122 protein-coding genes and 1 tRNA gene (1 of these 123 only partly in view) are annotated in these 111,249 nt (G+C 68.3%); 21 read left to right on the forward strand and 102 right to left on the reverse strand.

Annotated features, from left to right (window positions below):
* Positions 1-40: 40 nt before the first annotated feature.
* Entirely contained in the window at positions 41-724 is a 684-nt protein-coding gene (locus CQ034_RS06305) for a YqaJ viral recombinase family protein (protein ID WP_105710383.1), read from the forward strand.
* 15 nt (positions 725-739) lie between these two features.
* Here the strand turns inward: CQ034_RS06305 and CQ034_RS06310 are convergent, their stop codons facing one another.
* The 5 genes from CQ034_RS06310 to CQ034_RS06330 all read right to left on the reverse strand — a co-directional run bounded on the left by CQ034_RS06310 (position 740) and on the right by CQ034_RS06330 (position 3,720).
* The gene (locus CQ034_RS06310) at positions 740-1,282 is read right to left on the reverse strand and encodes a hypothetical protein (protein ID WP_105710384.1); all 543 of its coding nucleotides are present in this window, start codon (positions 1,280-1,282) and stop codon (positions 740-742) included.
* Positions 1,279-1,920, reverse strand: a complete 642-nt coding sequence (locus tag CQ034_RS06315) for a hypothetical protein (RefSeq protein WP_105710385.1) — start codon at positions 1,918-1,920, stop codon at positions 1,279-1,281. The genes CQ034_RS06310 and CQ034_RS06315 overlap by 4 nt, the downstream gene beginning before the upstream one ends.
* A complete protein-coding gene (locus CQ034_RS06320) occupies positions 1,917-2,522 on the reverse strand; it encodes a signal peptidase I (RefSeq protein WP_105710386.1) in 606 nt (201 codons plus the stop codon). Before CQ034_RS06320 ends, CQ034_RS06315 begins: the two co-directional genes overlap by 4 nt.
* An 8-nt stretch (positions 2,523-2,530) precedes the next feature.
* The gene (locus CQ034_RS06325; RefSeq protein ID WP_258134110.1) at positions 2,531-3,100 is read right to left on the reverse strand and encodes a SipW-dependent-type signal peptide-containing protein; all 570 of its coding nucleotides are present in this window, start codon (positions 3,098-3,100) and stop codon (positions 2,531-2,533) included.
* Between the two features lie 62 nt (positions 3,101-3,162).
* Entirely contained in the window at positions 3,163-3,720 is a 558-nt protein-coding gene (locus CQ034_RS06330; RefSeq protein WP_105710388.1) for a SipW-dependent-type signal peptide-containing protein, read from the reverse strand.
* Between the two features lie 273 nt (positions 3,721-3,993).
* Between CQ034_RS06330 and CQ034_RS06335 the strand changes: the two genes are divergently transcribed.
* Together CQ034_RS06335 and CQ034_RS06340 are read left to right on the forward strand one after the other, a co-directional pair.
* Entirely contained in the window at positions 3,994-5,730 is a 1,737-nt protein-coding gene (locus CQ034_RS06335) for a DHA2 family efflux MFS transporter permease subunit (RefSeq protein ID WP_105710389.1), read from the forward strand.
* On the forward strand, positions 5,717-6,205 hold the full coding sequence (locus CQ034_RS06340) for a MarR family winged helix-turn-helix transcriptional regulator (RefSeq protein WP_105710390.1): 489 nt from the start codon (positions 5,717-5,719) through the stop codon (positions 6,203-6,205). The genes CQ034_RS06335 and CQ034_RS06340 overlap by 14 nt, the downstream gene beginning before the upstream one ends.
* On the opposite strand, the gene CQ034_RS06345 is transcribed toward CQ034_RS06340, so the two are convergent.
* A complete protein-coding gene (locus tag CQ034_RS06345; RefSeq protein WP_105710391.1) occupies positions 6,144-7,088 on the reverse strand; it encodes a LysR family transcriptional regulator ArgP in 945 nt (314 codons plus the stop codon). The two genes, CQ034_RS06340 and CQ034_RS06345, sit on opposite strands and share 62 nt — an antisense overlap.
* Positions 7,089-7,158: 70 nt before the next feature.
* Here CQ034_RS06345 and CQ034_RS06350 point away from each other — a divergent pair, with 70 nt between their 5' ends.
* Positions 7,159-7,821 carry a LysE/ArgO family amino acid transporter gene (locus CQ034_RS06350; RefSeq protein ID WP_105710392.1) on the forward strand — a complete coding sequence of 221 codons (663 nt, stop codon included), beginning with the start codon at positions 7,159-7,161 and terminating at the stop codon, positions 7,819-7,821.
* Between the two features lie 4 nt (positions 7,822-7,825).
* Here CQ034_RS06350 and CQ034_RS06355 read toward each other — a convergent pair whose 3' ends face one another.
* The 6 genes from CQ034_RS06355 to CQ034_RS06380 all read right to left on the reverse strand — a co-directional run bounded on the left by CQ034_RS06355 (position 7,826) and on the right by CQ034_RS06380 (position 11,146).
* Entirely contained in the window at positions 7,826-8,179 is a 354-nt protein-coding gene (locus CQ034_RS06355) for an iron chaperone (RefSeq protein ID WP_105710393.1), read from the reverse strand.
* Between the two features lie 83 nt (positions 8,180-8,262).
* The gene (gene rplA / locus CQ034_RS06360; protein WP_029260994.1) at positions 8,263-8,952 is read right to left on the reverse strand and encodes a 50S ribosomal protein L1; all 690 of its coding nucleotides are present in this window, start codon (positions 8,950-8,952) and stop codon (positions 8,263-8,265) included.
* 11 nt (positions 8,953-8,963) lie between these two features.
* Complete coding sequence (gene rplK, locus CQ034_RS06365; RefSeq protein ID WP_017829145.1) at positions 8,964-9,395, reverse strand: 50S ribosomal protein L11; 432 nt, start codon at positions 9,393-9,395, stop codon at positions 8,964-8,966.
* A 279-nt stretch (positions 9,396-9,674) separates the two neighbouring features.
* Entirely contained in the window at positions 9,675-10,718 is a 1,044-nt protein-coding gene (nusG, locus tag CQ034_RS06370) for a transcription termination/antitermination protein NusG (RefSeq protein ID WP_105710394.1), read from the reverse strand.
* A gap of 42 nt (positions 10,719-10,760) precedes the next feature.
* Positions 10,761-11,033: a preprotein translocase subunit SecE gene (secE, locus tag CQ034_RS06375; protein ID WP_029260992.1), complete on the reverse strand. Its 273-nt coding sequence runs from the start codon at positions 11,031-11,033 to the stop codon at positions 10,761-10,763.
* A 40-nt stretch (positions 11,034-11,073) separates the two neighbouring features.
* A tRNA-Trp gene (locus CQ034_RS06380) sits at positions 11,074-11,146 on the reverse strand.
* 195 nt (positions 11,147-11,341) lie between these two features.
* Here CQ034_RS06380 and CQ034_RS06385 point away from each other — a divergent pair.
* The gene (locus CQ034_RS06385) at positions 11,342-13,165 is read left to right on the forward strand and encodes an HSP90 family protein (protein WP_181156239.1); all 1,824 of its coding nucleotides are present in this window, start codon (positions 11,342-11,344) and stop codon (positions 13,163-13,165) included.
* 23 nt (positions 13,166-13,188) lie between these two features.
* Positions 13,189-15,987: a hypothetical protein gene (locus tag CQ034_RS06390; RefSeq protein ID WP_105710396.1), complete on the forward strand. Its 2,799-nt coding sequence runs from the start codon at positions 13,189-13,191 to the stop codon at positions 15,985-15,987.
* An 8-nt stretch (positions 15,988-15,995) separates the two neighbouring features.
* On the opposite strand, the gene poxB is transcribed toward CQ034_RS06390, so the two are convergent.
* The 7 genes from poxB to gabT form a co-directional block, all read right to left on the reverse strand.
* A complete protein-coding gene (gene poxB / locus CQ034_RS06395) occupies positions 15,996-17,720 on the reverse strand; it encodes a ubiquinone-dependent pyruvate dehydrogenase (protein ID WP_105710397.1) in 1,725 nt (574 codons plus the stop codon).
* Between the two features lie 175 nt (positions 17,721-17,895).
* Positions 17,896-19,260, reverse strand: coding sequence for an NAD-dependent succinate-semialdehyde dehydrogenase (locus CQ034_RS06400; protein ID WP_105710398.1), 1,365 nt, complete (start codon positions 19,258-19,260; stop codon positions 17,896-17,898).
* A gap of 25 nt (positions 19,261-19,285) precedes the next feature.
* Positions 19,286-20,752 carry an NAD-dependent succinate-semialdehyde dehydrogenase gene (locus CQ034_RS06405; RefSeq protein WP_105710399.1) on the reverse strand — a complete coding sequence of 489 codons (1,467 nt, stop codon included), beginning with the start codon at positions 20,750-20,752 and terminating at the stop codon, positions 19,286-19,288.
* A 22-nt stretch (positions 20,753-20,774) separates the two neighbouring features.
* Positions 20,775-22,322, reverse strand: coding sequence for an APC family permease (locus CQ034_RS06410; protein ID WP_105710400.1), 1,548 nt, complete (start codon positions 22,320-22,322; stop codon positions 20,775-20,777).
* Positions 22,322-23,206, reverse strand: coding sequence for a universal stress protein (locus CQ034_RS06415; protein WP_105710401.1), 885 nt, complete (start codon positions 23,204-23,206; stop codon positions 22,322-22,324). The genes CQ034_RS06410 and CQ034_RS06415 overlap by 1 nt, the downstream gene beginning before the upstream one ends.
* On the reverse strand, positions 23,206-24,588 hold the full coding sequence (locus tag CQ034_RS06420) for an NAD(P)/FAD-dependent oxidoreductase (RefSeq protein ID WP_105710402.1): 1,383 nt from the start codon (positions 24,586-24,588) through the stop codon (positions 23,206-23,208). Before CQ034_RS06420 ends, CQ034_RS06415 begins: the two co-directional genes overlap by 1 nt.
* Before the next feature lie 79 nt (positions 24,589-24,667).
* On the reverse strand, positions 24,668-26,029 hold the full coding sequence (gene gabT, locus CQ034_RS06425) for a 4-aminobutyrate--2-oxoglutarate transaminase (protein WP_029260983.1): 1,362 nt from the start codon (positions 26,027-26,029) through the stop codon (positions 24,668-24,670).
* Between the two features lie 97 nt (positions 26,030-26,126).
* On the opposite strand from gabT, the gene CQ034_RS06430 reads away from it, so the two are divergent.
* Positions 26,127-27,641: a PucR family transcriptional regulator gene (locus tag CQ034_RS06430; protein ID WP_105710403.1), complete on the forward strand. Its 1,515-nt coding sequence runs from the start codon at positions 26,127-26,129 to the stop codon at positions 27,639-27,641.
* Between the two features lie 443 nt (positions 27,642-28,084).
* Here the strand turns inward: CQ034_RS06430 and CQ034_RS06435 are convergent, their stop codons facing one another.
* Positions 28,085-28,729, reverse strand: coding sequence for a response regulator transcription factor (locus CQ034_RS06435; RefSeq protein ID WP_029260981.1), 645 nt, complete (start codon positions 28,727-28,729; stop codon positions 28,085-28,087).
* Positions 28,730-29,010: 281 nt separating this feature from the next.
* Between CQ034_RS06435 and CQ034_RS06440 the strand changes: the two genes are divergently transcribed.
* Positions 29,011-30,726 (forward strand): GAF domain-containing protein, encoded by a 1,716-nt coding sequence (locus tag CQ034_RS06440; protein ID WP_181156240.1) that lies wholly within the window; start codon positions 29,011-29,013, stop codon positions 30,724-30,726.
* 27 nt (positions 30,727-30,753) lie between these two features.
* On the opposite strand, the gene CQ034_RS06445 is transcribed toward CQ034_RS06440, so the two are convergent.
* The 3 genes from CQ034_RS06445 to CQ034_RS06455 form a co-directional block, all read right to left on the reverse strand.
* Entirely contained in the window at positions 30,754-31,227 is a 474-nt protein-coding gene (locus tag CQ034_RS06445) for a hypothetical protein (protein ID WP_105710405.1), read from the reverse strand.
* Between the two features lie 94 nt (positions 31,228-31,321).
* Positions 31,322-31,750 (reverse strand): riboflavin kinase, encoded by a 429-nt coding sequence (locus tag CQ034_RS06450; protein ID WP_105710406.1) that lies wholly within the window; start codon positions 31,748-31,750, stop codon positions 31,322-31,324.
* Positions 31,747-32,256: a flavin reductase family protein gene (locus CQ034_RS06455; protein ID WP_105710407.1), complete on the reverse strand. Its 510-nt coding sequence runs from the start codon at positions 32,254-32,256 to the stop codon at positions 31,747-31,749. The genes CQ034_RS06450 and CQ034_RS06455 overlap by 4 nt, the downstream gene beginning before the upstream one ends.
* A 102-nt stretch (positions 32,257-32,358) precedes the next feature.
* On the opposite strand from CQ034_RS06455, the gene CQ034_RS06460 reads away from it, so the two are divergent.
* Positions 32,359-32,961, forward strand: coding sequence for a PadR family transcriptional regulator (locus tag CQ034_RS06460; protein ID WP_029260976.1), 603 nt, complete (start codon positions 32,359-32,361; stop codon positions 32,959-32,961).
* Positions 32,962-32,965: 4 nt separating this feature from the next.
* On the opposite strand, the gene CQ034_RS06465 is transcribed toward CQ034_RS06460, so the two are convergent.
* From CQ034_RS06465 to CQ034_RS06490, 6 genes are all read right to left on the reverse strand, one after another.
* Positions 32,966-33,850, reverse strand: a complete 885-nt coding sequence (locus tag CQ034_RS06465; protein ID WP_105710408.1) for a ribokinase — start codon at positions 33,848-33,850, stop codon at positions 32,966-32,968.
* The gene (locus tag CQ034_RS06470) at positions 33,843-35,222 is read right to left on the reverse strand and encodes an NtaA/DmoA family FMN-dependent monooxygenase (protein WP_105710409.1); all 1,380 of its coding nucleotides are present in this window, start codon (positions 35,220-35,222) and stop codon (positions 33,843-33,845) included. The genes CQ034_RS06465 and CQ034_RS06470 overlap by 8 nt, the downstream gene beginning before the upstream one ends.
* A 109-nt stretch (positions 35,223-35,331) precedes the next feature.
* Complete coding sequence (locus CQ034_RS06475; protein ID WP_105710410.1) at positions 35,332-36,180, reverse strand: ABC transporter permease; 849 nt, start codon at positions 36,178-36,180, stop codon at positions 35,332-35,334.
* Positions 36,173-36,970, reverse strand: a complete 798-nt coding sequence (locus tag CQ034_RS06480) for an ABC transporter ATP-binding protein (protein ID WP_105710411.1) — start codon at positions 36,968-36,970, stop codon at positions 36,173-36,175. The genes CQ034_RS06475 and CQ034_RS06480 overlap by 8 nt, the downstream gene beginning before the upstream one ends.
* A complete protein-coding gene (locus tag CQ034_RS06485; RefSeq protein ID WP_258134111.1) occupies positions 36,970-38,073 on the reverse strand; it encodes an ABC transporter substrate-binding protein in 1,104 nt (367 codons plus the stop codon). The genes CQ034_RS06480 and CQ034_RS06485 overlap by 1 nt, the downstream gene beginning before the upstream one ends.
* Before the next feature lie 112 nt (positions 38,074-38,185).
* Positions 38,186-39,637 carry a helix-turn-helix domain-containing protein gene (locus CQ034_RS06490; protein WP_105710413.1) on the reverse strand — a complete coding sequence of 484 codons (1,452 nt, stop codon included), beginning with the start codon at positions 39,635-39,637 and terminating at the stop codon, positions 38,186-38,188.
* A gap of 133 nt (positions 39,638-39,770) precedes the next feature.
* On the opposite strand from CQ034_RS06490, the gene aceA reads away from it, so the two are divergent.
* From aceA to CQ034_RS06505, 3 genes are all read left to right on the forward strand, one after another.
* On the forward strand, positions 39,771-41,096 hold the full coding sequence (gene aceA / locus CQ034_RS06495; RefSeq protein WP_029260969.1) for an isocitrate lyase: 1,326 nt from the start codon (positions 39,771-39,773) through the stop codon (positions 41,094-41,096).
* 124 nt (positions 41,097-41,220) lie between these two features.
* Positions 41,221-42,876: a malate synthase A gene (gene aceB / locus CQ034_RS06500; RefSeq protein ID WP_105710414.1), complete on the forward strand. Its 1,656-nt coding sequence runs from the start codon at positions 41,221-41,223 to the stop codon at positions 42,874-42,876.
* A gap of 94 nt (positions 42,877-42,970) precedes the next feature.
* Entirely contained in the window at positions 42,971-43,402 is a 432-nt protein-coding gene (locus tag CQ034_RS06505) for a hypothetical protein (RefSeq protein ID WP_105710415.1), read from the forward strand.
* 13 nt (positions 43,403-43,415) lie between these two features.
* Here the strand turns inward: CQ034_RS06505 and CQ034_RS06510 are convergent, their stop codons facing one another.
* Positions 43,416-44,414 carry an aldo/keto reductase gene (locus CQ034_RS06510; RefSeq protein ID WP_105710416.1) on the reverse strand — a complete coding sequence of 333 codons (999 nt, stop codon included), beginning with the start codon at positions 44,412-44,414 and terminating at the stop codon, positions 43,416-43,418.
* 68 nt (positions 44,415-44,482) lie between these two features.
* Between CQ034_RS06510 and CQ034_RS06515 the strand changes: the two genes are divergently transcribed.
* Positions 44,483-45,904 carry a PLP-dependent aminotransferase family protein gene (locus CQ034_RS06515; protein WP_105710417.1) on the forward strand — a complete coding sequence of 474 codons (1,422 nt, stop codon included), beginning with the start codon at positions 44,483-44,485 and terminating at the stop codon, positions 45,902-45,904.
* Positions 45,905-45,922: 18 nt separating this feature from the next.
* Here CQ034_RS06515 and CQ034_RS06520 read toward each other — a convergent pair whose 3' ends face one another.
* A complete protein-coding gene (locus CQ034_RS06520; RefSeq protein WP_105710418.1) occupies positions 45,923-46,441 on the reverse strand; it encodes an Lrp/AsnC family transcriptional regulator in 519 nt (172 codons plus the stop codon).
* 101 nt (positions 46,442-46,542) lie between these two features.
* On the opposite strand from CQ034_RS06520, the gene ald reads away from it, so the two are divergent.
* On the forward strand, positions 46,543-47,637 hold the full coding sequence (gene ald / locus CQ034_RS06525; RefSeq protein WP_105710419.1) for an alanine dehydrogenase: 1,095 nt from the start codon (positions 46,543-46,545) through the stop codon (positions 47,635-47,637).
* An 81-nt stretch (positions 47,638-47,718) separates the two neighbouring features.
* Positions 47,719-48,918, forward strand: a complete 1,200-nt coding sequence (locus CQ034_RS06530; protein ID WP_105710420.1) for a pyridoxal phosphate-dependent aminotransferase — start codon at positions 47,719-47,721, stop codon at positions 48,916-48,918.
* A gap of 67 nt (positions 48,919-48,985) precedes the next feature.
* Here the strand turns inward: CQ034_RS06530 and CQ034_RS06535 are convergent, their stop codons facing one another.
* From CQ034_RS06535 to CQ034_RS06595, 13 genes are all read right to left on the reverse strand, one after another.
* The gene (locus CQ034_RS06535) at positions 48,986-49,387 is read right to left on the reverse strand and encodes a VOC family protein (protein WP_029260961.1); all 402 of its coding nucleotides are present in this window, start codon (positions 49,385-49,387) and stop codon (positions 48,986-48,988) included.
* Between the two features lie 46 nt (positions 49,388-49,433).
* Positions 49,434-50,567 (reverse strand): UDP-N-acetylmuramate dehydrogenase, encoded by a 1,134-nt coding sequence (locus CQ034_RS06540; RefSeq protein WP_105710421.1) that lies wholly within the window; start codon positions 50,565-50,567, stop codon positions 49,434-49,436.
* A 13-nt stretch (positions 50,568-50,580) separates the two neighbouring features.
* Positions 50,581-50,979: a MaoC/PaaZ C-terminal domain-containing protein gene (locus CQ034_RS06545; RefSeq protein ID WP_105710422.1), complete on the reverse strand. Its 399-nt coding sequence runs from the start codon at positions 50,977-50,979 to the stop codon at positions 50,581-50,583.
* Positions 50,979-51,446, reverse strand: a complete 468-nt coding sequence (locus CQ034_RS06550) for a MaoC family dehydratase N-terminal domain-containing protein (RefSeq protein WP_029260958.1) — start codon at positions 51,444-51,446, stop codon at positions 50,979-50,981. The genes CQ034_RS06545 and CQ034_RS06550 overlap by 1 nt, the downstream gene beginning before the upstream one ends.
* Before the next feature lie 58 nt (positions 51,447-51,504).
* On the reverse strand, positions 51,505-52,707 hold the full coding sequence (locus tag CQ034_RS06555; protein ID WP_105710423.1) for a glycerate kinase: 1,203 nt from the start codon (positions 52,705-52,707) through the stop codon (positions 51,505-51,507).
* 117 nt (positions 52,708-52,824) lie between these two features.
* Positions 52,825-54,405, reverse strand: a complete 1,581-nt coding sequence (locus tag CQ034_RS06560; RefSeq protein WP_105710424.1) for an SLC13 family permease — start codon at positions 54,403-54,405, stop codon at positions 52,825-52,827.
* Positions 54,402-55,061 carry a response regulator transcription factor gene (locus CQ034_RS06565; RefSeq protein WP_029260955.1) on the reverse strand — a complete coding sequence of 220 codons (660 nt, stop codon included), beginning with the start codon at positions 55,059-55,061 and terminating at the stop codon, positions 54,402-54,404. Before CQ034_RS06565 ends, CQ034_RS06560 begins: the two co-directional genes overlap by 4 nt.
* A 1-nt stretch (position 55,062) precedes the next feature.
* A complete protein-coding gene (locus CQ034_RS06570; RefSeq protein WP_105710590.1) occupies positions 55,063-56,625 on the reverse strand; it encodes a cell wall metabolism sensor histidine kinase WalK in 1,563 nt (520 codons plus the stop codon).
* Positions 56,618-56,905, reverse strand: coding sequence for a hypothetical protein (locus tag CQ034_RS06575; RefSeq protein ID WP_146114812.1), 288 nt, complete (start codon positions 56,903-56,905; stop codon positions 56,618-56,620). Before CQ034_RS06575 ends, CQ034_RS06570 begins: the two co-directional genes overlap by 8 nt.
* Before the next feature lie 70 nt (positions 56,906-56,975).
* Complete coding sequence (locus CQ034_RS06580) at positions 56,976-57,773, reverse strand: sulfite exporter TauE/SafE family protein (protein WP_029260952.1); 798 nt, start codon at positions 57,771-57,773, stop codon at positions 56,976-56,978.
* Positions 57,774-57,824: 51 nt separating this feature from the next.
* Positions 57,825-59,372: a tripartite tricarboxylate transporter permease gene (locus CQ034_RS06585; RefSeq protein ID WP_105710426.1), complete on the reverse strand. Its 1,548-nt coding sequence runs from the start codon at positions 59,370-59,372 to the stop codon at positions 57,825-57,827.
* Positions 59,372-59,941: a tripartite tricarboxylate transporter TctB family protein gene (locus tag CQ034_RS06590; protein ID WP_258134112.1), complete on the reverse strand. Its 570-nt coding sequence runs from the start codon at positions 59,939-59,941 to the stop codon at positions 59,372-59,374. Before CQ034_RS06590 ends, CQ034_RS06585 begins: the two co-directional genes overlap by 1 nt.
* Before the next feature lies 1 nt (position 59,942).
* Positions 59,943-60,962 carry a tripartite tricarboxylate transporter substrate binding protein gene (locus CQ034_RS06595; RefSeq protein WP_105710427.1) on the reverse strand — a complete coding sequence of 340 codons (1,020 nt, stop codon included), beginning with the start codon at positions 60,960-60,962 and terminating at the stop codon, positions 59,943-59,945.
* A gap of 163 nt (positions 60,963-61,125) precedes the next feature.
* Here CQ034_RS06595 and CQ034_RS06600 point away from each other — a divergent pair, with 163 nt between their 5' ends.
* Positions 61,126-62,346 carry a PAS domain-containing protein gene (locus CQ034_RS06600; RefSeq protein WP_105710428.1) on the forward strand — a complete coding sequence of 407 codons (1,221 nt, stop codon included), beginning with the start codon at positions 61,126-61,128 and terminating at the stop codon, positions 62,344-62,346.
* A 91-nt stretch (positions 62,347-62,437) separates the two neighbouring features.
* Positions 62,438-64,012, forward strand: a complete 1,575-nt coding sequence (locus CQ034_RS06605; protein WP_105710429.1) for an AMP-binding protein — start codon at positions 62,438-62,440, stop codon at positions 64,010-64,012.
* A 34-nt stretch (positions 64,013-64,046) separates the two neighbouring features.
* Here the strand turns inward: CQ034_RS06605 and CQ034_RS06610 are convergent, their stop codons facing one another.
* The 12 genes from CQ034_RS06610 to CQ034_RS06665 all read right to left on the reverse strand — a co-directional run bounded on the left by CQ034_RS06610 (position 64,047) and on the right by CQ034_RS06665 (position 76,446).
* Positions 64,047-65,480 (reverse strand): FAD-dependent oxidoreductase, encoded by a 1,434-nt coding sequence (locus CQ034_RS06610; protein ID WP_105710430.1) that lies wholly within the window; start codon positions 65,478-65,480, stop codon positions 64,047-64,049.
* Positions 65,477-65,758 carry a 2Fe-2S iron-sulfur cluster-binding protein gene (locus CQ034_RS06615; RefSeq protein ID WP_105710431.1) on the reverse strand — a complete coding sequence of 94 codons (282 nt, stop codon included), beginning with the start codon at positions 65,756-65,758 and terminating at the stop codon, positions 65,477-65,479. Before CQ034_RS06615 ends, CQ034_RS06610 begins: the two co-directional genes overlap by 4 nt.
* A complete protein-coding gene (locus CQ034_RS06620) occupies positions 65,755-66,927 on the reverse strand; it encodes an FAD-binding oxidoreductase (protein ID WP_258134133.1) in 1,173 nt (390 codons plus the stop codon). Before CQ034_RS06620 ends, CQ034_RS06615 begins: the two co-directional genes overlap by 4 nt.
* Positions 66,928-66,929: 2 nt before the next feature.
* Positions 66,930-67,859, reverse strand: a complete 930-nt coding sequence (locus tag CQ034_RS06625; protein ID WP_105710433.1) for a dihydrodipicolinate synthase family protein — start codon at positions 67,857-67,859, stop codon at positions 66,930-66,932.
* A 29-nt stretch (positions 67,860-67,888) separates the two neighbouring features.
* Positions 67,889-68,278, reverse strand: coding sequence for a nuclear transport factor 2 family protein (locus CQ034_RS06630; protein WP_105710434.1), 390 nt, complete (start codon positions 68,276-68,278; stop codon positions 67,889-67,891).
* A complete protein-coding gene (locus CQ034_RS06635; RefSeq protein WP_181156241.1) occupies positions 68,275-69,969 on the reverse strand; it encodes a DUF885 domain-containing protein in 1,695 nt (564 codons plus the stop codon). Before CQ034_RS06635 ends, CQ034_RS06630 begins: the two co-directional genes overlap by 4 nt.
* Positions 69,966-71,192, reverse strand: a complete 1,227-nt coding sequence (locus tag CQ034_RS06640; RefSeq protein ID WP_105710436.1) for an amidohydrolase family protein — start codon at positions 71,190-71,192, stop codon at positions 69,966-69,968. Before CQ034_RS06640 ends, CQ034_RS06635 begins: the two co-directional genes overlap by 4 nt.
* Positions 71,189-72,025, reverse strand: coding sequence for an ABC transporter ATP-binding protein (locus CQ034_RS06645; RefSeq protein ID WP_105710437.1), 837 nt, complete (start codon positions 72,023-72,025; stop codon positions 71,189-71,191). The genes CQ034_RS06640 and CQ034_RS06645 overlap by 4 nt, the downstream gene beginning before the upstream one ends.
* Positions 72,022-72,846 carry an ABC transporter ATP-binding protein gene (locus CQ034_RS06650; protein WP_219860770.1) on the reverse strand — a complete coding sequence of 275 codons (825 nt, stop codon included), beginning with the start codon at positions 72,844-72,846 and terminating at the stop codon, positions 72,022-72,024. The genes CQ034_RS06645 and CQ034_RS06650 overlap by 4 nt, the downstream gene beginning before the upstream one ends.
* Entirely contained in the window at positions 72,843-73,748 is a 906-nt protein-coding gene (locus CQ034_RS06655; RefSeq protein ID WP_105710438.1) for an ABC transporter permease, read from the reverse strand. The genes CQ034_RS06650 and CQ034_RS06655 overlap by 4 nt, the downstream gene beginning before the upstream one ends.
* Positions 73,745-74,767, reverse strand: a complete 1,023-nt coding sequence (locus tag CQ034_RS06660) for an ABC transporter permease (RefSeq protein ID WP_105710439.1) — start codon at positions 74,765-74,767, stop codon at positions 73,745-73,747. Before CQ034_RS06660 ends, CQ034_RS06655 begins: the two co-directional genes overlap by 4 nt.
* 80 nt (positions 74,768-74,847) lie before the next feature.
* On the reverse strand, positions 74,848-76,446 hold the full coding sequence (locus CQ034_RS06665) for an ABC transporter substrate-binding protein (protein WP_105710440.1): 1,599 nt from the start codon (positions 76,444-76,446) through the stop codon (positions 74,848-74,850).
* Positions 76,447-76,622: 176 nt separating this feature from the next.
* Between CQ034_RS06665 and CQ034_RS06670 the strand changes: the two genes are divergently transcribed.
* Entirely contained in the window at positions 76,623-77,168 is a 546-nt protein-coding gene (locus CQ034_RS06670) for a helix-turn-helix domain-containing protein (RefSeq protein WP_036302868.1), read from the forward strand.
* Between the two features lie 76 nt (positions 77,169-77,244).
* Here the strand turns inward: CQ034_RS06670 and rplQ are convergent, their stop codons facing one another.
* The 44 genes from rplQ to CQ034_RS06885 all read right to left on the reverse strand — a co-directional run bounded on the left by rplQ (position 77,245) and on the right by CQ034_RS06885 (position 107,088).
* Positions 77,245-77,805 carry a 50S ribosomal protein L17 gene (gene rplQ / locus CQ034_RS06675; RefSeq protein WP_105710441.1) on the reverse strand — a complete coding sequence of 187 codons (561 nt, stop codon included), beginning with the start codon at positions 77,803-77,805 and terminating at the stop codon, positions 77,245-77,247.
* Between the two features lie 33 nt (positions 77,806-77,838).
* A complete protein-coding gene (locus tag CQ034_RS06680; RefSeq protein WP_029260932.1) occupies positions 77,839-78,828 on the reverse strand; it encodes a DNA-directed RNA polymerase subunit alpha in 990 nt (329 codons plus the stop codon).
* A 134-nt stretch (positions 78,829-78,962) separates the two neighbouring features.
* Entirely contained in the window at positions 78,963-79,361 is a 399-nt protein-coding gene (gene rpsK, locus CQ034_RS06685; protein WP_017829189.1) for a 30S ribosomal protein S11, read from the reverse strand.
* Positions 79,362-79,392: 31 nt separating this feature from the next.
* Positions 79,393-79,767: a 30S ribosomal protein S13 gene (gene rpsM / locus CQ034_RS06690; RefSeq protein ID WP_017829190.1), complete on the reverse strand. Its 375-nt coding sequence runs from the start codon at positions 79,765-79,767 to the stop codon at positions 79,393-79,395.
* A 178-nt stretch (positions 79,768-79,945) separates the two neighbouring features.
* Positions 79,946-80,062 (reverse strand): 50S ribosomal protein L36, encoded by a 117-nt coding sequence (gene rpmJ / locus CQ034_RS06695; RefSeq protein ID WP_005050492.1) that lies wholly within the window; start codon positions 80,060-80,062, stop codon positions 79,946-79,948.
* Between the two features lie 64 nt (positions 80,063-80,126).
* Positions 80,127-80,348 carry a translation initiation factor IF-1 gene (infA, locus tag CQ034_RS06700; RefSeq protein WP_017201569.1) on the reverse strand — a complete coding sequence of 74 codons (222 nt, stop codon included), beginning with the start codon at positions 80,346-80,348 and terminating at the stop codon, positions 80,127-80,129.
* 165 nt (positions 80,349-80,513) lie between these two features.
* Positions 80,514-81,179 (reverse strand): thioredoxin domain-containing protein, encoded by a 666-nt coding sequence (locus CQ034_RS06705; RefSeq protein ID WP_029260931.1) that lies wholly within the window; start codon positions 81,177-81,179, stop codon positions 80,514-80,516.
* The gene (gene map, locus CQ034_RS06710) at positions 81,179-82,030 is read right to left on the reverse strand and encodes a type I methionyl aminopeptidase (RefSeq protein ID WP_105710442.1); all 852 of its coding nucleotides are present in this window, start codon (positions 82,028-82,030) and stop codon (positions 81,179-81,181) included. The genes CQ034_RS06705 and map overlap by 1 nt, the downstream gene beginning before the upstream one ends.
* 1 nt (position 82,031) lies before the next feature.
* A complete protein-coding gene (locus CQ034_RS06715; RefSeq protein WP_029260929.1) occupies positions 82,032-82,637 on the reverse strand; it encodes an adenylate kinase in 606 nt (201 codons plus the stop codon).
* The gene (gene secY, locus CQ034_RS06720) at positions 82,634-83,956 is read right to left on the reverse strand and encodes a preprotein translocase subunit SecY (protein WP_029260928.1); all 1,323 of its coding nucleotides are present in this window, start codon (positions 83,954-83,956) and stop codon (positions 82,634-82,636) included. Before secY ends, CQ034_RS06715 begins: the two co-directional genes overlap by 4 nt.
* Positions 83,957-84,138: 182 nt before the next feature.
* A complete protein-coding gene (gene rplO / locus CQ034_RS06725; protein ID WP_105710443.1) occupies positions 84,139-84,774 on the reverse strand; it encodes a 50S ribosomal protein L15 in 636 nt (211 codons plus the stop codon).
* On the reverse strand, positions 84,774-84,959 hold the full coding sequence (gene rpmD, locus CQ034_RS06730) for a 50S ribosomal protein L30 (RefSeq protein WP_017201575.1): 186 nt from the start codon (positions 84,957-84,959) through the stop codon (positions 84,774-84,776). Before rpmD ends, rplO begins: the two co-directional genes overlap by 1 nt.
* Positions 84,959-85,660 (reverse strand): 30S ribosomal protein S5, encoded by a 702-nt coding sequence (rpsE, locus tag CQ034_RS06735; protein WP_029260927.1) that lies wholly within the window; start codon positions 85,658-85,660, stop codon positions 84,959-84,961. Before rpsE ends, rpmD begins: the two co-directional genes overlap by 1 nt.
* Positions 85,657-86,016 (reverse strand): 50S ribosomal protein L18, encoded by a 360-nt coding sequence (gene rplR, locus CQ034_RS06740; RefSeq protein ID WP_029260926.1) that lies wholly within the window; start codon positions 86,014-86,016, stop codon positions 85,657-85,659. The genes rpsE and rplR overlap by 4 nt, the downstream gene beginning before the upstream one ends.
* A 2-nt stretch (positions 86,017-86,018) precedes the next feature.
* Entirely contained in the window at positions 86,019-86,555 is a 537-nt protein-coding gene (gene rplF, locus CQ034_RS06745; protein WP_029260925.1) for a 50S ribosomal protein L6, read from the reverse strand.
* A 6-nt stretch (positions 86,556-86,561) separates the two neighbouring features.
* On the reverse strand, positions 86,562-86,960 hold the full coding sequence (gene rpsH, locus CQ034_RS06750; RefSeq protein WP_029260924.1) for a 30S ribosomal protein S8: 399 nt from the start codon (positions 86,958-86,960) through the stop codon (positions 86,562-86,564).
* 144 nt (positions 86,961-87,104) lie between these two features.
* A complete protein-coding gene (gene rplE / locus CQ034_RS06755) occupies positions 87,105-87,695 on the reverse strand; it encodes a 50S ribosomal protein L5 (protein WP_029260923.1) in 591 nt (196 codons plus the stop codon).
* On the reverse strand, positions 87,695-88,054 hold the full coding sequence (gene rplX, locus CQ034_RS06760; protein ID WP_029260922.1) for a 50S ribosomal protein L24: 360 nt from the start codon (positions 88,052-88,054) through the stop codon (positions 87,695-87,697). Before rplX ends, rplE begins: the two co-directional genes overlap by 1 nt.
* A 2-nt stretch (positions 88,055-88,056) precedes the next feature.
* Positions 88,057-88,425: a 50S ribosomal protein L14 gene (rplN, locus tag CQ034_RS06765; RefSeq protein WP_017201583.1), complete on the reverse strand. Its 369-nt coding sequence runs from the start codon at positions 88,423-88,425 to the stop codon at positions 88,057-88,059.
* The gene (rpsQ, locus tag CQ034_RS06770) at positions 88,422-88,754 is read right to left on the reverse strand and encodes a 30S ribosomal protein S17 (protein ID WP_021201120.1); all 333 of its coding nucleotides are present in this window, start codon (positions 88,752-88,754) and stop codon (positions 88,422-88,424) included. Before rpsQ ends, rplN begins: the two co-directional genes overlap by 4 nt.
* Complete coding sequence (gene rpmC / locus CQ034_RS06775) at positions 88,754-89,071, reverse strand: 50S ribosomal protein L29 (protein WP_017829202.1); 318 nt, start codon at positions 89,069-89,071, stop codon at positions 88,754-88,756. The genes rpsQ and rpmC overlap by 1 nt, the downstream gene beginning before the upstream one ends.
* Positions 89,071-89,490 (reverse strand): 50S ribosomal protein L16, encoded by a 420-nt coding sequence (rplP, locus tag CQ034_RS06780; RefSeq protein WP_017829203.1) that lies wholly within the window; start codon positions 89,488-89,490, stop codon positions 89,071-89,073. Before rplP ends, rpmC begins: the two co-directional genes overlap by 1 nt.
* Positions 89,490-90,245 carry a 30S ribosomal protein S3 gene (rpsC, locus tag CQ034_RS06785; protein ID WP_017201587.1) on the reverse strand — a complete coding sequence of 252 codons (756 nt, stop codon included), beginning with the start codon at positions 90,243-90,245 and terminating at the stop codon, positions 89,490-89,492. Before rpsC ends, rplP begins: the two co-directional genes overlap by 1 nt.
* Positions 90,245-90,643, reverse strand: coding sequence for a 50S ribosomal protein L22 (gene rplV, locus CQ034_RS06790; protein ID WP_017829204.1), 399 nt, complete (start codon positions 90,641-90,643; stop codon positions 90,245-90,247). Before rplV ends, rpsC begins: the two co-directional genes overlap by 1 nt.
* Positions 90,643-90,924, reverse strand: coding sequence for a 30S ribosomal protein S19 (gene rpsS, locus CQ034_RS06795; RefSeq protein ID WP_017829205.1), 282 nt, complete (start codon positions 90,922-90,924; stop codon positions 90,643-90,645). Before rpsS ends, rplV begins: the two co-directional genes overlap by 1 nt.
* Before the next feature lie 12 nt (positions 90,925-90,936).
* Complete coding sequence (gene rplB, locus CQ034_RS06800; protein ID WP_017201590.1) at positions 90,937-91,776, reverse strand: 50S ribosomal protein L2; 840 nt, start codon at positions 91,774-91,776, stop codon at positions 90,937-90,939.
* Positions 91,777-91,796: 20 nt separating this feature from the next.
* On the reverse strand, positions 91,797-92,120 hold the full coding sequence (gene rplW, locus CQ034_RS06805) for a 50S ribosomal protein L23 (protein ID WP_017829206.1): 324 nt from the start codon (positions 92,118-92,120) through the stop codon (positions 91,797-91,799).
* Positions 92,117-92,779: a 50S ribosomal protein L4 gene (rplD, locus tag CQ034_RS06810; protein WP_021201122.1), complete on the reverse strand. Its 663-nt coding sequence runs from the start codon at positions 92,777-92,779 to the stop codon at positions 92,117-92,119. The genes rplW and rplD overlap by 4 nt, the downstream gene beginning before the upstream one ends.
* A 2-nt stretch (positions 92,780-92,781) precedes the next feature.
* Entirely contained in the window at positions 92,782-93,441 is a 660-nt protein-coding gene (rplC, locus tag CQ034_RS06815; RefSeq protein ID WP_029260921.1) for a 50S ribosomal protein L3, read from the reverse strand.
* An 8-nt stretch (positions 93,442-93,449) separates the two neighbouring features.
* Positions 93,450-93,758: a 30S ribosomal protein S10 gene (gene rpsJ, locus CQ034_RS06820; RefSeq protein WP_017201594.1), complete on the reverse strand. Its 309-nt coding sequence runs from the start codon at positions 93,756-93,758 to the stop codon at positions 93,450-93,452.
* Between the two features lie 849 nt (positions 93,759-94,607).
* Complete coding sequence (locus tag CQ034_RS06825; protein ID WP_029260920.1) at positions 94,608-94,820, reverse strand: hypothetical protein; 213 nt, start codon at positions 94,818-94,820, stop codon at positions 94,608-94,610.
* Between the two features lie 146 nt (positions 94,821-94,966).
* Positions 94,967-96,157 (reverse strand): elongation factor Tu, encoded by a 1,191-nt coding sequence (gene tuf / locus CQ034_RS06830; protein ID WP_028502475.1) that lies wholly within the window; start codon positions 96,155-96,157, stop codon positions 94,967-94,969.
* Between the two features lie 169 nt (positions 96,158-96,326).
* Positions 96,327-98,441, reverse strand: coding sequence for an elongation factor G (gene fusA, locus CQ034_RS06835; RefSeq protein WP_029260918.1), 2,115 nt, complete (start codon positions 98,439-98,441; stop codon positions 96,327-96,329).
* 87 nt (positions 98,442-98,528) lie between these two features.
* Positions 98,529-98,999 (reverse strand): 30S ribosomal protein S7, encoded by a 471-nt coding sequence (rpsG, locus tag CQ034_RS06840; protein WP_017201608.1) that lies wholly within the window; start codon positions 98,997-98,999, stop codon positions 98,529-98,531.
* Positions 99,000-99,004: 5 nt separating this feature from the next.
* Entirely contained in the window at positions 99,005-99,373 is a 369-nt protein-coding gene (gene rpsL / locus CQ034_RS06845) for a 30S ribosomal protein S12 (protein WP_017201609.1), read from the reverse strand.
* 238 nt (positions 99,374-99,611) lie between these two features.
* Positions 99,612-100,259 (reverse strand): hypothetical protein, encoded by a 648-nt coding sequence (locus CQ034_RS06850; RefSeq protein ID WP_029260917.1) that lies wholly within the window; start codon positions 100,257-100,259, stop codon positions 99,612-99,614.
* Between the two features lie 66 nt (positions 100,260-100,325).
* Positions 100,326-100,763, reverse strand: a complete 438-nt coding sequence (locus CQ034_RS06855) for a hypothetical protein (RefSeq protein ID WP_258134113.1) — start codon at positions 100,761-100,763, stop codon at positions 100,326-100,328.
* 65 nt (positions 100,764-100,828) lie between these two features.
* Complete coding sequence (locus tag CQ034_RS06860) at positions 100,829-101,872, reverse strand: ABC transporter (protein WP_105710444.1); 1,044 nt, start codon at positions 101,870-101,872, stop codon at positions 100,829-100,831.
* 114 nt (positions 101,873-101,986) lie between these two features.
* Positions 101,987-102,139, reverse strand: a complete 153-nt coding sequence (locus CQ034_RS19540) for a hypothetical protein (RefSeq protein ID WP_156027125.1) — start codon at positions 102,137-102,139, stop codon at positions 101,987-101,989.
* A gap of 76 nt (positions 102,140-102,215) precedes the next feature.
* On the reverse strand, positions 102,216-102,869 hold the full coding sequence (locus CQ034_RS06865; protein WP_105710445.1) for a hypothetical protein: 654 nt from the start codon (positions 102,867-102,869) through the stop codon (positions 102,216-102,218).
* Complete coding sequence (locus tag CQ034_RS06870) at positions 102,866-103,198, reverse strand: PadR family transcriptional regulator (RefSeq protein WP_029260913.1); 333 nt, start codon at positions 103,196-103,198, stop codon at positions 102,866-102,868. The genes CQ034_RS06865 and CQ034_RS06870 overlap by 4 nt, the downstream gene beginning before the upstream one ends.
* Before the next feature lie 69 nt (positions 103,199-103,267).
* Complete coding sequence (locus CQ034_RS06875; protein ID WP_105710446.1) at positions 103,268-104,206, reverse strand: sugar ABC transporter permease; 939 nt, start codon at positions 104,204-104,206, stop codon at positions 103,268-103,270.
* A 1-nt stretch (position 104,207) separates the two neighbouring features.
* Positions 104,208-105,812, reverse strand: a complete 1,605-nt coding sequence (locus CQ034_RS06880) for an ABC transporter permease subunit (protein ID WP_029260911.1) — start codon at positions 105,810-105,812, stop codon at positions 104,208-104,210.
* A 67-nt stretch (positions 105,813-105,879) separates the two neighbouring features.
* Positions 105,880-107,088: a maltose ABC transporter substrate-binding protein gene (locus CQ034_RS06885; RefSeq protein ID WP_105710447.1), complete on the reverse strand. Its 1,209-nt coding sequence runs from the start codon at positions 107,086-107,088 to the stop codon at positions 105,880-105,882.
* 185 nt (positions 107,089-107,273) lie between these two features.
* On the opposite strand from CQ034_RS06885, the gene CQ034_RS06890 reads away from it, so the two are divergent.
* The 3 genes from CQ034_RS06890 to CQ034_RS06900 all read left to right on the forward strand — a co-directional run bounded on the left by CQ034_RS06890 (position 107,274) and on the right by CQ034_RS06900 (position 109,130).
* Positions 107,274-107,705, forward strand: coding sequence for a hypothetical protein (locus tag CQ034_RS06890; RefSeq protein WP_105710448.1), 432 nt, complete (start codon positions 107,274-107,276; stop codon positions 107,703-107,705).
* Between the two features lie 13 nt (positions 107,706-107,718).
* On the forward strand, positions 107,719-108,207 hold the full coding sequence (locus tag CQ034_RS06895; protein WP_017829222.1) for a YajQ family cyclic di-GMP-binding protein: 489 nt from the start codon (positions 107,719-107,721) through the stop codon (positions 108,205-108,207).
* 290 nt (positions 108,208-108,497) lie between these two features.
* Positions 108,498-109,130: a GntR family transcriptional regulator gene (locus CQ034_RS06900; RefSeq protein ID WP_029260908.1), complete on the forward strand. Its 633-nt coding sequence runs from the start codon at positions 108,498-108,500 to the stop codon at positions 109,128-109,130.
* 7 nt (positions 109,131-109,137) lie between these two features.
* Here the strand turns inward: CQ034_RS06900 and CQ034_RS06905 are convergent, their stop codons facing one another.
* Together CQ034_RS06905 and CQ034_RS06910 are read right to left on the reverse strand one after the other, a co-directional pair.
* On the reverse strand, positions 109,138-110,145 hold the full coding sequence (locus tag CQ034_RS06905; protein WP_105710449.1) for an alpha/beta hydrolase: 1,008 nt from the start codon (positions 110,143-110,145) through the stop codon (positions 109,138-109,140).
* 63 nt (positions 110,146-110,208) lie between these two features.
* Positions 110,209-111,249, reverse strand: partial view of an FAD-dependent oxidoreductase gene (locus CQ034_RS06910; RefSeq protein WP_105710450.1) — the 3' portion only. It continues 333 nt past the right edge of the window; only the last 1,041 of its 1,374 coding nucleotides appear in the window; its start codon lies beyond the right edge, outside the window — the gene reads right to left on this strand; the stop codon is at positions 110,209-110,211.

A 111,249-nucleotide genomic window follows, 5' to 3' on the forward strand; every position in this document is an offset into this window, starting at 1 on the left:
TGTGCGAGGGAGGGTCGGCGGGCGGGGTTAGGGTCGAAGGGTGACCCCCGAACTCGCCGCCCGCATCGTCGCGGATTCGCGCGACCGCGTGGCGTGGATGCGCGCACGCTCCCGGGGGATCACCGCCACCGACGTCGCCGGACTCACCTCCGAGAAGTCGATCGCTCGCGCGGCGGACTCCAAGCTCGGCGGAGGCCCCCGCTTCGGCGGCAACGCCTACACCGATCACGGCCGGCGGCGGGAGCCCGAGATCGCGGCGTGGGTGGCAGCGACCCACGGCATCCTCCCGTCTTCCGCCCTGTTCCGCGCCGAAGTCGAGCACCGGCACCTGGCCACGCCCGACGGCATCGCGGTCGACGCCGAGGGGCGAGTGAAGCTCGCCGAGATCAAGACGACCAACAAGGCGTTCCGCGGCATCCCGCGCACCTACCTCCGCCAGATCTGGTGGCAGCAGCACGTCCTCGGCGCCGAGCGGACACTGTTCGTCTGGGAGGAGCACGTCGACTTCTCCCCGATCCACGACGAGCCGCGCTGTGTATGGATCGACCGCGACGACCGCGAGATCGCCAAGCTGGTCGGCCTCGCCACCAACCTCATCGACGAGCTCTACCGACGCACCACCGGCCGGCAGGTCCCGAGCCTCACTCCGGAGGCTGCCGCAGCCAGCCGCCGCGAGCAGCTCCGCGAACGCGACGCGTTCCGTGCACTGGCGCTCGCCGACTGACCTCTCGGCTTCGACCTAGTAGCTGGCTGCGATGCCCATCGTGCACTGCGGGTTCGCGCCGAGCAGTCCCATGGTCGCGTTCGCCACGAGCCAGTCGGACTTCCACCCGCCCGGCCCGGTGAAGCGGATGCCGAAGGTCTTCGTCGCCCCCAGAAGCCCCGTGAGCAGGCCCCCGTCGATGACGGTGACGTAGGCAGCCGCGGATCCCGTCGTCTGGACGTTCCCGAGGAGGTTGCTCAGGATCGGCTCGAGGAGGCCCTGATTGACGATCTGCCCGAACTCGGCTTTCGTCAGGTCGTACCCCGTCGCGGCGGCCGGTGCCCGCCAGGAGATGGTCACCTTCGGGTTGGCGCCCAGCAGTCCACTGCTCGCCACGCAGCCGGGAGATGCGGAGGCGATGGGTTCCGGGACGTTGATCGAGGTTCCGGTCGCGGTCGCCCGCTCGGCATCCGTCCATGCCGCCTCGGTCGACGGGACGGTCGGGGCGAGGCCGACCCCGATCAGCAGCGAGATCCCGAGCACGGCGCCCGCCGACCGCAGACGCTTCTCGGGACTCATCGGACACCGCCGGGCTCACGCGGCTCGACACCGATCGCCACGGCACGACGACGAGCGACGAGCAGGACACCGACGACGACCAGCGCCGATGCACCGGCGAGCACCCACGGCGGCAGCGGCGTCGGACCGGTCGCTGCCAGGCCTCCACCGGGACCGACGATCACGTCTTCACCGATGCCGCTGGCATGGAGGCGGAGGGTCGTCGAGCCCGCCGCCTCTTCGCCGAGCCCGATGGAAAGCCGGACGTGCGCGACGTCGGTGTCGGCGACCTCGCCGAGCCGCACCTCGCCGCCGTCGCGCGGCACCTGCCACGCCGAGCGCACGATCACGGCACCGCCGGGGCATGCGCTCCCCTCCCAGGCGCGCAGACAGATGGACACGTCGAGGACCAGCGGCGCTTCGCCGGTGGCGCTCAGGGCTATCGTCACGACCCCCGGATCCGGTGCCACAGCACTGACGGCGACATCCCACCGCACCTGCTGCCCGGGGAGCAGCGATCCGGCGGCTTCCCAGTCCGCCACCGAGACGAGCCGCAGGATGCGCCCCTGGATGATCTCCGTCGTCGGCGACGCCCACGCAGGGGCCGCCGAGCCGAGCAGCATGAAGAGCACGACGACTCCGACGCTCAGGCGTCTCATGGGCGCCGATCCCTCCGTCTGGCCCCCGCCGCGACCAGCGCGTCCGGAGCCGCTGGACCCTCGACGTCGTCGGAGGATTCCTCCGGCGCCACGCGCTCCCTCCGCGGCCAGAACGCCCACACGACCAGCAGCGATGCACCGAGCGTGACCCCGCCGAGCACCCACGGACTGCCGAACCAGACGATGACATTCGCGAGGGCGGGCACCGAGCCACGGACGATGCGGACGTCGGACACGATGTACGGCGCCGGATCCTCGACGTCGTTCGCGTCACCCTTCATGGTGAGGGTGCGCATGTCGCCCGCATCCGCCGGCTCGACCGCGGTGACGCGGTGCGTGATCGGCAGGGCTGCATCCCGATCCACCGTCACGACGTCACCGACCGCGATGTCGGAGGCGGGTATCTTCTGCACGAGGGCGACGGATCCAGCAGGGATGGTCGGCGCCATCGACCCGGTCTTGAACATGATGAGCGAATAGCCACCGGTGAAGGCCATGATCACGAGCACGATGCAGATCACACCGCCGATGGCCGCCAGAGTGAGCAGCACCTCGCGCACTCCGCGTCCCACTGCGCGGGCGCCGCGTGCGATGGTGGCCATGTCGTCTCTCAGCTCGTGCTTCCGGTGAAGGTCCAGGTCGGTTTCACGGTGCCGCCCTGCGCCGTTCCGGTCGCATCTGAGGGCAGCTCGAGCACGATGCAATACGTGATCGTGTTGAGCGGGGTCACGGTGAGTGTCTGCGCGGGAAGCGCGGGAACCGCGGTCAGAGCGGCCGTCGCGGTCGCCGTCGTCGTGCAGTTGGCGGGTGCAGCGACCACGGCGATGTTGACCCTGATCGCGTTCTGCAGCGCGAGGTCTGCTCCGGTCGGCGCCGTGCCCGCGTTGTTCGTCACAGCGACGGCGGTGAGGTTGACCGTGCCACCCAGGGTGCCCGACGCCTGCACCTGCACATACGCCGCCTTCTTCACCCCGGGGTAGAGGCCCGTCGCGTCGAGAGGCACGGTGAGCACGGTCTCGGTGGGTCCGTGCGACGCGAATGCCCCCTGATCGGACCGTGACACGATCGAGAAGCTCCCGGCGCTGACCGTGCTCGTCGCGAGTTCCTGGTCGGTCCACGCCGCGATCGTCATCGTCGCGCCGACGCCGAGCACCAGCCCGCCGGCGAGCAGGGCCCGCACGCGCCGAAATGCACGCGAGGGCCGCGGGCGAACGGACGCGCGCAACGAGCGGCGGGTGGGCGCTACGGCTGCACCGAGGTCGTGTTCCACTGCCATGTGACGGTTCCCGTGTCGCCCTGCTCGATCCCGCCCGCACCGGAGGCGGCGGTGACCTGGATGCACAGGTTGACGTCCGTGCCCGGCGTCATCGTCGCAGGCACCGCGGTTCCCGCGGCGAACGCGGTCTCGTCGCAGCCGAAGGTCGTCCCCGTCGACACGACGTCGTAGGTCAGCTTGCCCGCGGTGACGAAGTCGCCTGCCCCGACGGGAGCGACGGCGTCGAGCGTGGCGTCGTAGGTGCCGCCGAGACGCAGGGCGTACGGCGCGTACACCACGTCGCCCGGGCTGAGGTTCGTCGGGTTGAGCTCGAAGGTCAGCGAAGCTGCCGCGTCGTCGGTCGCGTGCTCGCTGAACGTCGTTCCGTCGGTGGAGCCCGTGAACGTGAAGGATCCGGCGGTGAAGGTGCCGTTCGCGAACTCGGAGTCGTTCCACGCGGCGAGTGTGACGGCCACCCCCACTCCGAGGACGAGTCCGCCCGCCAGGACGGCGAGAACCTTGCGCTGCGTGTCTTTGGTAGCCATCGGAGTCCCCCTCAGGAATCAGGCGATCGCGTGAATGCCTGAGAACGACCGCCTCGCAGAGGCCCCGCATCCCCGCCGTGCCCTCATCCTCACTGACGCCTTCCCCCAGAACAAGGCGATTTCGCGCACGTCCGAGGCACATCGCGCGCACCGCATTTCCCGCCACAATGGTTGACGTAGATCAACGATTCCCATATAGTTGACGCAGTTCAACCATCTTGCGCGCGCCAGAGCTGTCGCAGCATCCGTCCTTCCGACCGCGAAAGGTCTCGCATGACCACGGACTCCCCCGTCAAGATGACGCATCGCCAGGTGCTCGAAGCCCTCACCGGGCTCCTCCTCGGCATGTTCGTCTCGATGATCGCCACCACGGTGGTCTCCACCTCGATGCCGGTCATCGTCCATGACCTCGGCGGCGACCAGGCCGCATACACCTGGGTCATCACCGCGACCCTCCTGACGACAGCGATCTCCACGCCGATCTGGGGCAAGCTCGCCGACCTCTTCAACCGCAAGCTCCTGATCCAGATCGCGATCGTCATCTTCGTCGGAGCGACTGCGGCGGCCGGATTCGCGCAGGACACCAACACCCTCATCGCCTTCCGCGCCATCCAGGGCATCGGCGGTGGCGGGCTCGCCGCCCTCAGCCAGGTCATCATGGCCGACATCATCAGCCCGCGCGAGCGCGGCCGGTACATGGGGCTGTTCGGCGCCGTGATGGCCGTCGCCACCGTCGGCGGCCCGCTCCTCGGCGGCTGGATCACCGACGTCGCGAACTGGCGCTGGAACTTCTTCGTCGCCCTCCCCTTCGCCGTCGCCGCGCTGATCATCCTGCAGAAGACGCTGCATATCAGCACCGAGCGCACCCGCAAGGTCTCGATCGACTACGTCGGCATCGTGCTGCTCTCGGCCGCGGTGTCGCTGATCCTCATCTGGATCACGAACGCCGGCTCGACGTTCGACTGGTGGAGCACCGAGACCGTGCTCATGGTCGGCGGCGCGATCGTCTCGGCCATCGCCTTCATCATCGTCGAGCTCAAGGTCCGCGAGCCCCTCATCCCTCTCACGCTCTTCCGCGGTCGCACGTTCACCCTGTCGGTGCTGGCATCGATCTCGATCGGCGTCGCGATGTTCGGCACCTCGGTGTACCTCGCGCAGTACATGCAGCTCTCCCGTGGCGCCACGCCCACCGAGGCCGGCCTCATGACCCTGCCGATGATGGCGGGGCTCCTGATCTCGTCGATGGTCATCGGCCAGCTCGTGACCCGCTTCGGCAAGTGGAAGGGCTATCTGATCCTCGGCTCCGTGCTGCTGATCGCCGGTTCCGTCATGCTGTCGACGCTGCACTACGACACGAACTTCGCCCTCGTCTCGATCTACATGTTCGTGATGGGCGCCGGCGTCGGCATGACCATGCAGAACCTCGTCCTCATCGTGCAGAACGTCGCGAAGCCGAGTGAGATGGGTGTCGCGAGTTCGGGCGTGACGTTCTTCCGCAGCCTCGGCGGCACGGTCGGGGTCTCGGTCATGGGCGCCGTACTGGCGAACAGTCTCACCAGCCTGTTCAGCGACGGCAAGGAGCGCATCGGGGCGGCGATCGCCCAGCTCGGCGACAAGGGCGCCGATGTCGCCGCGCAGCTCTCCAGCGGAACGCTGCCCGAGGTCCGGCTGCTTCCGGAGCCGGTGCGTTCGATCATCGAGGACTTCTACGCGCAGGCCATCTCGCATGCGTTCCTGATCGGCATCCCGCTCGCGGTGATCAGCCTCATCGCGATCCTGTTCCTGCCGAACCGTCCGCTCACCACGATGACGACGAGCGAGCGGGCGCAGGCGGATGCGGCGAAGGCGGACTCGGCCGCAGACGACGATGCCACCCCGGTCGACGACGCGGCCGACGTCGCGATCGCCGATGCCACGGCGCTCTCCGGTGCACCGACCACCGGCACCGTCACCGTGGCCGGTCGCACACGCGACGCACACGACGATACGGCCGCCGATGCCGGACGTTGATCACCTCTCCGACACCCCCGAGGCGCGGGCCGCTGCAGTCCGCGCCCTCGAGGCGGAGTTCGGCGAACTGATCACGCACTTCCGTCGGGTGATCTCGGAGAACGCGAACCGCGTGAGTCCCGGCCTGCTGCCGGGCGCGTACAAGATCTTCACCACGATCGCCCGGTGCGAGACCGTCACGGTGTCGTCGCTGTCCGAGCGGATGCTGCTGGACAAGGGGCAGGTCAGTCGGATGGTGCGCGAGCTCGAGGAGCTCGATCTCGTCGAACGCTCGACCGATCCCGCCGACGGGCGCTCCTTCCTGCTGCAGCTCACGCCCCTGGGGGAAGAGCGCCTCGCAGCCGCGCGGCTCCCTCAGGAAGGCCGGCTGCTCCGCACGCTCGAGGACTGGAGCCTCGCCGACATCGGGAGCCTCACCCGCCTGCTGCACGCCCTCGCTTCGGGCGCGAGCCCGGACGCGATCGCTTCGGAGTGAGGGGCGTCTCCCCGAGCACCCGACGTGCCTCGGCGGCGATCTCGGCAGCGATGGTGTCGAGCAGCTCTGAGCGCAGGTTCCACTGCTGCCAGTAGAGCTGGACCCGAAGCGTCGGGCCGCCCAACGGGATCAGCCCGGAGGACTCCTGCAGGAGCGGGACCATCCCCCACCCGAGCCCGAGCCCGACGGCGAGCGCATAGTCATGGGACGCCGGAACGTAGTGCCGCGGCACCCCCGCCTCGCTTACGGACATCGCTCGGAGCCACTCGTGCTGCAGCGTGTCCCGCCGGTCGAAGTCGACGAACGGTGCGACCCTCAGGGCCTCCGCCGTCACTCCGTCGGCGAACCAGCGCGCTGCGAACCCCGGTTCCGCCATCGCCCGGTATTCGAGTACACCGAGCGGCGACACCGAGCATCCGGCGACCGGCGCGGCCTCGCTCGTGACCGCGGCCATCACGGTACCGGATTCCAGGAGCCGGGCCGTGAAGTTCTGGTCGTCGCGGTGCAGATCGAAGTCGATGTCGTGGCCGGCCGCGAGCCGGGAGAGCGGCGCGAGGAACCATGTCGCCATCGAATCGGCGTTCACGGCGAGCGGGATGCTGATCCGCCGGCTCTCCGCGACCTCGTCGATCCCCACGCCGAGGAGCGCGTCGTGCTCGAGCAGAGCTATCTGGCGGGCCAGGCGGACGACGGCCTCCCCCGCCTCGGTCAACTGCGCGGGCTTCGTACGCACGACCAGGATCCGACCGAGTTGCTGCTCCAGCGTCTTCAGGCGCTGACTCACCGCCGACGGCGTGATCTGCAGTCGCCTGGAAGCGGCGTCGAGCGTGCCCTCGTCGACGATCGCGGCGAGCGTGGCTGCGAGTTCCGGGTCGATCCTCACATAAGCGATGCTAATGGTTCGGTAGGAATCTTCGCTTCTCTTCACGATGCGAGATTCCTAGGCTGGAGCCATGCTCACCGTTCTCGCCGGCCTCGGACTCGGCCTCTCCCTCATCGTCGCCATCGGCGCGCAGAACGTCTTCGTGCTGCGCCAGGGAATCCGCCGCGAGCACGTGTGGGCTGTCGTGATCATCTGCGCCCTGTCGGATGCCGCACTGATCGCCGCGGGCGTCGCGGGGCTCGGATTCGTGCTGTCGGCCGCCCCCTGGCTCGTCGTCGTGGCTCGTTGGGCGGGGGCGCTGTTCCTGCTGAGCTACGGCATCCTGGCCGCGCGCCGCGCCTGGCGCGGCGGCGAAGAGCTGCGGGTGGACGGAGCGGATGCCGCCGACTCGGCCGCGGCGACGCCGGGCAGCGCGACGGCGACCCTCACCCGCACCCGGCTGGCGCCTGTCGTCCTGACCACGCTCGCGCTCACGTGGCTCAACCCGCATGTCTACCTCGACACGGTGCTGATGCTCGGCTCGATCGCAGCCACTCACGGCGAGGAACGCTGGCTGTTCGCGGGCGGCGCCATGGCCGCCAGCATCCTGTGGTTCACGGCGCTGGGGTTCGGTGCGCGCTATCTGGGACGCTGGCTGCGTACGCCGCGCTCCTGGCGCATCCTGGATGCGGTGATCGCCGTGATCATGATCGCCATCGCGATCAGTCTCGTGCTGCCGGTACTGGGCGGCTGACCGATCAGCCGTCGATCTGCGCCACCCGCGCCCGGACCAGCTGCTCGAGCACGCCATCGGGGATCGGATGCTCCGGTTGGAACCGGATGGTCCCCTTGTCGACGCTGACACCCGGCTGACCCTCCAGCGCTCCCGCCACGGCCGCGACGGCATCGGGGCTGAACGGATAGATGCCGATGTGCTTCTTGGCGCGCATCACCGACAGCAGCGGCTTCCCGGCGTGGACGAGGGCCGGCATTCCGTAGCCCTTGCCCTGCTCGGCATCCGGAGCCTCCCGACGTGCGACCGCGTACACGCGGTCGATCGCGTCACGATCCGCAGGAACGAGTTCTTCGAGATAGTCGTCGACAGTGCCCATCACGGCATCCTGCCACCCCGGCCCCGCTCCGACAACGCAGAAACGCCCCCGGGAGAACCCGGGGGCGTTTCTGCGAGTCAGACTCAGATGGAGTTGACGTCCAGCGGGATGCCGGGGCCGAACGTGGTCGACACCGCACCCTTCTGGATGTAACGGCCCTTCGAGCTCGAGGGCTTGAGGCGGACGATCTCCTCGAGCGCTGCGCCGATGTTCTCGTCGAGCTGCTCTGCGGTGAAGGACGCCTTGCCGACGACGAAGTGCACGTTGGCGTGCTTGTCGACGCGGAACTCGATCTTTCCGCCCTTGATCTCCTCGACGGCCTTGGCCGGGTTCGGGGTCACGGTTCCGGTCTTCGGGTTCGGCATCAGACCACGCGGTCCGAGCACCTTTCCGAGACGACCGACCTGGCCCATGAGCTCCGGGGTGGAGACTGCGGCGTCGAAGTTGGTCCAGCCATCGGCGACCTTCTGGATGAGCTCGGCGCCGCCGACCTCATCCGCACCTGCGGCGATCGCTGCCTCGGCCGCGGGGCCGGTGGCGAAGACGATGACGCGGGCGGTCTTACCGGTTCCGTGGGGCAGGATGACGGTGCCGCGCACCATCTGGTCTGCCTTGCGGGGGTCGACCGCGAGCTTCAGCGCGACCTCGACGGTCGAGTCGAACTTCGACGAGCCGGTCTCCTTCGCGAGGGCCACTGCCTCGGTCGGGGTGTAGAAACGGTCTGCCTCGATCTTCTCGGCGGCAGCCTTGTAAGCCTTGGACTTGGTAGCCATGATTATTCTCCTCAGCCCTCGACCGTGATGCCCATGGAACGGGCGGTGCCGGCGATGATCGAGATCGCGGCCTCGATGTCGTTCGCGTTCAGGTCGGCCTGCTTGGTCTCGGCGATCTGGCGGACCTGGTCCTTGGTGATCTTCGCGACCTTGACGGTGTGCGGGGTCGCGGAGCCCTTGGGGACGCCTGCGGCCTTCTTGATGAGCTCCGCCGCCGGCGGGGTCTTCAGGACGAAGGTGAAGCTGCGGTCCTCGTAGACGGTGATCTCGACGGGGATGACGTTGCCGCGCTGCGACTCGGTCGCGGCGTTGTACGCCTTGCAGAACTCCATGATGTTGACGCCATGCTGACCGAGCGCGGGGCCGATCGGCGGCGCCGGGTTGGCTGCACCGGCGTTGATCTGAAGCTTGATCAGGCCGGTCACCTTCTTCTTCGGTGCCATTCTCTTTCCTTTCATCGAATCGGATGCCGGAGCATCCGCTTCTCCCACAGATCCGGCGTTTCCGGATCGTGGTCGTCTCTGCGCACGCCGTAGCGGCACACAAACCACACAAGTCTACCTGATGCTGCCGCACAGCACGAACGCCGCGTCATGCCGAGCCGAGGAGCCAAGACACGCCGCAATCGCCCGACGTGCTGCGGCGTGTTCTGGCCCCTCGCAAGAAGGGAGCGAACGCAAGAACGGCCGCCCCGAAAGGGACGGCCGCTCTCAGGATGTGTGTCAGACCATCTTGGTGACCTGGTCGAACGACAGCTCGACCGGGGTCTCACGCTCGAAGAGCGAGACGAGGACCGTGAGCTTGCCGCTCTCGGGCTTGATCTCGCTGATCGAACCGGGAAGACCCGCGAACGAGCCCTCCTTGATCGTGATGGTCTCGCCGACCTCGAAGTCGACCTCGGCCGGCAGCGGACGAGCGACGGCGACGCCGCCCTTCGACGCGATGTTCTTGGCCGTGGGGACGTCCTTGACCTCGACGAGCGACTTCAGCATGTTGAAGGCCTCTTCGAAGCGCAGCGGCGTCGGGTTGTGGGCGTTGCCCACGAAGCCGGTGACACCCGGGGTGTGACGCACGACCGACCAGGTGTCTTCCGTGAGCTCCATGCGCACCAGCACGTAGCCGGGGATGCGCACGCGGGTGACCATCTTGCGCTGGCCGTTCTTGATCTCGACCACGTCTTCCATCGGGACCTCGATCTGGTAGATCTCGTCCTCGACCTCGAGCGTCGACTTGCGCTGCTCGATGTTCGCCTTCACCTTGCGCTCGAAGCCGGCGTAGGAGTGGATGACATACCACTTGCCCGGGAGCATGCGGAGGTCCATGCGGAAGGCCTCGTACGGGTCTTCCTCGGCGTCCTCGTCAACTTCATCGGCGGAGGAGTCCTCGTCGCCCTGCACGTCGTCCGCACCGAGCTCGGGGCCGTCGTACGGGGTGACCTCGTCGGCCGCAGCCGCGTCGAGGTCGGCGGCCTCTTCGGCCACAGATTCGTTGAGGACCTCAGCGGCAGCCTCAGACTCAGCCGCTTCGTCCAGGTTCAGAGCGTCGTTCACGATCGCGTCCGCCTCCGGGTCGTCGATGTCGATGTCGATGTCAGCCGTGTCATCCTCTTCGCCGTCCTCGTCTTCGACGTGAACCGCGATGTGCTCGGCCGGGGTGGCCGAGAGCTCTTCCTCAGCGAGGACGTTGCCCTCCTGGGCTTCGTCTTCCTCGCTGGACTGCTCTGCGGCGGTCGCCCAGTCGGCGTCGTCGGAATATCGTTCAGACACGTTGTTTCTTCTCCATAGCTGCGGCGCGAGCCGCGGGGGTCATCAGCCAGGGATTCCGAACACCCAGTGCGTCAAGAACGCGAACAGCGTGTCCAAGCCGTAGACGATGCCCATGACGATCAGAACGAAGACGAGCACCACCAGGGTGAACTTGAACAGCTCCTTGCGAGTCGGGGTGACGACCTTGCGGAGCTCGGCGATGACCTGGCGGATGAACAGGGCGATACCCCCGAAGAACCGTGAGAAGGGGTTGCCCTTCTTCTCGCGGGTGGCGCCGGCCGCGACGACCTCGCCGCGCGGTTCGTCCTGATCCATCCTGAATGTACCTTTCGTGTGTCAGCGTTGCGCTGACGCGCAGGGCGGACAGGAATCGAACCTGCAACCTGCGGTTTTGGAGACCGCTGCTCTGCCAATTGAGCTACCGCCCTAGAGACCGGGAGGTCTCGGGGTTCTCTCTCCACTCTGCCACCGTGACTGTGATCGGGAGACCCCAGGCATGGCGAAAGAATGCAGAGAACAACTGCCCCACAAGCATACGGCATCGATCCGGTGGCGCCGAACCGGGATCGCGAAGGCGTGTTCTTGTTAGGCTCAGCGAGCGTATGCAGGAGGAGGGAGCGCCGGTGAGCGCTGAGGTGCAGCAGTTCCAGGTGGATCTGCGCGGAGTGGTCGATCTGCTCAGCAGACACATCTACTCCAGTCCACGGGTGTACCTGCGGGAACTCCTGCAGAACGCCCGCGACGCGATCACTGCACGCCGCGAGGTCGACGGCGGCGGCGGACGCATCCGGATCACCCCGCTGACCGCGGAGAACGGCGAGTTCGTCCTGCGCGACGACGGCGTGGGCCTGACGGTCACCGAGGTGGCCGATCTGCTGGCCACCGTCGGGCGCAGCTCCAAGCGCGACATCTTCGACCTCCCGCGCAGCGACTACCTCGGTCAGTTCGGCATCGGTCTGCTCAGCTGCTTCATGGTCGCCGACACCATCGTCATCCGCTCCCGCAGCGCCCGGGGCGGCGCCTCGGTCGAGTGGACGGGAAGCGCCGACGGAACGTTCCAGGTGGCGGAGATCGACGAGGAGCTCCCCATCGGCACCAGCGTGCACCTCGTGCCGCGCTTCGACGCCGACGATCTGCTGCGTCCCACCGCCGTGCACGAGCTCGCGACGACGTTCGGCGAGTTCCTGCCCGTGCGGGTCACGATCGACACCGCCGGCGGCGACATCGACATCACCAGGGACGCGCCGTTCCTCGACGCCACCCAGGACCCGGAGTCCGCCGTGCAGTACGGGCGCGACCTCCTCGGAGCGAGTCCGCTCGACGTGATCGAGCTGAGCGAGCCCGCCACCGGCACCCGCGGCCTCGCCTACGTGCTGCCCTACGCTCCGCCGCCGGGCGCACGTCAGGCGACGCGCATGTATCTGGGACGGATGCTGCTCTCCGAGCGCGTCGACGACGTCCTCCCCGAATGGGCGTTCTTCGTCCGCGCCGTGGTCGACTCCACCGGGCTCGCCCCCACCGCGAGCAGGGAGTCGCTCGTCGACGACGCGGCGCTCGAGCGGGTCCGCGCGCAGCTCGGCGCCGGCATCCGCCGTTGGGTCCTGGAGCTGGGGCTGAGCGAGCCGCATCGCCTCGCTCAGTTCGTCGCCGTGCACGAGGTCGGACTCAAGTCCCTCGTACGCCACGACGAGGAGCTGGCACACTTCATCTCCCGCTGGCTGACGGTCGAGACCACGCACGGCACGGTGCGGGTCGGCGACCTCGTCGAGCGATACCCGCACATCCGCTATGCGCAGACCGTCGACGAGTTCCGTCAGGTGGCCGGCATCTCCCCCGCCGGAGAGGTGCTCGTCAACGGTGGATACCTGTACGACGCCGACCTGATCCGGATGCTGCCCGACCTGTACCCGCACGTCACCGTCGAGCAGGTCGACGTCACCGGAGAGCTCGACCGCCTCGATCCGCCCCCACTCGACGACCGCGACGCCGCCGTGGCGCTGGAGACGCGCGCGGGCGCCGTGCTCGCCGCATCCGACTGCTCCGTGGTCGTGCGCTCGATCGACCGCGCCGATCTCGCCGGGCTCTACGTCGCCGACCCGGAGGTGCTGCGCGCGATCGACCGCGGCCGCACCAAGGGCGTCACCGGCGCACTGTGGGGCGGCGTGCTGGACCGCATCGACAAGACCCTGTCCGCGGCCCGCGACGACGACCTCCGCGCGCGCCTGTGCCTGAACTGGTCGAACCGGGTGGTCCGCGCCCTGGTGCGCGTGCAGGACGACGCCGTCTTCGCCCGCACCGTGCAGCTCCTGTACATCCAGGCGCTGCTCGCCGGACACCATCCGCTCGCCGACGCCGACCGTGCGCTGATGACCAGCGCGCTCGCCGACCTCGTCTCCCTCTCAGCCGGCATCGAAGGGGACCAGATCCCCTTCGGCGACGTCCGCTGACACATCCCACCGAAGGGTTCCCCATGGCACGTCCGAAGAAGCGCTTCCAGCAGCTGATCGAGGAGATCGATCGCACCCCGTGGGGACCCGCCGAGCAGGCCCTGGTCTCGGAGGCGGTGGCGCTGGCCGTGGAGATCGGCGACGAGCGACTCGAGTACGAGGCGCGGATGCGGCAGACGGCCTCGGCGAACATGGGCGGCGCGACCGATGTGATGCTGAACTCGTTCGCCTGGTGCCTCGCACACCACGAGGCCGACCCGCAGCGGTTCCCCGCCGACCTCGACAACGGCGGCGCCGACCTGATGTGGCAGTTCAAGTGGATGGCGGCGTCTCTGCGCTCCTCGCCGGCGTTCTCCCAGGACCAGATCGCCGCCGTGCTCGACGACATGGAGAAGCACTACCGCGCCGGCGGCCTCGGCCTGAGCGGTGTGCTCACCGCCCGTTTCGAGGACGCCTGGGATGCCGGACGCATGGACGAAGCCGAGACGCTGCGGGTGCAGCTGGAAGCCACACCGCGCGACGACCACAGCCACTGCGACGCCTGCGGTCGGAGCCAGATCGCGGGCTTCTTCGCGGACACCGACCGCGACGCGGAGGCCATCGTCCTGGTGGAAGAGATGATCGAGGGCGGCTTCTCCTGCGGAGAGGAGCCTGAGCACGCCCTCTCCCGCGTGCTCCTCCCCTACCTCCGCGCCGGGCGCTTCGACGAGGCGAAGACCGCGCACCTGCGCAGTTACCGGTTGGCCAAGGACAACCCCGACAACCTGCGTATCGTCGCCAACAACATCGTCTTCGCGGCGCTCACCGGGAACGAGGCCCGTGCGCTCGCACTCGTCGAGAAGCACATCGCCTGGCTCGCCCACGACGGGCTGAACGTCGACGCGCACTTCGCCGCGCTCGCCGCCCTCGCCGTCGCGCTCGACCGCGTCACGGCTGCCGGCCACGGCGACACCCCGGTACGCGGAGCGGATTCGCCGGCGCTCGTGCCGTTCTTCGGGGAGCATGAGGGCCGCTGGAGCGCCGCCGAACTCGCGGCGTCCGCCTGGACGGCCGCAGACCGCATCGCCACCGCGTTCGACGAGCGCGACGGCACCGACGGCCACGCACGCAGCCTGGGGCGCATGCGTGCGCTCTCCGACGAGCAGTACGACGTGCCGATCCGCTCGGACGCGTTCGTGGCCCCTGCCCCCTCGACAGCTCCGGTGGACGCCGACGGGTGGTTCGAGCGCGCCATGCAGCTCGCCCAGTTCGGTGCGGAGCACGAGACCCTCGACGCCCTCCCCCGCGCCCTCGAGGTCGAGGACCCGTACAAGCGCGCCCAGCTGCTCTCCATGCGCCTCGGGATCCTCATCGCCCTCGAACGCGCCGACGAGGCCCTGGAGCTGCTTCCCCAGCGCATCGCCGCGCTCCGCGCCGCCGGGCGCGATGAGCAGGCCGACCTGGAGGAACGTCTGGGCCTTGCGACCTTCGGGATCGACACGCCGGAGGCGACGGCCGACCTCGAGGACGCGATCGCCGATGCCGCGTCGCTGCCCGCCTGGTCGCGCGGCGACCTGGCCCTCAGCCGCGCGGCTCTGCACCTGCAGGCCGGCGAAGCGGACGCCGCGCTGGACCTCGCCGAGCTCGCCGCGCGCTCCTTCGCGGAGGCGGAGGACACGCGGCTCGCGAACACGACGACTCTGGTGGCGATCTCGGCCGTGCTGCGCAAGGGCGACATGGAGGCGGCGACCGCATTGCTCGACCGTTTCCTCTCGCAGGACGACCTCAGCACCGGGCATCGCGCGCAGGCCCTGCAGACCAGGGCTCGCGTGCGCGGCGGCGGCAACAGCTATGCCGAGGGCGCTGCCGACGCCGACGAGGTATGCCGGCTGCTCGCGGAACTGGGCGCGACCCGCGCTCTCGGCGATGCGCACCTGCTCGCCGGGGCGCTCTGGGAAGACGCGGACGAGCCGGAGAAGGCCGTCTCCCGCTACCGCCTCGCCGCGCGTCTTGCGGGTGAGAGCGAAGGCGACTCGACCGGCGTGGACTTCCGACTCGCCAGGGTCATGCTGCGCGCCGGCGACGCCGAAGAGGCCGCAGAGCTGTTCGGCGACGTCCTGCAGCGCGAGGAGGAAGCGGAAGTGGCCGCCGGCTCGCGCGCGATGACCGCCTCGATGCTGGCACGGTCACTGAGCGCGGCCGGTGAGTTCGGCCAGGCCGTCGGTGCTCACAGCTATGCCTCCGAGCTCTTCGGACAGGCAGAGGAACACGCCGACCAGGCGATGTCCATGACCGAGCAGGCCAAGATCCTCGCCCGCTTCGACGAGCACGACGACGCGATCGAACTGCTCGAGTCCGCCGCCGAGACCGTGCGGCGCGCACCCGAGGCCGTGGGCGCGCTGAGCGAAGTGCTGCACAGCCTCGGCCAGGCGTACGGCGGACGCGGCGACGAACGCGCGTTCGCGCTCTTCGACGAGGTCGCCGCCCTCGCACAGCAGCACGAGGCGGAGTGGCTCCTCGCCGACGTCACCGATTCCCGCGGACGTGCGTTGGCCGAGCTCGGCCGGATCGACGAAGCGGTCGCCGCCGCCCTCACCGCAGCCGACGGGTTCGCCGCGCTCGGCGACCTCGGCTCGGCCGGCGGCTCCGAGCTCTTCGCCGCCCGCGTGCTGGCTGGGAACGACCGCGCAGCCGATGCCGTACCCCTCTACCGCAGCGCCATCGACCACGCCGCCGACCACCCTCCGCTGCTCCAGGTCGCAGCTCTCGAGCTCGGCAACGTGCTCGAGTCGCTCGGGCGGCACGGTGAGGCGGCCGAGGTGCGGGCCCTCGTGCAGAGCTGACCTGCGGGTCAGAAGAGCTGGCGCCAGTTGGCCTTCGCGAGGTCGAGGAGCTCGTCGCCGCGGCCGGACATCACCGTGCGGATCGCATAGAGCGCGAACCCCTTGACCTGCGCGGCCTCGATCGCCGGCGGCATGGAGAGTTCCTGCCGCTCGGTGACGACGTCGAGCAGGGCGGGCCCGTCGTGTGCGAGCACCTCGCGCACAGCATCCGGGAGGTCTTCGCTGCGTTCCACCCGACGCGCGAAGATGCCCATGGCTTCGGCGATCGCCGCGAAGCTCGGGTTCTCCAGACCGGTCCCGTACGTGACGAAGCCCGCGGCCTTCATCTCGAGCTCGACGAAGTTCAGCGAGGAGTTGTTGACCACGATCGTCTTCACCGGCAGCTTGTTCTGCGTGAGCGTGAGGAGCTCGCCGAGCATCATCGCGAGCCCGCCGTCGCCGGCCAGCGCGACCACCTGACGGTCGGGATGCGCGACCTGCGCGCCGATGCCGTGCATCAGGGCGTTCGCCATCGAGCCGTGCGTGAAGGAGCCGATCAGGCGACGCTGTTCGGTCATCGAAAGGTAGCGCGCCGCCCACACGGTCGGTGACCCCACGTCGGCGGTGAAGATCGCGTCGTCGGCAGCATGCTCGTCCAGGAGTCGGGCCAGGTACTGGGGGTGGATGGGGCGCTTTCCCTTGGCGGGGACGGCCAGTTCGTCGAGTTTCTTCCGCGTCTTGCGGTAGTGCGCGATCGCGTCATCGAGATGGCCGCGGTCGTCCTTCCTCGCCACTCGCGGCAGCAGCGCGTCGGCCGTCGCACGCACGTCGCCGACCAGCCCCAGATCGAGCGGATGCCGTTTGCCGAGCTGCGCGCCGCGGATGTCGACCTGGATGGTCTTGGCGTGGTCCGGGTAGAACTGCTCGTACGGGAAGTCGCTGCCCAGCACCAGCAGGGCGTCGGCGGCCTCCATGGCGCGGAAGCCGGAGGCGAAGCCCAGCAGGCCCGTCATCCCGACATCGAAGGGGTTGTCGTACTCGATGAACTCCTTGCCGCGGAGCGCGTGCACGATGGGAGCGCCCAACTTGTCGGCGAGGGCGATGACCTCGTCGTGCGCACCCTCGACACCGGCACCGGCGAGGATCGTCACGTTCTTCGCGGCGTTCAGCAGAGTGGCTGCCCTCTCGAGCTCGGCCCCGCTGGGGACCACCACGGGCCGCGCGCGCTCGATCACGACGGCGCGGTCGTCGGCGATGTCGGCGAGGGCGACGTCGCCCGGGATCACGAGCACCGCGACCCCCCGCTCCTCGATCGCGGCGCGCATGGCGATCTCGAGCAATCTCGGCATCTGCTTCGGGTCGGCGACGTACTCGACGTAGACGCTGCACTCGCGGAAGAGCTCCTGCGGATGCGTCTCCTGGAAGTACCCGGTGCCGATCTCGGTGGTGGGGATGTGCGCGGCGATCGCGAGCACGGGCACGCGCGAGCGGTTGGCGTCGTAGAGGCCGTTGATGAGGTGCAGGTTGCCCGGACCACACGAGCCGGCGACGACCGCGAGCTCTCCCGTGGTGGCGGCATCCGCGGCGGCCGCGAAGGCGGCGGATTCTTCGTGCCGCACGTGCACCCAGCGGATCGTGCCGTCTTTGCGCAGCGCGTCCGTGAAGCCGTTCAGCGAGTCCCCGGGGATGCCGTAGACACGGTCGATCCCGTTGGCGTGCAGAGTCTTGACGATGTTCTCAGCGACGTTGGCCATGCTTCGACCCTACGCCCGAGCAGCGACGGCGGCTCGGGCGTTGACAGGAGGACGCACCACCTCTCCGAGGTCGCACGAAAGGAAGGAGATCTCACGGTGTGAAGGAGTGGATGCGGCATCCGCTCCTTCATTCCGCGAGATCTCCTTCCGGGCGCGAGCCCCCGACCTGCTCGCGTCAGCCGATGCGGATCAGCTTCTTGTTCACGAACTCGTCGGCGGCCAAGTGGCCCAGCTCGCGGGCCGTGCCGCTGCGCTTGACGCCACCGAAAGGCAGCTCGGGGCTGTCGGCCAGCACGAGGTTGACGTAGACCATGCCCGCCTCGATCTTGTCGGCGACGCGCTCGGCCTGTTCGGCATCCGTCGTGAAGACGTAGGAGCCGAGGCCGAAGGTGGTGTCGTTCGCGAGCTGGACCGCCGCGTCCTCGTCCGCCACACGGTAGACGACGGCTGCGGGACCGAAGAGCTCCTCGCGGTACACGTTCATCTCGGGCGTCACGTCGGTGAGCACGGTCGGCGCGAAGAACGCTCCGTCGCGGGTGCCGCCGGTGAGCAGCGTCGCGCCCTGCTCGACGGCCTGATCGATCTGCTTCTGCAGGTTCTCGGCCGCGGCTTCGGAGGCCACCGGTCCGAGGACCGTGTCGTCGAGCGTCGGATCCGTCGCCTCGACGGCGGCCATCTTCTCCGTGAACTTCTCGACGAACGCGTCGTACAGCCCGTCGACGATGATGAAACGCTTGGCGCCGTTGCACGCCTGACCGTTGTTGTCGAGGCGCGCGTCGACGCCGGCCTGCACCGTCGCGTCGAGGTCGTCTGTCGAGAGCACGATGAACGGGTCGGACCCGCCCAGCTCGAGGGCGACCTTCTTGAGGTTGCGACCGGCGATCTCGGCGACGGCGGCCCCGGCACGCTCGGACCCGGTGAGCGAGACGCCCTGCACGCGCGGGTCGGCGATCATCGTCGCGATCTGCTCGTTCGTGGCGAGCACGTTCTGGTAGGCACCCTTCGGGAAGCCGGCATCGTGGTAGATCGCCTCGATCGCGGACGAGGACTCCGGGCACTGCGGCGCGGGCTTGAGCAGGATCGTGTTGCCCACGATCAGGTTCGGAGCCGCGAAGCGCACGATCTGGTACGCCGGGAAGTTCCACGGCATGATGCCGACGAGCGGGCCGAGCGAGGAGCGGCGGATGATGGCCGACCCCTCCCCCAGGATCGCGATCGGCTGGTCGGCCATGATCGACTCCGCCTGGTCGGCGTAGTACTCGGCGATGTCGGCGGCGAAGTCGACCTCCCCGAGGGCGGCCTCGCGGGGCTTGCCCATCTCGCGCACGAAGATGTCGGCGAGCTCCTCCCGACGCTCGCGGTGCAGCTCGGCCGCGCGGCGGACGAGGGCTGCACGCTCAGCGACGGTCGACGAACGGGACCACTCGCGGTGGGCCTCGTCGGCGGCGGCGACCGCCTCCTCGATCTGAGCGTCGGTGAAGGTGTCGAAGGACGCCAGCGTCTCTCCGGTGGCGGGGTTGATGACGGCGTAGTCGGTCATGTTCTCTCCTCCTCTGGCTGCTCGGTCAGGAGACCGGGATCAGCGTGTACTTGGTGGACAGGTACTCGTGGATGCCCTCGAACCCGCCCTCGCGTCCGACGCCGGACTGCTTCACTCCGCCGAAGGGTGCGGCGGCGTTGGAGACGACGCCCACGTTGAGACCCATCATGCCCGTCTCGAGCTTGTCGATCATCCGCTGGCCGCGCTGCAGGTTCTCGGTGAACACGTACGAGACGAGCCCGTACTCGGTGTCGTTCGCCAGGTGTACGGCCTCGTCCTCGGTCTCGAAGGTCGCGATCGCGAGCACCGGGCCGAAGATCTCCTCGCGGAGGATCGCGCTGCCGGCGACGACGTCGGTGAGCACGGTGGGCTCGTAGAACGTGCCGGTGCCCTCGACGGCCTTGCCACCGGCGAGCAGAGTCGCACCGCGACCGACGGCCTCGTCGACGAGCTCGCCCGCCTTGGCGACGGCATCCGCGTCGATGAGCGGTCCGATCGCCACACCTTCCTCGGTACCGCGACCGATCTTCATGCCGTTGACGCGCTCGGTGACACGCTTGGCGAACTCACCCGCGACGTCCTTGTGCACGATGAAGCGGTTGGCTGCGGTGCAGGCCTGGCCGATGTTGCGGAACTTCGCGGCGAGCGCGCCCTCCACGGCCTTGTCCAGGTCGGCGTCGTCGAACACCACGAACGGCGCGTTGCCGCCGAGCTCCATCGACACCCGCAGCACGCCCTCGGCCGCCTGGGCGATGAGCTTGCGCCCCACCTCGGTCGATCCGGTGAAGGAGAGCTTGCGCAGCCGCGGGTCGGCGATGATCGGTGCCGACAGCGCGCTGGACTTCGACGTCTGCACGACGTTGACGACGCCCGCCGGGAGCCCTGCCTTCTCGAGCAGCGAGACGAAGAAGATCGTCGTCAAGGGAGTCAGCGCCGGGGGCTTGATCACGACCGTGCACCCGGCCGCGAGTGCCGGAGCGATCTTGCGGGTGGCCATCGCGAAGGGGAAGTTCCACGGCGTAACGAAGAACGACGGTCCGACCGGACGCTGCGACACGACCATGTGGCCGGTGCCTTCGGGGTTGATGCCGTAGCGACCGCTGATGCGCACGGCCTCCTCGCTGAACCAGCGCAGGAACTCGCCGCCGTAGACGACCTCGCCACGGGCCTCGGCGAGGGGCTTGCCCATCTCGAGCGTCATGAGCAGCGCCAGGTCCTCCTTGTGCTCCTGCACGAGGTCGAACGCCGTGCGGAGGATCTCGCTGCGCACGCGCGGGGCGGTGGCCGCCCACTCATCCTGAGCGGCGACCGCGGCGTCGAGGGCACGGATGCCGTCGGCCGGCGTCGCGTCGGCGATCGTCCGGATCACCGTGCCGGTCGCCGGGTCCTGCACGTCGAAGGTGCCGCCGGTCTCGCCGTCGATCCACTGCCCGCCGATGAAGAGGCCGGTGGGGATGCTGTCGAGGAGCGCCTGTTCGGTCTGAGTGCTCATGATTCTCTTTCTGTGAGGAGGGCTATGCGCGCTTGCGTCGGCTGGGCGGTGCGTCGATGCCCAGCGTCTCGCCGCGGAAGAAGGCGGGCCGGCGGACCGCGTTCCAGATCATGACCGCGATGCCGACGACGATGATCAGCATCCCGAGGATGAAGACGATGCCGACCCCGCCGATCTGCGATCCGGAACCGTATTCCGGGTCCATCGAGTCGATCAGCGTCGTGAAGAACAGCACCGCGAGGATCGCGCCACCGACGAGCGGGAAGAGGAACGTGAAGAAGACGTTCCTCGTCGAGTCGAACCACTGCTTGCGGAAGTACCACACGCACGCGAACGCGGTGATCCCGTAGTAGAAGCAGATCATCATGCCGAGCGTGAGGATCGTGTCCCACAGCGTGTCTTCGCTGACGACGCGCATGACGGCGTAGAACGCGGAGGCCACGATCGCCGAGATGATGGTCGCGTACCCCGGCGTGAAGAAGCGGGGGCTGACCTTCGCGAACGCCTTCGGCAGGGCACCGTAGTGCCCCATGGCCAGCAGTGTGCGCGCCGGGCCCACGAACGTGGACTGCAGCGACGACGCGGAGCTGGTCAGAACGGCCAGCGACACCAGGAACGCGAGCGGCCCCAGGATCGGGCCGGAGAGGTGGAAGAACACGTTCTCCTGGATGTCCGCGTTGCCGAGCCCCAGCGCCCCGGTGCCGACGCCGGCGAACATGATCATCGCGACCGCGAGCAGCAGGTACAGCGACACGATCGTGAGCACCGTGACGGTGGCCGCGCGACCCGGTGTCCTCTCCGGATCCTTGGTCTCCTCGTTCATGGTGAGGGTGACATCCCAGCCCCAGAAGATGAAGATCGAGAGCGAGAGGCCCGCGGCGACCGCGCTGAAGGAGGAGATCGCGAACGGGTTGAACCAGTTCAGGTCGAACGGCTGGTAGTCGAAGCCGTTGCCGTTCACCGCCTGCACGATGGCCGCGACGGCGAAGAACACCAGCACCAGGATCTGGAAGCTGACGAGCCAGTACTGCAGCTTCTGCGTCGTCTGCATGTCGCGATACGAGATCCACGTCGCACCGAGCATGAACAGCAGGCAGACACCGATGTTGATCCAGGTGACACCGGCGAGGTCGCCGATCTCCGGGTTCCCGGTGATCTGCGACAGCAGCAGGAAGAGGAAGTCGACCGCGACCCCGGCGAGGTTCGACAGCACCAGGATCGTCGCGACGACCAGACCCCAGCCGGCCATCCAGCCGACCCACGGTCCGAACGCTCGGGCCGCCCAGGTGAACGACGTGCCGGAGTCCGGCATCCGATTGTTGAGCTCGCGGTAGCCGAAGGCGACGAGGAGCATCGGGATGAAGCCGACGAGGATGATGGCCGGGATCTGCGCCCCGACCTCGGATGCCGTGGGGCCGACGGCGGCGGTGAAGGTGTACGCGGGGGCGATGCACGAGATGCCGATCACGACCGCGCCGATCAGGCCGACCGTTCCGGCGCTCAGGCCCTTGGTGGAGATGCCGGTCGTGACACCGGATTCGGGCTCCGTCGCCCGGTTCGTGCTGCTCATCAGCGGTCTCCTGCTTCGTTGCGGGTACGCGGGACGACGATCATGGGAACGGGCAGTTCGTGCAGCATCTTCGCTGCCGTAGAGCCCAGGAACAGACGACGCGGTTGCGCCAGCCTGCTGGAGCCGACCAGGACGACCTCGCCGGGAAGCCAGGAGAGATGGGCGACGGCGTCTTCGACCGAGTCGCCCGGTGCCCTCTCGACCGCGGCGGTGCGACCGTCCGGCAGCAACTCCGCGGCGACGGCGAGCACCTCCTGGCCGTGGGTGTCGCCGACCGTGCGGATCGCTCCGGTGTCGAGTCCGGGGGGAACGTCGAACGGAACGAGGGATACGAGCCGGAGGTCGACACCGCTGTCTCCGGCGAGCGCGACGGCCTCATCGAGGAGGGCGTCGGCACCGGGTCGGGATCCGACGGCGACCGTCACGCGCGGCAGGACGTGATCGTCCTGCTGGGCGGCGCCCACGGGCGCGAGCGCCACCGGAATGGTCGATGAGTGCAGCAGCTCGGAGGCGACGCTGCCGAGACGGTGGCGTCCGAAGATGCCGCCCCCGGCCGCGCCGATCACGATCACCCTGGCGCCGAATTCCTCGCCGGCGGCGATCAGTCCCTCGGCGAACGATTCGGAGAAGCGCACGTGACCGCTGCGGGTCAGCTCCTGCGGGAGCCGGACCACGGCGTCCGCGAGCCACTGCCGCGCCTGCGCCTTGATGTGCTCCTCGTACGCGCGCTCCGGTGGGACTGCCGCGCTGCGCGTGCCCTCGTTCGGCAGCACGATCACCAGGTGCAGGGTCGCACCGAGGCTGCGAGCGAGCCGGGCGCCGAGTGCCGCGGCATCCGCTCCCGCGTCCGTCGCCGTGTATCCGACGACGACCGAGCCGGTCATCAGCTGCCGCTCTCGACAGCGCCGGCGTCGCGACTCGCGTCGACGATGTTCGATGCGACGAGGTGGCCCATGCGGATCGCCCCGTCGACGTGCTGGTACCCGGCGCCGGCCATGTCGCTGCACGCGAAGTGGATCGGGCCGACCGCCGTGCGGAGGTCCGCGCCGTAGCGGTGCAGGCCCCCCATGTCGAAGCTCGCGGCGTAGGCGCCGCGCGTCCACTCCTCGCTGCCCCAGTCGCTCTCGTAGTAGACGACCGGGTTCTTGGCCTCGGGTCCGTAGTAGTGCGACAGCGACTCGAGGATGCGCTCCTTGCGCTCCTCGGCCGACAGCTCGAACACGCCGTCGGCGTTGGCGTCGGAGACGAAGCCGACCAGGGTGCCGCGCTCGTCGCCGTGGTTGGTGTTGTCATAAGCCTCGTGCGAGAGCTCGTACGGGCTGAAGGCGGTGCCGCTGAGGCCCTGCTCGCGCCAGAACGGCCGGTCGTACACGGCGTGCACCTTGATGACGAAGCCCATCGACAGGTGTTGGTGCAGCTGATGCTGTCGGCGCGGCAGCGGAGGGTCGAACGCGATGCGGCTGTAGAGCACCGGCGCGTGCGCGAGGATCGCGTGGCGGGCGCGCACCGTGTGCTGATCGGTGGTGGCGACGACACCCGTGTCGGACCATTCGAGGCCGCGCACTGGCTGGTTCAGCAGCACGTCGTCGCCCAGGCGCTCAGCGAGGCGCAGCGGAACCTGCTGCAGACCGCCGACCACTCGCTTGTCGAGGATGAAGTCGGCGTCGACGAGGTTCGAGTAGGAACCTGCGGACGCGGCCATCAGCAGCGACTGCAGCAGAGAGAAGGAGTGAGTGGGCTTGGTGAGCATCGCGGAACCGGTGGCGAAGGCCAGGTTGCGCACGGCCTCGTCGTCGTCGGTCTGCGAGCGCAGCCAGGCGTCCCAGGTGATCGTGTCCCAGTCCTCGGCGCTGGGGTGGGCCCAGGGACGGTCCGGGTCGATCTCGGCGACCAGTGCGTCGAGGATCTCGGTGACCCTGGCGATCTCGGCCTCGGTCTCGGGCGACACCGGGAACATCTCGCCCGTGAAGCGGTGTGCCTTCCCGTCGGGGCCGACATAGACGCTGTCGCCTTCACGGTAGCGGCTGTAGGTCTCGAGCCCCAGCTCCTCGATCGTGTCCTTGAGCGCGTCCTGGTCGGGCGACACCCACTGGCCGCCGATCTCGAGCATGGCGCCCTCGATCACGTCGGTCCACAGGCGCCCGCCGACGCGGTCACGGGCCTCCAGCACGGCGACCGAGAGGCCGGCCTTGCGGAGGTCGTTCGCCGCCGTGAGCCCTGCGGCTCCGGCACCGATGATCAGTACGTCGCGTGTGATCTCAGCCATCTGCAACTCCTTCGTTGGGTGAAACAGTGCCGGTCGCGACCCGAAATCCCCCGATCGGGGTCGCGACCGGACAGGGGTGTCAGGCCGCGGCGAGCGCCGCAGCGACGATGTCGAGTCCTTCGTTCAGCAGATCGTCGCCGATCGAGAGCGGGGGAAGGAAGCGGATGACGTTCCCGTAGGTTCCGCAGGTGAGGACGACGACGCCCTGGGCGATGCACGCCTTCGCGACGGCGGCCGTGAGAGCGGCATCCGGGGCCTGCGTCTCGGGGTCGACGAACTCAGCGGCGATCATCGCACCGTGGCCGCGCACGTCGCCGACGCGCGGGTCGTTCTGCTGGATCGCGGTGAGACGCTGCGTGAGGGTCGCCCCGATCTCACGGGCACGCTCGATCACGCCGTCGTTCTCGAACACATCGATCGAGGCGAGGGCGGCGGCGCAGGCGATCGGGTTGCCGCCGTAGGTACCTCCGAGGCCGCCGGAGTGCGAGGCGTCCATGATCTCGGCGCGACCGGTGACGGCCGCGAGCGGGAGACCGCCGGCGATGCCCTTGGCCGTGGTGATCAGGTCGGGCTCGATGCCGAAGATCTCGCTCGCGAACATGTGCCCGGTGCGGGCGAATCCGGTCTGCACCTCGTCCGCGATGAAGACGACGCCGTTCGCGCGGCACCAGTCGACGATCGCCGGCAGGAAACCGTCGGCCGGGACGATGAAGCCGCCCTCGCCCTGGATCGGCTCGATGATGACCGCGGCGAGGTTGTCGGCGCCGATCTGCTTCTCGAGCTGGAGGATGACGCGGGCCGCGGCCTCGTTTCCGTCGAGCCCATCGCGGAACGGGTACGACATCGGAGCGCGGTACACCTCCGGGGCGAACGGACCGAAGCCGCTCTTGTACGGCATCGACTTGGCGGTGAGCGCCATGGTCAGGTTCGTGCGGCCGTGGTAGCCGTGATCGAAGGCGACGACCGCCTGACGTCCGGTGTGCTTGCGGGCGATCTTGATCGCGTTCTCGACGGCCTCCGCACCCGAGTTGAACAGGGCACTCTTCTTCGCGAAGTCGCCGGGGGTGACGCGGTTGAGGGCCTCGGCGACGCCGACGTACGACTCGTAGGGCGAGATCATGAAGCAGGTGTGCGTGAACTGCGCGGCCTGCGCGGCTACGGCTGCGGCGACCTTGGGGTGCGCGTTGCCGACCGTGGTCACGGCGATACCGGAGCCGAGGTCGATGAGCGAGTTGCCGTCCGCGTCGACGATCACTCCGCCGCCGGCTGCCACGGCCGCGATCGGCACGGTGTGCCCCACACCGGCCGCGACGGCATCCGCCTTGCGTGCGAGGATCTCGGCCGAGCGAGGTCCGGGGAGGTCCGTGACCAGGCGACGCTCCTGCGGGAGGTCGGGTCCGCCGAGAGGGACTGCGGGGGCTGCGGTGTCGAGGAGTGCCATGTTCGCGAGCGTACGGCGGCAACGGAGGCCGCCGCACTAGACAACTTGTACAATCTAGGCGAAGGGTTCGCCCGACTGTACAGCGGAAAGGTTCCTCATGGCCGCCACCGAACCGGAGCAGCCGACTCTGCGGGCGCTGCTGCGCCGTCGGGACCTCGGGCTCGCACTCGTACCGCTCGAGGAGGACCTGCCCGAGGGTGCTCTCGACCGCCCGCTGCGTTGGGTGCACAGTTCCGACCTCGCAGACCCGACCCCCTTCCTCTCCGAGGACCTGGCATTGCTGACCACGGGTACGCAGTTCGACCGGGCGATCGATATCGACACCTACGTGGGACGCCTCGCCGACCGGGGCGTCCTCGGGCTCGGCTTCGGCACCGAGGTCCATCGATCGGGCATTCCGGAGGAGCTCGTCGCCTCGTGCGCCACACACGGGATGCCACTGTTCGCGGTGCCGTATCGCACGCCGTTCATCGCTGTGGCCCGCGCCCACTCCGAGGCGATCGCCGCTCAGGCGTACGCCCGGCGATCCTGGGCGCTCGACACCCAGCGCGCCCTCGCCCTCGCAGCTCTCCGCCCCAGCGGGCTCGAGGCGACCATCGCGGAACTCGGACGACGCCTCGACGTCTGGGCGGGGATGTTCGATGCCGCGGGCGCGGTCGTCGCCGCCCACCCGCGCGACCGCCTCCATGCCGAGCTACTCGACGCCCTGAGCGGGCGGGTGATGGAGATCCTCACGCGCGGATTGGAAGCGAGTCAGTCGCTCACCCTCGGCGAGCACGCGTTCATGCTGTTCACCGTGGGCCGCGGAGGGCATCTGCGAGGGGTGATCGCGCTGGCACTCGATGCGCTCGATCCCGAGGCCCGGTCGGTCGTGACGTCGGTGATCGCGATGGCAGGTCTCGCGATGGAGCAGAGCGAGCAGCTCGCACGGAGCCGGCGGCGCCTGCACGCCCAGCTCCTCGGCTCCCTGCTCGCCGACGATCCCACGCTGGCGAGGAGAGTGCTCGGCGGCCTGCCCCCCGCTCCGGTGATCGTGGCCGTCGCCGCGGATGCCCCGGCCGGTCCGCTGGGCGAATGGTGGGAGCGGCATCGCTCCGAGCACGGCACTCCCGTCTTCCTCGCCGAATCCGAGGACGGCGTGACCATGTGCGTCTCCGCCGGCGAGGAAGCACTGCTCGACGAGGTCGCCACGCGCTTCGGCATCCGCATCGGCGTCTCCGATCCCGACGGGTACGACTCGTTCGCCCGGGCGCACGCGCAAGCACTGACGGCTCTTCGCCAGCAGGGAACGCACGGGGCGGCACGATACTCCGAGACGGTGGGCTCCAGCATCCTCACCGCGCTGGCGACCGATGAGGCCCGCCTGGTCGCGGAGTCACGTCTCGCGCCGCTGCGCGAGCACGATGCCCGCACCGGCGCCGAGCTGGAGCGCTCGTTGCGCACCTGGCTGGAGCACGATGCCAAGGCGGAATCCGCGGCGACGGCACTCGGCGTGCATCGGCACACCCTGCGGTCCCGCATCGCTCAGGCCGGAGGCCTGCTCGACATCGACCTCTCGACTTTTCCCGCACGGGCTGAACTGTGGACCCTCCTGCAGACGGCACGGGACTGACCTCGCGCGACTCGCGGACGACCAGCGAGGGGCGGGTGGCCTGCCCGCCCCTCGCTGCCCGAACAGCTCCCCACAGCCATCCGTTCATCCGTGGACCGCTCCCACAGCCGTCCACGTCCCCCGGACGGCGCCCCCGCCATCCGCAACCCCGGACAGCCGTCCGCGCAGCTCCCACAGCCACCCGCACAGCCCCGCAACCGCTCGGACGGCTCCCCCGGCCACCCACGCAGTCCCCATCACCGGGCGAACGCCCCCATCGTCGTTCGCTCCGCCCTCCACCCCTCGCGCCCGAAGTCCCACGGCGTCGCTGTGCATCGCAATGCTCACCGTCTCGTCCCTTCGCCTGACTCCAGATCGTCCTCTGCCACCCTCACTCAGAAGACAGCAGCGCTCTAGGGCCCTTCGTCCCTCGGCCTCCCGCCGGGAGGATCCGCGTCCGCGCGTCAGCCTTCGTCGTGCATCCGCGAGAGCTCGAAGACCGCCGCCTGCGTCCGATGGGTGAAACCCAGCTTCCCGAGCATCGAGGTGACGTAGTTCTTGACCGTCTTCTCGGCGAGACCGAGCCGGTCCGCGATCTGACGGTTCGTCAGGGCGTCGGCGATGAGAGCGAGGATCTGCCGTTCGCGCATGGTCAAGGACGCGAACCGGGGATCAGCGGAATCAGCCGACCCCGAGGCGACCTGGCCCGTCGCCCGACGCACCGTGGCGGGATCGAGCAGCCGACGTCCGGCAGCGACGGCACGCACCGCTTCGGGAAGGTCCGCAGCGCGCACCGTCTTGAGCAGATGCCCGTCCGCCCCCGCCATCACTGCCGCGATCACCGCGTCGTCGTCGTCGTAGGCCGTGAGGATCAGGCACCGCATCCCCGGATGCTTCTGCCGGATCGCCCGGCACAGGTCGATTCCGCTGCCGTCCGGCAGGTGCACATCGAGGACCACGACATCGGGAAGAGTGGCCGCGATCCGCCTCGTCGCCTCCCGATAGCCCCCCGCCTCACCGACGACATCGAGATCCGGGGTGGCCTGGATCACAGCGGCGACACCCCTGCGCACCATCTCATGGTCGTCGACCAGGAACACTGAGGTCATGCCCGCACTCTCCCGTTCCTGCCTGCTCGCTCGCCCGGTCTGCCCAGGCACGTCTCTCGCACCGTAACGGGCGTTTCGCGGCCTCGGCCGGGACCATGGTCCCCGCTCGATCGGGAAAGCGGGCATCCGGCAGCGGGAGTCCTGCCGGCGACGCGCCTGCCATATACCGGCTGAGCGTTGCAGACCGGTCGGTCTCCGGGGAAGGTGGAGGGATGCAGGACAGATGCCGACAGACGCATATTACGCCCGGCCCCCAGCAGGACGACGGGGACGACGCTCCCGTGACACGCGCACCTCGGCTCCTCGCCACCCGCCGCCAGCTCCGCGGTCTCGTCGACTTCTCGCCGGACGCGGCGGACCAACTCGACGCCGACAGGATTCTCACACGCATCGTCCGAGCTGCCGCCGACCTCATCCAAGCCCGATACGGCGCGCTGATCGTGATCGACGCGGCCGGCGCTGTCGAGCGATTCATCCACGTGGGCATCGACCAGCGAAGTGCAGCCGCGATCGCCGATCCGCCCGAGCCGGGAACCCTGTTCCGCGCGGTGGTCGACAGCGGACGCACGATCCGTCTGAACCAGATGAGCGATGACCCTCGGTCCGCGGGTTTCCCCCCGCATCACCCTGCCATGGAGGGGTTCCTCGGGGTCCCGGTCCGAAGCCACGGCGAGGTGTGCGGCGTCCTCGTGCTGTCGAATCGGCGAACCGGTGTCTTCACGCTCGAGGATGAGGAGCTCATCGAGTCGATGGCCGCGACCGCGGGAATCACCATCCACAACGCCCGCGCGGCCGAAGAGGCTCGTCGCCAGCAGCGACTGAATCGAGCACTCTCGGACGTGAGCGCCGTGCTCCTGACCCCTCAGCGCGAGGACATCCTCGATGTCATGGCCGAGCGCGTCACTCACGTGGTCGCCTGCGACCTGGTGACGATCGTCGTCCACGTGGATGCCGACCGTCTCCGCATCGACGCTGCCCGAGGACCGCTGTCCGCCGCATACGAACACGGGGTCCTCCCGGCGGCGAGCTCGGTCGCCGCGCACGCCATCGCCGGCGGAAGGGTGGTGAGCGGAAGCCTCACCGATGAGGACACCCACGCCAGCCTGGCCGGAGACCAGGATGCCGCAGGGCCCACGGTGGCCGTCCCCCTGGTGGCTGCCGGGCATGCGATCGGGGCGCTGTGCGTCACGCGAGTGGCATCCGGCAGCGACTTCTCCCCGAGCGAGATCGACGCGATCTCCGATTTCGTCGCCCAGGCGGGTCTCGCGACCTCACTCGCCTGGGCTCGAGAGGATCGGCAGCACCTCGACATCATCGAAGAGCGCAACCGCATCGCCCGCGACCTGCATGACAACGTCATCCAGCGGCTGTTCGCGACGGGGATGAGCCTGCAGGCGTTCGCTGCCACCGACCCCGCCCACGCCGAAGAACTCGAGCAGCACGTCGCGGAGATCGACGCGGCCATCACCGACATCCGCTCCGGGATATTCTCGCTCCGCACGCGCCGGGTGAAGAGAAAAGACCGTCCTGTGCGCCGGCGCGCGCTCGACGTGATCACCGAACTCACTCCCGCGCTGCCGTCCGCGCCGACGATCACCTTCGTGGGGCCGGTCGATCCGGTCGTCACCGGGAAGCTCGCGGATGACGTCATCGCCGTCATCCGCGAGGCGCTCGCCAACGTCGCCCACCATGCCCAGGCCAGCACCTGCGCCGTCACGGTCGCCGTCTCGGAGAGAGAGGTCATCGTCTCGGTGCAGGACGACGGTGACGGGATCGCGGAGTCCCTCGGCGACCCCGGAGGGACCGAGAACCTCGCCGAACGTGCGGCGCTGCATGGCGGCACCTTCACACTGGATCAGCGGACGGAGCGCGGAACCACGGCACGCTGGAGCGTCCCCCGCACCGTGCTGTCCGACGAGGGGCCTCCTCCGAAGGGGCGTCGCCGCAGTGACGGCGGCACCCGGCACGAACTGCCGCGCGGCACCTCGTCGGAGTGAGCATCCGCTGCGGTGTGGGCCGACCGCTCACACGGTGCACGAGGGTCGGCAGTGCGACATCACGTAAGCCATGAAGTCCGTCATGAATCCGGAGATGCCCTGATCCCTCACGGCCGGGTCGGTACTCCTGATCGCGGGCGCCCATGTCGCGGAGAATGCGGGAGAGACGGTGAGGAACTGCGCGGCGACGGCCGCCATCGCGTCGGCCTGCGCCTGTGTGGACACAGTGATGCCGAGCTCGGCGATCAGTTCGGGGTGCGCATCGGCGAGGGCTCCGCGTCCCGTCATGACAAGGAGCAGCAGCTCCAGGTCGGTCGACGACGCGAGGCGAGGATCGAGGTCGGCCTCGTCGCCCGCGGCCTGCAGCCCGGCGCTCGTCGCAGCCGCAGCTTCGGGCGCGGAGTAGCCGGTGGCGCCATGAGCCGATGACACACCTGTCAGTGACAGGGTGAGTGCCACGACGGCGGACGTGAAGAAAGCGGTCTTCTTGCGGGCGAGCATGGGTTTTCCTCCGGATCGTCGGTGATGCGGAGAAAGTACCACAGGAGTGAAATGTAAAACAGTACTCGATCTGCACCAGAGCCGATCACGGAGATCATCCGCCCGTCGGGCTCGTACGCTCTCCATCCTGATCGCGATCGGCCAGAAGCCGTCGACAGCGGCTGACATCGGCCTCGCTCTGCGAGACCAGCGCATCGATTCCCTCGAAGTGCAGCGTCGGTCGCATATGGGCGACGAGCGTCACCTCCAGCGTGCGACCGTACAGATCGAGGTTCACGTCATGCAGATGCACCTCGACCCGCCTCTCCCGGTCGCCTGCGAAAGTCGGATTCGTCCCGACGCTGACGCTCGCCTGCCAGACCTCCGGGTCATCGTCGATACGCGTCCACGCTGCGTAGATCCCATCGGCGGGCAGGTCACTGTGGTCCAGCGCCAGGTTCGCCGTCGGGAAGCCGAGCTCGCGCCCCCGACCATCACCGGGCACGACCACGCCGACGATGGTCGTGAGCGGCGGAGTACTCACACGCTCTCGGAGCCCGCGATGGACCGATAGCGGCTCTGGTGGAAGACGAGCGGCTCGACGTCCTCGAACAGGGTGATGTCGGCGATCTCGTACAACGCGATCTCGTGATCACCACCGTCGAACGTGCTGCGCAGGCGGCAGGTGAGCCAGAGCGCCGCATCCGACATGAGCACCGCCCCACCCTCGGTTCGGTGCCACTCGTGGCCACCGAACCGGTCGCCTTCGCGGGCGGAGAGCGAGCGGCTCAGAGGCTCGTGGTGCGCGGCGAGCACGCTCATACCGAGTTCGGGTACCGCCCTCAGCACGGGCCACGTCTTCGACGTACGCGCTGCGCTGATCGCGACGAGCGCGGGCTCGAGCGAGATCGAGGTGAAGGAGTTGACCGCCATCCCGACAGCACGGTCATCGACATGCGCGGCGAGGGCTACGACGCCGGTCGGATACACCGAGAACGCCCGGCGGAGGGCGAGGTCGCGCGGCAGGGCGTCGGTCACGGCAGTCGTCATTTCGGCTTCCTTTCGTTAGTCAACTTTGACTAGTACTCATAATAGACAAGTTTGATCATACAAACAATAAAAATGTGGACACCAGCCGTTAGCATGAGGGGCATGTCGACCACCCGCCTCGTCGTCCTCGGCGCCGTGAAGCAGTTCCAGCCCGTGCACGGTTACTTCCTCCGCCGCGAGCTCATGACGTGGCACGTCGACGAATGGGCGCACATCCAGCCCGGCTCGATCTACAACGCCCTGCGCGCCCTCGAGGTCGACGGCTACATCGCCGAGAGCGGCACCGAAGCCGAGGGCAAGCGCCCGGCACGCACGACCTACCGCATCACTCCGGCCGGCGAGGTCGAGCTCCAGCGCATGCTGCGCGAGAACCTCTGGAACGTCGCAGCCTTCGACACCCAGGCCATCATGACCGTGGCCTCGTTCATGTTCGTGCTGAGCCGCCAGGAGGTGATCGCCGGCCTCGAGCACCGCCTCATCAAGAGCGACGCGATCATCACCCAGAACGGCTTCGACGTGCAGGACACTCTGCGCTCCGAGACGACACCGAAGTACGTGCGGGAGATCTTCGACCTCTCCACCGCCCGCCTCACCGCCGAGAAGCAGTGGCTGCTCGACCTGCTGGAGCGCCTGCGCGGGGGTGAGTACACGTTCGCCGGCGAGGCGGAAGAGGTCGCATCGCCCGCCACGCCCCCTTCGCAGTAGCGGCTCAGCGCGAGTCGACGAACGCCGCGATCGATCCGGGCGTCAACTGCGGCGTGGTCGCCCCGCGGTGCTGAGCCACGACGGCTCCTGCCGCGCAGGCTCTGACCAGGGCGTCCTCGATCGCCATTCCCTGGGCGAGCGCCGCGGCGAGCGCACCGCAGAAGGCATCGCCGGCTCCCGTCGTGTCCACCGGATCGATCCGGAAGGCGGCGACGTGCACGGGATCGCTTCCCGAGCGATGGAGCGTCACTCCCCCGGCACCCTGCGTGAGAACGACCGTCTGCGCACCGGCCGCATGGAGTCGGTCGACGCCGCCGAGTTCGACGCACTCGGTCTCGTTCACGACGAGAACATCGACGTCGGCGAGCATCCCGATCGTCGCGGCATGCGCGGGGGCGGCGTTGAGGATCGTCAGTGCGCCGGCAGCGCGCCCCGCACGCAGCCCTGCGGCCACGCTCTCGACGGGCACCTCCAGCTGCGCGAGCACGACCCCGGCTCCTGCGATCCCGCCGACCGCGTCTTCCGGGGTGAGATCGGCGTTGGCACCCGCCGTGACGACGATACTGTTGTCCCCGCCGTCGAGGGCGAGCACGTGCGCCACTCCGGTCGGAGCGGTGGCGCTGCGGCGGAGGGCCGCCACGACTCCGGCCTCCGTCAGCGTCTGCTGCAGCACGTCGGCGGCCTCATCGTCTCCGACGACCGCGCAGAACCTCGTGGGCGCCCCGCTGCGGGCGGACGCCACGGCCTGATTCAGTCCCTTGCCGCCGGAGAAGCGTCCGCCGGCTCGTCCGAGGAGCGTCTCGCCGACACGTGGGGGGCGCGAGACCTCGACCACGAGGTCGAGGTTCGCGCTCCCCACGACGGCGACACCGGTGAGGGTGTCAGACACGCGACATCGTCCGTCGGTACTGCGATCCGGTGTGCGAATCGGCGAGCGCCGCGGTCGGCGTGCCGATCAGGCGCTCGCGCAGTGACTGCGGCTCCGACGACGGCTCGACGATCGCGCCGCGCTCCTTGAGGATCGGCAGCACGTGCTCGATGAAGTCGACGGTCGACGCCGGCGGGATCACGGGGGCGAAGAGGAATCCGTCGAGGTCGGCGCCGTCGGCGAGCTCGATCATGCGGTCAGCCACCTGCTCGGGGGTGCCCACGATCGGGCGGGCGCCGACACCGTGCGCGTGCCAGTCTCCGAGCACGTCGCCGACGGTCTTGTCGGCGAACCGGGCGACCTGGGTCTGCGACAGCTCGGTGCTGAGCTCGGACATCGGCGTGTTCGGCGCGTACGCCGACAGGTCGAGGCCGGTGAACCAGGCGTAGGAGGCGACGGTGACGTCGGGGTTCTGCGCGTCGGCGACCTCGGCGTACTTGCGCCGCGCCTCTTCCTCCGTGCTGCCGACGATCGCGGCGAACGCCGACATGATCTTGACCTCGTCGGCTCCGCGGCCGTTCTTCACGGCCTCCTCCCGGATCGCCGAGGAGTGCGCGCGGAGCTGCTCGACCGAGCCGCTGCCGACGAAGATCGCCTCGCCGTGCTTGCCGCCGAACTCCCGGCCGGCGGGCGACGCCCCGGCCTGGAACAGCACCGGGGTGCCCTGCGGCGAGCGCGAGGTGTTGCCGTAGCCGTGCGAACGGAAGTAGGGGCCGTCATGCGCGATGCGGTGCACCTTGGACGGGTCAGCGAAACGGCCGGACTTGTCGCGCTCCAGCGCCCCTTCCTCCCACGCCTGCTCCCACAGCTTGTAGACGACCTGCATGAAGTCGTCGGCCATCAGGTAGCGCTCGTCATGACCGACCATCGGCACCCCGAAGCCCTGCACCGCGGTGTCGGCCGTGCCCGTGGTGACCACGTTCCAGCCGATGCGTCCGCCGGAGAGGATGTCGAGTGTCGCCATGCGGCGCGCGAACGAGTAGGGCGGCTCGAGGAGGGTCGAGCCGGTCGCGACGAGGCCCAGCCGCGTGGTCTCGGGGATCAGGGCGGCGAGGATGATCGCCGGGTCGAGGCGGGGCAGATCGAGCCCTTCGACGGAGCAGATGTCGGGGCGTTCGCCCGCGACGTCGGCCCAGCCCCAGGCATCCGCGAGGAACAGGAAGTCGAACCCGGCGTCTTCGACCATGCGTGCGGTGTCGCGCCAGTACTCCAGCTTGTCGAACAGGTAGCGCCCGTTGTCGGGGTGACGCCAGGTCGCGGTGCCGGAGTCGTTCGCCTGCGCGTTCTCGAAGAGGCCGAGACGCAGCGGCTTGACGGTGTTCTGATCGGTCATGTGCGGGTGCCTTCCTTGTGGGTGGTTCTGGTCGTTCTCGAGTGGTTCCGGGCACGCCGGAGGAACCCCGGGGCGGGTGGAGCGCCCGCCCCGGGATCCGGATGCCGTGTCAGCCCTTGGCCGTGACCTCGCCGTCGCTCCACCAGAGCACGCGCTTGCGCACCAGGGCGAGGACGATGATCAGGAGCACGCCGAGGAGGCAGAGCAGCGCGATGCTGGCCCAGGTGACGGGCAGGTTCGCCTGTGCAGCGGAGGTGGTGACGAGCGAGCCGAGGCCGGCCTGCTGGCCCGCCGCGACGAACTCGGCGACCGCGGCACCGACCACCGCGAGCGGCAGCGCGATGCGGAGCCCGGCGAACACATAGGGCATGCTGCCGGGGAATCGCAGTTCCCGGAAGATCTCCCACCGCGAGGCATGCAGCGTCTTGAAGACGTCGAGCGCCTTCTGGTCGACGTCGCGCAGACCCGCCAGCGAGTTCACGAGCATCGGGAAGAAGACCACGAGCCCCGTCACGATGAACTTCGGCACCATGCCGAACCCGAAGGCCACGACCAGCGCCGGGGCGATCGCCACGATCGGGGTCACCATCACGATGATCACGAGCGGCATCACGGCCCGCTCGATGATCTGGAACTCGGCCATGATCACCGCCAGCAGGAAACCGGCGAGGATGCCGGCGGAGGCTCCGACCACCACTTCGAGCAGCGTGACGAGGAAGTTCGACCAGTACATGCCGGCGTCGTCGACGAGGCTGCCGCCGATCGCCTCCAGCGTCGGGAGCACGTACGGGTTGGTCCAGGCCACGACCTGCCAGAGCAGCGCGGCGATCACGAACGTGATCAGGGTGGGTCCCCACGACCCCCAGCGCAGCCAGGGCGGAACGCCACGGCGCGGCTGGGCCTTCAGACGGGCGGTTGCGAGGGTCGCGGTCGTGTCTCTCATCGTCAGCTCAGACATGGGCCTTCTCCGTCTGCGCGCGCAGCGCATCGCGCACGACTGCTTCCATCTCGCGGAACTCCTCCGTGGCATACGACTGCTCGTCGCGCGGCCGCGGCAGGTTCACGTCGATCACCTGGGCGATGCGCCCGGGGTGGGCGGCCATCACCACGATGCGGTCGGAGAGCATGATCGCCTCCGGCACCGAGTGCGTGACGAACATGACGGCCTTGCGGTTGGACTGCCAGAACTCCAGCAGGGCGATGCGCTGCAGGTCACGATTCATCTCGTCGAGCGCCGAGAACGGCTCGTCCATCAGCATGATGGCCGGGTCGAACACGAATGCCCTGGCGATCGCGGCACGCTGCTGCATGCCGCCGGACAGCTGCCCTGGGTACTTCGTCATCGCCCGCCCGAGTCCGAACGTCGACAGCAGTTCCGCGGGATCGCGGAGAGCGCGCCCGGTGTTCGCCTTGGCGTTGATGCGCACCGGCAGTTCGACGTTCTCGCGCACGGTCTTCCACGGCAGCAGTGCGGGGGACTGCGGCACGAGGCCGATCTTCTTGTCTCGGGACGCTACCGTGACGCTCTCGCCGTCGATCGTGACGGTGCCCGAGTCGGCGTCGAGGAGACCGGCGACCACCTTGAGCAGCGTGGACTTGCCGCAGCCGCTCGGACCGATCACCGACACGAATTCGCCCATGCCGATCGTGAGACTCACATCGTCGAGCACGGTGACCTTCGCGCCGTCGACGCCGAAGGACTTCGAGACGTTCCTGACTTCGACGCCTGCTCCCTGTGCGACCGACATCACTCGGCCTGCCAGATGAGGGTGTCGCCGTCGTAGAGGTCGGCGACGAGATCGGCGTCCATCATGTCGGCGATCGCGGGCAGGTCCTTGACGTCGCCGTACTTCTCGACGAGCGCGTACTCCGGCTCCCACATCGACTCGTTCTGCACACCGGGGTTGCCACCGGCGCTCTCGCGGACCCAGGCGGACTCCACCTCCCAGGTGCGGGCCAGTTGGTCGCGCGGGAACGCGGCGCCCTGGTTGTTGTCCTCGGCCAACTTCGCGAGCTTGTCGATGCAGGCATCCGACTCGTCGAGGCAGTACTGCAGCGCCTTGAGGCTCGCCCGCATGAAGTCGGCGGCGACCTCGCGGTGCTCGTCGAGGAAGCGGGAGTTGACCTCCATCACGTTGTACGTGCCCTCGACGCCGAGGTCGGAGGGGAGGAACTCGCTGAACGGCAGGTCCTGCGCCTTGAGCGACTGCGGCTGGTTCGAGGCATAGCCGACGATCGCATCGACCTGCTCGCGCACCACGACCGTCGGGTCGTAGTTGGTCATCTTGACCATCTCGACCTTCGAGACATCGACGCCGGCCTCGTCGAGCATGGCCGAGGCGATCGGGGTCAGGTTGATGAAGTACCCGAGCGATCCGCCTTCGAGGTCCTTGAGGCTCTCGAGCTTCTCGTTACCGAAGATGGAGAACGGCGGGGTGGTGCCGTAGGTGGCGACGGCCGTGAGGTTCTTGCTGTTCGCCGCGGCCAGCATCACGTCGGATGCGGAGCCGAGAGCGGTGAACTGCGCCTGACCGGATGCCACGAGCTGCTGCCCGTTCGCGCCGGAGGCGTTGATCTCGACATCGAGGCAGAGGTCGTCGAAGTAGCCCAGCTCCTCGGCGAGGAACACGTCGAGCTGACCGGCGCTGGCGGAGTAGCCGTAGCCGGAGATGTAGGTGATGGTGCCGGCATCCTGATTCCGCTTGCAGGCGTCGGTGTCGCTCGCACTCGTGGGGGCGGTATCGCCGCCTGGCGTCTGCGCGGAGCATGCTCCGAGCGTCAGCGTGGCGGCGAGAACGCACGTCAGGGTGGCAGTGATGCGGAATCGGGTTTCCGCAGAGGAAGTAGCCATGAGGGTCCCTTCTCGGCCGTTCGTCATTGATGGCTCGTCGAAAGTAACATAGTCAAGATTGACTAAGCAAGATGAAACTAACTTTTGACGAAACAGCGGGGACTCTCTGAACTCACTGCGGCGCGTGCGCCTCCAGGAACTCGTACACATCAGTCGTGTCGACCCCGGGGAACGCGCCGGTCGGCAGCGTCGCGAGCAGGGTGCGCGGCGTCTTCACGTTCGGCCAGGAGTTCTCCCGCCAGCGGTCTTCCAACTCGGCGGGAGCCCGACGGCAGCACACCTCGACCGAGTGCTTCGAGACGCCGCGGTGCGGGGTGTCGCGCCCCACGAACCACTTCGTGTCATCGAAGCGCACACCGACGCTCACCGAGTGCAGCCCCTCGCTCGACGACTCCACCCGCGCGGTGCACCAGTACGTGCCGTTGCCGGTGTCGGTGTACTGGTAATACGGGTTGAAGCGGTCGTCCTCATCGAACACCACGCGCGAGGTCCACCGGCGGCAGCACATCTGCCCCTCGATGGCTCCGAGCCGATCGGTCGGGAAGTTCACGTCGTCGTTCTCGTACGCCTTCGTGATCGTGCCCGACTCGTGCACTTTGAGGAAGTGCACCGGAATGTCGAGGTGCCGCGTCGCAAGGTTCGTGAAGCGGTGCGCGGCCGTCTCGTACGACACCGAATACGCATCGCGGAGGTCTTCGATCGAGATCGCCCGCCGCTGCTTGGCATCCCTCAACGCGGGCACGACATGCGCCTCCGGGATGAGGAGGGCGCCCGTGAGGTAGTTGGTCTCGACGCGTTGCCGCAGGAACTCGGCATAGCTGCGCGGCTCGGAGTGCCCGAGGATGCGGCTCGACAGCGCCTGCAGCACCGCGGTGCGGGCATCACCCTTCGCTGGCACGCTGCTCGACAGGTACAGCCGACCGTTCGCGAGGTCGGCGACGCTGCGGGTGGTCTGCGGCAGGTCTGGCGCGTAATGCAGAGTGAAGCCGAGGTAGGCCGCGATCTCGGATGCGGTGCGCTGCGTCAGAGGGCCGCCGGGGTGGCCGACCGCGGCGAGGATCTCGGCGGCCTTGGCCTCGAGGTCGGCGAAGTGGTTGTCCTGCCTGCGCATCAGGTGCCGCAGCTCGACGTTCGCCCGCCTGGCCTCCTCGGGCGTCGCGGCCCGCTCGTCCTTGAGCCGATCGATCTCCCCGTGCAGCGCGAGCAGGGCCTTCAGCGCATCCGTCGGCAGACTCTTCGCGATACGGAACGGCTCGATGCCCAGGGCCTGGAACGTCTGCCCCTTCATCGCGCGCTCCAGGGCGATCTCGATCGCGCTGCGTTCGTCGAGCGGCTCCCCTTCGAGCAGCGCGTCGAGCGTCACACCGAGCGCGCGGGCGATCGCCTGCAGCTGCGTGAGCTTGGGTTCGCGCTTGCCGGTCTCGATCATCGACATCTGGCTCGGCGCCCGATCGACGGCGGAGGCCAGGTCGTCGAGGGTCATGCCCTTCGCCGTGCGGAGCCGGCGGATTCGACGACCGATCGTGAGGGCGTCGGTCTCTTCTGCAGCTTCGTCGATGCTCATGCGGCAGATTCTGTCACAGAAACAGAATTTCGAGCGATCTTCTCTCCGGTATCGGTCGTTCGACGTCCCGAACTTCACGCACAGTGGAACCACGCCACACCGGCACCGCAGCCGGATCCACCGAGGAGACACCATGACGAACACCGCCCACACCCCGACGCCCCGCCCCGCCGGTCTGCGAGCCGGCGACCAGGTTCAGACGGCCGCCGAGCTCCAGGAGATCTGGGACACCGATCCCCGCTGGGACGGCGTCGAGCGCACCTACTCCGCCGAAGATGTCATCCGCATCCGCGGCTCGGTCCGAGAGGACTCCACGCTCGCGCACCGCGGTGCTGAGAACCTCTGGAACCTCCTGCACACGGAGGACTACGTCCGTGCGCTCGGCGCCTACACCGGAGGCCAGGCCGTGCAGCAGGTGCGGGCGGGGCTCAAGGCGATCTACCTCTCCGGATGGCAGGTCGCCGCCGACGGCAACCTCGCCGGTCACACCTACCCCGACCAGTCGCTGTACCCCGCGAACTCGGTGCCGGCGGTCGTACGCCGTATCAACAACGCGCTCATCCGCCAGGACCAGCTGGAGCACGCAGAAGGCGAGACCACGCAGGACTGGCTCGCCCCGATCGTCGCCGACGCCGAGGCCGGCTTCGGCGGACCGCTCAACGCCTACGAGCTCGCGCAGTCGCTCATCCAGTCGGGTGCCGCCGGCATCCACTGGGAGGACCAGCTGGCCAGCGAGAAGAAGTGCGGCCACCTCGGCGGCAAGGTACTCGTGCCCACCCAGCAGCACATCCGCACGCTGAACGCCGCCCGCCTCGCCGCCGACGTCGCCGGGGTGCCGACCGTCATCATCGCCCGCACGGATGCTCTCGCCGCCGACCTGCTCACCAGCGACGTCGACGAACGCGACCAGCAGTTCACCACCGGCGAGCGCACGACGGAGGGGTTCTACCGGATCCGCCCGGGTCTGGAATCGGTCATCAGCCGCGGCCTCGCCTTCGCCCCCTACGCCGACCTGTTGTGGGTCGAGACGGGGGAGCCCGACATCACGCTGGCACGCGAGTTCGCCGCCGCCATCCACGCGGAGTTCCCCGGGAAGCTCCTGGCCTACAACTGCTCACCGAGCTTCAACTGGAAGAAGCACCTGTCGGACGCCGAGATCGCGACGTTCCAGCAGGAGCTGGCAGACCTGGGCTACAAGTTCCAGTTCATCACCCTGGCCGGCTTCCATGCTCTGAACCACTCGATGTTCGATCTCGCCCGCGGCTACGCCGATCGCGCCATGAGCGCCTACGTCGAGCTGCAGGAAGCCGAGTTCGCCGCCGAGGCCCACGGCTACACCGCCACCAAGCACCAGCGCGAGGCGGGCACCGGATACTTCGACGTCATCTCCACCGCGCTCAACCCCGACAGCGCGACTCTCGCCCTCGCCGGCTCCACCGAAGCCGCACAGTTCCACTGATCCCCACGCCCCCTCCACCCGGCGCTGGCGCGCCGCGCGGAGCCTCCGGGCGCGTGGCCCCTCTTCGTCGCAGTGCTCGACGCATTCGTCGCAGTACTCGACACAACGCAAAGGACTCACGATCATGACCATTCCCACCGCTCCCCCGACCACGGCTCCGATCCAGACGACTCAGCAGGGCCCGGCGATCGAAGTCACCGGCCCCATCCGCGACCGCTACGAGGAGATCCTCACCCCCGAGGCCATCGCCTTCCTCACCGAGCTGCACCACCGGTTCGCCTCCCGCCGTCACGACCGGCTGGCCGACCGCATGCGGCGCCGCTTCGAGATCGGCAACGGGCACGACCCGCACTTCCGCGAAGACACGGCACACATCCGTGACGACCGTGACTGGCGGGTCGCCGGTGCCGGTCCCGGTCTCGAGGACCGCCGCGTCGAGATCACCGGGCCGACCGATCCGAAGATGACGATCAACGCCCTCAACTCCGGGGCGCGGGTCTGGCTGGCCGACCAGGAGGATGCCACGAGCCCGACCTGGAAGAACGTGATCGAGGGTCAGCTGTCGCTGCGAGATGCAATCCGCGGCGAGCTGTCCTTCACCTCCCCGGAAGGGAAGGAGTACCGGGTCACGGCGGAGCGCACGCCCACGATCGTGATGCGTCCGCGCGGGTGGCACCTGCCGGAGAAGCACGTCGCCTTCATCGATCGCGCCGGTCGTCGCACGTCAGCATCCGGTTCCCTCGTCGACTTCGGCCTCTACTTCCTGCACAACGCGCAGGCACTGATCGACGGCGGCCGCGGCCCCTACTTCTACATCGCCAAGCTCGAGTCGAGCGAGGAGGCGAAGCTGTGGGACGACGTCTTCTCGTTCAGCGAGGAGTACATCGGCATCCCGCACGGCACGATCCGCGCGACGGTGCTGATCGAGACCCTGCCGGCCGCGTTCGAGATGGACGAGATCCTGTACGAGCTGCGCGACCACTGCGCGGGGTTGAACGCCGGCCGCTGGGACTACATCTTCTCGATCATCAAGAACTACCGCGGCCGTGGAGCACGCTTCGTGCTTCCCGACCGCAGCGAGGTGACGATGACGGTGCCGTTCATGCGGGCGTACACCGACCTGCTCGTGCAGACCTGCCACAAGCGCGGAGCCTTCGCGATCGGCGGCATGAGCGCGTTCATCCCCAACCGCCGCGACCCCGAGGTGACGGCCCGCGCGATCGAGAAGGTGACGGCCGACAAGAAGCGCGAGGCGGGCGACGGCTTCGACGGCACCTGGGTCGCCCACCCCGACCTGATCCCCACGGCTCAGGCGGAGTTCGACGCGGTGCTGGGCGACCGCCCCAACCAGGTCGACCGCCAGCGCGACGACGTGCACGTCGAGGCCCGTGATCTGCTCGACCTGCACATCGGTCGGCCGATCACGGCGCAGGGTGTGCGGAACAACGTGTCGGTCGCCATCCGCTACCTGGAGGCCTGGCTGCGCGGACTCGGCGCGGTCGCGATCGACAATCTGATGGAGGATGCCGCGACGGCCGAGATCAGCCGCTCGCAGGTGTGGCAGTGGATCCACCAGGACCGGACGACACAGGACGGCACCCCCATCACGGCGGAGTACATCGAGGGACTGATCACGCAGGTGCTCGCACAGGCGACGCGCAGCCACGGCGACCGGTACGACGACGCGGCGGAGATCTTCCGCGAGGTCGCCCTGCAGGAGGAGTTCCCGACTTTCCTCACGCTGGGTGCCTACAGCCGGTTCCTGGTCGACGAGGACTGAGCGCGCGCAAGAGCCCCCGACCGCGGCCGATGCCACGCTCGGGGGCTCTTCCGCGTCCGGCGCCGGCGCCGACAGGCGGGCGTAGCCTGGAGGCATGACCGACGTCTGGGCGGACATCGCCTCCGAGTTCCTGCACTTCTACCCGCGCGGCCGACGGCTGCTCGCGGTCGCCGGAGCGGATGCCGAGCGCTCGCGACAGGCGGCCGACGCCCTCGCGGCCGCGCTGACGAAGGCGGGACAGCCGGTCCTCCGCGAGCACTCGCCCGAGGGCGACGAAGCCGGGGTGCGCGCGACGGTCACCGCTTTCCGCGAAGACCCGAAGAGCGAGGGCATCCTGCTCGCCTCCGGACCCGCGGCCTTACTCGGCGAGCGCACCAGGGGAATGTGGAACTACGCCGTGTGGCAGCTGGCCGGCGACGAGCCGCCGCACACGGTCGCGGGGTCGATCGTCGATGTGAGCGACCCCGACCATCCGGTGCGGCGGTTCGCCGACTACTGCTCGCTGCCGGCCTCGTACGGAGCCTGATCCACCAGACTGCTCAGCGCGTATCGCCCGGTTCGGCGTCGAGGCGCGCGCGGACCTCGTCGTCCAGCACCAGGTCGGCAGCGCCCAGCGCCTCTTCCAGCTGCTCGAGAGAAGAGACCCCGACGACGGGGATCACGGGGACCTCCGCGCCGAGAAGCCACGCGAGGGCGACCTGGTTCGGCGTCGCGCCGATCTCGGCCGCGACCTCGTGCAGCAGCGCACGGCGGGCGTGGCTGGTCGGGTGATCGACCCCACCCCACAGCGGCTTGTCGAGACGCGCGATCCCACCCTGGTGCAACGGCGAGTACACGGTGATGGCGAGCTGCGGACGCTCGGGCGTGCCGGTGGATGCCGCATAGTCGAGCAGGTCGGGCGTGACGAAGTTGTTCCGCCCGATGCGCGGCGCGGGGTACAGATAGCTGTACTGCTGCTGCACCACTCCATAGGGCGCGATGCTCTGCCGCCGCGCCTCCTCTCGCGCCTCGACCACGCGCCAGGTCGGCACGTTGGAGATTCCGGTGATGCCGACGAGCCCTTCTTCCTGGAGCTCGCCGAAGGCGCCGACCGTCTCGGTCAGAGCCACATCGCGGTCGTCCACGTGGCCGTAGAGCACGTCGATGTGGTCGATGCCGAGGTGCCGGGCGCTCTCCGGGGCCTGCCGGCGGATGACCTCGGCGGAGAGTCCCTCGAAGTTCGTCGGCGGGGTGTTCGACAGCGGCTTCGACGGGTCCTTCTGCGCGGCACCGAGCTTGGTGGCGATGCGGAGCGCGTCGCGGTTGCCGCGATCCCTCATCCAACGACCGAGCAGGTCTTCGCTCTCGCGGCCGTGGCCGCCCGCCCAGAGACTGTAGTTGTTGGCGGTGTCGATGAAGGTGCCGCCCGCCTCCACGAACCGGTCGAGGATGGCGCGTGACGTGTCCCCGTCGGTACGGGTACCGAAGTTCATGGCTCCCAGGCACAGCGTCGAGACGTCGAACGCGGTGCGGCCATCGGAGAGGGTGCGGTACTGCATGGTGTTCCTTTCTCGGGGGATGGCTCCACCGTAGAAACAGATCGGCTCGGGGATACACTCCAATCACGATGCAGAACACCAGACCGATTCTCGTATGGGAGACACTCCTCGACCTCGACGAGACGCGCGGCTCCGACGCTGCCCCGCCTCTGCGGGACCGCGTGGAGACCGCGCTGCGCCGCGCGATCGACGAGGGCCGGCTCTCCTCCGGCGCCGCCGTGCCGCCCAGCCGCACCCTCGCGGAGACGCTCGGCGTCTCCCGGTGGGTCGTGACCGAGGCATACGGACAGCTGGTGGCCGAGGGGGTGCTGGAGGCGAGGACCGGTTCGGCCACCCGTGTGGCCGAGCAGAGCGGGGCTCCGCTGCGGGCACCGCGCACGCCCTCTTCTGTCGCCCTCGTGGCCGGCCCGCCCACACGGTACGACCTCCGCCCCGGCATCCCCGACCTGCGGGCGACTCCGAGGTCGCGCTGGTCAGCCGCGTTGCGCGCGGCCCTCGCTGCGCTCCCCGACCACGACCTCGCCGCCGCTCACCCGTATGGTTACGCACCGGCGCGCGATGCGGTCGCCGCGTACCTCTCACGCTCGCGGCACGCCATCGCCGACCCCACCCGGATCACGATCACCCACGGCGCCACCGACAGCATGGGAATGCTCGCCCGCGAGCTGCACCGCCGCGGCCACCGGACGATCCTCGTGGAGGACCCGAGTTGGCCGCGGTTGCGCGCAGTCGCGGAGGAGAACGGTCTGCATCCGGTTCCGGTGCCCGTGGACGACGACGGCATCGACACCGAGCAGCTGCGCGCGCTCGCATCCCGCACCGGGGCCGGGGCCGCCCTTGTGACTCCCGCCCACCAGTTCCCCCTCGGCGCGGCACTCGCTCCCGCCCGCCGCGAAGAACTGGTGCGCTGGGCCCGGGATCGGGACGCGCTGGTGATCGAGGACGACTACGACGCCGAGTTCCGCTACGACCGCCGACCCGTCCCCGCCCTGCAGCGCCTCGCGCCGGACCGCGTCGCGCTCGTCGGCTCGCTGTCGAAGTCGGTGTCACCCGCGCTGGGGCTCGGATGGATGCTGCTCCCGCCGGACATCGCTTCCCCGGTCTCGACGGCTCCGCCCTCCCTCGTCGACCAGGCCGCTCTCGCGGAGTTCCTCACGCGCGGTGACCTCGAACGGCACCTGCGCTCGTCCCGCACCCGGTTCCGTCGCCGGCGGCAGCGGCTGCTCGACGCGCTCGAACGCGCCCTGCCCGAGCTGACCGTGACCGGCATCGCCGCGGGGATGCATCTGGTGCTGGCCGTGCCCACCGGCTCATCCTCCACCGACATCACCGCAGCAGGGGCTGCAGCGGGCCTGGCGCTCACACCGTTGGCCCGCTACGAGGTCCGCGACCGGCATCCGGATTCCCTGGTGCTCGGCTACGGCAACCTCGACGACACTCTCGTCGAAGAAGCCGTACTCCGGTTGGCGACCCTCCTCGGAGGCCGCTGAGCGGGGCCTCTTCCCGCGTCAGCGGAACGACGCCGCGACCGAGTTGCGGTGATAGTCGAACACGATGCTCGTGCGAGTGGAGGCGACGCTGCTCTGGGCCGAGAGATGCTCGAGCACGAACTCGCGCATCTCGGACGAGTCGGCGACCGCGATGTGCAGCAGGAAGTCGTCGTCACCTCCGAGGAAGAAGACCTGGATCACCTGCGGCAGCACGCGCACGCGGTCCGCGAACTCGACGATGCTCTCGCGCCGTCCGCTCGGGCGCAGCGTGACGCCGATGACGGCTTGGAGTCCGGCACCCAGCATCCGCTCGTCCACACTCGCGTGGAACCCCGTGATCACGCCGCGGTCGACGAGCGCCCGCAGCCGGGTGTGGGCGGTCGAGGGCGCGACACCGAGGCGGCCGGCGAGCTCGGCGTTGGTCATGCGCCCGTCGGCCGTCATCAGCTGCACGATCCGCGCGTCGATCGCGTCGAGGGCGGGCGCCCGAACGGTGTTCGGCTCTGAGGCTCCTGAAGTCGTCTCCATATGAAGCATTATTCAGGATATTGCGTCATGTCGAATCATCTTCACCGATTCTGTTGTTCCGTCGATGTTTCTGCGATCCTGGTGCCGCACCCATCAACCCAGGAGGATCAATGAAGATCGGCGTCCCCACCGAGGTCAAGAACAACGAGAACCGCGTCTCCCTCACCCCCGCCGGCACAGATCGCCTGGTGCACGAGGGCCATCGCGTGATCGTACAGTCCGGCGCAGGCCTCGGCTCGCGCATCACGGACGATGACTACCGCGCCGCCGGCGCCGAGATCGTGGCGACCGCCGCCGAGGCCTGGGGCGACGCCGACCTCGTCATCAAGGTCAAGGAGCCGATCGCGCAGGAGTACGGGTTCCTGCGCGAGGACCTCACCCTCTTTACCTACCTGCACCTGGCCGCTGACCGCGCCCTGACCACAGCGCTCGTAGAGGCCGGGACCACCGCCGTGGCCTACGAGACCGTGCAGCTGCCCGACCGCAGCCTGCCGCTGCTCGTGCCGATGAGCGAGATCGCCGGGCGGCTCTCGGTCGTGATGGGCTCGCACTCGCTGCTGCGCTCGCAAGGAGGACGCGGGATGCTGCTGGGCGGTATCGCCGGCACTCCGCGCGCCAAGACCGTCGTGATCGGAGGCGGCGTCGCCGGAGAGCACGCCGCCGCGAACGCGCTCGGTCTCGGATCGAAGGTGACCGTGGTCGACGTCTCGCTGCCGCGTCTGCGCGAACTCGAGCACCGTTACGGCGGAGCGCTGGAGACCCGCGCCTCAAGTCGGTACGACATCGCCGAAGAGCTCACGACGGCCGATCTCGTGATCGGCTCCGTGCTGATCCCGGGTGCCGCGGCCCCCAAGCTGGTGACCGACGACATGGTCGCCGCGATGAAGCCCGGCTCCGTGCTCGTCGACATCGCGATCGACCAGGGCGGATGCTTCGAGGGCTCGCGTCCGACCACGCACGACGACCCCACGTTCGCCGTCCACGACTCGATCTATTACTGCGTCGCGAACATGCCCGGCGCGGTTCCCGAGACCGCGACCCGTGCGCTGACGAACGCGACCCTCCCCTACGTCTCGGCGATCGCCGGCAAGGGCTGGGAGCGGGCGGCCTCCGAAGACGCGGCGCTGGCCGCGGGTCTGAACGTGCAGGGCGGACGCATCACGCTCCCGGCCGTCGCCCAGGCGCACGGGCTCGCCGCCCGCTGACCTTCCGAACCCGAAAGAACCTCAGATCTTGGCGATATCCCACACCGCTCCCACCGCATCGAGCCGAGTACGCTCGTAGTCGTGACCGAACGCGCTCCTCTCTCCCGCAAGCTGTCCGCCATCGCCGAGTCCGCGACCCTCAAGGTCGACGCCAAGGCCAAGGCCCTCAAGGCCGAAGGCAAGGACGTCATCTCGTACGCCGCCGGCGAGCCCGACTTCGCGACGCCGCAGTTCATCGTGGATACCGCAGCCGAGGCGCTGGCCGACCCGGCGAGCTACCGGTACACGCCCGCTCCGGGTCTTCCGGCACTGCGCGAGGCGATCGCCGCGAAGACGCTGCGTGACTCCGGTCTCGAGGTCGCCCCCAGCCAGGTCATCGTCACCAACGGCGGCAAGCAGTCCGTCTACCAGGCCTTCCAGGCCGTGGTGAACCCGGGTGACGAGGTGCTGCTGCCCGCGCCGTACTGGACCACGTACCCCGAGGCCATCCGCCTCGCCGACGGCACTCCCGTCGAGGTGTTCGCCGGCGCCGACCAGGAGTACAAGGTCACGGTCGCGCAGCTCGAGGCCGCTCGGACCGCCCGCACCACCGCGCTCGTGTTTGTGTCGCCCTCGAACCCGACCGGATCGGTCTACACGGCCGAGGAGACCCGCGCCATCGGCGAGTGGGCACTCGAGCACGGCATCTGGATCATCAGCGACGAGATCTACCAGAACCTCACCTACGAGGGCGTCAAGGCCACCTCGATCGTCGAGGCCGTGCCGGAGGTCGCCGGTCAGACGATCCTCGTCAACGGCGTCGCGAAGACCTACGCCATGACCGGCTGGCGCGTGGGCTGGATGGTGGGACCGGCCGACGCCATCAAGGTCGCCGGCAACCTGCAGTCGCACCTCACCAGCAACGTGAACAACGTCGCCCAGAAGGCTGCCATCGCCGCCCTCAACGGACCGCAGGACGAGGCCGAACAGTTCCGCCAGGCATTCGACCGCCGTCGCCAGCTCATCGTGTCGGAGCTGTCGAAGATCGACGGCCTCGTGGTTCCGAACCCGCTCGGCGCGTTCTACGTGTACCCCGACGTGCAGGGTCTGCTCGGTCGCACCTGGGGCGGCGTGACGCCGACCACCTCGCTCGAGCTCGCCGACCTCATCCTCGACCAGGCCGAGGTCGCGGTCGTTCCCGGCGAGGCCTTCGGCCCCTCGGGCTACATCCGCATGTCGTACGCCCTCGGCGACGACCAGCTGCTCGAGGGCGTGCAGCGCCTGCAGCGCCTGTTCGCCTGACCCCGCTCGTACCGAAGGCCCCCTCCTGTCGACAGACGGGAGGGGGCCTTCGGGTTTCGCGGCGTGATCAGTCCTCGGGCTGGAAGCCGATCAGCCAGCGGATGCCGTAGCGGTCGACGAGCGTGCCGTCGAAGTCTCCCCACGGGCGCTTCTGCAGGGCGTCGATCACTCGGCCGTCGGCCGCGAGCTTGTCGTACCAGCCGGTGAGGGTCAGCGCATCCGCCGTGCCGAGGAGTGAGAGGAACATGCCGCTCATCTGCACGGCGTCGTCGTCGGCTCCGGCATCGGCGCCGGCGAGCTCGACCGGCCCGCTCAGCTGGCCGTGCGCGACGGCATCGCCGGGTCCGTCACGCCGGCCCGCCGTGGCGTAGTCGAGCAGCTGCAGTTCACCGCCGAACACCGAGCGGTAGTGACGCAGCGCCTCTGCGGCGTTGCCGGGGAACAGCAGGTACGGGATCAGTCCGCTCATGCCGCGAGTGTAGCCGCGACCGACGACGCCCCACAGGACGATCGCCCTACAGGTCGACGCCGACCAGCACCGGCTCCGGCTGCAGCACGAGACCGAACTCGGCGTGGACCCGGCTCTGGATGAACCGCGCGAGCTCGGCGACCTCGCCCGCGGTCGCGCCGCCGCGGTTCGTGAGCGCAAGCGCATGCTTGGTCGAGACCGAAGCGCGCGAGCGCGGAAGCTTGAACCCCTTGCGGATGCCCGCCTGCTCGATCAGCCAGGCTGCGCTGACCTTCACGTCGGAGACGGTCGTCGGCTTCGACAGCGGCACCTGCCCGTCGTAGGAAGCGAGCGGGATCACGGTCACGGCATCCAGATCGGGCGCCACCGGCCAGCGCGGGCACTCCGGCGGCAGTGCGCCTGCCACCGCGGCCGTCACGATCGCGTTCTGGAAGAACGAGCCGACGCCGTGGGTGTCGGGGTCGGCGTCGTCGAGCAGCATGCCCTTCGACGCGCGGGTCGAGAGGATGCGCTCGCGCACCCAGCTCAGCGGAACCGGTGTCTCATCGGTCAGCCCGAGCGCCCGACGCAGCTGCTCGCCGCGCACCACGCGCTCACCGGCGATCGCCAGGTCGACGGTGACGGAGAGGATCACGGCACGTCGCAGCGGCACGCTGCCGTGGTGGTGCTTGAGGACGGAGGTGCGGAAACCCAATCCGAGCTCGGCCGCGGGAACGGTCGAGACCACGCCAGTCGACTCGTCGATCAACTCGACCTCGACCAGCGTCTCCTGGATCTCCTGTCCGTATGCGCCGATGTTCTGCACGGGGGACGCGCCGACCGTGCCGGGGATCCCACTCATGGCCTCGAGGCCGGCGTAGCCGTGCGCGACCGCATAGGCGACCAGGTCGTCCCAGGAGTGCCCGGCCTGCGCGCGCAGACGGATGCGACCCGGGTGCGGCGACGGAATCTCTTCGATCCCCTCGGTGCGCACGCGGATGACGGTGCCTTCGAAGGGCTCGTCGCCGACGAAGAGGTTGGAACCGCCACCGAGGACGAACCACTCGTCACCGCGGGCCCAGGTGTCGCGCAGTGCCTCGATCAGACCGGCGGTCGTCGTCGCCTCCTGCATCCGCTCGGGTGCGGCGCCCGTGCGCAGCGTGGTCAGCTCGGCCAGGCGGACCGGCTCGATCTCCCGCATCAGAGCGCCCGCATCAGACGGCGACGCGCAGCTGCGCCTTGACGAGCACCGTGGTCTCGCCGAACGTGACCTTGAGGTCGATGCGCGCGACCTCTTCATCGACCGCGCCGACCGTGGCGACGACGGTGATGTCGGCACCATCGACCGGGTCGACGACGACCGGCTTGGTGAAGCGCACCCCGTAGTCGAGGATCTTCGCGGCCGGGTCGAGGGCGGCGACGACCACCGACGAGGCGATGCCCATCGTCAGCATGCCGTGCGCGAGCACGCCGGGAAGCCCGACGGATGCGGCGACATCGTCACGGTAGTGGATGGGGTTGAAGTCTCCGGACGCTCCCGCGTAGCGCACGAGCGACTCGCGGGTGAGATGCACGGTGCGCTCGGCGACCACGTCTCCGACGGTGTAGCCCATCAGGCGGCCTTCCCTTCGTCCGTGCTCTCGGCGCCCACCAGCAGCACACTCGTCGCCGTGACGACATGGTCGCCCGCGGCGTCGGTGATCGCGGCCTCGCTGGTGATCATGGCGTTGCCGCCCATCATCCGGATGCCGGTGACGCGCAGCTGCGCGGTGAGCTCATCGCCCGCCACGATCGGTCGCGTGTAGGTGAAGCGCTGCTCGGCGTGGATCGTGCGGGCGAGCACGATGCCGGAGTCCTCCTGCGCCAGCAGCTGCTGGAGCGTGAGGTCCTGGATGACCATCGCGAAGGTCGGCGGCGCCACGACGTCGGAGAAGCCGGCCGCGCGGGCCGCTTCGACGTCGGTGTGCTGCGGAGCATCGGCGAAGACGGCGCGCGCGAACTCGCGCACCTTCTCGCGGCCGACGAGGTAGGGGGCCGTCGGCGGGAACTCCCGGCCGACCAGTTCTTGGTTCACTGCCACCCCTCGATCCTACCGAGGCCCGGCCGACGTTCAGCCGACATGGCAGGCGCAGGAGCGCTCAGGCCGCCCGCGCCGACATGGCCGATCCGAGCAGGACCATCCTCATGCTGCGCTCCGCGGCGTCGCGCAGCAGGGCCTCGCCGTGCTCGACGGCCTGTTCGAGAGGCATCGGCACGGTGATGATCGAGGCGATCGCGTCGATGCCGATGTCGTGCACGGTCGGGGCGCCGACCCCGAGAGACCCGGCGATGCCGAGCACCGGGACGCCGGCGACCCGGGCCCGCATCGCGATCTCGGCCGGCACCTTGCCCCGCGGGGTCTGGAAGTCGATGGCACCTTCGGCGGTGATGACGAGGTCGGCCACCGCCATCAGCTCGTCGAGCGGTTCCGGCAGCAGACCGCTGTCGAGCAGCACCTCGAAGCGCGGGGCGAGACGCGCACCGAGCACCGCGGCCAGCCCAGCCCCGAGTCCGCCGGATGCTCCCGTGCCGCCGCCGGTGCGCACGTCCATCGCCGCGCCGAACGGGCTCTGTTCCTCGAGCAGACCAGCCCAGACGTCCAGGGCGGTCGCGAGCTCGTCCACCTGCTCCGGCGTCGCTCCCTTCTGCGGGCCGAACACCCGTGCCACACCGCGCGGCCCGCACAGCACGTTGTGGATGTTGCACGCGAGCACGATCTCGATCTCTCCGATGCGAGGGTGCAACCCTGCGAGATCGAGGCCCGCCGCATCTCGAAGGTGTCGACCGCCCGCGGCGAGGGGCACGCCGTCGCGATCGAGAATGCGTACGCCGAGCGCTTCGAGCGCCCCGGCACCGCCGTCGCTCGTACCGGAGTCGCCGCAGCCGACCACGATCCGCTCGACCCCGGCGTCCAGAGCCGCCGCGATCAGCTCGCCGACTCCGCGAGTGGTGGTCTCGCCGGGGTCGCGGCGGTCACGCGGCACGAGTCGCAGTCCGGCGGCGGATGCCATCTCGACGACGGCCGTGCCCGCCGCGCGTCCTCCGAGCCGTGCCCAGTGCGCATCGACCGGGTCGCCGACGGGACCGGTGACCCGTGCCGCGATGAGCTCCCCTCCGGTGGCGGCGGCGAGCGCGGCGGCGGTACCCTCCCCGCCATCCGGCACCGGGTACTCGTCGACCTGCACGCCGGGGATGACCCGACGCACGCCGGCGGCGATCGCCTGGGCGACGGCCTCGGCGCTCAGGCTCTCCTTGAATCCGCTCGGTGCGACCAGGATGCGCTGCGGGGTGTGGATCGACATGGTTCCTCCTTCTGCGCCCGAACGGGCGACGAATGCCCGGTGTGCGGGCACGACGAGCACCGGTGCACCGGCGGCGCACACGGAGTGAAGCGGGTGTGACGGGGCGGATGCCGCGGATCAGAGCAGCAGCGGCAGCCCCATCAGCGGCCAGATCCACAGCGCGAAGACCGCGACGAGCGCGAACATCGCGGGCGCCAGCAGCGCCGAGAGCCGACGGAGATCGGGTGGAGTGAAGCCGCCACTGACGATGTCGGGGTCGGCGAACATCGCGACCGGTTTTGCCGAGCTGGGAAGCGTGTGGCAGAAACCGGCCGCGGCGGTCGAGGCGAAGGCCGCAGCCATCGGGGAGACGCCGAGGGCAGGAGCGAGCGCGATCACGACGGGGATGATCGCGGCGGAGCGCGCCGACCGTGACGGGATCAGCAGGTGAGCCGCGGTCGAGATCGCGATGACCACGAGCACGAAGGCGACGGCCCCGGCAGCACCGAGTCCACGCAGCGGGGCGAGCGCCGAGGAGCTCAGCCAGGCCGCGGCTCCCGTGGTGGTGAGCGCGGATGCCAGCGCCAGTGTCGCGGCGAGGAACAGCAGCAGCGACCACGGCACCCGCTTGATCGCGGCGGGGAAGGTCAGGCACCCGATCCCCGGCGTCACGGCGGCGACGGCTCCGAGGAGCGCGACCAGGGCCGGCGACAGGTGGTGCAGCGGCTCGGTGGCCCAGAGCAGGATCACACCGCCCAGCAGCACGGCTGCCCGCCGCTCCAGGATGCTGAGGGGCCCGGTCACTGCGGTCGATGCGGACCGGCCGATCTCTGCGGCATCCATGCGCAGGGGGGTTGCGCGGTCGGCACGGCGGGTGAAGCGCCAGAGGATGATCTCGCAGGCCAGGTGCGAGGAGAAGATCGCCAACGGCAGCCCGAGCCAGAGCCAGCTCAGGAAGGTGAACCCCGCCTCGCCTGCTGCCCGCAGGAGCTGGTCCGTGACGATGTGCGCTCCCGCGCCGAGCAGGGATCCGACGGCCGAGAGCAGCACCACGGTCGGCATCAGCAGGGCGAGGGCGCGGACCACCCGCTCGCGTCCGGGAAGCGCGACCGAGACCGCGGTGTACACCGGTACGGCGAGCGCCGCACGCCCGGACGTCGCGGGCACGGCGAAGGCGGTGAGCGTGAGCGCGACCGTCGTGAGGTGGAAGAGGCTCCGAGGTCCCCGTGCGAACCGCAGCAGATGGGAGGCGCCGCGCAGGGCGAGGCCCGAGGACGACACAGCGGAGGCGATCACGAAGGCGCCGATAAGCAGCCAGATGGTCTCGTCGCCGAGCGAGGCGAAGAAGTCGCTCGCCGGCAGCACCCCGGTGACGATCAAGGCGATCGCCGCGAGGAAGGCGACGAGCGTGTCGTCGAGCCGCGTCGAGGTCCAGGCCCACACGGCGAGCAGGAAGACGGTGAGGGTCACCGCGATCGGCAAGGTCGGCGCGCTGTCTCCGGATGACCGCGTCAGCGCGGCCAGGACCATCCCGGCCCCGGCGACCAGCACGAGTCCGAGTGCGACCAGGCGGAGGATGCTCGCGCGTCCGAGTCGAGGGCGCTCGGATCGGCGTCCGACGGGCAGCCCCTGTCGCTCGGGCGGCATCGTCGCGAAGCGCGTGCGCTCGACCGTCGTCGTCTCGGCCGCCGGGCTCGTGGTGTCGGTGTGATCACTCATCGGAATCGGTATCCCGCCCCGCGCACGGTCTCGATGCGGTCGACACCGATCTTGCCGCGCAGAGCGCGCACGTACACGTCGACCACGTTGGAGGCCGGATCGAAGTCCATCCCCCAGACATGCCCGATCAGCTGGTCGCGTGACAGCACCTGACCGGCGTTCTGCAGGAACACCTCGAGCAGGGCGAACTCCCGCGAGGTGAGCTCGCGCATGTCTCCGTCGACCGTGACCGTGCGGGCCCGCACATCGACGCGCACGTCATCATGGGTGAGAACGGGGCCCGCCGCACGACCCTCGCCGTCGCCGATCCGCAGCCGCACGCGCGCGATGAGCTCGGCGAACTGGAACGGCTTGGTGACATAGTCGTTCGCCCCACCCTCCAGGCCCCGCACGGTGTCGATGACCGAGTCGCGCGCGGTGAGGATGATCACGGGGGTCGAGACGCCCTCGCCGCGAAGGTTCGCCAGCACATCGAAGCCATCCATGCCGCCGAGCCCGATATCGAGCAGCACGAGGTCGAACATGCCGCTGCGAGCCATCAGCAGCGCGGTGTGCCCGTCGGCCGCCTCGGCGGTCTCGTAGCCAGCCGCCCGCAGGCCCCGGCGGACGAACGAGGTGATGTGCGGGTCGTCTTCGGCGATGAGGATGCTGCGCATCTCACTCGCTCCTCTCTGCCGCGGCGTCGAGCCGCGCGGTAGTGGGTGCCGGAAGGTCGATGCCGAAGGTGGCGCCCTCGCCGAACACGCTGTCGACCCAGGCCGAACCGCCGTGTCCGTCGGTGATCGCCCGCACGATCGCGAGTCCGAGCCCCGACCCGCGACGCGCACCGGTGCTGTCGCCACGGGCGAAGCGTTCGAAGATGCGCTCGGCATCCGCGGCGGCCACGCCGGGACCGGAGTCGCGCACCCACAACCGCAGCCGGCGCTCTGTCCCGTCGCCGTCGAAGCGCGAGCCGATGAGAATGCGGTCGCCCACCTCGGTGACCTGCACCGCGTTCGCCGCGAGCTGGAGCACCGCCTGCGTGACCCGCTGAGGATCGAGAGCCGCCGTACCCTCCGCCACCTCCATGAGCTGCCACCGACGATCGCCGAGGTTCTGTGCCTTGGCCTCGATGTCGAGGGTGAGGGCGGCGATGTCGCAGTTCGCGACCCGCACGAAGTCGGGCTGCTCCGCACGGGCGAGCACGAGGAGGTCGGTGACGATCCGACTCATCCGGTCGAGCTCGTCGCTCACGAGTCGCAGGGTCGCCGCGCGCTCCTCCGGATCTTCGCTGAGCAGCTCCAGCTGCCCGCGCACGATCGTGATCGGGGTGCGCAGCTCATGCCCTGCGTCGTCGACGAACCGCTGCTGCGTGGCGTGCACGGCTTCGAGACGGTCGAGCATCTGGTTGAAGGTCGTGGCCACGGCGGCGATGTCGTCGGTCCCATCGACCGGCACTCGCGCGGTGAGATCGTGCTCGCCGATATCGCGGGCCACCCGGTAGACCTCACGCACGGGCGCGAGGATCTGGCCGGCCACGAGCCAGGCGACGCCGGAGCTGAGCAGGATGCCGATCAGCGCCACCCACGCGATAGTGGCGAAACCGGCATCGACCTGCGACCTGGCTTCCTGCGTGTACTGCACGATCAGGACCGCGCCGTCGCGATCACCGGTCGTGAAGTCCAGGCGGCCCCAACGCAACGGGCCCGCGTCCGGGGAGTCCATCGCACCGGAGGCCGCGGTCTCGCCGAGCAGCGCGGTCACGAGCTCCTCCCCGCCGGGCACGGCCGAGAGCGTGGAGGGATCCGTCGCCTCCACACGGCCGTTCGCGACCGCGACCACCGCCCCGTCGACGGTGGCGATGACGACCTCGTCCTCGTGCACGGACTGTCGGTCGACGTACTCGCCGACCAGCTCCTCAGCCGTGGTGTGGCCGCTTGCCGCGGCATCCTCCGCGAATCGGGAGAACTCGGCGGCCTCCTGTTCGATCTCGGCGTTGGCCGACTGCTCCACCCCCGCAAGGAAGATGCTGCGGCCGATCATCCCGACGGCGAGGAGCGTGATGGCGGTGCTGAGGATGATCCACAGCGTGATCCGCCAGCGGGCGGGCAGGGTGCGCCGGCGCAGTGTGCGCAGCGGAGCACCGGAGGCGGCGTGCTCCTGCGGCACCACGCGTGTCTCCGAACGAGCCGGAACGACGGGCTCGCCGAGGTCGAGGGGCAGAGTGGGGGCGTCAGTCATCGTCGCCGCCGCCGCCGTCATAGTCATCGTCGTCACCGGCCGGTGGGGCCGGCGCGGGCGCAGGCGGCGGTGCGGGCGCCGGAGCAGGAACGACGGGAGCCGGTGCGGGCGCAGGTGCAGGTTTCTCACTCGGCACCGGCGTCGCGAGCTGCACCGACACCGGTTCGGACGGGAGCTGCGGCGAGGGCGGCATCTGTGCGAGCACCACACTCCCCACGGCGAAGGCGACCGGGATCGCGATCAGCGCTCCGGTGATGAGAAGGCGTCGGGGGGTGGTCATGACCCCATGATGCCCGTCGATCATGATGCCCACATGAGCCGTGGATGAAGATCCCTTCATCCACGCTTTCTCAGCCGCGCTTGCGCCCGCGGACGGCCTTGATCGCCATCTGCACCGCGATCACGACGAGGTATGCCGCGAACAGCATGTTGCCCAGCGTCGGGTCGACGATGGTCGCCAGCCACGCTCCGAGCGCGGTCGTCGTACAGGCCGAGACGCCGATGAGGGCCGCCGCGAGCAGGTCGACGTTGCGGTTGCGGAGGTTGCCGACCGTGCCGGAGATCGCCGTCGGGATCATCATCAGCAGCGAGGTGCCCTTGGCGACGAGGTCGCTCGTGCCGAAGGCCAGCATCAGCACCGGGACGACGATCACGCCGCCGCCGACGCCGATCAGCCCGGCGAGGATGCCCGTGCCGACGCCCACCCCGACGAGCGCGATGCCCGTCAGCCAGGAGAGTTCGAAGGCCGCATCACGCGAGGGGATCACCAGGAACAGGCTGACGATCACGACCACGAGGAACCCGACGAAGCCCCACCGCAGCGCGGTCTGCGAGATGCGCGGCAGCAGGCGGGTGCCGATCTGCGCACCCACCACGGCACCCGCCGCCAGGATGATGGCGGGGATCCAGGCCACCGACCCGGTCGTGGCGTAGGAGATGACGCCGACGCCGGCCGTCGGCACGATCGCCGCGAGCGAGGTGCCCGCCGCGAGCCGTTGGTCGAAGTGCAGCAGGAGCACCAGCAGCGGGACGATGACCGTGCCGCCGCCGACGCCGAAGAGTCCGGAGAGGAGACCGGCGAGAAGGCCGATCCCGATGAATGCTGCGTAGGCGCGAGGCCCTCGCGCGGGGGCCTGTACGTCACTCACCGGATCAGCCTACTCGCGGCCTCCTCCCCTCTCGAACCCACCGCCTCGGACTCAGACCTCCGAGTCGGCCTTGATCGGCACCGCGATCGACTCGGTCAGCGCCTGCTCGTACCGGCGCTGCCGACGCCGAAGCCACAGCCCGCCGACGATGAGGAGTGCGAGCACCCCGTAGGCGATCGCCGCGAACGGCTGCAGGACCAGCGTGCTCAGATCCCCCTGGCTCAGCTGCAGCGCCTTGCGCAGCTGCTCCTCGGCCATCGGCCCCAGGATCATCCCGACCACCAGCGGCGCCACGGGGTAGCCGTACCGCCGCATGAAGTAGCCGAGGATGCCGACGACCAGCAGGATCACGATGTCGGTCGGCGAGCTGTGCAGCGCGTACGCCCCGAAGACCGCGAACAGCAGGATGCCCGCGTACAGGTACGGCCGCGGGATCTGCAGCAGCTTCACCCACATGCCCACGAGCGGCAGGTTGAGCACGATCAGGATGACGTTGCCGATGTACAGGCTCGCGATGAGAGCCCACACCAGGTTCGACTGGCTCTCGAACAGCAGCGGACCCGGCTGGATGCCGTACGACTGGAACGCCGTGAGGATGATCGCCGCGGTGGCCGTCGTCGGAAGGCCGAGCGTGAGCAGCGGCACCAGCACACCCGCGGCGGCCGCGTTGTTCGCCGACTCGGGGCCCGCGACGCCCTCGATCGCACCGCGTCCGAACTCCTCGCGGTGCTTCGACAGCTTGCGCTCGGTCGCGTACGACAGGAACGTGGCGACATCCGCGCCGCCGGCCGGGATGGTGCCGATCGGGAAGCCGATCGCGGTTCCTCGCAACCAGGGTTTCCAAGAACGGCGCCAGTCGGCCTTGGTCATCCAGGAGCGCCATCCGCGGGTCACGGGGATCACATCGACGCCGCCGTGTCGCAGCCGCGCGGCGATGTAGAACGTCTCCCCGACCGCGAACAGACCGACGGCGACCAGGACGATGTCCACGCCGTCGGACAGCGCCGGGAGCCCGAGCGTGTAGCGCTGCTGCCCCGAGAGCCAGTCGGTGCCCACGAGCCCGAGGAACAAGCCGACCCCGAGCGAGAGCATGCCGCGCGAGATCGAGCTGCCGATCAGTGCGCCGACCGTGATGAACGCGATCACGATGAGGGCCACGTAGTCCGCGGGACCGAGGTTCACCGCGAACCGCGCGAGCAGCGGCGCCAGCAGCGTCAGCCCGAGCGTCGCCAGGGTGCCGGCGATGAACGACCCGATGGCCGCGGTGGCGAGCGCGGCCGCGCCACGCCCCATCCTGGCCATCTTGTTGCCCTCGATCGCCGTGACTATCGACGCCGACTCCCCTGGGGTGTTGAGGAGGATGCTCGTCGTCGAGCCGCCGTACATGCCGCCGTAGTAGATGCCGGCGAAGGTGATGAGCGCCGCGGCGGGATCGAGCGTGTAGGTGAGGGGCAGCAGCAGCGCCACCGTCATCGCGGGGCCGATGCCCGGCAGCACGCCGACCGCGGTGCCGACGAAGACGCCGAGGAAGGCGAATGCCAGGTACTGCGGCTGCAGCGCCGTCGCGAATCCCTCCAGGAGCAGGGTCCAGCTGTCCATCAGAACATCCTTCCGAGCCAGCCGAGAGCAGGACCCCACGGCAGCGACAGTCCGAGCAGACCGCCGAAGACGATCTGGATCACGAGGGCCACGGCGATGCCGATGAGGAACGCCATCCACCACCGCTTGGCGGCCAGCGACCACGCGACTCCGCCGAACAGCAGGGCGGCCGCGGGGGCCCATCCCAGCGGCTCGATCAGGAGCAGGTGCGCGACGACGAGTCCCGCGAGCTTGGCGAGGGTGACCCAGTCGGTCGGGAGGCTCTGATCGATGTCTTCCGCCTCCTCGGCCCCGCCGCGTTCCCCGCGCAGCACGCCGATGAGGACGGCGACCGCGGAGGCGAGCAGGATGACCGAGACGAAGATCGGGAAGACCGTGGGACCTGCCTTCATGCCGACGGGGACGTGGATCAGGAAGATGCCGACCACGGCGAAGACGCCGAGGGCGACCATGATGCCGGCGAACACGAGCTCGCCGAGGGGGACGGAGGGAGCACGGCGTGCGAGCCGGCCGTCATGGCCGTCTCGCACGCCCCGCTCCTCGGTCCCCGACGATGCGGGGACCGTCATGTCACTGCACCAGCCCGATGTTCTTCAGAGTCGCGGTGACCTCTTCGATGTCCCCGGTGAGGAAGTCGTCGAACTCCGCGCCGACCAGGAACGCATCGGCCCAGCCCTTGGTCTCCAACTGATCGGTCCAGGCTTCGGACTCGTGCAACTCGGTGATCACACGCACCAGCTCGTCCTTCTCCCCGTCCGAGATGCCCCCGGGCGCGATCACGCCGCGCCAGTTGGTGAGCACCACGTCGTAGCCCTCCTCGGTGATGGTCGGCACGTCCGGAAGCTGGGGGACCGGCTCCTCGCTCGAGACCGCCAGCGCACGAAGGTCGCCGCTCTCGACGTGCTGGGCGAACTCGCCGACGCCGGAGATGCCCGCAGCGACCTTGCCGCCGATGAGCAGCGGAACCGCCTCTCCACCGCCGGAATTCGGGGTGTAGTTCAGCTTCTCCGCGATCTCCGCACCGTCGAGGCCCGCCTCCTCGAGCATCAGCCCGGCGAGGATGTGATCGGCCCCTCCCGCCGAGCCGCCCGTGATCGTGACCGACTGCCCGTTGTCGGCGATGTCCTCCACCAGATCCTCGAGGGTGTCGTACTTCGAATCGGCCGGGACGACCACGACGAGCGGCTCATCCGTGAGGCGGGCGATCGGCGTCGTGTCCTCGATCCGCACCGCCGAGGCGTTCGTCTCGACGGCGCCGACCATCACGAGTCCCATGACCATGAGGGTGTTCGGGTCCTTCTCGTTCGCGAGCTGCGCCAGGCCGACGGTTCCGCCGGCGCCGCCGACGTTGGTCACGGGCGCCGAGCCGACGATGTCCTCCTCGGTGAGCACCTGCGACAGGGCACGGCCGGTCTGGTCCCACCCTCCGCCGGGGTCCGCGGGGACGACGATCGAGACGTCGGTGACGGCGGCGACCTCGGTCTCACCGCCGCCGCCGTCGTTCGCCGCGCTGCCTCCGGCGCACGAGGTGAGGGTGAATGCGGCCACTGCCGCGAGTGCGGTCAGGGTGGCGATGCGTGCGTTCTTCATGTGCGCTCCTCCTTGAGCGTTCGTGCTGCTGTCCGTCCACCCTGTGAGGACGGATGGCCGCGCTCAAGCTTCGGAAACCATTGGTCGGAGTTTCGGAACTATTGGTCGGAGACGGCGCCGTCCCCCGCTCGCGGGGTCCTCGCGCAGGCGCCACAATGATCAGGTGGCCTCGAAGATGACGCTCCGCGTGCAGCTGCTCCTGCTCCAGGCGCTGATCGTGTTCCTGGTGACCCTCGCGACCGGGATCGTGGCCGGAGCGTTCCAGGAGCAGGCTCTTCGCGAGGCCTACAAGGACCGGATGCAGGCCGTGGCCCAGTCGGTGGCCGCACTGCCGACCGTCCTCGACGCCTTCGACGATGCGGAGCCCTCGACCACCATCCAGCCGATCGCCGAGGTCATCCGCGAGGCATCAGACCTCGCGTACGTCGTCGTGGCCGACGAGGACGGCATCCGCTACTCGCACCCGAATCCGGAGCGCATCGGGGAGAAGGTGTCCACCGACCCCTCGATCCCCCTCTCCGGCGAGGTCTACGTGGGCACGCAGACCGGAACACTCGGCACGTCCTGGCGGGTCAAGGTGCCGATCCGGGACGACGACGGCACCGTCATCGGCACCGCGTCGGTCGGGATCCTCGAATCGGAGCTCAACGAGGAGTTCACCGCGAACCTGGTCTGGCTGATCTCGGCGATGCTCGCGGCCGCGGTGTTCGGCGTGTTCGGTTCGGCATGGGTGACGTCGATCATCCGCCGTCGGATCTACGGGCTCGAGCCCCATCAGATCGCCGCGCTCGTGAAGAACCAGGAGACCACGCTGCACGGCCTCAGCGAAGGCGTGGTCACGGTCGACGGAACAGGACGGATCACGCTGGTCAACGACGCGGCCGCACGCTTCCTCGGCCGGGACGCCGCCGACCTCGACGGGGCTCCGGCCGCGGAGGTGCTCGGGGACGAGCTGACGACGGTGCTCCGCGAGGGCGAGGCGGCCGGGCGGCCCGTGATCGTCGGCTCGCACGTGCTCGTCGCCCGGAGCACCGGCAGCGACGCGGACGGCGGCGAGATCGGGGCGACTCTGCTGCTCCGGGATCACACGGAGCTCCACGACGTCGTCCGCCGCGTCGAGGCCGCGGATGCGATCATCGCGTTCCGTCAGCGCTTCGGCGTTCCCAAGGGGCTCAGCGCCGAGACGCTCGATCGCGTGGTCGCGGCACTTGCGGCCCGCCCCGATGCCTCGGCGACCGAGATCGGGGATGACCTCGACATCTCCCGGGTCAGCGCGCGACGCTACCTCGAGCACCTCGCGAGCGCCGGTCGAGCGATCCGCACGCTCGACTATTCGACGAAGGGTCGGCCGAGCACGCGGTACCGGCTGCACGGCGCGGTCTGACCTCTTCCGGGCCCTGGGACTCGGTGCCGTTGTGTGCGACACTGGATCGCATTCGACGACGACGTCGGCATCCCGGATCGAAGGAGATCTCATGGTTCGCAGCGCCTACCCCGATGTGGAGATCCCCGAGGTCTCCATCCACGAGTTCCTCTTCGGCGGGCTCGACGAGACCGAGCTCGACTCGATCGCGCTCATCGACGGAGTGAGCGGCGCGACGACCAGCTACCGGCAGCTCGTCGGACAGATCGACCTCTTCGCGGGAGCCCTCGCCGCCCGAGGGGTGGGTGTGGGGACCACGGTCGGGGTGCTGTGCCCGAACATCCCCGCGTTCGCGACGGTGTTCCACGGCATCCTCCGGGCGGGGGCGACGGCGACGACCATCAACTCCCTCTACACGGCGGAGGAGATCGCGAATCAGCTCGCCGATGCGGGGGCGACGTGGCTCGTGACCGTCTCACCACTGCTCCCCGGGGCTCTGGCGGCCGCGGAGAAGCTCGGCCTCTCGGCCGATCACGTGATCGTCCTCGACGGAGTGGAGGGCCATCCCTCGCTGCCGGCGCTGCTGGGCGAAGGGCATCACGCCCCCGAGGTGTCGTTCGATCCGGCGACGCACCTCGCCGTCCTGCCCTACTCCTCCGGCACGACCGGGCGACCCAAGGGCGTGATGCTCACGCATCGGAACCTCGTGGCCAACGTGTCGCAGTGCCGGCCCGTTCTCGGTGTCACGGCGAGCGATCGGCTCCTCGCCGTGCTCCCTTTCTTCCACATCTACGGGATGACCGTGCTGCTGAACTTCGCGCTCCGCCAGCGCGCCGGACTCGTCACGATGCCGAAGTTCGATCTGCCCGAGTTCCTCCGCATCATCGCGGAGCACCGCACGACCTGGGTGTTCGTCGCGCCCCCGATCGCCGTCGCACTGGCCAAGCATCCGATCGTCGACCAGTACGATCTCTCGCCGGTGAAGGTGGTCTTCTCCGGCGCCGCTCCCCTCGACGGCGCGCTGGCGTCGGCGGTGGCGAGCCGGCTCGACTGCATCGTCACCCAGGGGTATGGGATGACCGAGACCAGCCCCGCCGTGAACCTCACCTCCGAGACGCGCGACGACATCGACCGCTCCGCCATCGGCCCACTCGTGCCCAACACCGAGGCACGACTGGTCGATCCGGAATCGGGCGAGGACGTGCCGGTGCCCGCCGAGGGCGCCAGCGAGCCGGGAGAGCTGTGGGTGCGCGGGCCGCAGGTCATGGTCGGATACCTCAATCGCCCCGATGCCACCGCCGAGATGCTCGACGCCGACGGCTGGCTGCACACCGGCGATGTCGCGACCGTCACCCACGACGGCATCTATCGCATCGTCGACCGGCTCAAGGAGCTCATCAAGTACAAGGGGTACCAGGTCGCCCCCGCCGTGCTGGAGGCGGTGCTGCTCGAACACCCCGCCATCGCCGACGCCGCCGTGATCGGCGCCCTCGACGAAGACGGCCAGGAGGTGCCGAAGGCGTTCGTGGTGCGGCAACCGGATACTGACCTCGACGCGGATGCGGTCATGGCGCACGTCGCCGCCCATGTCGCCCCGCACGAGAAGGTGCGACAGGTCGAATTCATCGAGGTGATCCCGAAGTCGAGCTCCGGGAAGATCCTCCGCAAGGATCTGCGGGTCCGCTGACGCCGGTCGGCGCCCACCCGGGCGCCGACCTCGCTCAGTCCGCGTCGAAGAGGTCGGCGTACGTCTGCAGGGACACCGGCTTGACGGGCAGCTGGGCGGCGAAGCGACCGGCGTCGGAGACCGTTCCCCCGCGCGCCGCCGCGACCGCACCGGCCACGGTCGTCTCGCAGTAGCGACCCTGGCAGGGGCCCATACCCGTCCGACAGCTCAGTTTGACCGCATCCACGGTGTCGGCATGCCGGTTCGCCTGCAGGAATTCGTCGATGTCCGATCGCGGGATCCCTTCGCACCGACAGACCGTCGTCGCCGGGGAGGCGAGCGTTGTGAGGCCGGGTCGCTCGGGCGCGAACATCCGCTGCACGACCGCGGCGAACCGTCGGGAGCGGCGCAGGTCCCGTTCGATCGCGCGAGCACGGATGGCGTCGACGGGCCTGCCGAGACCGGCGGCGATCGCCACCGCAGCCGCGGCCCCCTCCGCCCGTGACTGCTCGGCCCCGGAGACACCGGTGGGCTCGCCCGCGACGAAGACCCCTGGCAGGCCCGTCTCGAAGTTCCCGTCGACTTCCACCAGCCATCCGCCGGCAGCGGAGTCCCATCGCACCGGGCATCCGAGCTGACGCGCGAGCTCGGTGGAGGCCTGAAAACCGTACCCGAGGACGACGGTCCGCGCCGGGACCTCGCGCTCGGGTCCGCGCACGCGCCACGCCCGGTCGGCCTTCGCCAGTCGGATGCCACTCACACCACCGTCGCCGACGATCGCCGTGGGGACCGTCGACGTCGTGATGCGCACTCCGTGCCGCACGAGGGTCAGCACGCAGCCTGCCAGCTCGGCCAGCAGGCGCACGTGCCCGGGCACGGCCGGAGCGGCGAGGAACAGCTCGCGCACGGAGGGCAGTCCGCGGGCGAAGACCACCTCCGTCACCTCAGCCCCCGAACGGACCAGCTGGGCGGCCACGATCAGCATCAGCGGATGCGAACCCGCCAGCACGACCGGACCCGCTGCCCGCAAATGCTGTGCCTTCAGGAGTCCCTGTGCCGCGCCGGCCATCAGCACGCCAGGCATCGTCCATCCGGGGATCGCCACCGGCATGTCGTAGGCGCCGGTGGCGACGAGCAGCCTCCGCGTGTGCGCGCGCCGCGAACCCTGAGGGCCCGTGACCAGCACCTCGAAATCGTCGCGCCCGGTCGAGCGCGCATCGAGCACGCCGAACACGGTCGACTCGAACCACCAGTCGATGCCGGTCGCCGCGGCGGCATCCGCGAGCAGATCCGCCGCCCAGGGATACCCGACCGGAGACCGCACCGGCTCGTCGAACTCGGTCGGCGGCTGACGGAAGATCTGTCCCCCGGCGGCGCGCTGCTCGTCGATCACGAGCGTCCGGAGACCCTGCGCATGCGCCTGCAGTGCCGCGGCCAGACCGGCCGGTCCTGCCCCGACGATCGCGAGGTCGTAGAGGTCGGCGCTCATGCGTCGGTCCGCACGTTCATGCCGTCGCGGACGGTGGTCAGACAGGTGCGCGTCATCGGCACGCCGTCGACCGTGATCGCGCACTCGAAGCAGGTGCCCATGTTGCACAGCGGCGCGCGCTGCTCGCCGCCCCGCCGAGCGAAGCACCGCTCGCCCTCGGCCAGCATCGCCGCCGCCACGGTCTCCCCCGCCGCAGCGCGCACGGACCGACCGTCCACGACGAAGGACACATCCAGTCGCCGCGGCACCGCGCGATCGGCGAGGGGCTGGTCGTTCATGCCATGACTCCGAATCTGTCCGGGGCGTAGGGCCGCAGGTCGATGTGGGGTGTGCGACCGGCGGCCAGGTCGCAGAGGGAACGGGCGAAGCTCGGCCCGAGTGTGAAGGCCGATCCGCCGGTGGCCACGAACATCCCCGGGCATCCGGGCACCTCTCCCACGAGTGGCAGCTGATCCGGCGTGACCGTCGTGGTCCCCGCCCAGGACCGCACGATGGGCAGTCGGGCTGTGCCCGGCACCACGCCGATCGCCGCGCGGGCGTTGCCCACGATGGACTCCGGGAGAAGGCGAGGACGCGTCTCCAGGTCCGGGGAGCCCGCGCGGCGGCTGAGTGCCGCGGGCCACCCCCCGCCGATCAGCACCGTGCCGTCCTTCGTCTGCTTGAGCGAAAGCTTGGCGCCGGCGTGCTGGATCAGGTGTCCGATGAAGGGCTCGACCGGCGCGCTCACGCTCATCATGAGAGCCAGCGGGATGGTCGGCAGGTCCGCCCCGGCGAGCGCGCCCACCTCCGTGGTCCACACCCCCGCGGCGATCATCACCGTGTCGGCGTGGATGCTCAACGTCGAATCCGGACCGGCGGCGGTCACCTTCCAGCCGCGCGCGTCGCGCTCGAGCCCGGTCACACGGGTGTGCGTGCGGACTTCTGCGCCGAGCTTCACGGCACCCCGCACCAGAGCGGGTCCCGCGGTGCGCGTCTCGGCCTTGCCCTCGATCGGACAGAAGGCGGCCGCGAGCACCGACTCCGACAGGTAGGGCGCGATGCGCCGCGCCTCATCACCGTCGAGGAGGGTGACATCCAGCCCCCACTCCTGCTCGAGACCGACCTTGCGTTCGAGCACCGCGACCTGCTCCGCCGTCTCGGCGAGCATGAAGCCGCCGCGCTGCACGACACCGACCGATTCGCCCAGCTCATCTCCCAGCCGCGTCCAGGCCTCGGCGGCGTCCAGATGCAGGGGCATGGCTGCGGCTGCGGTGCGCGCCGACTCCCACCCGTTCTCGACCATCCGATACTCGAGCTGGAAGTGCAGGCTGCCGGCGTTCTGGCCGGAGGCGTGCTGGTTCAACTGGTCTTTCTCCAGCAGCAGTACGGAGGCGCCCTCGCGTGCCAGCATCCAGGTCAGTGCCCCGCCGAGCAGGCCACCGCCGATGACGACCGCGTCGTACCGCATGCTCACGACAACGGCACGGTCGCGATGCCGAGCCCCTCCAGCGTGGTGCGGACACGGTCCACCTGCTCGGTCGAGAGTTCGAGCAGGGGGCGGCGGACGAAACCGGCCGGAACGCCCTGCAACCGAAGGGCGGTCTTCATGATCGCCTGCTGGTTTCCGAACTGCGCGCCGTAGTCCGGCCCGAACCAGCTGGTCATGACCACGCGATCACGAGCGCCGAGTTCGATCGCCCGCGCCCGATCCCCCGCGGCGAGCGCATCCCAGAAGCCGGGGTGGTCGTTGCCGAGCGGGGCTCCGGAGCCCATGAGACCGTCTCCGTGACCGAGCGTCGCGAGGTCGGCTCCGAGCGCGTTCGTCGGGACGCCGAAGTAGCGCACGCGATCCTCCACGAGATACATGGCGTCGAGGAAAGCCCGGAAGTCGCCGGTGGAGTTCTTGATCGCCACGACGTTCTCGATGTCGGCCAGTTCGCTCAGGAGGTCCGGGCTCAGGTCGACGATGCAGCCGCGCGGCCAGTTGTACACGGTGACGGGGAGCGATGTGCCGTCGGAGACCTCCTGGTAGAAGGCCACGATCTCCTCGCGGGTGGGCACCATGTAGGGCGGCGGCGTGACGAGGATGCCGTCGAGCCCGGCCTCCTCCGCCGCGTGCGCGTGCCGGATCGCCTCGGCCGCCGTGAACGCGTTGCAGCCGCCGATCACGCGCATGTCCGCGCGGAACCGGCCGCCGAGTGCGAACAGCTCTGCCCGTTCGGCCTCGGTCATGCTGAACCACTCGCCGGAGGTGCCGGCGAGGATGACGCCGTGCATCCCCTGCGCGGCCAGCCACTGCATCTGCCCTTCGAACGCGACGGGGTCCAGCTCCCCCTCGCGCGTGAACGGGGTGGTGATCGCCGGGATGTACCCGTGCCAGTCGACGGTGTTGCGGTCCATCTGTCTCTCCTTGCTCCGACTCGTGCGACTCACTCGACCGGCATGTCCTGGGCGTGGTGGTGCACGATCCGCCATCCGTCGGCGTCACGACGCACCACATCCGTGACGCGCACGACCTCGACCAACGGCTCGCCCGCCGCAGGGCGCACCTCGAGCACGTACCGGATCACCCCGGTGTCACCGAAGTCGCTCGTGACGATGCCGGTCGGCACGACGCTCGGCAGGTTCCGCCGGCGCTCTTCGGGGTCGGCTGCGGGCCCCCGCAGCTCGTCGAGTTCGGTGATGCCGTGCATGAGCGTCGGCCAGGGCGTCTCCCACACCGTCACGTCGTCGGCGAGGCGCGCATCGAACGCGGCACGGTCGGCGAGGTCCTCGTACAGGTCGACGATGAAGTGCTCGAGTTCGGCAGTGGCGGTCATGCGTGTTCCTTCGTCAGATCCTGCAGCAGACGCTCGCGCAGCGGCGCGAGCCCCATCGGTCCGAGCGCGAGTGCCCGGGTGTGGAAGTCGAGAGTGGATGCGGTGCTCGCCGTACGCGCCTCGGCCCAGAGCTTCGCGCCGACCTTGAACGCCAGGGCTTGGCCCGGCCAGCCGAGGTAGCGGTCCACCTCGAACCGCGCGGTCACGGGGTCGACGAGGCCGTAGTGCACCAGGAAGTCGCGGGCGATCGCCGGCGTCCACTCCGTCTGGTCGGTGACTTCGTTGCGCCGCAGCGGCCGGCCGGTGTGCAGACCGATGTCGGCGACGATGCGCACCGTGCGCCACAGCTGTCCGAGCAGCATCCCCAGCCGTTCCGGGGCATCGCGCAGCAGACCCAGCTCGTCCGACAGGGCCTCCGAGTAGTGCGCCCAGCCCTCGGCATACCCGTGGATCTCGCAGAGGTAGCGCTGCCAGGGGTGCAGGGACGCATTGGCCCGGTTCACCGCATGCTCGAGGTGGTGGCCGGGGACGCCCTCATGATGGAGACTCGTGAGCTCCTGCCAGGTCGGCACCGACGTCGCTCCGGCGGGGATCGTCCAGACGATCTTGCTGCGCACCGAGCCGTCGGGCGCTCCGGGCGTGTAGTAGACGACGCCCTTCGCGGCCCGCGGAACGACGATGTCGACATCGCGCACGTCCGCGGGCAGCGTGAAGGCCGTGCCGTCGACCCGATCCAGGGTCCAGTCCAGGCGATCACGCAACCAGCCGACGACGTCGTCCGCATCGACGCGGTGCCCCGGGTCCTGCGCGAGCGTGCGTGCAGCGACCGAGACGTCTGCCGGCGCGCCGGTGCCGAGGATCTCCCCCGCGACGCCGCGCGCCTGCCGCCACAGTCGATCGAGTTCGTGCCAGCCGTAGTCGTACACCTCGTCGAGGTCGAGTTCGGTGCCGAGGAAGCTCTGCGCGGTCGCGCGATAGACGCCCTCGCCCACGGCATCCTGCTGCGGCGCGTGCGGCAGCAATTCGTCGCGCAGCATCCGCTCGAACCCCGCCATCGCGTCGGTCGCCGCGAGTGCCGCACGATCCAGAGCGCTGCGGCGGGAGGTGGACAGGTCTGTCGCGCGGAGGGAGCGGAAGTAGTCGACCCCATCCGGATCGATCCAGCTCGCGATCTGATCCGCGACCTCGCGCACCTGCCGTTCCGCGGCGATGCCGGTGCCGATGAACTCGCCGCGCTCCCCCGCCGCGCGCGCCCACTTCAGGCGGTCGTCGAGCTGGGTCAGCGCCCGCGGCACCGCCGACAGGCGGGTGATGATCTCGTCGCCGGCGGCGTCATCCGTGACGGTGACGTCGTCGAACGCCTCGCGCACCAGATGCACCGGTGTCGCCAGCGGTGCGAGCAGCCGTGCGGTGAAACCGGTGTCGAACAGGGCGATGTCGCTGTCCATGCGTTCCCGAAGAGCGGCGTGCAGCGCGGCATCCTCCGTCGTCGGCTCGACGGTCGCCAGGGCGTCGAGCGTGCGCACGGCGAGCGCGCGACGTTCGACCGCCCAGTCGGCGCTGAGATCGGGCAGTCGATCCTGCGCGGTGACGCCGAGCGCCTGCGCAGCGGCCGGCTCGTGGTCGGCGAGCGTCGCGACGTACTCGTCGGCGATGCGCGCGGTCGAGGTGCCCGAGGTCGGGGTGTTCACCGTCCGGCCCGGTCGTCCCGCAGCACGGCGCCGCCCTGCATGACCCAGTCGATTCCGCGCAGCGCAGCCACATCCGCTGTCGGATCCGCGTCCGTGGCGATGAAGTCCGCCCTCGCACCGACCTCGACGACGCCGAGGTCGTCAGCTCCGAGCAGTTCCGCCGCGGACGAGGTGGCCGAGCGCATGACGTCCAGCGAGGTCATTCCCGCGTCGACCATGAACTCCATCTCGCGCACCGTCGCGGTCGTGCCGTCGAAGTCCGCGGCGGGAGGCATGTCGGTGCCCATGGCGATGCGCACCCCGCTCGCGATCGCGTTCTCGAGGCTCTCCCAGTGACGCGGGCCCGCACCGAGCGCGCGTTCCTTCATCCAGGAGGGCACGCCCTGCGCGTCGAAGAACTCCTCGCAGCGGCTGACCGTGATGGTCGGCACGTACCAGACGCCGCGCTCGCTCATCAGGTCGGTGACCTCGCGGGTCAGCTCGTAGCCGTGCTCGACGCAGTCCAGGCCGAGCTCGATGGCACGCCGCAGCGTCTCGGACGGCCCGACGTGCGCGGTGACCTTGCGGCCCCAGTCATGCGCGGTCTGGATGACGGCGGCCATCTCGTCGTCGGTCAGCTGCGGGGTGTCGATCTGCTCGTGCTCCCCCGCGATCCCGCCCGAGATGCAGACCTTGATCAGGTCGGCGCCGTGACGGATCTGCAGGCGCGTCAGTCGGCGCAGGTCGTCGGCGCCGTCGCCCTCCAGCGCGTCGGACTCCCATCCGTGCCCACCGGTGCAGCACAGTGCGTGTCCGGCGGTATACAGCCGTGGGCCGGCGATGATCCCGGCGTCGATGCCGCGGCGCAGGGCGAAGTCGAGGTAGCGGCTCTCGCCGACCAGCCGCGCGGTCGTGACACCCGCATGCAGGGTGCGTCGGGCACTGTCGGCCATCACCAGCAGCAGGTCGGGGTCGCCCTTGGAGGCGATCTCGGCCCCGGCCGTCCCGGGAAGCGCGAGCCCCAGGTGCACGTGCATGTTGATCAGCCCGGGGCTGAGGACCCGTCCGGCCAGGTCGATCACGCGTGCGTCGCCGGCATCCAGGGTGCCGGTGGCGCCGAGCCCAGCGATCACTCCGTCGGCGTCGACGAGGATGTCGAGCCCGTCCCGCAGGTGCTCGGAGCGCCCGTCGAAGATGCGGGCTCGGGTGAGGAGGACGCGGCGGTCCTCGGCGATGGTGATCATGCTTCTCCTCCCGTGGCGGAGGCCGCGACGGCCTCCGCGAGGTCTTCTTCTCTGCCCGGCAGCCGCTTCGTCGGGCCGATCTCCGGGATGGCATCGATGAGGCGCTGCGTATACGGGTGCTGCGCGTGCTGCCACGGTTGTTCGCTGGGACCGCGCTCGATGATCTCACCCGCGTACATCACCGCGGTCTCGTCGGCGATGGCCCGCACCAACGACAGGTCGTGCGAGATGAACAGCATCGCCATGCCGAGCTCGCGGACGAGGCCCTGCAGCAACTCGACGATCTGCGCCGACGAGAAGGCGTCGAGGGCCGTGACCGGCTCATCGGCGACGACCACGCTGGGCTGGGCGGCGAGCGCACGGGCGATCGCGAGCCGTTGCCGCTGACCACCCGAGAACTGGGTGGGGTAGCGAGAGGCGGCCGACTCGTCGAGCCCGACCAGTCGCAGCAGTCGCGAGACCTCGGCGGCACGGGCGGATCGCTCCAGCGCATCGGGGGCACCGTCCAGCAGCTGCGCTCCGATCGAGCGACGGGGACTCAGCGAGGCGTACGGGTTCTGGAACACCATCTGCAGCCCGCGGTCGCGAGTCGGGCGGCGGCGCATCGTGAGCGGATGCAGCGGCTCTCCGTCGAAGCGCACCGTGCCCGAGGTCGGACGGTCGATGCCGACGGCGACCCGGGCCAGCGACGACTTGCCGCATCCCGACTCCCCCACGAGTCCGACGATCTGGCCGCGTTCGACGGTCAGCGAGACGCCCTTCACCGCGTGCACGGGCGGGGCGCCGCGCCGGCGGTGCGTGACGACGACGTCGTCGATCTCCAACGCGCTCATCGTGCGCCTCCTCGGTGGGTGCGCTGCGCGGCCAGCGACTGCGCCCTGGATGCGATCAGCGCGCGGGTGTACTCGTGCGACGGCGTGTTGAGGATCTCGTTCGTCGGACCGTGCTCGACGACGGTGCCGTCCTTGAAGATGTAGGTGCGGTCGGCGATCGCGCTCATCACCCCGAGGTCGTGCGTGATGAACAGCATCGACACTCCCGTCTCGCGCGCCAGGCGGTCGAACAGACGGAGGATGCCGGCCTGCACGGTGACGTCGAGCGCGGTGGTGGGTTCGTCGGCGATCAGCAGGCGGGGCTCGCACGCGAGCGCGATCGCGATGGCCGCGCGCTGGCGCATGCCTCCGGAGAACTGGTGCGGGTACGCCGTGATCGCCTGGTGCGGGTCGCGGATGCGCACGAGATCGAGCAGCTCGATCGCTCGCGCCTGCGCCTGCTTCTGGCTCACACCGGTGTGGTGGATGAGGTGCTCGGTGATCTGCGTGCCGATCCGCAGCAGCGGGTGCAGTGCCGCAGTCGGATCTTGGAACACGATGGAGATGCGATTGCCGCGCACCTCGTTGAGCTCCCGGGTGCTGAGGTTCAGCAGGTCCCGCCCCTCGAACAGGACCCGGCCGGAGGCGGTCGCGCCCTCGGGAAGGATGCCCATGACTGCTGAGGCCGTCATGCTCTTTCCCGAGCCGCTCTCGCCGGCGAGGCCGACGACCTCACCCTGTCCGATCCGGATGCTCGTGTCGTGCACGAGCTCGATCTCGCCGTCCGGCGTCGGCATGACGACGGAGAGGTCCTCGATCGAGAGCAGCGTCGCGTCGCTCATCGCTTCCTCGCATTCCGTGAGCGGGGATCCAGGTAGTCCTGGACGGCGTCTCCCAGCAGGTTGAAGGCCATCACGATCGTGAGGATCGCGAGACCGGGGAACAGGCTGATCCACCAGTTCCCGAGGTTCTGCGAGCCGAGGGCGATCATCGCGCCCCATTCCGCAGCCGGGGGCCGGGGGCCGAGGCCGAGGAACGAGAGCGCGGCGAGCATGAGGATGGCATTGCCGAGCTCGATCGTCGCCATCACGAGCGCGGGGCCGGCGCTGTTGGGGATGACGTCCTTGACGATGGACTTCAGGGTCGTCGACCCGAGCAGGCGTCCGGAGAAGACGTATTCCTGCTCGCGCACGCTGAGCACCGAGCTGCGGATGATCCGCGCGTACAGCGGCCAGGAGACGATCACGAGGGCGAGCACGGCGTTTCCGACGCTCGGCCCGAAGGCCGCGGCGACCGCCATGGCGAGGATGATCTGCGGGAAGGCGAGCACGAGGTCGGCCACGCGCATCAGCAGGTTGTCCGCCGCCTTGCCGAAGTACCCGGCCGCGAGGCCGACGGTGCCGCCGACGAGCAGCGAGAACACGACGATGGCGAGGGCGAGTGGCAGCGAGAGCTGGGCGCCGTAGATGACACGGCTCAGCACGTCGCGACCGAGGTCGTCCGTCCCCATCCAGTGCGCGGCCGACGGTGCGTCCAGGAACGGTCCGCTCGTCTCGAGCGGGTCGTACGGCGCGATGACCGGGGCGAGGAGCGCCGCGAGGATCCACGCGGCGATCACGCCGAAGGAGATCACCGTCACCGGCGTCCAGAACGAGGTGCGCGGTGTGAACCGGCGGCTGCGACGGAGTCCGCGACGCCGCGGCTCCTTCGCGACGGCGAGCCGGTCGGAGGACAGGATGGTCATTTCGCTCCGATCCGGGGGTCCACGATCGTGTAGAGCACGTCGACGAGGAGGTTGATCAGGGTGTAGACGACGGCGATGAACAGCGTCACGCCGAGGATCGCCTGCAGATCGAGCGAGAGGGCGCTCTTATAGGCGTACTGACCGAGCCCCGGCCACGAGAGCACCTGCTCGACGAGCACGGCGCCACCGAGCAGCGAGGCGAACATCAGCCCGGTCACCGTGAGCACCGGAAGCAGTCCCGCTTTGAAGACGTGGCGCCAGGTGATCGTCCGCGCCGGCAGGCCCTTCGCGGTGGCGGCGCGGATGTACTCGGCGTCCAGCACCTCGATCATGGCGGAGCGCACGAAGCGCAGCAGGCCCGAGACGGTGAGCGCGGTGAGGATGCCGACGGGGAGGATGAGGTGCCAGACGGCGTCGGCGAACACGTCCCACTGCCCGGCGAACACGGCGTCCAGCGTGTACATGCCGGTGACGGTGGGCGGCGGGTCGTATTCGTTGCTGAGGCGCCCGCCGTTGGGGACGAGTCCGAGCGCGTAGAAGAAGACGTACAGCGCGACGAGCGCGAGCCAGAACGGCGGGGTGGAGAGCCCGATGAGGGACACGCCGCGGATGCCGCCGTCGATGGCCGAACCCTTGCGGGTGGCGGCGATCATGCCCAGCGCGACGGCGATGACGATCGCGAGGATCATGGCGGGCAGCGCCACCTCGAGCGTCGCGGGGATGTACTGCGCGAGGTCCTGGGTGATCGGGCGGTGGGTCTGCTGCGAGATACCGAGATCACCCTGGAAGAGGTTCGCGATGTAGCGGCCGTACTGCACCCAGATGGGCTGGTCCAGCCCCCATTTCTGCTCGAACGCGGCACGCAGCCCGGGGTCGTCGTAGGCCTGCTGCGACAGGTTCGCGGCGGCCGGGTCCCCGGGGACGATGGTCATGAGCGCGAACGTCACGAGGGTGACCCCCCAGAGGAGGATGATCGCGCTGATCAGCCGGCGGCCGATCATCTGCAGGAGGGCTGGCATTGCTCGTTCGCCTTCGGTGAGGTGGTGAGAACCGGAGGTCGGCCGCCCGACAGGAGGGACAGGCGGCCGACCGCGGCGGACTACTTCGCGGAGATGGCCGCGAGGTCGACCGTCCAGCCTGCCGGCGTGTATGACGCACCGACCAGGTTCGAGGTGGCGACGACGATGCCGGCGTTGTTCGCGAGAACCACGAAGGGCGAAGTCTCGTTCATGACCTTCTGCCAGGCGATCATCGCCTCGGCACGCCCTTCCGGCGTCACCTCGGCGTTCACGGCGTCGCTGGCTTCGACGGCTCGCGGGTCGGCGCGCTCCACGGTCCATCCCGCACGCGTCGAGGTCGACGCACCGGGTGCCATGTTGTTCACGAGCGAGTCCGCAGCCGGGTAGTTCAGGCTGTTCGGCGAGAAGTTGATCTCGTTCTTACCCTCGGACTGCGACTGCAGGAAGACGTTGATCGGCTCGGGCTGCAGCTCGATCTCGATGCCGGCCTTCTTCGCGTCCTGCTGCACCTTCGTGACGATGGTGCCGAGGTCGACGCCGCGGTAGGTGATCGCCGGGTAGACGAGGTTCACCTTCGGCGAGGAGATGCCCGCCTCCTCGAGCAGCGACTTCGCCTTCTCGATGTCCTGCGGCTGCACCTCGGACTCGTCGAGCGCGCCACCGAATGCGGGCGGGACGAGACCGGCCGCGGCCGTCGCACCCTCACCGAAGATCTCAGCGATGCCTGCGCCGTCGACGCTGGCACGCAGAGCCGCGAGGAACGCCGGGTTGGAGGTGATCTCCGAGACGGCGGGGTCCTGGTTCACGCTGAGGAAGTACGACGTGTCGGCGACCCCGGAGACCTGGAGGTCGTCAGAGAGCTCGGCCGCCTGTGGACCGGAGAGATCCAGGGCGATCTCGTCTGCCTTGGCGCGGGAGATCGTGAGCTTCTGGTTCTGCACGTCGACGTTCTGCACGACCACGCGCGAGTACGCCGGGGCGTCGCCCCAGTAGTCCTCGTTCACCTCGAGCACGACCTTCGAGCTCGAGTCGTAGCTCTTGATCTTGTACGGACCCGAACCGAGGCTGGCCTCGTCGAGCTGCGTGCCGACCGTGTCCGCGGAGGCTGCATCGGCCGCGTCGGTCGCTCCGAGCTTCTCCGCCTCCTCGGCGTTCAGGATGCTCGCCGCGGGCATCGCGAGGACGACCGGGACGTTCGGGTTCGGGGTCGGGCTGGTCACGACGACGGTGTCGTCACCGTCCGCAGCGAAGGTCAGCCCCTCGACGGTCTGGGAGGAGGACCCCTTGAGGTTCTGCAGGCGCGTGAGGCTGAACACGACGTCCTCCGCGGTCACCGCGGAGCCGTCGGCGAACGTGGCGTCCGGGTTCAACGTGAAGGTCCAGGTCGTGCCGTCGTCGGACTGCACCCACTCGCTGGCGAGTTCCGGCACGACAGTGGTGACGTCGGAGCCCTCGTACGTCACGAGCGTGTCGTACAGCGCGTGCACGATGATGTTGCCGGTCTGCTCGTAGACGAGTCCCGGGTCGAGGGTCTTCAGCACGAACGAGGTGTCGACCGTGAGGGTCCCACCGCCGCCCGAGGCTGCATTGTTCGATGAAGCTGAACAACCGGCGAGCACGAGTGCGGCGACGGCGAGAGATGAGGCCAGTGCGAGGGGTTTCGCGAAGGATGAAGTCATCGTCGATCTTCCTGTGATCAGGGGGCAGGACGCAGTAGAGTTCTGGGAAGTTGATCCGGTTGCTCGCGCGTTCGGGGGAACGGATTTCAATCTGATCGAGATTTTCAATCCGATTAAAAGATACAATCACATTGAAATCGAACATGCAACAGTCATCCGTTCGATCGAAAGGATCGATGAATCACGTGCTCGGCGAACGCCTCAAATCCCTCAGGGCCGCAAAGGGTCTCACCCTGCGGCAGCTCTCCGACCTGTCCGGCCTCTCGGTCAGCATGCTCAGCCAGATCGAGAGCGGCTCGGCCGACCCGAGCCTCGGTTCGCTGCGCAAGCTCGCCCAGGTGTTCGAAGCCTCGATCGCCACGCTGTTCAGCGATCCGGATGCCCCCAACGTGTCCGTCAGCCGGCCGGGCGCCCGGCATCGACTCAGCGGATCCGACGCGGGCTTCGTCTACGAGCGACTGACGCCGGGACGCGGCGACCTCGAAGTCCTCACCGCCGACATCCCCCCGGGGGCCGCGAGCTCCGCACACCCCTGGGGCCACCCGTCGACCGAGTGCGTCTTCGTCATCAGCGGGGAACTCACCGTCGAGATCGCGGGGCAGACGTACATCATCGTGGGCAGCGAGTCGATCACCTTCGACTCCCGCCAGCCGCATCGCTACATCAACGCCAGTGACGCGATGACCTCGATCGTCGTCTCGGTCACTCCCCCGTCACCGTGATATGACCCCGCCGCCCGGCACACGAAGAAGCCCGCCACCCCGAATGGGGCGGCGGGCTTCTTCGTGAGCGAAGTGCTTACTCGGACTTCTTCTCGACAGCGTCCTCAGCGGCAGCCTCGGCTGCTTCGCCTTCGGCCTGCGACTCGGCGCCGGCCTCGGCTGCGTCCTCGGCGGGAGCCTCCTCAGCGGGGGTCTCCTCGACGACCTCGGCGGGCTTCTCCGCCTTCTCGGCCTTCGGCGCAGCAGCAGCCTTCTTGGTCGACTTCGCCTTCGGGGTGACGGGCTCGAGAACGAGCTCGATCACGGCCATCGGAGCGTTGTCGCCCTTGCGGTTGCCGACCTTCGTGATGCGGGTGTAGCCGCCCTCGCGCTCGGCGACGAGCGGTGCGATCTCGGAGAACAGGATGTGCACGACTTCCTTGTCACCGATGACCGACAGCACGCGACGACGCGCGTGCAGGTCGCCACGCTTGGCGAAGGTGATCAGACGCTCGGCGAGCGGACGAAGGCGCTTGGCCTTGGTCTCGGTCGTCTTGATCGACTTGTGGGTGTAGAGCGCCGCCGCGAGGTTGGCAAGCATCAGGCGCTCGTGTGCGGGGCCGCCTCCGAGGCGGGGACCCTTAGTGGGCTTGGGCATAATCGTCTAACTCCTGGTCAGAAAGGTCGGGTTTCAGAAGGACTCGTCTTCGCTGCCGCCGTAGAAGTGGGCGCCGTCGAAACCGGGCACCGAATCCTTGAGCGACAGACCGAGCGAGATGAGCTTGTCGCGCACCTCGTCGACCGACTTCTGGCCGAAATTGCGGATGTTCATGAGCTGCGTCTCCGACAGGGCGACGAGCTCCGAAACAGTGTTGATGCCCTCACGCTTCAGGCAGTTGTACGAGCGGACCGACAGGTCGAGGTCTTCGATCGGCATCGACAGCTCGCTGGAGTTCACAGCCTCCACCGGCGCCGGGCCGATCTCGATGCCCTCGGCCTCGACGTTCAGCTCGCGGGCGAGACCGAACAGCTCGGTGAGCGTCTTCGCAGCCGACGCGACGGCGTCGCGGGGGCTGATCGCCGACTTGGTCTCGACGTCGAGGACGAGCTTGTCGAAGTCGGTACGCTCACCGGCACGAGTCGCCTCGACGCGGTAGCTCACCTTGAGGACCGGCGAGTAGATCGAGTCGATCGGGATCTGACCGGCCTCGGCGTACTCGTTGCGGTTCTGCGTCGCCGAGACGTAGCCACGGCCACGCTCGATCGTGAGCTCGAGCTCGAACTTCGCGGTCTCGTTCAGCGTCGCGATGACGAGCTCGGGGTTCTGCACCTCGACACCGGCCGGAGCCGAGATGTCGGCGGCGGTGACCTCGCCCGAACCGGTCTTGCGCAGGTACGCCGTGATGGGCTCGTCGCGCTCCGAGGAGACGACCAGCTGCTTGATGTTGAGGATGATCTCGGTGACATCCTCCTTCACGCCGGGGATGGTGCTGAACTCGTGCAGCACGCCGTCGATGCGAACGCTGGTGACAGCAGCACCGGGGATCGACGACAGCAGGCTGCGGCGCAGCGCGTTGCCGATCGTGTAACCGAAGCCGGGCTCCAGAGGCTCGATGATGAACCGGCTACGGTTCTCGACGATCTTTTCCTCGGTCAGTGTGGGACGCTGTGCAATAAGCACTCTGTGTTCCTTTCGATCACATGCCCGCTATATGACATGTGGTGGGGTGAGGTTTTGAGTTGTGGAAGTCGATGCCCGTACGCGGGCGTCGAGCCGCTCGGACCACGAATGGGCCGAGCGGCTCGAGGCGCGTATCAGACGCGGCGACGCTTCGGCGGACGGCAGCCGTTGTGCGCCTGGGGGGTGACGTCCTGGATCGAACCCACCTCGAGGCCTGCGGCCTGCAGCGAGCGGATCGCGGTCTCGCGGCCGGATCCCGGACCCTTCACGAGGACGTCGACCTTCTTGACGCCGTGCTCCGCGGCCTGGCGGGCTGCGGACTCGGCAGCCATACCGGCGGCGTACGGGGTCGACTTGCGGGAGCCCTTGAAGCCCACGCCACCCGACGATGCCCAGGCGATGACAGCCCCGGACGGGTCGGTGATCGAGACGATCGTGTTGTTGAACGTCGACTTGATGTGGGCCTGGCCCAGCGCGATGTTCTTCTTTTCCTTGCGGCGCGGCTTGCGCGCGGCGGCCTTGGGTGCAGCCATGAAAGTGTTCTCCTAGTCCCTGGGGCCGCGCTTAGCGGGCCTTCTTCTTGCCTGCGACGGTGCGCTTCGGGCCCTTGCGGGTACGGGCGTTGGTCTTGGTGCGCTGACCACGGACCGGGAGACCACGACGGTGGCGGATGCCCTCGTAGGAGCCGATCTCGACCTTGCGGCGGATGTCTGCTGCAACCTCGCGGCGCAGGTCACCCTCCACCTTGTAGTTGCCTTCGATGTGGTCGCGGAGGGCGATCAGCTGGTCGTCGCTGAGGTCCTTCACGCGGATGCTCTCGTCGATCTCCGTCGCCTTGAGGATCTCGACCGAGCGGGTACGGCCGACGCCGTAGATGTAGGTAAGGGCGATCACCACGCGCTTGTCGCGCGGGATGTCAACGCCGGCAAGACGTGCCATGCGGTTCTCCTGGGTGTTGTGGAGGTGTGGAACAGGATCGGTGCCCGGGCCTCCGCCCCGAGGTGTCCCCCGCTTCCGCGGGTTCTGATCCTGCCGTTGTGTTTTCAGTTATGAGATGTGCGTGAGCGATGCCGCGCAGCTCGGGCCCGTCGAGCGGATCGGCGGGCCCGCCGGGGACTCAGCCCTGGCGCTGCTTGTGACGCGGGTTGCTCTTGCAGATCACCATGACGCGGCCGTGACGGCGGATCACCTTGCAGTGATCGCAGATGGGCTTGACGCTGGGGTTGACCTTCATGATGTTTCCTGTTCGCTGTCTTCGTACCGCCCCAGGCAGGGGCAGGCCGTTACTTCTCGACCGATCAGCGGTAGCGGTAGACGATACGGCCGCGGGTCAGGTCGTAGGGGCTGAGCTCCACGACCACACGGTCCTCGGGGATGATACGGATGTAGTTCTGCCGCATCTTGCCGGAGATCGTTGCAAGGACCTTGTGTCCGTTGCTGAGCTCAACGCGGAACATCGCGTTGGGCAGAGCCTCGGAGATCACGCCCTCGATCTCGATGACACCGTCTTTCTTAGCCATAGCCTCGCTGACGCTTCTGCAGATCGGTCGATCTGCGGTGGGTGATTGGGTTTGTGGTGCTGCGCCGACGGACACGCCGAATCAAGGCACAAAGCACCAAAGATCTATGTTAGACGCTCCGGAGTCATCCGGCAACTTGACCGCCCGTGGCGGACAGCTGTCGGATCAACCGATCAGCTTCTCCATCTCGGTGATCTCGCCGGCCTGCAGGTCGAGGCGCTTGCCGTTGACCTCGATGGTCGGCGTGCCCCCGATTTCATGAGCCTTCGCCTGCGCCGCTCCGAACTTGCGATAGGTCTCGTCAGTGATGCACGAGACCGCATCGTCAGCGCCGACCTGCGATGCGAAGTCGGCGAGCTGATCCGTGGTGAGACCCGCGGAATTCTCTGCCGGCTGGTTGTCGAACAGCGTCTTGGAGTAGTCGAGGTAGAGATCCGGGTTCGACTCCGCAACGCAGAAGGCCGCGCCGGCGGAGCGAGACGAGTACTCGGTGCCCTGCGAGTAGCGGTCCAGAATCGCGATGGGGTGGTACTCGAGGGTGATGCGACCGTCGGCGGCAGCGGCTTCCAGCTGCTCGCCGTACTGCTCCTCGAAGCTGGCGCAGATCGGGCACTGGAAGTCGACGAAGACCGCGACAGTGTCCTCGCCGTCACCGAACGAGATCGCACCGGTCTCTGAATTGAACGTGTCGTTGGCCTTCGGTGCCGCGCCGGGCGAGGTGGCCTGGTTGTTGAGGAACACCACGAGTCCACCGATCGCCACCAGCACCACGACCACGGCGATGGAGACGCCGATCGCGAACCAGTTGGTGTTGCTCTTCGCCGCTGCCATTACTTTCCGATCTCTCGAGGCTCGACTCCGAATGGAGCGAGTCCGGCTCTTCCGCCATCGGGCGCAGTCAGCACCCAGATACCCCCATCATGCAGGGCGACGCTATGTTCCCAATGGGAGCCGTCCGTGCCGTCGACCGTCGTGACGGTCCAGTCATCATCCTCGATGAACGTCGAATCCCCACCCGCGGTGACCATCGGCTCGATCGCGAGCACGAGACCGGGTTTGACGTCTTCGCCACGGTCGGGCGTGCGGTAGTTGAAGACACTGGGGGCTTCGTGCATCTTGCGGCCGATGCCGTGCCCGACATACTCACGGAGGATGCCGTACGGGTCCCCCGACACCGCCGATGGGCCCTGAGCCTCGATGTAGTCCTGGATGGCCGCGCCGATCTCATCGATCGACGAGACGGATGCCATCGCGGCGATCCCCGCCCACATGGATCCCTCGGTCACGCGGGAGAGCTCTTCGCGCTGCGCGACCAGTTCCGGCCGCTCCGGGTCGGGAACCACGACCGTGATCGCACTGTCGCCGTTCCAGCCCTTGAACTGCGCGCCGCAGTCGACCGAGACGATGTCGCCGGGCTGCAGCACGCGCTCACCCGGGATCCCGTGCACGACCTGCTCGTTCACCGAGATGCACGTCGTGTGATGGTAGCCGCGCACCAGCTGGAAGTTCGACTCCGCGCCGCGGGCCAGGATCGTGCGGTTGGCCATCGCGTCCAGCTCGAGGGTCGTCACGCCGGCCTTGATCAGCGGGCGGACGGCATCCAGCGCTGCGGCCGTGATGAGCCCCGGCTCGAGCATCGCTCGCAGCTGAGCCGGGGTCTTGTAGATCGACCGGCGGAACATCTCAGGAGGCGGAGGCCGCGAGGCGCAGGCCGCGGGCGGCCAGAGCCGCCGTGATCCGCTCGGTGACGTCGTCGAGAGCGCCGGTACCGTCGATACGGTCGACGATGCCCTTGGCACCGTACACCTCGATGATCGGAGCGGTCTCCCGCTCGTAGATGTCGAGACGGTGGCCGATGGCCTCCGGGGTGTCGTCGGAGCGGCCCTGCTCGGTGGCGCGGAGCGTCAGACGCTCCAGGCTCTCCTCGCGCGGCACGTCGAGGAGGATGACCGCGTCGAGCGACTCCCCCCGCCCCGCGAGGAACGACTCCAGGTGGGCGACCTGCGCAGTGTTGCGCGGGTACCCGTCGAGCAGGAACCCGTGGGCTGCATCGTCCTGCGACAGCCGGTCGCGCACGATCTCGCTCGTCAGCTCGTCCGGAACGAGGTCACCCTTGTCGAGGATCGCCGTGACCTGCTGGCCCAGCGGTGTCCCCTCCTTGATGTTCGCGCGGAAGATGTCACCGGTCGAGACGACCGGGATGCCGTAGGACTCGGCGATGCGCACGCCCTGCGTGCCCTTGCCGGAGCCCTGCGGGCCGACGATGAGAAGACGTGCGGATGCTGTCATCGGAGGAGCCCTTCATAGTGTCGCTGCTGCAGCTGAGCGTCGATCTGCTTGACCGTCTCGAGACCCACACCCACGATGATGAGGATCGAGGCGCCGCCGAACGGGAAGTTCTGGTTCGCGCCGACCGTGGCCAGTGCGATCAGCGGGATGAGCGCGATCAGACCGAGGTACAGCGAGCCCGGGAGCGTGATGCGGGTGAGCACGTAGTCGAGGTACTCGGCGGTCGGGCGCCCCGCACGGATGCCGGGGATGAACCCGCCGTACTTCTTCATGTTGTCCGCGACCTCGACCGGGTTGAACGTGATCGCCACGTAGAAGTAGGTGAAGCCGATGATCAGCAGGAAGTAGGCGGCCATGTACACCGGGCTGTTGCCCGTAGTGAAGTTCGCGGTGATCCAGCTGACCCACTCGGGCGGCGTGGATCCGTCCTGCGGAGTGTTGAACTGCGCGATGAGAGCCGGGATGTACAGCAGCGACGACGCGAAGATCACGGGGATCACACCCGCCATGTTCACCTTGATCGGGATGTACGTGTTGGTGCCGCCGTACGTGCGGCGACCGACCATGCGCTTGGCGTACTGCACGGGGATCCGTCGCTGGGATTGCTCGACGAAGACGACGAGCCCCATGACGATGATTCCCACCAGCAGCACGAGGAGGAAGACCTCGAAGCCCTTGGTCTGCCAGATGAGGCCCATGGCACCGGGGAACGTCGCGGCGATGGAGGTGAAGATGAGCAGCGACATGCCGTTGCCGATGCCGCGCTCGGTGACCAGCTCGGCGAACCACATGATGAGACCGGTACCGGCCGTCATGGTCATGATGATGAGCAGCTGCGCCCACCACACGTCATTGGTCAGCAACTGCTGGCAGGCGGCGAGATCGGTGGATCCGAACAGCTGGCCACTTCGCGCCACCGTCACGAGCGTCGTCGACTGGAGGAGCGCGAGCGCGATGGTGAGGTACCGCGTGTACTGGGTCAGACGGGCCTGACCGGCCTGTCCCTCCTTGTGCAGCGCCTCGAAGTGCGGGATCACCACGCGAAGGAGCTGGGTGATGATCGTCGCCGTGATGTACGGCATGACGCCGAGCGCGAAGATCGACAGCTGCAGCAGCGCGCCACCGGAGAAGAGGTTGACCAGTCCGAGCAGGCCGTCGGTGCCCGCGTTCGCCGCGAGGCACTCCTCGACGTTCGGGAAGTTCACGAACGGCGCAGGGACGTTGGAGCCGAGACGGTAGATCGCGATGATGGCGAGGGTGAAACCGATCTTCCGACGCAGGTCCGGGGTGCGGAAGATCCGCGCGATGGCGCTAAACAAGGACGTTCCTCCTGAAAAGTTGCCGATTCCCGAAGGACGGCTGAAAGACCAGGGTAACGCAATCCGGGGTTCCCGGAATTCGTCACCGATACCAGGCCCGCCGGATGCGGCCCCAGAGCGAGGTCTCGGAGTGTGAAACGACGAGAGGGGCCGGAGAATCTCCGGCCCCTCTCATCTTGCGGTTACTTGACGGATCCGCCCGCCGCGACGATCTTCTGCTCGGCAGAACCCGAGACCTTGTCGACCGAAACGTTGAGCTTCACGGCGATGTCGCCGTTTCCGAGAACCTTGACCTTCTCGTTCTTGCGAACGGCACCCTTGGCGACCAGGTCGCCGATGGTGACATCGCCACCCTTGGGGTACAGCTCCGCGAGCTTCTCCAGGTTCACGACCTGGTACTCGACGCGGAACGGGTTCTTGAACCCGCGCAGCTTCGGGGTGCGCATGTGCAGCGGCATCTGCCCACCCTCGAAGCCGACGCGAACGGTGTTGCGCGCCTTGGTGCCCTTGGTACCACGACCGGCGGTCTTACCCTTGGAGCCCTCACCACGGCCGACGCGAGTCTTGGCGGTGTTGGATCCGGGGACCGGACGCAGGTGGTGCACCTTCAGGACGCCGGGGCGGGATGCCGGAGCATCCTTCGCAGGCGCAGCCTTCTTGGCGGCCGGCTTCTTGGCCGGAGCGTCAGCCTTGGCGGCGGACGCAGCGGTCTTGGCCGGAGCCTTCTTCGCGGCGGGCTTCTTCTCAGCGGCAGCCTTGGGAGCTGCAGCCTTCTTCGGGGCCTTCTCAGCCTCGACGGCCTCGTTCTTCTCAGCCATTAGTCGATCTCCTCAACCTTGACGAGGTGTGCGACGGTCTTGACGTAACCGCGCGTCTGCGCGTCGTCGGGGCGGACGGTGGTGTCACCGATCCGCTTGAGACCGAGGCTGCGCAGCGTGTCACGCTGGTTCTGCTTCTCGCTCACCTTGGACTTGATCTGCGTGACCTTCAGTCGCGCGGCCATCAGGCACCTACCTTCTGTGCGGCGATGGCCTCGGCCTCTGCGCGCACGAGGCGGGCAGGGGCGACCTGGTCGAACTCGAGGCCACGACGCGCGGCGACCGCACGAGGCTCCTCGAGCTGCTTCAGGGCCGTGACCGTCGCGTGCACGATGTTGATCGTGTTCGACGAGCCGAGCGACTTCGACAGCACGTCGTGGATACCGGCGCACTCGAGCACGGCGCGGACCGGACCACCGGCGATGACACCGGTACCGGCAGCGGCCGGACGGAGCAGGACCACACCTGCGGCGGCCTCACCCTGCACGGGGTGCGGGATGGTGCTGCCGACACGCGGAACTCGGAAGAAGTTGCGCTTGGCCTCTTCGACACCCTTCGAGATCGCCAGGGGGACCTCTCGGGCCTTGCCGTAGCCGACGCCGACCAGACCGTTGCCGTCACCGACGACCACGAGGGCGGTGAAGCTGAAGCGACGACCACCCTTCACGACCTTCGAGACACGGTTGATCGTGACGACGCGCTCCAGGAACTGGTTGTCACCACGGTCGCGCGAGTTGCGGTCGCGGCCACCCTGGTTGCGGTCACCGCGGCCACCGCGGCGGCCATCACGCTGATCGCGAGCCGGCTCTGCCTGCGTGGTGCCCGCAGCCGTCTCGGAAGTGGCAGCTGCCGCTTCGGTCACTTCGTTCTCCTTGTTGTCACTCACAGTGCCAGACCCCCTTCGCGGGCGCCGTCGGCGATGGCGGCGACACGACCGGCGTAGCGGTTGCCGCCACGGTCGAACACTGCCTCGGAAACGCCGGCAGCCTTCGCACGCTCGGCGAGGAGCTCGCCGACCTTGCGGGCCTTGGCGGTCTTGTCACCCTCGAGCGAACGCAGGTCGGTCTCGAGCGTCGAAGCCGACGCGACGGTGTGACCCTTGCTGTCGTCGACCAGCTGCACGAAGACGTGGCGGGCCGAGCGGTTGACGACGAGGCGCGGACGCACCTCGGTGCCGACGACCTTCTTGCGAAGGCGGGCGTGACGACGCGCGCGGGCGTCAGACTTTGACTTGAGAGCCATGGTTACTTACCACTCTTTCCGGCCTTGCGACGCACGTTCTCGCCGGCGTAGCGCACACCCTTGCCCTTGTACGGCTCGGGCTTGCGGATCTTGCGGATGTTGGCAGCTGCCTCGCCGACAGCCTGCTTGTCGATCCCGCTGACGGTGAGCTTGGTGGTGCCCTCGACCGTGAGCGTGATGCCGGCGGGCGGGTCGATCAGGACCGGGTGCGAGAAGCCGAGGGCGAACTCGACCGAGCTCCCCTTCTGCTGCACGCGGTAACCGGTGCCGACGACCTCGAGACCCTTGGTGTAGCCCTGGGTCACGCCGATGATGTTGTTGTTGATGAGCGTGCGGGTCAGGCCGTGAAGCGACCGAGACTCGCGCTCGTCGTCGGGACGGGAGACCAGAACCTGGTTCTCCTCGACCGCGACCTCGATGGGGTTGGCCACCGTGAGGGTGAGCTCACCCTTGGGGCCCTTCACCGAGACCACGCGGCCTGCGACCGAAACGGTCACGCCCGCGGGAACGTCGATGGGAAGTCGTCCAATACGCGACATTTCGAATTACCACACGTAGGCGAGAACTTCTCCGCCCACGCCCTTCTGCTCAGCCTGACGGTCGGTGAGAAGACCGGAGGAGGTGGACAGGATGGCCACGCCGAGGCCGCCGAGGACCGTGGGGAGCTCGGTGGACTTCGCGTAGACGCGGAGGCCGGGCTTCGAGACGCGCTTGATACCAGCGATCGAGCGCTCACGGTTGGGGCCGTACTTCAGCGTCAGCGTGAGGTTCTGTCCGACGCGAGCGTCAGAGGTCTCCCAGCCGGCGATGTAGCCCTCCTGCTGGAGGATCTGAGCGATGTTCGTCTTGAGCTTGCTCGACGGCAGGGTCACGGAATCGTGGTGCGCCGAGTTCGCGTTACGCAGACGGGTCAGCAGATCTGCGACCGGGTCTGTCATTGTCATTGTTGTTTTCCTTTGTTCATGAGGTTCCGGCTGCCGTTACACGACAGACGGCCTGCGATGACACGCAATCTTCAATTGTAGGTGCATGTCGGCGAGTACTTCGACAGGCTCAGCAACCCATGGGTCCCTGAGCCTGTCGAAGGGTCACGCCTGTGCGTCTTCCGAGCGGAACGGGAAGCCGAGGTGACGGAGCAGTGCCCGTCCCTCGTCATCCGTCTTCGCGGTGGTGACGACGGTGATGTCGAAACCGCGAACCCGGTCGATCTTGTCCTGATCGATCTCGTGGAACACGCTCTGCTCCTGGAGACCGAAGGTGTAGTTGCCGTTGCCGTCGAACTGCTTGCCCGAAAGACCGCGGAAGTCGCGGATACGGGGCAGAGCCAGCGAGACCAGACGGTCCACGAACTCCCACGCGCGGTCACCGCGGAGGGTGACGTGCGCGCCGATGGCCTGGCCCTCACGCAGCTTGAACTGCGCGATGGACTTACGGGCCTTCGTGACGATCGGCTTCTGGCCGGTGATCTTGGTGAGGTCGTCGACCGCACCATCGATCACCTTGCTGTCGCGAGCTGCCTCGCCGACACCGGTGTTCACGACGACCTTGACCAGTCCGGGGATCTGCATGACGTTCGCGTAACCGAACTCGTCCTGCAGAGCCTTCTTGATCTCGCTGTTGTACTTCTGCTTCAGGCGCGGCTGGATCTTGCCAGCCGGCGCGGCAGTGTCGGTGCTCATCAGAGGTCCTTACCGCTCTTCTTCGCGTACCGCACGCGGACGGTGCGCTTGACGCCGTCCTTGGTCTGCTCCTCGACCCGGTGGCCGACCTTGGTCGGCTTCTTGGTCGAAGGGTCGACGAGTGCGACGTTCGAGATGTGGATGGAGGCTTCGACGGTCTCGATGCCTCCGGTCTTGGTGCCACGCTGCGTCTGTCCGACGCGGGTGTGCTTGGTGACGTAGTTCACGCCTTCGACGATCACGCGGTTCTTGTCACCGAGGACGTCGAGGACCTTGCCCTGCTTGCCACGGTCGCCGCCACGCTCCTGCGTGGCACCGGTGATGACCTGAACCAGGTCACCCTTCTTGATCTTCGCCATGATTAGATGACCTCCGGCGCCAGCGAGACGATCTTCATGAACTTCTTGTCACGAAGCTCACGACCGACCGGCCCGAAGATACGGGTGCCGCGGGGCTCCCCGTCGTTCTTCAGGATCACTGCGGCGTTCTCGTCGAACTTGATGTAGGAGCCGTCCGGACGACGGACCTCCTTCTTGGTGCGGACGATGACCGCCTTGACGACGTCGCCCTTCTTCACGTTGCCACCGGGGATCGCGTCCTTGACGGTAGCGACGATGGTGTCGCCGAGACCGGCGTAACGACGCTTCGAGCCACCGAGGACACGAATCGTGAGGAGCTCCTTGGCGCCGGTGTTGTCGGCGACCTTGAGTCGGGATTCCTGCTGAATCACTTGGCCTTCTCCAGAATCTCCACCAGACGCCAGCGCTTCGTGGCGCTCAGCGGGCGGGTCTCGTTGATCAGGACCAGGTCGCCGATGCCGGCGGAGTTCGCCTCATCGTGCGCCTTGACCTTCGAGGTGCGGCGGATGACCTTGCCGTAAAGCGGGTGCTTCACGCGGTCCTCGACCTCGACCACGATGGTCTTGTCCATCTTGTCGCTGACGACGTAGCCGCGACGTGCCTTGCGGTAACCGCGGGCAGCGGAGTCGCGGACGTCGTGCTCGGACGACTCGTGTCCTGCGGCCTGCGTCTCCACAGTCGCTTCCTTCTTGGTGGCCATCACTCAGCCTCTTCCTTCACGGCGTCGTCGGCGGAGTCCGCCTTCTTCGCCTTCGACTTGGTCGCCTTCTTGGCCGGAGCCTCGACCGGAGCGGGCGTCGCACGGATGCCCAGCTCGCGTTCGCGGATCACGGTGTAGAGGCGCGCGATGTCGCGCTTGACGGCGCGGATGCGGCCGTGGCTCTCCAGCTGGCCGGTGGCCGACTGGAAACGGAGGTTGAACAGCTCCTCCTTGGCCTTGCGCAGCTCCTCAACGAGGCGCTGGTCTTCGAATGTATCGAGCTCTGCCGGGGCGAGCTCCTTGGTGCCGATCGCCATTACGCGTCGCCCTCCTCGCGCTTGATGATGCGTGCCTTGAGCGGCAGCTTGTGAATTGCACGGGTCAGAGCTTCGCGAGCGAGCTCCTCGTCGACACCCGCGACCTCGAAGAGGACACGGCCCGGCTTGACGTTGGCGACCCACCACTCGGGAGAACCCTTACCGGAACCCATGCGGGTCTCGGCAGGCTTCTTCGTGAGCGGACGGTCGGGGTAGATGTTGATCCACACCTTTCCACCACGCTTGATGTGACGGGTCATCGCGATACGAGCGGACTCGATCTGACGGTTCGTCACGTAAGCGGGGGTCAGAGCCTGGATGCCGTACTCGCCGAAGGAGACCTTCGTGCCGCCGGTTGCCTGGCCCGAGCGACCCGGGTGGTGCTGCTTGCGGAACTTGACCTTACGGGGGATGAGCATTATGCCGACGCTCCTTCTGCGACAGGTGCCTCGTTGCGCGGGGCACGGCGGCGGTCGCCACCACGGTCGTCACGACGAGCCTTGGGTGCGTTGGCCTGCTCGCGAGCGAGCTCCTTGGCGGTCAGGTCGCCCTTGTAGATCCAGACCTTCACGCCGATGCGGCCGAAGGTGGTCTTCGCCTCGTAGAAGCCGTAGTCGATGTTCGCGCGCAGCGTGTGCAGCGGCACACGACCTTCGCGGTAGAACTCCGAGCGGCTCATCTCGGCGCCGCCGAGGCGGCCGGAGACCTGGATGCGGATGCCCTTTGCGCCGGCGCGCTGAGCGCCCTGCAGACCCTTGCGCATCGCACGACGGAACGCCACGCGAGCAGAGAGCTGCTCGGCGATGCCCTGTGCGACGAGCTGAGCGTCAGCCTCGGGGTTCTTGACCTCGAGGATGTTCAGCTGGATCTGCTTGCCCGAGAGCTTCTCGAGGTCGCCGCGAATGCGCTCGGCCTCGGCGCCACGACGACCGATCACGATGCCCGGACGGGCGGTGTGGATGTCGACGCGGACGCGGTCACGGGTGCGCTCGATCTCGATGTTCGAGACACCGGCGCGGTCGAGCTGCGTCTTGAGCAGGTTGCGGATCTTGATGTCCTCGGCGACGTAGTCGGCGTAACGCTGACCCGGCTTCGTCGAGTCAGAGAACCAACGCGAGACGTGGTCCGTCGTGATGCCGAGACGGAAGCCGTACGGGTTTACCTTCTGTCCCATTACTTGCTCGCCTTCTTGTTGCTGTCGCCCGCGGCGGCCGGAGCTGCCTCAGGCGTCGAGAGCACGACCGTGATGTGGCTCGTGCGCTTCTTGATCTGGAAAGCGCGACCCTGTGCACGGGGCTGGAAACGCTTGAGCGTGGTGCCCTCGTCGACGTACGCGTTGGCCACGTACAGGTCCTTCTCGTCGAGGAACTCGCCGTCGCGATCTGCCTTGACCTGCGCGTTGGCCATGGCCGACGCGACAAGCTTGTAGATCGGCTCGCTGGCGCTCTGCTGTGCGAACTTCAGGATCGCCAGAGCCTCCTGGGCCTGCTTGCCCTTGATGAGCGCGACGACACGACGAGCCTTCTGAGGGGTCACGCGGATGTGTCGCACGCGTGCGATCGATTCGACCATTAGCGGCGCCGCCCCTTCTTGTCGTCCTTCTCGTGGCCGCGGAAGGTGCGGGTGGGCGCGAACTCGCCCAGCTTGTGACCGACCATGGTCTCGGACACGAACACAGGGATGTGCTTGCGTCCGTCGTGGACCGCGATCGTGTGACCCAGCATGGCCGGGATGATCATGGACCGACGGGACCAGGTCTTGATGACGTTCTTGGTGCCGGCTTCGTTCTGCACGACCACCTTGCGAAGCAGGTGATCGTCGACGAAGGGGCCCTTCTTAAGACTGCGAGGCATCTTCTCTTACTCCTACTTACGCTTCTTGCCGGCGTTACGACGACGCACGATGTACTTGTCGCTTTCCTTGTTGGCGTGACGGGTACGACCCTCAGCCTGGCCCCACGGGGAGACGGGGTGACGACCACCAGAGGTCTTACCCTCACCACCACCGTGCGGGTGGTCCACCGGGTTCATCGCGACACCACGCACGGTCGGGCGGACGCCCTTCCAGCGCATGCGGCCGGCCTTGCCCCAGTTGATGTTCGACTGCTCGGCGTTGCCGACCTCGCCGATGGTCGCGCGGCAGCGCGCATCGACGTTGCGGATCTCGCCCGAGGGGAGACGCAGCTGGGCGTAGGGGCCGTCCTTGGCGACGAGACGGACGGATGCACCGGCCGAACGTGCCATCTTCGCGCCGCCACCGGGGCGGAGCTCGATCGCGTGGATGACGGTACCCGTGGGGATGTTCTTCAGCGGGAGGTTGTTGCCCGGCTTGATGTCAGCCCCGGCACCCGACTCGACGATGTCGCCCTGCTTCAGCTTCGCCGGAGCGAGGATGTAGCGCTTCTCACCGTCGAAGTAGTGCAGCAGCGCGATGCGCGCGGTGCGGTTGGGGTCGTACTCGATGTGAGCGACCTTGGCGTTGACGCCGTCCTTGTCGTTACGACGGAAGTCGATGACGCGGTACTGGCGCTTGTGGCCACCACCGATGTGACGGGTCGTGATGCGGCCCTGGTTGTTGCGACCACCGGTCTTCGAGAGCGGGCGCAGCAGCGACTTCTCCGGCGTCGATCGAGTGATCTCGGCGAAGTCAGCCACCGACGAGCCGCGACGGCCCGGGGTCGTGGGCTTGTACTTGCGAATAGCCATTATTGTCCTTATCCCCCGGGTCAGCCGATTGCCGTGAAGATGTCGATGGTGCCCGACTTCAGGGTGACGATGGCGCGCTTGGTGTCCTTGCGCTTGCCGGTGCCGAAGCGGGTGCGACGAGCCTTGCCGACGCGGTTGAGGGTGTTGACCCCTGCGACCTTGACGCCGAAGATCTTCTCGATGGCGAGCTTGATCTCGGTCTTCGAAGCGCGCGGGTCGACGAGGAAGGTGTACTTTCCTTCATCGATGAGCCCGTAGCTCTTCTCGGACACGACCGGCTTCAGGATGATGTCGCGCGGGTCCTTGTTCAGGGCCGTCTGGAGAACAGATGCCTGCTCGCTCATGCGGAGACCTCCTGGTTGGCGCCGGACTTGGAGGCGATGAAGCCCTCGAGCGCGGCCTGGGTGAAGACGATGTCGTCGGAGACGAGCACGTCGTATGCGTTGAGCTGGTCGAACGTCAGCACGTGCAGGTTCGACAGGTTGCGGATGCTCTTCAGCGTCACGTCGTCGTTGCGCTCGATAACGACGAGCACGTTCTTCGACGAGACGACGTTGGTGAGGAAGTTCACCGCGGTCTTCGTCGAGGGCGTGCCGTCGATCCCGAAGGACTCGATGGCGTGGATGCGGTCGCCACGGAAGCGGTCGCTGAGCGCGCCCAGCAGGGCGGCCGCGATCATCTTCTTGGGCGTGCGCTGCGAGTAGTCACGCGGCTTCGGCCCGTGGACGATGCCACCACCGGTCATGTGCGGCGCGCGGATGGAACCCTGACGGGCGTTACCCGTGCCCTTCTGCTTGAAGGGCTTGCGGCCGGCACCGGAGACCTCGCCACGACGCTTGGTCGAGTGCGTGCCCTGGCGAGCCGCCGCGAGCTGCGCGACGACGACCTGGTGGATGAGCGGGATGTTCGTCTTGGCGTCGAACAGCGCGGCGGGAAGCTCGATGGAGCCTGCCTTCTTGCCGTCTGCCTTGAGGACGTCGAGCGCGAGAGTGGAGTCAGCCATGTTCAGGCACCCTTCACTGCGTTGCGGACATAGACGATGCGGCCACGAGCACCGGGGACAGCGCCCTTGACGAGCAGCAGACCCTTCTCGATGTCGATGGCGTGCACCGTGAGGTTGAGGACGGTCACACGCTCGCCACCCATACGGCCGGCCATGCGCATGCCCTTGAAGACGCGGCTCGGGGTCGACGATGCGCCGATCGAGCCGGGCTTGCGGTGGTTGCGGTGCGAACCGTGCGAAGCCGAGACGCCCTTGAAGTTGTGACGCTTCATGACACCGGCGAAGCCCTTGCCCTTGCTCGTGCCGACGACGTCGACGAGCTGGCCGGCTTCGAAGGTGCCGTCGACCGTGAGCTCCTGGCCCAGGCTGTAGTCGCCGGCGTCCGCGGTGCGGATCTCGGTGACGTGACGACGCGGCGTGACGCCGGCTGCCTCGAAGTGGGCCGTGAGGGGCTTGTTCACCTTGCGCGGGTCGATCTGGCCGTACGCGATCTGCACGGCGTTGTAGCCGTCCTTCTCGGGCGTACGGATCTGCGTGACCACGTTCGAGGCGAGCTCGATGACGGTGACGGGAACGAGCTTGCCGCTCTCGTTCCAGACCTGGGTCATGCCGAGCTTCGTGCCCAGCATGCCCTTGGAAATCTTGGAGTTGATGTCAACCATGTCCGACCTCAGAGCTTGATCTCGATGTTGACATCGGCAGGCAGGTCGAGACGCATCAGCGAGTCGACGGCCTTGGGCGTCGGGTCGACGATGTCGATCAGACGCTTGTGGGTGCGCATCTCGAAGTGCTCGCGGCTGTCCTTGTACTTGTGCGGCGACCGGATGACGCACACGACGTTCTTCTCGGTCGGAAGGGGCACGGGTCCGACGACGGTCGCACCCGCACGGGTCACGGTGTCGACGATCTTGCGTGCGGACGTGTCGATGACCTCGTGGTCATACGACTTCAGGCGAATGCGGATCTTCTGTCCCGCCATTGTCTGCTCTCTCTCTTTAGGCGTCATACCGTCCGGGACCGGGTGGCCCTGGGGCATTGGACGCACGTCGGCGCTGTTCGCGCCTCGGCACGAGAACGGCTCTCACGAGTCGATCTGCTGCACCACTGTTCTTCTGTCAGCCGGACGCCGCGAGGCGACCGGATGCCCGACCTCCGCCGCGCACGGCGAACCCTTCGGTGAGAAGGGTGTCGGGGTGTGTGTTCTGCTACCCGCGGCCTAGAACCCTGCAGCCCCCATGAGGAACCGCCGTCTATGCACTGCCCTGGCAGTGATCCGGCGCACGCACAGCGGCGACGGAATATCGAACCTGTCTATTCTGCCACGGCTGATTTCACTTCTGCAAACCCGGGCGTGTCGCGCCTCTCAGCGAGGCGGTGACCGACGTCGAAATCCGGCTCAGAAGGAAGGAGATAGCGGGGCGAAGCATCCCCATGCCTCGCCCCGCTTGGGGAGGGCGTTCAGTGCGAGGGGGCACACCGAACGCGAGTAGCCCGGCGTGAAGGGACGCCGAACTCCTCGTTCGAGGGCGCGGCGGAAGACCCGCCGCGCAGGCAGGGTGACGCTCAGGCGCACAGAGTGCGCGCGTCGCACGATGATCCCCAAGATCGCTTATCCCCAGTTTCAACGCGGAAAGCCCGCGTGCTTCGGGAAACCGAACCCCTTCGGCTTCCCCGACCGCAAGATCCCCAGGCGGTCGAGACGATCCTACTCGATACATCTGCGAATCCGCCACATCTGACGACCACTAGATCGAACGGGGGCGTGCCTCTGCATACGAAAGCGGCGATCCACCAGGTGGTGGATCGCCGCTCGAAGAGTGCGGGGCTGCTACTCGTTGCCGACGGCCTTGTCCGCGCTGTCCCGGATCTCGTCGATCTTGTCGGCTGCACCCGGGGCGATCTTCTTCGCGAAGTCCGCGACGCCGTCGAGGACCTTGTCACTGATGTCCTCGGCCTGGTCGCTCTTGACGGCCTCGGCGATCTTGTCCTTGTTCTGCTCGTAGAGGTCCTTGCCCTTGTTCACCGCGTCATCGATACCCATGTGAATCCCCTTCTCAGGTGTGCGTCGACGGAGAGGCCGACGAGATCATTGTGCACGTCTTGGCGCGGAGAGGAAACTCCCGACACGATACAAAGCACAGAGGGGCCGGACCCGAAGGTCCGACCCCTCTGCGAGGAAGCAGGTGCTTACTTGACGATCTTCGTGACCGTACCGGCGCCCACGGTGCGTCCACCCTCACGGATGGCGAAGCCGAGGCCCTCCTCCATGGCGATCGGCTGGATCAGCTCGACCGTCATGTCGGTGGTGTCGCCGGGCATGACCATCTCGGTGCCCTCGGGCAGCGAGATGACGCCGGTGACGTCGGTGGTGCGGAAGTAGAACTGCGGGCGGTAGTTCGTGTAGAAGGGGTTGTGACGCCCACCCTCGTCCTTGGACAGGATGTACGCGGTGCCCTCGAAGTCGGTGTGCGGCGTGACCGAACCCGGCTTGACGATGACCTGACCGCGCTCGACGTCCTCACGCTTCGTGCCACGGAGCAGGAGACCACAGTTCTCGCCGGCCCAGGCCTCGTCGAGCTGCTTGTGGAACATCTCGATACCCGTGACCGTGGTCTTGACGGTCGGACGGAGTCCGACGATCTCGACCTCGGAGTTGATGGCCAGCGTGCCACGCTCGGCGCGACCCGTGACGACGGTTCCACGACCGGTGATCGTGAAGACGTCCTCGACGGGCATCAGGAACGGCTTGTCACGGTCACGCTCCGGGTCCGGAACGCTGTCGTCGACAGCCTGCATGAGGTCCAGGATCGCCTGGGTCCACTTCTCGTCGCCCTCGAGAGCCTTGAGAGCCGAGACGCGGACGACAGGAGCGTCCTCGTCGAAGCCCTGGGCTGCGAGCAGCTCGCGGACCTCGAGCTCGACGAGCTCCAGGATCTCCTCGTCGTCGACCATGTCCGACTTGTTCAGCGCGACCAGCAGGTACGGCACGCCGACCTGCTTGGCGAGCAGCACGTGCTCACGCGTCTGAGCCATCGGGCCGTCGGTGGCGGCGACCACGAGGATCGCGCCGTCCATCTGAGCAGCACCGGTGATCATGTTCTTGACGTAGTCGGCGTGGCCGGGAGCGTCGACGTGAGCGTAGTGGCGCTTGGGGGTCTCGTACTCGATGTGCGAGATGTTGATGGTGATTCCACGCTGGCGCTCTTCCGGCGCCGAGTCGATGGAAGCGAAGTCACGCTGCACGTTGGTGTCGGACGGGAACTTGTCAGCAAGCACCTTCGAGATCGCTGCGGAGAGCGTGGTCTTGCCGTGGTCGACGTGACCGATCGTTCCGATGTTGACGTGCGGCTTGGTCCGCTCGAACTTGGCCTTAGCCACTGGGTCCTCCTCAGGACGTCGTTGTAAAGGTGACCGGGCACTGGTTTGCGACCGGTTCTCTACGGGTTAGGTTCTCAGTTTAGTAGAGAGGGAATGTGAAGTTGTAGGTGACCTGGGAACCCCGCGGCGCTTCGCGGTGCTCGGCGCCGCGGGGAGCCCAGAAGAGCGATTACTCGCCCTTGGTCTTCTGGACGATCTCGTCGGCCACTGCGCGGGGAACCTCAGCGTAGCTGTGGAACTCCATGGAGTAGACGGCACGGCCCGAGGTCTTCGAGCGCAGGTCGCCGATGTAGCCGAACATCTCGGACAGCGGGACCTGAGCGCGGACGACCTTGACGCCTGCGGCGTCTTCCATCGACTGGATCTGGCCACGACGCGAGTTCAGGTCGCCGATGACGTCGCCCATGTACTCCTCAGGAGTACGGACCTCGACGGCCATCAGCGGCTCGAGCAGCACGGGGTTGGCACGGCGAGCGGCCTCCTTGAAGCCCATGGAGCCCGCGATCTTGAACGCCATCTCCGAGGAGTCGACGTCGTGCGCCGCACCATCGACGATGGTCGCCTTGACGCCGACCATCGGGTAGCCCGCGAGCACACCGACGTTCATCGCGTCCTGGAAACCGGCGTCGATCGAACCGATGTACTCACGAGGGATGCGACCACCGGTGACGGCGTTCACGAACTCGTAGGTCTTCTCGGAGTCCAGGTCCATCGGCTCGATGGTGAACTGGATCTTCGCGAACTGGCCGGAGCCACCGGTCTGCTTCTTGTGCGTGTAGTCGTGCTTCTCGACGGCCTTCTTCAGGGTCTCGCGGTACGCGACCTGCGGCTTGCCGACGTTGGCCTCGACGTTGAACTCGCGCTTCATGCGGTCCACGAGGATGTCGAGGTGAAGCTCGCCCATGCCCTTGATGGTCGTCTGACCGGTCTCGGGGTTGAGCTCCGTGCGGAAGGTCGGGTCCTCCTCAGCGAGCTTCTGGATGGCGACACCCAGCTTCTCCTGGTCGGCCTTGGTCTTCGGCTCGATCGCGACCTCGATGACGGGCTCGGGGAACGTCATCGACTCGAGGACGACCGGAGCTGCCGGGTCGGTCAGGGTGTCACCGGTGGTGGTGTCCTTCAGACCGATGACCGCGTAGATGTTACCCGCGGTGACCGAGGGGACCGGGATCTCCTTGTTGGCGTGCATCTGGAAGATCTTCCCGATGCGCTCCTTCTTGTTCTTGGTCGAGTTGATGACCGCAGAACCGGACTCGAGGTGACCCGAGTAGACGCGCACGTAGGTGAGGCGACCGAAGAACGGGTGCACGGCGACCTTGAACGCGAGGGCTGCGAACGGGTCATTGGCGTCGGGGTGACGCTCGATGATCGTGTCGTAGTCCTTCGGGTCGTGTGCCTCGATCGAGCCCACGTCGAGCGGGTTCGGGAGGTAGTCGACGACCGCGTCGAGCATCGGCTGGACGCCGCGGTTCTTGAATGCGGAGCCGCAGAGCACCGGGTAGATCTCGGAAGCGACGGTCAGCTTGCGGATCGCGCCCTTGATCTCGGCGACCGTGAGCTCCTCGCCACCGAAGAACTTCTCGAGCAGCGCGTCGTCGGTCTCGGCGACGGTCTCGAGGAGCTGCTGACGGTACTCCGCCGCCTTCTCCTTGAGGTTCTCCGGGATCTCCTGGATCTCGTAGGAGGCGCCCATCGTGACGTCACCCTTGGAGTCTCCGGCCCACACCAGCGCACGCATCTCGACCAGGTCGACGACGCCGATGAAGTCGCTCTCCGCACCGATCGGCAGCTGGATCACGAGGGGCTTGGCACCCAGGCGGTTGATGATGGTGTCGACGGTGAAGTAGAAGTCCGCGCCGAGCTTGTCCATCTTGTTGACGAAGCAGATGCGGGGGACGTTGTACTTGTCGGCCTGACGCCAGACCGTCTCGGACTGGGGCTCGACGCCCTCCTTGCCGTCGAACACGGCGACGGCACCATCGAGGACGCGGAGCGAACGCTCCACCTCGACCGTGAAGTCCACGTGGCCGGGGGTGTCGATGATGTTGATCTGGTTCTTGTTCCAGTAGCAGGTCACGGCGGCAGACGTGATCGTGATGCCGCGCTCCTTCTCCTGCTCCATCCAGTCGGTGGTCGACGCGCCATCGTGCGTCTCGCCGAGCTTGTGGTTGACGCCCGTGTAGAACAGGATGCGCTCGGTCGTCGTGGTCTTGCCGGCATCGATGTGCGCCATGATGCCGATGTTGCGGACCTTGCTCAGGTCCGTGAGCACGTCTTGTGCCACAGGAGTGTCCTTATCTTTTGGAGCAGTCGTACTGCGAAGAGGGGGTGCCCGCCCTTCGGCGAGTGGCCGAAGGGCGGGCGAAGCTGGTTACCAGCGGTAGTGAGCGAACGCGCGGTTCGACTCGGCCATCTTGTGCGTGTCCTCGCGGCGCTTGACCGCGGCACCCAGGCCGTTCGACGCGTCGAGGATCTCGTTCTGCAGACGCTCGGTCATCGTCTTCTCACGACGGCCCTTCGCGTAGCTCACGAGCCAGCGCAGAGCGAGCGTGTTGGCGCGGTGAGGCTTGACCTCGACCGGCACCTGGTAGGTCGAGCCACCGACGCGGCGGCTGCGGACCTCGAGGGTCGGGCGCACGTTGTCGAGCGCCTTCTTGAGCGTGGCGACGGCGTCCTGACCGTTCTTCGCCTCGACGCCGCGGAGGGCGCCGTAGACGATCGACTCGGCCAGCGACTTCTTGCCGTCGACGAGGATCTTGTTCACCAGCGAGGTGACGATCGGTGCGCCGTATACCGGGTCGTTGACGACGGGGCGCTTGGGGGCTGGTCCCTTACGAGGCATCTAACTCAACCCTTCTTCGCGCCGTAGCGGGAACGAGCCTGCTTACGGTTCTTGACTGCCTGGGTGTCCAGGGCGCCACGGACGATCTTGTAACGCACACCGGGGAGGTCCTTGACACGACCGCCACGGACGAGCACCAGCGAGTGCTCCTGGAGGTTGTGACCCTCACCGGGGATGTACGCGGTGACCTCGGTGCCGTTGCGGAGCTTCACACGAGCGACCTTGCGCATCGCCGAGTTCGGCTTCTTGGGGGTGGTGGTGTAGACGCGGGTGCAGACCCCGGCCTGCTGCGGGTTCGACTTGAGCGCCGGCGCCTTGGTCTTGGTGACCTTGGGCGAGCGACCCTTGCGAACCAACTGCTGAATGGTTGGCACGTTCTCTCCTCATAGTGCTGCACGGTGACAGCGTGATGGGTTTCACATCATGACCCACCGGCACGCCGGAATCGACGCGCTTTTGGTGTGGTGGGTATGCCGTGGGGGCGGACCGGCATGGTGCCGACGCCCAGTGCGCACGTCAAGACGTGCACACACCTGGTCAAGTGTAATGCCGCGTAACGTGGTGGTCAAATGAACGCAAGTCCGGTGTGACGGCGGAGCGGCGCTCGGAGCATCACGGCAGGTCGGGGTCGAACGGCGAATCCAGCGACTCCGTCAGCTCGGCGAGCAGTGCCTCGATCTGCGGCTCCACGTGCTGGGAGATGGCCGCCTGGATGTAGATCCGGTGGCGAAGCAGGATGCCGCAGATCTCCCGCCCGACCATATTGGCGTACTCGTCGGCGAGGGCGACCTCCTGCCGGAGGGCGATCTTGGCTTCCTCGGTCAGAGGCGGCAACGCCGGCAGCTCCGCGGCGGAGTCATCGGCGAGCCCGGCGATGGTGAAGAGGAACGGCGCGCCGGGAACCGGCTCGGGGTCGAGCGGGAGGCCGTCGAATTCCGGATCGAGGTCTTCGGCAGGGCGGTAGCTGCGGGCGCGGTTCCGGGCGGCCTGCTGATCGAGCTCGCGCTGCAGCATGGGGAGATTCCGTGCCGTGTAGTCCGCGACGGCGTGGTCGACGATGGTCTTGATGCGCGTCGAGAGTCCGTGCTGCACACCGTGCGGGGTGTTCGCACCGATTCCCGCCGCCGAGAGGATCGGCGATCCCAGACAGCGGCGGCATGGCGCGACGCGACCGCGGTGGGTCGCCGGCTCCCAGCGCGGCACCCAGCGCAACCAGGCCTCGACGGCCTGGTCCACCTGCGTCTCCAATGAGCGCTCCACCCCACCAGCGTACGGCGCGCCGCCCGTCGTGACCGCGATTTCGCGCATCGCGGCGGGGCGGCCGCGTCACTCCTCGTCTTCTTCGCGCTCCCAGGGCCAGCGCGGATGCGCGGCACGAGTGCGACGGAGGGCGATGCCACCCCAGCCGGCTATCAGCCCCGCGACCACCAGCACCGCACTCGCACCACCGCGGACCAGATCCCCCGCCACCGCAGTCGCGATCACGAAGTCGGACGAGCCGAGGACGACCGTGATCCACACCGCCGCGAGATGAGCCAGAGCTGCGAGGAGAGCGATCGCGATCGTCGCCACGAAGGAGGGATGGCCACGACGGAGCGTCGACCACAGCATGAGCGCGAAGACCGCGACCGCCGCCAGCATCCCGACGGCGCCCGGTGCCTGCCCCAACCCTCGCACCGCGATGATGTCGGTATCGGTGGCCACACTCAGGGCCCCCAGGCCGAACACCGCGAGCGCGAAGAAGCCGATCGTCGCGAGCACCACGGCCAGGACAGCCGAAACCCCCGCGGACTCGGGCCCGCGGGGGTTCGGCGTGGTGGAGTTCGTGATTACCTCGACAGCGTCGGACCGGCTTCGAGGGTGCGCTCGTACTCGCGCTGCGCCTCGGCGTTCAGTTCGGTCTTGCGAGCGCCGCTGCGCGACACCCATGCGCCGAACCAGATGGTCAGTTCGCGCGCGAACACGAATGCGGCGATGGCGAGCGGGGCGAGCAGCTGCTCGCCGACGAGGTCGAGGCCCTGAGACGACGTGAGCTTCCAGAACGGCGCCTCGAACAGCTGTCCGAGGATGTGGCCCGCATAGGCGATGACGCCGACGATGATGCCGAAGACCACCCAGAGGCCCCAGCGGCCGCGGTTGATGATCGCGCCGAGCAGCCAGAAGCCGAGGAAGAAGACGACGACCGGCGTCCAGTAGCCCCAGGTCATCAGCGGTGCCAGCGCGGCCTCACCGATGTTCTCGCCGTTCACCTCGCCGGCGATCGCGCCGAGACCCAGCGCCGTGCCGAGGTACAGCACGGCGAAAACGAGGGTCGCGAGTAGGCCGATGAGGCCGGCGGTGCCGCGGTTGCCGCGGTCGCGGGGCGGCTCGGGAGCCTGCACGAAGATGGGTTGAGGCTGCGCTGCCGCGGCGACACCTGTCGCACCGATCAGCGGCTCCGACGGCACGATGCGTGTCTCGGTGTCGTCACCGTACTGGGCGTAGGCGGCACCGGCCAGGCCGGACTGCTCGTGCCCGAACGGCACGGGCTCGCCCACGATCGGCTCCGGGTAGAAGGATTCGGTCTCCGCGTCGGCCTCCGCCCGGACGTCGCGCGCGGTCTCGCGCGACTCGACGATGGGTGCCGGAGTGACGGCGGGAGGCGGGGACGCGAACGTTCCGGGGTGGTCGCGCTCCGCGGCTTCGAACGCGGCGAGATCGGGGTCGACGATCTTCTCGTCGACGGCGTCTGCCGGTTTGTGGTCCGGCGCATCGGCGGAACCGGGGACATCCGCACCCGCCGCGGCGGCGGCGTCGAGACCGGCGTTCGCGCTGCCGACGACGTCGTCGACGTCAGTCGGCTTCTCGGGCTGGGGAGCGTCGGGGTCACTCATGGGGTGCGCCTCTCATCGGATATGTGCATTGTGAGGGTACCGCCGGGCCGACGGCCGTCGACGCAGGCGTGCCGACGTGTCGGGATACACGCGTCGGCGTCCCCTCGCGAGCCGTCAGGGAAGGGCGTTGCGGAGCGCGGTTCCCGCGAACTCCGCGAGAGTCGGAAGGATCGGGAGGGACAGCCAGACGAGCGCCCCGATGATTCCGGCGCACACGATGCCGGCGAACCAGCTCATCGCCAGATTGCGCCCCGCCACCCGTGCCATGTCTCCACGGTATGGCCCGACCGGGATACTGGCCGGGCGCAACGCCGAGCATGCACGCGGTGTGGCGGGGCGTGACTCAGCGAGCGACGCGCCCCCGGAGCCGCCAGAGCAGCCAGAGACCCGACGCCGGGATGAGGAGGAACCCGAGGAGAAGGAGGACGTGCCAGGCACTGAAGCCGGGCAGCAGCGGGTTGTTCACGGCCTCATCGGCAGGGGTGCCGGTGCCGGACGAGCTGCCGGTCGAGCTGAACTCCACGAAGCTCATGAACTGCACCAGGAACAACGAGACCGCGCCGAAGACGAACGGCACGATGATCGCGACGACCTTCTCCCACGTCTTCCAGAGGGTGCTGATGGTGACGAGTACCGCGCCGACGAACCAGCCGAGCACCGGGACGAGGAAACCGCCGAAGCTCAGCGTCAGCGCGGCAGCGATCGCGAAACCGCGCGTCGAGGTCGCCGGCGGTCGGGGCGCGGGCGGGGCCGCGACCGGCGCAGCGACCACGATCGCGGGGTTCGCCGGCACCTCGTCCTGCGCCTCCCTCGCGATGGCCACCGGATCACCGAGCCGAGCGATCCGCGCGGCGGTATCCGCGGCGTCGAGGCCCTGCAGCTCTTCGACGATGCCGCCACGGATGTCCGACGCGACGCCGTGCGGGAGCCCGCGCATCGCCTCGTCGAGCCGGGCGAGATACTCCTCGCGCAGTGTGTCTGCTGTCGTCTCTGTCATGGTCGTCCCTCTCCGACGATGCCCGTCACGACACGGGCGAACGGGGTCCACTGCACTCGGAAGCGCTCGAGCTGCTCGGTACCCGACTCGGTGAGCCGGTAGTACTTGCGCACGGGCCCGCTCTCCGACGGCAGGTCGAACGTGCTGACCCAGCCGTTGTCCCGCAGCCGTCCCAGCAGCGGGTAGAGCGTGCCGATGCTGGCGATCAGTCCGGCGCCGGTGAGTGCATCGGCCAGCTGCCAGCCGTACATCGGCTCACGCGCGAGGAGTCCGAGCACGCAGTACTCGACCACCCCTTTGCGCATCTGCGATCCGACGTCAGCTGTCATGCATGACAAGCTACCATGCCATGCACGCTACCGGCGACGCCGGCCCCCGCGGGTGAACCCCACCGAGGGTCAGCCCTTCGTCGCCCCCGCGGTGAGACCGCCGACGATGTACTTCTGCAGGAAGAGGAACAGGATCATCACCGGGATGGCGGCCATCACCGCGCCGGCCGAGAATGCCGACCAGTCCGCGTAGCGCGGATTCGCCACGAGCTTGGTGAGTCCGACGACGAGCGTCTGCTGCTCCACGTCGACGAGCATCACGCTCGCGATCACGTACTCGTTGACCGTGCCGATGAAGGAGAGGAGTCCGACGACGGCGAGGATGGGCGCGACCAGGCGCAGGATGATGGTGAAGAAGATGCGCGCGTGACCGGCGCCGTCGATGCGGGCGGCCTCGTCGATCTCCTTCGGGATCGTGTTGAAGAACCCATACATCAAGTACGTGTTCACGCCGAGCGCTCCCCCGAGGTACACCAGGATCAGGCCGGTGTGGGTGTTCAGCCCGATGGCGGGGAACCAGTCCCCCAGGGTCGACATGAGCAGGAAGATCGCGACCACGGCGAGCAGCTGCGGGAACATCTGCACGACCACGATCGTGACGAGCCCGACACGGCGCCCGGCGAAGCGCATGCGCGAGAACGCATATGCCGCGCAGGCGCCGATGAAGACCGTGACCGCCCCGGTCACGACGGCGATCAGCAGAGTGTTGAGGAACCACGTGCCGTACGGGTTCTGCGGGTCGCTCAGGATGCGCACGTAGCTGTCGATCCCGATCGCGGAGAACAGCTGGTTCGATCCGGTCAGCGTCCCCTTCGGATTCAGCGACGCCGACACGACGTATAGAAGGGGGAACAGGGCGAAGGCGCTCACGACGATCGCGACGAGGTGTCGCCATCCGGTATCGGCGAACCAGGCGCCGAAGCTGCGGCGACGCGGGCCGGGTGTGCGCTCATCGGTCTTCGAGGCGGTGGTGGCGGCGGTGGCGGCGGCAGGGCTGGCGGTGCTCATGTCAGTTCAGCTCCTCGAGGGCCTTGGTCTTGCGGAAGCTGATGATCGAGATCGTCGCGACCACGATGAAGATCAGGATGGTGAATGCCGAAGCCAGTCCGTAGTCGCGGGTCTGCCCGGTGAACGCCACCTTGTAGACCATCGAGATCAGGATGTCGGTGTGCCCGACCGGGATCGACACGTCGCTGAAGCGGGGTCCGCCCTTGGTGAGCATGTAGATCAGGTTGAAGTTGTTGAAGTTGAACGCGAAGGACGAGATCAGCAGTGGCGCGACCGTGACGAGCAGCAGCGGCAGTTTGATGCGGCGGAAGACCTGCCACGGGTTCGCGCCGTCCATGACGGCGGCCTCGTTCACGTCCTCCGGGATGCCCTGAAGGGCGCCCATGCAGACGAGGAACATGTAGGGGAATCCGAGCCACAGGTTCACCAGCAGCACCGACACCTTGGCCAGCGTCGGATCCGTGAGCCACGGGATGTCCGCTCCCCCGAAGATGACCTGGTTGATGAAGCCGAAGCTCTCGTTCATCATGCCGGCCCAGACGAGCGCCGACAGGAACGCAGGGAACGCGTACGGGAGGATCAGGATGATCCGGTACCCGTTGCGGAACCGCATCCGGGTGTTGTTGAAGACCAGCGCGAGCAGGAGCCCGAGGAAGAACGTCGTGGCGACCGAGATCAACGCGAACGCGAAGGTCCACAGCGTCACGGCGATGAGCGGTCCGCGGATCGAGGAGTCGGTGACCGCGCGCACGAAGTTGTCGAAGCCGACGGTGGTCTGCCATCCCGGGAGCAGCTGCTCGCCGTCATCGGCGGTGAAGGCTCCCTCGCCGGTGTCGGAGTAGACCGTGCCGGTGGTGGTGTCGGTGATGGTGTCGGCGGCCGCGTCGTACTCGAGCGTCGAGACGTACAGATACCCCTTCTGGCCGTCCGGAGCCCGCAGGGCGCCGTCATTGGGGTCATCGCTGAAGGGAACCGACAGCTTCTCGAGCTCTTCGGAGAGCGTGAACACGGTGGCCAGCGGGAGCGTCGTCCAGCCGTCGACCGCGACGGCCTGTCCGCCCTCGAACTGCGCGTCCACCTCTTCGAGCGGCTGCTCGGCCGTGCCGAGAAGCGCGTCGCCGGAGTCCGGGTCGGTGACCAGGAGACCATAGGTGCCGAACTGTTCGACGACCGTGACCGGATAGGTGGGAGAGTCCTCGACCCGCTCCTGCGCCGACGCGAGGAGCGAGGAGATGGCCTGGTCTTTCGTGCCGTTGTGCCCGGTGCCGTAGTTCGTGAAACCGATGTAGCCGGTGTAGAGCAGGGTGAACACCTGGAACAGGATCAGGAAGATGATGCCCGGCGTGAGGTACTTCGCCGCGATGCGCTTGCGGGAGAAGTAGATGTAGTTGACGAAGACGGCCACCACGACGACGATGCCGAGGATCAGCCATTCCTGGTGGGCGAAGAGCACGAACGCCGCGTACAGCGCGATCGCGTCGACGACGGCCAGCAGGAGGATCTTCAGCAGCATCCAGCCGATCGGGCCGGACGCGGCCTCGGCGATCTTCGCGGCCTGTCGCTGGCGTCGGGTCGGAGGAGCAGTGCGCTCGTCGATGTCTGTCATGTCGTCCTCGTCATGATCCTGCCGGGGCGGACCGGAGCGTCCACCCCGGCAGGGCCAGTGGGTGCTGTTACTTGATCGCGGCGGTCACGTCGTCGACGAGCTTCTGCCACGTCGTCTTCGGGTCCGCGCCGTTGATGATCGCGGCCTCGGCCACGCCCCAGAACTCCCACACCGCGCCCATGGCCGGGATGGCCGGCATCGGCACGGCGTCTTCGCCGACGGCCTGGAAGCCGGCGATGATCGGGTCGGACGCCGCGGTGTCGGCGGCTGCGGTGAGCGCCGGCAGGATGTTGCCGGCCTTGAACAGCTCGAGCTGCACGTCTTCGGTGCCGATGTAGTTGACGAGGAAGTCGTTCGCGGCGACCTTGTTCTTCGACTCGGAACTGACGAAGAAGCCCTTCACGCCGGCGAACGGCGAAGCGGTCTCACCGGTCGGGCTCGGAATCGGGTCGATCGCGACGTTGATGCCGGCGTCGGTTGCGGCGCCCACGTTCCACGGACCGGTCAGCCAGAAGGCTGCCGTGCCGTCGAGGAACTGCTGCTTGGCGATCTCGCCGTCGACGTCGGTGTTCAGCACGCCTGCGGCGCCCTGCGCACCCAGCCAGTCGGCGAACGCGAAACCGCCCGCACTGCCGAGTTGCAGGTCGGTGGGGTCATAGCTCCCCGAGTCGTCGGTGCCGAAGACCGGAGCACCGAACGCGGTCTGGAACGGGTACAGGTGGTACGGGTTGCCCTCGGTGCCCTGCTCGACGACGAAGGTGCCCTTCGAGACCATGTCGTCGAAGCTGGTGGCTGCAGCCGGGACGAGGTCGGCGTTGCGCAGCACCGCGATGTTCTCGACTGCGTACGGCAGCATGTAGACGGTGCCCTCGTACGTTGCGGCCTGCAGCGCGACGGGAAGGTAGTCCTCCGAGCTGTCGCCGAGTTCGATCGGCGCGACGACGCCGTTGGTGGAGAGCTCCCCCAGCCAGTCGTGCGCGCCCATGACGACATCGGGGCCCTTACCGGTCGGGACCTGCTGGATGAAGTCGTCCTTCATGTCGTCGACCGACTTGCCGACGAGCTCGACCTTGACGCCGGTCTTGTCCTCGTAGGAGTCCGCCGCGGTCTGCAGCGCGTCCACGCGCTCGGCGTCGACCCAGACGACCAGCTTGCCGCTGCCTTTGGAGTCGGAGGTGTCGTCGCCGCTGGTCCCTGCGGAGCAGCCGGCAAGCGTCAGAGTCGAAACGATGGCGATCGCGCCTGCGGCGGCGATGCCCCTCTTGTTCACCTTCATTGGTGTGTGCCTCTCTCGGTGCTGGTGGCCTGCACAGACTGCAAGCGCTTACAGTATGCATCGAACGCGGTGGCTTTTGCAACGAAGATGAGCGTCGATACCAAGCCGTGACCGGGATGAATGGAGGCAAGGCTTGTGAAAACGCTTCCATGGGACGCGAGACGGAGCGCTCGTAGACTGGGGCCATGACGGATCGTTCCCTCCGCGTCGCGCGGACAGCGGCGAGTCTGCTGCTGACGTTGTCGGCGATCGCCCTGAGCGGGTGCACCGCGTTCGCCACGAACTACGCCGTGCTGGATCGCGACGCGGAGGCTGCGGACAGTGTGCCGGACGGGGTGGCTGAGCAGGACTCGGGCGACGTCGCTGACCTCTCGTCGGCGCGCTTGGTCGGTGAGCACTCCGGCAGCTCGATCTGGCTGTTGCGGGGCGTCGAGCCGTCGACGGTCTGCGTACTCGCCTACCGCGACGAGGACGAGTGGGGCATGGGCTGCGGCGGGGAGCGGGGTCCGGTGGAGATGAGCGGACCGGCAGGCCACTTCATGACGGTGCCGGACGACTACCCGACTCCCGACGGAGCCACCAGGATCTCCGACAATGTCTACGCGCTCAGCCCCTGAGTAGGATGAAACCATGGCTGACAGCTCATTTGACATCGTCTCGAAGGTGGATCACCAGGAGGCGGAGAACGCCCTGAACCAGGCCCGCAAGGAGATCGAGCAGCGCTACGACTTCAAGGGCACCGGTGCGTCGATCGCCTGGAGCGGCGAGAGCATCCTCATCATCGCGAACACCGAGGAGCGGGCGAAGGCCGTGCTCGACGTGTTCCAGTCCAAGCTCATCAAGCGCGGCATCTCGCTGAAGAGCCTCGAGTCGGGCGACCCGTTCGCCAGCGGCAAGGAGTTCCGCATCGTCTCGACGCTCAAGGACGGCATCTCCTCGGAGAACGCGAAGAAGATCAACAAGATCATCCGCGACGAGGGCCCCAAGGGCGTGAAGAGCCAGATCCAGGGCGACGAGCTGCGCGTGCAGTCCAAGAGCCGCGACGACCTGCAGTCGGTCATCGCGCTGCTGAAGGGCGCCGACCTCGATCTCGACCTGCAGTTCATCAATTACCGCTAGGCGAACCTCCCGCCTGTACGACGAAAGGCCCCATTCGGCGAAAGACCGAGTGGGGCCTTTCGTCTGCCCGCGGGCGCGACTTCGGTCTTCCGGAGCCGCGCAGTAGGATCGCATACCGGAATACCGGCCCGAGTGGCCAAGACTGGAGAGGTCGCCGACAGCCGTGTGCCCCCACACGCGTCGACAGGCGTAGATCGTGTTGGAAACCGATGCGACCTCATGATGCGGTGGCCCACCCGGGGCGAATCATGGGGATGCTCGGGAAATGAAGGGCAACTGGGGGCAGGTCCATGAGCATTATCGGATCGACGAGTGTCGGCGAGAGCAAGCAGCTTCTGGCCGAAGAGGTGTTCCACCACCTCGGCAGACAGATCATCGAGGGCACGATCGAAGCCGGCGAACGCATCCGCGACGTCGACGTGGCCGAAGAGCTGCACGTGTCACGAACTCCCGTTCGCGAAGCACTTCAGCGTCTGGAGCGGCTGGGGATGGTGACGATGTATCCGAGCCGGTACACGGAGGTGACCGAGGTGACGTCGGAGACGATCGCGCAGTCGCTCGAGTTCGCCGGGTACCAGGCGGCGATAGCCGCCCGGCTGGCCGTGCCGCGCATCAGCGACGCGCAGCGCGATCACGTCGTGCGCCTCGTGGCCGCGATGCACGCGTCCCTCGAACACCCCGAGACGACCTCGGACGCGCGATGGGCGGTGTTCTCGTATCTCGGAGATCGGAGCGGGAACGCGCAGCACCGAACACTGATGGAGGACGCGAGCATGGTTCTGTTCCGCAACCTCCGCGACTGGGTGGTCCCCGTGACGGACCGCGCTCGGATGCGCGACGTGTACATCGCCTTCGCGGGCGCCGTCCGCGACGGCGACGGCGATGAGGCGGAGCGCCTCGTCCGGACGATGTACTACCTGTGACGCGAGATCAGATCGCCGCGCACCAGCCCGTGACCCAACGCTCGAGGCGTCGGTAGGCGTCCTCGCGCGCATCGTGGCGCGAGAGGAAGACGTCGTGCAGCGCACCGTCGATGCGCTCCACCGTCACACTCGCCCCGAGCCGCAGCGCCGCGCGCGCGATGTCGTCGACGACGAGCACGGAGTCTGCGCTGGTGAGCTCCTCCGACCACCGCGTCGGGGGCACGAACCGCGCCGAGAGCAACACGCACACCGGAGCCGTGATCCCCAGTCCTGCGGCCACGGCCTTGTGCCCGGAGAGGATCGCGTGCAACCAGCCCGCGTACACCGCCATGGTCTGCGCGGGGCGCCAGAGCGGATTCACCTCCATCGGATCATCCGGGTCGGCGACCTCCAGCTGAGCACGGGTGTAGTAGCCCAGGTCGACCTGCGGCGCCGCCTCCATGGGCCGGATGCGAGCCTGCAGCTCCACCATGGGCGCGATCGCCGCCCGCGCCGGCGCGAACTGGAACTCCAGCCAAGGGCTGTTCAGGATCACCGCATCCGCCGCACCAGGATGACGAGACGCCCAGAGGCTCAGGACGAGCCCGCCGGTCGAGTGTCCGAGCAGCACCAGACGCCGGGACGACTCGATTCCGCCCTGCCCCCGTCCCATCGCTTCCAGCGCCGCCCCGATGTCCTCGTCGTAGGTGGCGAGGTCGGCGACGTAGCCGGGCGTCTGTCCGTCGCGGAGGCTGCGACCGTATTTGCGGAGATCGAGCGCGAAGAAGCGGGCACCCCGCGAGGTCCAGAAACGCGCGAGCCGTTTCTGGAAGAAGTAGTCCGACCAACCGTGCACGTAGAGCACGTCGACGCCGTCGAGCAGCGGCCACCGTCCACGGATGCGGTTCCAGAGGTCCGGCTCGGCCGGGAGCGCGCGCACCAGGGTGGCCACCACCGGACCCTGCTCATCGGTACCGAGGTCGAGGGTCAGCTGCTGGAACTCATCGCCGAGCACATCCCGGATCCATTCGGTCATGCATTCCTCCCCCGTCGTCGCCAGGCTAGCCGACGAGACCAGGGGACGGCGGAGGCGAACCTCCTACTCGCCCCGGGAGACGCGCACCATCTCGTCGCGCGGCACGACCTTGACGCGGGCGCGCTCCTCGGGAGCGCCGAGGGAGATCTCATGCTCGTCGAGACGGTGCCACCCCTCGAGGTCGGTCCAGCGCACGCCGCGCTCGCGCAGCAGCTCGACGACGGCCTCTTCGGAGGGGTCCTCCGGGTGCCACCAGGAGCCCTGGTCGTTGATGATGTGCCGAACGGTCTCCATGGCGTCGGACTTCGTGTGCCCGATCAGACCCACCGGGCCGCGCTTGATCCACCCGGTTGCGTAGATGCCGGAGACCCGCTCGTTGGAGTCCTTCGCGAGCACCTGGCCCTCACGGTTCGGGATGACGCCGTGCTTCTTGTCGAACGGCACACCGGGAAGGGGCGAGCCGAAGTATCCGATCGCACGGTACAGCGCCTGGATCGGCACCTCGCGCAGCTCCCCGGTTCCCACCGCACCGCCCTGCCCATCGGGCTGCGTGCGCTCGTATACGAGTGCCGCGACGCGGCCGTTCTCGTCCTTGCGCACCTCGACAGGGCGCGCCCAGAAATGCAGGTGCAGACGGCGCGAGGCCGCGCCCCCGGCATTGTTCACCGAGTCGCGCTTGCGCCACGACTGCAGGATGCGGTCGATGACCATGACCTGCTTGTTGCTGGCGACCGCATCCTTCGAGGCCTCGTCGTAGTCGAAGTCCTCGTCGTAGACGACCATGTCGACGTCGCGCAGCTCGCCGAGCTCGCGGAGCTCCAGCGGCGTGAACTTCACCTGCGCCGGGCCGCGGCGACCGAAGACGTGCACGTCGGTGATCTCGCTGGCCTTGAGGCCCTCGTAGACATTGGCCGGCACCTCGGTGACGAGCAGATCCTCGGCGTGCTTCGCGAGCATGCGCGCGACGTCGAGCGCCACGTTGCCGTTGCCGAGCACACCGACGGATGCGGCATCCAGCGGCCACTCGCGCGGCACGTCCGGGTGTCCGTCGAACCAGCTGACGTAGTCGGCGGCACCGTAGGAGGCGACCGCATCGATCCCCGG

The organism is Microbacterium sp. MYb45, assembly GCF_002979655.1.
Classification (GTDB): Bacteria; Actinomycetota; Actinomycetes; order Actinomycetales; family Microbacteriaceae; genus Microbacterium.

Coding starts and splice junctions, on each gene's coding strand:
- CQ034_RS06310 (WP_105710384.1), bottom strand. CDS start 1,282: ATGAGTCCCGAGAAGCGTCTGCGGTCGGCGGGCGCCGTGCTCGGGATC.
- CQ034_RS06315 (WP_105710385.1), bottom strand. CDS start 1,920: ATGAGACGCCTGAGCGTCGGAGTCGTCGTGCTCTTCATGCTGCTCGGC.
- CQ034_RS06320 (WP_105710386.1), bottom strand. CDS start 2,522: ATGGCCACCATCGCACGCGGCGCCCGCGCAGTGGGACGCGGAGTGCGC.
- CQ034_RS06330 (WP_105710388.1), bottom strand. CDS start 3,720: ATGGCTACCAAAGACACGCAGCGCAAGGTTCTCGCCGTCCTGGCGGGC.
- CQ034_RS06335 (WP_105710389.1), top strand. CDS start 3,994: ATGACCACGGACTCCCCCGTCAAGATGACGCATCGCCAGGTGCTCGAA.
- CQ034_RS06340 (WP_105710390.1), top strand. CDS start 5,717: ATGCCGGACGTTGATCACCTCTCCGACACCCCCGAGGCGCGGGCCGCT.
- CQ034_RS06350 (WP_105710392.1), top strand. CDS start 7,159: ATGCTCACCGTTCTCGCCGGCCTCGGACTCGGCCTCTCCCTCATCGTC.
- CQ034_RS06355 (WP_105710393.1), bottom strand. CDS start 8,179: ATGGGCACTGTCGACGACTATCTCGAAGAACTCGTTCCTGCGGATCGT.
- rplA (WP_029260994.1), bottom strand. CDS start 8,952: ATGGCTACCAAGTCCAAGGCTTACAAGGCTGCCGCCGAGAAGATCGAG.
- rplK (WP_017829145.1), bottom strand. CDS start 9,395: ATGGCACCGAAGAAGAAGGTGACCGGCCTGATCAAGCTTCAGATCAAC.
- secE (WP_029260992.1), bottom strand. CDS start 11,033: ATGGATCAGGACGAACCGCGCGGCGAGGTCGTCGCGGCCGGCGCCACC.
- CQ034_RS06390 (WP_105710396.1), top strand. CDS start 13,189: ATGGCACGTCCGAAGAAGCGCTTCCAGCAGCTGATCGAGGAGATCGAT.
- poxB (WP_105710397.1), bottom strand. CDS start 17,720: ATGGCCAACGTCGCTGAGAACATCGTCAAGACTCTGCACGCCAACGGG.
- CQ034_RS06400 (WP_105710398.1), bottom strand. CDS start 19,260: ATGACCGACTACGCCGTCATCAACCCCGCCACCGGAGAGACGCTGGCG.
- CQ034_RS06405 (WP_105710399.1), bottom strand. CDS start 20,752: ATGAGCACTCAGACCGAACAGGCGCTCCTCGACAGCATCCCCACCGGC.
- CQ034_RS06410 (WP_105710400.1), bottom strand. CDS start 22,322: ATGAGCAGCACGAACCGGGCGACGGAGCCCGAATCCGGTGTCACGACC.
- CQ034_RS06415 (WP_105710401.1), bottom strand. CDS start 23,206: ATGACCGGCTCGGTCGTCGTCGGATACACGGCGACGGACGCGGGAGCG.
- CQ034_RS06420 (WP_105710402.1), bottom strand. CDS start 24,588: ATGGCTGAGATCACACGCGACGTACTGATCATCGGTGCCGGAGCCGCA.
- gabT (WP_029260983.1), bottom strand. CDS start 26,029: ATGGCACTCCTCGACACCGCAGCCCCCGCAGTCCCTCTCGGCGGACCC.
- CQ034_RS06430 (WP_105710403.1), top strand. CDS start 26,127: ATGGCCGCCACCGAACCGGAGCAGCCGACTCTGCGGGCGCTGCTGCGC.
- CQ034_RS06435 (WP_029260981.1), bottom strand. CDS start 28,729: ATGACCTCAGTGTTCCTGGTCGACGACCATGAGATGGTGCGCAGGGGT.
- CQ034_RS06445 (WP_105710405.1), bottom strand. CDS start 31,227: ATGCTCGCCCGCAAGAAGACCGCTTTCTTCACGTCCGCCGTCGTGGCA.
- CQ034_RS06455 (WP_105710407.1), bottom strand. CDS start 32,256: ATGACGACTGCCGTGACCGACGCCCTGCCGCGCGACCTCGCCCTCCGC.
- CQ034_RS06460 (WP_029260976.1), top strand. CDS start 32,359: ATGTCGACCACCCGCCTCGTCGTCCTCGGCGCCGTGAAGCAGTTCCAG.
- CQ034_RS06470 (WP_105710409.1), bottom strand. CDS start 35,222: ATGACCGATCAGAACACCGTCAAGCCGCTGCGTCTCGGCCTCTTCGAG.
- CQ034_RS06475 (WP_105710410.1), bottom strand. CDS start 36,180: ATGTCTGAGCTGACGATGAGAGACACGACCGCGACCCTCGCAACCGCC.
- CQ034_RS06480 (WP_105710411.1), bottom strand. CDS start 36,970: ATGTCGGTCGCACAGGGAGCAGGCGTCGAAGTCAGGAACGTCTCGAAG.
- CQ034_RS06485 (WP_258134111.1), bottom strand. CDS start 38,073: ATGGCTACTTCCTCTGCGGAAACCCGATTCCGCATCACTGCCACCCTG.
- CQ034_RS06490 (WP_105710413.1), bottom strand. CDS start 39,637: ATGAGCATCGACGAAGCTGCAGAAGAGACCGACGCCCTCACGATCGGT.
- aceA (WP_029260969.1), top strand. CDS start 39,771: ATGACGAACACCGCCCACACCCCGACGCCCCGCCCCGCCGGTCTGCGA.
- aceB (WP_105710414.1), top strand. CDS start 41,221: ATGACCATTCCCACCGCTCCCCCGACCACGGCTCCGATCCAGACGACT.
- CQ034_RS06505 (WP_105710415.1), top strand. CDS start 42,971: ATGACCGACGTCTGGGCGGACATCGCCTCCGAGTTCCTGCACTTCTAC.
- CQ034_RS06510 (WP_105710416.1), bottom strand. CDS start 44,414: ATGCAGTACCGCACCCTCTCCGATGGCCGCACCGCGTTCGACGTCTCG.
- CQ034_RS06515 (WP_105710417.1), top strand. CDS start 44,483: ATGCAGAACACCAGACCGATTCTCGTATGGGAGACACTCCTCGACCTC.
- CQ034_RS06520 (WP_105710418.1), bottom strand. CDS start 46,441: ATGCTTCATATGGAGACGACTTCAGGAGCCTCAGAGCCGAACACCGTT.
- ald (WP_105710419.1), top strand. CDS start 46,543: ATGAAGATCGGCGTCCCCACCGAGGTCAAGAACAACGAGAACCGCGTC.
- CQ034_RS06535 (WP_029260961.1), bottom strand. CDS start 49,387: ATGAGCGGACTGATCCCGTACCTGCTGTTCCCCGGCAACGCCGCAGAG.
- CQ034_RS06540 (WP_105710421.1), bottom strand. CDS start 50,567: ATGCGGGAGATCGAGCCGGTCCGCCTGGCCGAGCTGACCACGCTGCGC.
- CQ034_RS06545 (WP_105710422.1), bottom strand. CDS start 50,979: ATGGGCTACACCGTCGGAGACGTGGTCGCCGAGCGCACCGTGCATCTC.
- CQ034_RS06555 (WP_105710423.1), bottom strand. CDS start 52,707: ATGTCGATCCACACCCCGCAGCGCATCCTGGTCGCACCGAGCGGATTC.
- CQ034_RS06560 (WP_105710424.1), bottom strand. CDS start 54,405: ATGAGTGATCACACCGACACCACGAGCCCGGCGGCCGAGACGACGACG.
- CQ034_RS06565 (WP_029260955.1), bottom strand. CDS start 55,061: ATGCGCAGCATCCTCATCGCCGAAGACGACCCGCACATCACCTCGTTC.
- CQ034_RS06570 (WP_105710590.1), bottom strand. CDS start 56,625: ATGACTGACGCCCCCACTCTGCCCCTCGACCTCGGCGAGCCCGTCGTT.
- CQ034_RS06575 (WP_146114812.1), bottom strand. CDS start 56,905: ATGACCACCCCCCGACGCCTTCTCATCACCGGAGCGCTGATCGCGATC.
- CQ034_RS06585 (WP_105710426.1), bottom strand. CDS start 59,372: ATGGACAGCTGGACCCTGCTCCTGGAGGGATTCGCGACGGCGCTGCAG.
- CQ034_RS06590 (WP_258134112.1), bottom strand. CDS start 59,941: ATGACGGTCCCCGCATCGTCGGGGACCGAGGAGCGGGGCGTGCGAGAC.
- CQ034_RS06595 (WP_105710427.1), bottom strand. CDS start 60,962: ATGAAGAACGCACGCATCGCCACCCTGACCGCACTCGCGGCAGTGGCC.
- CQ034_RS06605 (WP_105710429.1), top strand. CDS start 62,438: ATGGTTCGCAGCGCCTACCCCGATGTGGAGATCCCCGAGGTCTCCATC.
- CQ034_RS06610 (WP_105710430.1), bottom strand. CDS start 65,480: ATGAGCGCCGACCTCTACGACCTCGCGATCGTCGGGGCAGGACCGGCC.
- CQ034_RS06615 (WP_105710431.1), bottom strand. CDS start 65,758: ATGAACGACCAGCCCCTCGCCGATCGCGCGGTGCCGCGGCGACTGGAT.
- CQ034_RS06620 (WP_258134133.1), bottom strand. CDS start 66,927: ATGCGGTACGACGCGGTCGTCATCGGCGGTGGCCTGCTCGGCGGGGCA.
- CQ034_RS06625 (WP_105710433.1), bottom strand. CDS start 67,859: ATGGACCGCAACACCGTCGACTGGCACGGGTACATCCCGGCGATCACC.
- CQ034_RS06630 (WP_105710434.1), bottom strand. CDS start 68,278: ATGACCGCCACTGCCGAACTCGAGCACTTCATCGTCGACCTGTACGAG.
- CQ034_RS06640 (WP_105710436.1), bottom strand. CDS start 71,192: ATGATCACCATCGCCGAGGACCGCCGCGTCCTCCTCACCCGAGCCCGC.
- CQ034_RS06645 (WP_105710437.1), bottom strand. CDS start 72,025: ATGAGCGCGTTGGAGATCGACGACGTCGTCGTCACGCACCGCCGGCGC.
- CQ034_RS06650 (WP_219860770.1), bottom strand. CDS start 72,846: ATGAGCGACGCGACGCTGCTCTCGATCGAGGACCTCTCCGTCGTCATG.
- CQ034_RS06655 (WP_105710438.1), bottom strand. CDS start 73,748: ATGACCATCCTGTCCTCCGACCGGCTCGCCGTCGCGAAGGAGCCGCGG.
- CQ034_RS06660 (WP_105710439.1), bottom strand. CDS start 74,767: ATGCCAGCCCTCCTGCAGATGATCGGCCGCCGGCTGATCAGCGCGATC.
- CQ034_RS06665 (WP_105710440.1), bottom strand. CDS start 76,446: ATGACTTCATCCTTCGCGAAACCCCTCGCACTGGCCTCATCTCTCGCC.
- CQ034_RS06670 (WP_036302868.1), top strand. CDS start 76,623: ATGAATCACGTGCTCGGCGAACGCCTCAAATCCCTCAGGGCCGCAAAG.
- rplQ (WP_105710441.1), bottom strand. CDS start 77,805: ATGCCCAAGCCCACTAAGGGTCCCCGCCTCGGAGGCGGCCCCGCACAC.
- rpsK (WP_017829189.1), bottom strand. CDS start 79,361: ATGGCTGCACCCAAGGCCGCCGCGCGCAAGCCGCGCCGCAAGGAAAAG.
- rpsM (WP_017829190.1), bottom strand. CDS start 79,767: ATGGCACGTCTTGCCGGCGTTGACATCCCGCGCGACAAGCGCGTGGTG.
- rpmJ (WP_005050492.1), bottom strand. CDS start 80,062: ATGAAGGTCAACCCCAGCGTCAAGCCCATCTGCGATCACTGCAAGGTG.
- infA (WP_017201569.1), bottom strand. CDS start 80,348: ATGGCTAAGAAAGACGGTGTCATCGAGATCGAGGGCGTGATCTCCGAG.
- CQ034_RS06705 (WP_029260931.1), bottom strand. CDS start 81,179: ATGGCAGCGGCGAAGAGCAACACCAACTGGTTCGCGATCGGCGTCTCC.
- map (WP_105710442.1), bottom strand. CDS start 82,030: ATGTTCCGCCGGTCGATCTACAAGACCCCGGCTCAGCTGCGAGCGATG.
- CQ034_RS06715 (WP_029260929.1), bottom strand. CDS start 82,637: ATGACAGCATCCGCACGTCTTCTCATCGTCGGCCCGCAGGGCTCCGGC.
- rplO (WP_105710443.1), bottom strand. CDS start 84,774: ATGGCTGAGAAGAACGAGGCCGTCGAGGCTGAGAAGGCCCCGAAGAAG.
- rpmD (WP_017201575.1), bottom strand. CDS start 84,959: ATGGCCGCGCGACTGAAGGTCACGCAGATCAAGTCCAAGGTGAGCGAG.
- rplR (WP_029260926.1), bottom strand. CDS start 86,016: ATGGCTCTCAAGTCAAAGTCTGACGCCCGCGCGCGTCGTCACGCCCGC.
- rplF (WP_029260925.1), bottom strand. CDS start 86,555: ATGTCGCGTATTGGACGACTTCCCATCGACGTTCCCGCGGGCGTGACC.
- rpsH (WP_029260924.1), bottom strand. CDS start 86,960: ATGACAATGACAGACCCGGTCGCAGATCTGCTGACCCGTCTGCGTAAC.
- rplE (WP_029260923.1), bottom strand. CDS start 87,695: ATGAGCACCGACACTGCCGCGCCGGCTGGCAAGATCCAGCCGCGCCTG.
- rplX (WP_029260922.1), bottom strand. CDS start 88,054: ATGGCGAAGATCAAGAAGGGTGACCTGGTTCAGGTCATCACCGGTGCC.
- rpsQ (WP_021201120.1), bottom strand. CDS start 88,754: ATGGCCACCAAGAAGGAAGCGACTGTGGAGACGCAGGCCGCAGGACAC.
- rpmC (WP_017829202.1), bottom strand. CDS start 89,071: ATGGCGATCGGCACCAAGGAGCTCGCCCCGGCAGAGCTCGATACATTC.
- rplP (WP_017829203.1), bottom strand. CDS start 89,490: ATGCTCATCCCCCGTAAGGTCAAGTTCCGCAAGCAGCACCACCCGGGT.
- rpsC (WP_017201587.1), bottom strand. CDS start 90,245: ATGGGACAGAAGGTAAACCCGTACGGCTTCCGTCTCGGCATCACGACG.
- rplV (WP_017829204.1), bottom strand. CDS start 90,643: ATGGTCGAATCGATCGCACGCGTGCGACACATCCGCGTGACCCCTCAG.
- rpsS (WP_017829205.1), bottom strand. CDS start 90,924: ATGCCTCGCAGTCTTAAGAAGGGCCCCTTCGTCGACGATCACCTGCTT.
- rplB (WP_017201590.1), bottom strand. CDS start 91,776: ATGGCTATTCGCAAGTACAAGCCCACGACCCCGGGCCGTCGCGGCTCG.
- rplW (WP_017829206.1), bottom strand. CDS start 92,120: ATGAGCGAGCAGGCATCTGTTCTCCAGACGGCCCTGAACAAGGACCCG.
- rplD (WP_021201122.1), bottom strand. CDS start 92,779: ATGGCTGACTCCACTCTCGCGCTCGACGTCCTCAAGGCAGACGGCAAG.
- rplC (WP_029260921.1), bottom strand. CDS start 93,441: ATGGTTGACATCAACTCCAAGATTTCCAAGGGCATGCTGGGCACGAAG.
- rpsJ (WP_017201594.1), bottom strand. CDS start 93,758: ATGGCGGGACAGAAGATCCGCATTCGCCTGAAGTCGTATGACCACGAG.
- CQ034_RS06825 (WP_029260920.1), bottom strand. CDS start 94,820: ATGGGTATCGATGACGCGGTGAACAAGGGCAAGGACCTCTACGAGCAG.
- rpsG (WP_017201608.1), bottom strand. CDS start 98,999: ATGCCTCGTAAGGGACCAGCCCCCAAGCGCCCCGTCGTCAACGACCCG.
- CQ034_RS06860 (WP_105710444.1), bottom strand. CDS start 101,872: ATGAGTGACCCCGACGCTCCCCAGCCCGAGAAGCCGACTGACGTCGAC.
- CQ034_RS19540 (WP_156027125.1), bottom strand. CDS start 102,139: ATGGCACGGGTGGCGGGGCGCAATCTGGCGATGAGCTGGTTCGCCGGC.
- CQ034_RS06865 (WP_105710445.1), bottom strand. CDS start 102,869: ATGACAGAGACGACAGCAGACACACTGCGCGAGGAGTATCTCGCCCGG.
- CQ034_RS06870 (WP_029260913.1), bottom strand. CDS start 103,198: ATGACAGCTGACGTCGGATCGCAGATGCGCAAAGGGGTGGTCGAGTAC.
- CQ034_RS06875 (WP_105710446.1), bottom strand. CDS start 104,206: ATGAGCACCGCCAGCCCTGCCGCCGCCACCGCCGCCACCACCGCCTCG.
- CQ034_RS06880 (WP_029260911.1), bottom strand. CDS start 105,812: ATGACAGACATCGACGAGCGCACTGCTCCTCCGACCCGACGCCAGCGA.
- CQ034_RS06885 (WP_105710447.1), bottom strand. CDS start 107,088: ATGAAGGTGAACAAGAGGGGCATCGCCGCCGCAGGCGCGATCGCCATC.
- CQ034_RS06890 (WP_105710448.1), top strand. CDS start 107,274: ATGACGGATCGTTCCCTCCGCGTCGCGCGGACAGCGGCGAGTCTGCTG.
- CQ034_RS06895 (WP_017829222.1), top strand. CDS start 107,719: ATGGCTGACAGCTCATTTGACATCGTCTCGAAGGTGGATCACCAGGAG.
- CQ034_RS06900 (WP_029260908.1), top strand. CDS start 108,498: ATGAGCATTATCGGATCGACGAGTGTCGGCGAGAGCAAGCAGCTTCTG.
- CQ034_RS06905 (WP_105710449.1), bottom strand. CDS start 110,145: ATGACCGAATGGATCCGGGATGTGCTCGGCGATGAGTTCCAGCAGCTG.